Source organism: Streptomyces sp. NPDC094032 (assembly GCF_040303965.1).
Taxonomy (GTDB): domain Bacteria; phylum Actinomycetota; class Actinomycetes; order Streptomycetales; family Streptomycetaceae; genus Streptomyces.
Window position 1 is genome coordinate 1 of the sequence record NZ_JBEOUE010000002.1, and the last position, 109189, is coordinate 109189.

115 protein-coding genes, 1 tRNA gene and 2 pseudogenes (1 of these 118 cut by a window edge) are annotated in these 109189 nt (G+C 71.9%); 63 read left to right on the forward strand and 55 right to left on the reverse strand.

The annotated features are described in order from the left end of the window. From ABTZ54_RS02885 to ABTZ54_RS02910, 6 genes and pseudogenes are all read right to left on the reverse strand, one after another. Nucleotides 1-487 (reverse strand): annotated as a pseudogene (locus ABTZ54_RS02885) (hypothetical protein); the annotation flags it as partial. 4 nt (nt 488-491) lie between these two features. Next, complete coding sequence (locus ABTZ54_RS02890) at nt 492-1883, reverse strand: ATP-binding protein (protein ID WP_351656496.1); 1392 nt, start codon at nt 1881-1883, stop codon at nt 492-494. A gap of 20 nt (nt 1884-1903) precedes the next feature. Further along, a complete protein-coding gene (locus ABTZ54_RS02895; protein WP_351656501.1) occupies nt 1904-3457 on the reverse strand; it encodes an SCO6880 family protein in 1554 nt (517 codons plus the stop codon). Further along, entirely contained in the window at nt 3454-4797 is a 1344-nt protein-coding gene (locus tag ABTZ54_RS02900) for a hypothetical protein (RefSeq protein ID WP_351656503.1), read from the reverse strand. The genes ABTZ54_RS02895 and ABTZ54_RS02900 overlap by 4 nt, the downstream gene beginning before the upstream one ends. After that, a complete protein-coding gene (locus ABTZ54_RS02905) occupies nt 4787-5584 on the reverse strand; it encodes a hypothetical protein (RefSeq protein ID WP_351656506.1) in 798 nt (265 codons plus the stop codon). Before ABTZ54_RS02905 ends, ABTZ54_RS02900 begins: the two co-directional genes overlap by 11 nt. 118 nt (nt 5585-5702) lie before the next feature. Beyond that, the gene (locus ABTZ54_RS02910) at nt 5703-6011 is read right to left on the reverse strand and encodes a DUF8827 family protein (RefSeq protein ID WP_046908545.1); all 309 of its coding nucleotides are present in this window, start codon (nt 6009-6011) and stop codon (nt 5703-5705) included. 345 nt (nt 6012-6356) lie between these two features. On the opposite strand from ABTZ54_RS02910, the gene ABTZ54_RS02915 reads away from it, so the two are divergent. From ABTZ54_RS02915 to ABTZ54_RS02930, 4 genes are all read left to right on the forward strand, one after another. Next, nucleotides 6357-7382, forward strand: coding sequence for a C40 family peptidase (locus ABTZ54_RS02915; RefSeq protein WP_502997186.1), 1026 nt, complete (start codon nt 6357-6359; stop codon nt 7380-7382). 195 nt (nt 7383-7577) lie between these two features. Then, on the forward strand, nt 7578-8288 hold the full coding sequence (locus tag ABTZ54_RS02920) for a phosphatase PAP2 family protein (protein WP_351656511.1): 711 nt from the start codon (nt 7578-7580) through the stop codon (nt 8286-8288). Between the two features lie 268 nt (nt 8289-8556). Then, entirely contained in the window at nt 8557-9378 is an 822-nt protein-coding gene (locus ABTZ54_RS02925; RefSeq protein WP_351656514.1) for an SCO4651 family lipoprotein, read from the forward strand. A gap of 124 nt (nt 9379-9502) precedes the next feature. Further along, nucleotides 9503-9682, forward strand: coding sequence for a hypothetical protein (locus ABTZ54_RS02930; RefSeq protein ID WP_351656517.1), 180 nt, complete (start codon nt 9503-9505; stop codon nt 9680-9682). A 79-nt stretch (nt 9683-9761) separates the two neighbouring features. Here the strand turns inward: ABTZ54_RS02930 and ABTZ54_RS02935 are convergent, their stop codons facing one another. Next, nucleotides 9762-10139 (reverse strand): metal-sensitive transcriptional regulator, encoded by a 378-nt coding sequence (locus ABTZ54_RS02935; RefSeq protein WP_351656520.1) that lies wholly within the window; start codon nt 10137-10139, stop codon nt 9762-9764. A gap of 193 nt (nt 10140-10332) precedes the next feature. Between ABTZ54_RS02935 and ABTZ54_RS02940 the strand changes: the two genes are divergently transcribed. Both ABTZ54_RS02940 and ABTZ54_RS02945 read left to right on the forward strand, forming a co-directional pair. Then, entirely contained in the window at nt 10333-10953 is a 621-nt protein-coding gene (locus ABTZ54_RS02940) for a DUF47 domain-containing protein (RefSeq protein ID WP_351656523.1), read from the forward strand. Nucleotides 10954-10958: 5 nt separating this feature from the next. Beyond that, nucleotides 10959-11957, forward strand: coding sequence for an inorganic phosphate transporter (locus ABTZ54_RS02945; RefSeq protein WP_351656526.1), 999 nt, complete (start codon nt 10959-10961; stop codon nt 11955-11957). A gap of 96 nt (nt 11958-12053) precedes the next feature. Here the strand turns inward: ABTZ54_RS02945 and pstB are convergent, their stop codons facing one another. The 8 genes from pstB to mshD all read right to left on the reverse strand — a co-directional run bounded on the left by pstB (nt 12054) and on the right by mshD (nt 21130). Continuing rightward, nucleotides 12054-12830, reverse strand: coding sequence for a phosphate ABC transporter ATP-binding protein PstB (pstB, locus tag ABTZ54_RS02950; protein WP_351656529.1), 777 nt, complete (start codon nt 12828-12830; stop codon nt 12054-12056). Nucleotides 12831-12857: 27 nt separating this feature from the next. Then, nucleotides 12858-13931, reverse strand: coding sequence for a phosphate ABC transporter permease PstA (gene pstA / locus ABTZ54_RS02955; protein WP_351656532.1), 1074 nt, complete (start codon nt 13929-13931; stop codon nt 12858-12860). After that, nucleotides 13928-14911, reverse strand: a complete 984-nt coding sequence (gene pstC / locus ABTZ54_RS02960; protein ID WP_351656534.1) for a phosphate ABC transporter permease subunit PstC — start codon at nt 14909-14911, stop codon at nt 13928-13930. The genes pstA and pstC overlap by 4 nt, the downstream gene beginning before the upstream one ends. 115 nt (nt 14912-15026) lie before the next feature. After that, complete coding sequence (pstS, locus tag ABTZ54_RS02965; RefSeq protein WP_351656537.1) at nt 15027-16163, reverse strand: phosphate ABC transporter substrate-binding protein PstS; 1137 nt, start codon at nt 16161-16163, stop codon at nt 15027-15029. 197 nt (nt 16164-16360) lie between these two features. Continuing rightward, on the reverse strand, nt 16361-16759 hold the full coding sequence (locus tag ABTZ54_RS02970; RefSeq protein WP_351656540.1) for an NUDIX hydrolase: 399 nt from the start codon (nt 16757-16759) through the stop codon (nt 16361-16363). After that, a complete protein-coding gene (locus ABTZ54_RS02975; RefSeq protein WP_351656543.1) occupies nt 16756-17760 on the reverse strand; it encodes a CHAD domain-containing protein in 1005 nt (334 codons plus the stop codon). Before ABTZ54_RS02975 ends, ABTZ54_RS02970 begins: the two co-directional genes overlap by 4 nt. Further along, the gene (locus ABTZ54_RS02980; RefSeq protein ID WP_351656546.1) at nt 17747-19996 is read right to left on the reverse strand and encodes an RNA degradosome polyphosphate kinase; all 2250 of its coding nucleotides are present in this window, start codon (nt 19994-19996) and stop codon (nt 17747-17749) included. Before ABTZ54_RS02980 ends, ABTZ54_RS02975 begins: the two co-directional genes overlap by 14 nt. Nucleotides 19997-20203: 207 nt before the next feature. After that, the gene (gene mshD / locus ABTZ54_RS02985) at nt 20204-21130 is read right to left on the reverse strand and encodes a mycothiol synthase (protein ID WP_351656549.1); all 927 of its coding nucleotides are present in this window, start codon (nt 21128-21130) and stop codon (nt 20204-20206) included. Between the two features lie 140 nt (nt 21131-21270). Here mshD and ABTZ54_RS02990 point away from each other — a divergent pair, with 140 nt between their 5' ends. Continuing rightward, nucleotides 21271-23112: a bifunctional metallophosphatase/5'-nucleotidase gene (locus ABTZ54_RS02990; protein WP_351656552.1), complete on the forward strand. Its 1842-nt coding sequence runs from the start codon at nt 21271-21273 to the stop codon at nt 23110-23112. A gap of 122 nt (nt 23113-23234) precedes the next feature. Beyond that, nucleotides 23235-24131 (forward strand): phosphatidylinositol-specific phospholipase C, encoded by an 897-nt coding sequence (locus tag ABTZ54_RS02995; protein ID WP_351656555.1) that lies wholly within the window; start codon nt 23235-23237, stop codon nt 24129-24131. On the opposite strand, the gene ABTZ54_RS03000 is transcribed toward ABTZ54_RS02995, so the two are convergent. From ABTZ54_RS03000 to ABTZ54_RS03020, 5 genes are all read right to left on the reverse strand, one after another. Continuing rightward, on the reverse strand, nt 24096-25562 hold the full coding sequence (locus ABTZ54_RS03000) for a sensor histidine kinase (protein ID WP_351656558.1): 1467 nt from the start codon (nt 25560-25562) through the stop codon (nt 24096-24098). The two genes, ABTZ54_RS02995 and ABTZ54_RS03000, sit on opposite strands and share 36 nt — an antisense overlap. Beyond that, nucleotides 25559-26296 (reverse strand): response regulator transcription factor, encoded by a 738-nt coding sequence (locus ABTZ54_RS03005; protein ID WP_351656560.1) that lies wholly within the window; start codon nt 26294-26296, stop codon nt 25559-25561. The genes ABTZ54_RS03000 and ABTZ54_RS03005 overlap by 4 nt, the downstream gene beginning before the upstream one ends. 20 nt (nt 26297-26316) lie before the next feature. Then, nucleotides 26317-27417: a S1C family serine protease gene (locus tag ABTZ54_RS03010; protein ID WP_351656563.1), complete on the reverse strand. Its 1101-nt coding sequence runs from the start codon at nt 27415-27417 to the stop codon at nt 26317-26319. A gap of 97 nt (nt 27418-27514) precedes the next feature. Then, entirely contained in the window at nt 27515-28537 is a 1023-nt protein-coding gene (locus ABTZ54_RS03015; protein ID WP_351656566.1) for a LacI family DNA-binding transcriptional regulator, read from the reverse strand. A 61-nt stretch (nt 28538-28598) separates the two neighbouring features. Further along, entirely contained in the window at nt 28599-29354 is a 756-nt protein-coding gene (locus ABTZ54_RS03020; RefSeq protein ID WP_351656569.1) for a winged helix-turn-helix transcriptional regulator, read from the reverse strand. A 236-nt stretch (nt 29355-29590) separates the two neighbouring features. On the opposite strand from ABTZ54_RS03020, the gene ABTZ54_RS03025 reads away from it, so the two are divergent. The 8 genes from ABTZ54_RS03025 to ABTZ54_RS03060 all read left to right on the forward strand — a co-directional run bounded on the left by ABTZ54_RS03025 (nt 29591) and on the right by ABTZ54_RS03060 (nt 34735). After that, a complete protein-coding gene (locus tag ABTZ54_RS03025) occupies nt 29591-30415 on the forward strand; it encodes an alpha/beta hydrolase (protein ID WP_502997172.1) in 825 nt (274 codons plus the stop codon). 45 nt (nt 30416-30460) lie between these two features. Beyond that, entirely contained in the window at nt 30461-30715 is a 255-nt protein-coding gene (locus ABTZ54_RS03030) for a MoaD/ThiS family protein (RefSeq protein WP_351656575.1), read from the forward strand. A 10-nt stretch (nt 30716-30725) separates the two neighbouring features. Beyond that, the gene (locus ABTZ54_RS03035; protein WP_351656579.1) at nt 30726-31868 is read left to right on the forward strand and encodes a hypothetical protein; all 1143 of its coding nucleotides are present in this window, start codon (nt 30726-30728) and stop codon (nt 31866-31868) included. 125 nt (nt 31869-31993) lie between these two features. Continuing rightward, nucleotides 31994-32683: an LmeA family phospholipid-binding protein gene (locus tag ABTZ54_RS03040; RefSeq protein WP_351656582.1), complete on the forward strand. Its 690-nt coding sequence runs from the start codon at nt 31994-31996 to the stop codon at nt 32681-32683. Between the two features lie 244 nt (nt 32684-32927). Next, entirely contained in the window at nt 32928-33008 is an 81-nt protein-coding gene (locus tag ABTZ54_RS03045; protein ID WP_350497993.1) for a putative leader peptide, read from the forward strand. Nucleotides 33009-33156: 148 nt separating this feature from the next. Beyond that, nucleotides 33157-34002, forward strand: coding sequence for a sulfurtransferase (locus ABTZ54_RS03050; RefSeq protein WP_351656586.1), 846 nt, complete (start codon nt 33157-33159; stop codon nt 34000-34002). Between the two features lie 44 nt (nt 34003-34046). Then, entirely contained in the window at nt 34047-34334 is a 288-nt protein-coding gene (locus ABTZ54_RS03055; protein WP_046908577.1) for a DUF1416 domain-containing protein, read from the forward strand. A gap of 122 nt (nt 34335-34456) precedes the next feature. Then, complete coding sequence (locus ABTZ54_RS03060) at nt 34457-34735, forward strand: DUF3099 domain-containing protein (protein WP_502997173.1); 279 nt, start codon at nt 34457-34459, stop codon at nt 34733-34735. 10 nt (nt 34736-34745) lie between these two features. Here ABTZ54_RS03060 and ABTZ54_RS03065 read toward each other — a convergent pair whose 3' ends face one another. Beyond that, on the reverse strand, nt 34746-35108 hold the full coding sequence (locus tag ABTZ54_RS03065) for a DsrE family protein (RefSeq protein WP_351656590.1): 363 nt from the start codon (nt 35106-35108) through the stop codon (nt 34746-34748). A 147-nt stretch (nt 35109-35255) separates the two neighbouring features. Between ABTZ54_RS03065 and ABTZ54_RS03070 the strand changes: the two genes are divergently transcribed. The 6 genes from ABTZ54_RS03070 to ygfZ all read left to right on the forward strand — a co-directional run bounded on the left by ABTZ54_RS03070 (nt 35256) and on the right by ygfZ (nt 40156). Further along, nucleotides 35256-36071, forward strand: coding sequence for a hypothetical protein (locus ABTZ54_RS03070; protein ID WP_351656593.1), 816 nt, complete (start codon nt 35256-35258; stop codon nt 36069-36071). After that, the gene (locus ABTZ54_RS03075; RefSeq protein ID WP_351656596.1) at nt 36068-36928 is read left to right on the forward strand and encodes a hypothetical protein; all 861 of its coding nucleotides are present in this window, start codon (nt 36068-36070) and stop codon (nt 36926-36928) included. The genes ABTZ54_RS03070 and ABTZ54_RS03075 overlap by 4 nt, the downstream gene beginning before the upstream one ends. Continuing rightward, on the forward strand, nt 36925-37878 hold the full coding sequence (locus tag ABTZ54_RS03080) for a hypothetical protein (RefSeq protein WP_351656599.1): 954 nt from the start codon (nt 36925-36927) through the stop codon (nt 37876-37878). Before ABTZ54_RS03075 ends, ABTZ54_RS03080 begins: the two co-directional genes overlap by 4 nt. Nucleotides 37879-38117: 239 nt before the next feature. After that, nucleotides 38118-38690 (forward strand): heme-binding beta-barrel domain-containing protein, encoded by a 573-nt coding sequence (locus tag ABTZ54_RS03085; protein WP_351656602.1) that lies wholly within the window; start codon nt 38118-38120, stop codon nt 38688-38690. Nucleotides 38691-38742: 52 nt separating this feature from the next. Then, nucleotides 38743-39180: a Fur family transcriptional regulator gene (locus tag ABTZ54_RS03090; protein WP_351656605.1), complete on the forward strand. Its 438-nt coding sequence runs from the start codon at nt 38743-38745 to the stop codon at nt 39178-39180. Nucleotides 39181-39190: 10 nt separating this feature from the next. Next, nucleotides 39191-40156 (forward strand): CAF17-like 4Fe-4S cluster assembly/insertion protein YgfZ, encoded by a 966-nt coding sequence (gene ygfZ / locus ABTZ54_RS03095; RefSeq protein ID WP_351656607.1) that lies wholly within the window; start codon nt 39191-39193, stop codon nt 40154-40156. A gap of 43 nt (nt 40157-40199) precedes the next feature. Here ygfZ and dtd read toward each other — a convergent pair whose 3' ends face one another. Next, nucleotides 40200-40625 (reverse strand): D-aminoacyl-tRNA deacylase, encoded by a 426-nt coding sequence (dtd, locus tag ABTZ54_RS03100; protein WP_351656610.1) that lies wholly within the window; start codon nt 40623-40625, stop codon nt 40200-40202. Nucleotides 40626-40764: 139 nt separating this feature from the next. Here dtd and ABTZ54_RS03105 point away from each other — a divergent pair, with 139 nt between their 5' ends. Together ABTZ54_RS03105 and ABTZ54_RS03110 are read left to right on the forward strand one after the other, a co-directional pair. Next, nucleotides 40765-41370 (forward strand): RsiG family protein, encoded by a 606-nt coding sequence (locus ABTZ54_RS03105; RefSeq protein ID WP_351656613.1) that lies wholly within the window; start codon nt 40765-40767, stop codon nt 41368-41370. Nucleotides 41371-41425: 55 nt separating this feature from the next. Beyond that, nucleotides 41426-42667: a GNAT family N-acetyltransferase gene (locus tag ABTZ54_RS03110; RefSeq protein ID WP_351656616.1), complete on the forward strand. Its 1242-nt coding sequence runs from the start codon at nt 41426-41428 to the stop codon at nt 42665-42667. A 69-nt stretch (nt 42668-42736) separates the two neighbouring features. Here the strand turns inward: ABTZ54_RS03110 and ABTZ54_RS03115 are convergent, their stop codons facing one another. Next, nucleotides 42737-44155, reverse strand: a complete 1419-nt coding sequence (locus ABTZ54_RS03115; protein ID WP_351656619.1) for an MFS transporter — start codon at nt 44153-44155, stop codon at nt 42737-42739. A gap of 135 nt (nt 44156-44290) precedes the next feature. Between ABTZ54_RS03115 and ABTZ54_RS03120 the strand changes: the two genes are divergently transcribed. The 4 genes from ABTZ54_RS03120 (at nt 44291) to ABTZ54_RS03135 (ending at nt 46260) form a co-directional block, all read left to right on the forward strand. Further along, on the forward strand, nt 44291-44776 hold the full coding sequence (locus ABTZ54_RS03120) for a MarR family winged helix-turn-helix transcriptional regulator (protein ID WP_351656621.1): 486 nt from the start codon (nt 44291-44293) through the stop codon (nt 44774-44776). A 71-nt stretch (nt 44777-44847) separates the two neighbouring features. Further along, a complete protein-coding gene (locus ABTZ54_RS03125) occupies nt 44848-45252 on the forward strand; it encodes a helix-turn-helix domain-containing protein (RefSeq protein ID WP_351656624.1) in 405 nt (134 codons plus the stop codon). 21 nt (nt 45253-45273) lie between these two features. Continuing rightward, nucleotides 45274-45813 carry a hypothetical protein gene (locus tag ABTZ54_RS03130; protein WP_351656625.1) on the forward strand — a complete coding sequence of 180 codons (540 nt, stop codon included), beginning with the start codon at nt 45274-45276 and terminating at the stop codon, nt 45811-45813. Between the two features lie 93 nt (nt 45814-45906). Next, nucleotides 45907-46260: a DUF2516 family protein gene (locus ABTZ54_RS03135; protein ID WP_351656627.1), complete on the forward strand. Its 354-nt coding sequence runs from the start codon at nt 45907-45909 to the stop codon at nt 46258-46260. 37 nt (nt 46261-46297) lie between these two features. Here ABTZ54_RS03135 and ABTZ54_RS03140 read toward each other — a convergent pair whose 3' ends face one another. From ABTZ54_RS03140 to ABTZ54_RS03150, 3 genes are all read right to left on the reverse strand, one after another. Continuing rightward, a complete protein-coding gene (locus ABTZ54_RS03140) occupies nt 46298-47545 on the reverse strand; it encodes a PP2C family protein-serine/threonine phosphatase (protein WP_351656629.1) in 1248 nt (415 codons plus the stop codon). 178 nt (nt 47546-47723) lie between these two features. Then, nucleotides 47724-48779: a C40 family peptidase gene (locus ABTZ54_RS03145; protein WP_351656631.1), complete on the reverse strand. Its 1056-nt coding sequence runs from the start codon at nt 48777-48779 to the stop codon at nt 47724-47726. A gap of 279 nt (nt 48780-49058) precedes the next feature. Then, the gene (locus tag ABTZ54_RS03150) at nt 49059-49868 is read right to left on the reverse strand and encodes a class I SAM-dependent methyltransferase (protein ID WP_351656633.1); all 810 of its coding nucleotides are present in this window, start codon (nt 49866-49868) and stop codon (nt 49059-49061) included. A 169-nt stretch (nt 49869-50037) separates the two neighbouring features. Here ABTZ54_RS03150 and mshA point away from each other — a divergent pair, with 169 nt between their 5' ends. Next, nucleotides 50038-51396, forward strand: coding sequence for a D-inositol-3-phosphate glycosyltransferase (mshA, locus tag ABTZ54_RS03155; RefSeq protein WP_351656635.1), 1359 nt, complete (start codon nt 50038-50040; stop codon nt 51394-51396). A 40-nt stretch (nt 51397-51436) separates the two neighbouring features. Continuing rightward, a complete protein-coding gene (locus tag ABTZ54_RS03160) occupies nt 51437-51907 on the forward strand; it encodes a type III secretion system chaperone family protein (protein ID WP_502997187.1) in 471 nt (156 codons plus the stop codon). Here the strand turns inward: ABTZ54_RS03160 and ABTZ54_RS03165 are convergent. Beyond that, nucleotides 51876-53183: an MDR family MFS transporter gene (locus ABTZ54_RS03165; protein ID WP_351656639.1), complete on the reverse strand. Its 1308-nt coding sequence runs from the start codon at nt 53181-53183 to the stop codon at nt 51876-51878. The genes ABTZ54_RS03160 and ABTZ54_RS03165 overlap by 32 nt on opposite strands. A 127-nt stretch (nt 53184-53310) precedes the next feature. Between ABTZ54_RS03165 and ABTZ54_RS03170 the strand changes: the two genes are divergently transcribed. Then, the gene (locus ABTZ54_RS03170) at nt 53311-54069 is read left to right on the forward strand and encodes a phosphoglyceromutase (protein WP_351656641.1); all 759 of its coding nucleotides are present in this window, start codon (nt 53311-53313) and stop codon (nt 54067-54069) included. Nucleotides 54070-54331: 262 nt separating this feature from the next. Then, nucleotides 54332-54688: a hypothetical protein gene (locus ABTZ54_RS03175; protein ID WP_351656643.1), complete on the forward strand. Its 357-nt coding sequence runs from the start codon at nt 54332-54334 to the stop codon at nt 54686-54688. Nucleotides 54689-54727: 39 nt separating this feature from the next. Here ABTZ54_RS03175 and ABTZ54_RS03180 read toward each other — a convergent pair whose 3' ends face one another. After that, nucleotides 54728-55282: a hypothetical protein gene (locus tag ABTZ54_RS03180; protein ID WP_351656645.1), complete on the reverse strand. Its 555-nt coding sequence runs from the start codon at nt 55280-55282 to the stop codon at nt 54728-54730. Between the two features lie 66 nt (nt 55283-55348). Between ABTZ54_RS03180 and ABTZ54_RS03185 the strand changes: the two genes are divergently transcribed. Continuing rightward, nucleotides 55349-55831, forward strand: a complete 483-nt coding sequence (locus ABTZ54_RS03185; protein WP_351656646.1) for a GNAT family N-acetyltransferase — start codon at nt 55349-55351, stop codon at nt 55829-55831. Nucleotides 55832-55916: 85 nt separating this feature from the next. On the opposite strand, the gene ABTZ54_RS03190 is transcribed toward ABTZ54_RS03185, so the two are convergent. Then, a complete protein-coding gene (locus tag ABTZ54_RS03190; protein WP_351656648.1) occupies nt 55917-56069 on the reverse strand; it encodes a hypothetical protein in 153 nt (50 codons plus the stop codon). A 103-nt stretch (nt 56070-56172) separates the two neighbouring features. After that, nucleotides 56173-56853: a phosphate signaling complex protein PhoU gene (gene phoU / locus ABTZ54_RS03195; protein ID WP_351656650.1), complete on the reverse strand. Its 681-nt coding sequence runs from the start codon at nt 56851-56853 to the stop codon at nt 56173-56175. Nucleotides 56854-57125: 272 nt separating this feature from the next. Here phoU and ABTZ54_RS03200 point away from each other — a divergent pair, with 272 nt between their 5' ends. Both ABTZ54_RS03200 and phoP read left to right on the forward strand, forming a co-directional pair. Beyond that, entirely contained in the window at nt 57126-58445 is a 1320-nt protein-coding gene (locus ABTZ54_RS03200) for a sensor histidine kinase (protein ID WP_351656652.1), read from the forward strand. A gap of 40 nt (nt 58446-58485) precedes the next feature. After that, on the forward strand, nt 58486-59157 hold the full coding sequence (phoP, locus tag ABTZ54_RS03205) for a two-component system response regulator PhoP (RefSeq protein WP_466728736.1): 672 nt from the start codon (nt 58486-58488) through the stop codon (nt 59155-59157). A 94-nt stretch (nt 59158-59251) separates the two neighbouring features. Here the strand turns inward: phoP and ABTZ54_RS03210 are convergent, their stop codons facing one another. Further along, on the reverse strand, nt 59252-59848 hold the full coding sequence (locus tag ABTZ54_RS03210; protein ID WP_351656654.1) for a DUF461 domain-containing protein: 597 nt from the start codon (nt 59846-59848) through the stop codon (nt 59252-59254). Between the two features lie 632 nt (nt 59849-60480). Between ABTZ54_RS03210 and ABTZ54_RS03215 the strand changes: the two genes are divergently transcribed. From ABTZ54_RS03215 to ABTZ54_RS03240, 6 genes are all read left to right on the forward strand, one after another. After that, on the forward strand, nt 60481-60963 hold the full coding sequence (locus ABTZ54_RS03215) for a CarD family transcriptional regulator (protein WP_003953493.1): 483 nt from the start codon (nt 60481-60483) through the stop codon (nt 60961-60963). A 287-nt stretch (nt 60964-61250) separates the two neighbouring features. Then, a complete protein-coding gene (gene ispD, locus ABTZ54_RS03220) occupies nt 61251-62000 on the forward strand; it encodes a 2-C-methyl-D-erythritol 4-phosphate cytidylyltransferase (protein WP_351656655.1) in 750 nt (249 codons plus the stop codon). Beyond that, nucleotides 61990-62550, forward strand: coding sequence for a 2-C-methyl-D-erythritol 2,4-cyclodiphosphate synthase (ispF, locus tag ABTZ54_RS03225; RefSeq protein WP_351656657.1), 561 nt, complete (start codon nt 61990-61992; stop codon nt 62548-62550). Before ispD ends, ispF begins: the two co-directional genes overlap by 11 nt. Nucleotides 62551-62620: 70 nt before the next feature. Continuing rightward, complete coding sequence (gene cysS, locus ABTZ54_RS03230) at nt 62621-64021, forward strand: cysteine--tRNA ligase (protein WP_351656659.1); 1401 nt, start codon at nt 62621-62623, stop codon at nt 64019-64021. 154 nt (nt 64022-64175) lie between these two features. Then, on the forward strand, nt 64176-65135 hold the full coding sequence (gene rlmB, locus ABTZ54_RS03235; protein WP_351656660.1) for a 23S rRNA (guanosine(2251)-2'-O)-methyltransferase RlmB: 960 nt from the start codon (nt 64176-64178) through the stop codon (nt 65133-65135). A gap of 125 nt (nt 65136-65260) precedes the next feature. After that, the gene (locus tag ABTZ54_RS03240) at nt 65261-66826 is read left to right on the forward strand and encodes a DoxX family membrane protein (protein ID WP_351656662.1); all 1566 of its coding nucleotides are present in this window, start codon (nt 65261-65263) and stop codon (nt 66824-66826) included. 118 nt (nt 66827-66944) lie between these two features. Here the strand turns inward: ABTZ54_RS03240 and ABTZ54_RS03245 are convergent, their stop codons facing one another. The 4 genes from ABTZ54_RS03245 to ABTZ54_RS03260 all read right to left on the reverse strand — a co-directional run bounded on the left by ABTZ54_RS03245 (nt 66945) and on the right by ABTZ54_RS03260 (nt 71056). Further along, nucleotides 66945-68420: a glycoside hydrolase gene (locus ABTZ54_RS03245; RefSeq protein WP_351656664.1), complete on the reverse strand. Its 1476-nt coding sequence runs from the start codon at nt 68418-68420 to the stop codon at nt 66945-66947. Nucleotides 68421-68554: 134 nt separating this feature from the next. Then, nucleotides 68555-69268 carry a nucleotidyltransferase family protein gene (locus tag ABTZ54_RS03250; RefSeq protein WP_351656666.1) on the reverse strand — a complete coding sequence of 238 codons (714 nt, stop codon included), beginning with the start codon at nt 69266-69268 and terminating at the stop codon, nt 68555-68557. A gap of 39 nt (nt 69269-69307) precedes the next feature. Beyond that, on the reverse strand, nt 69308-69718 hold the full coding sequence (locus ABTZ54_RS03255) for a hypothetical protein (RefSeq protein ID WP_351656667.1): 411 nt from the start codon (nt 69716-69718) through the stop codon (nt 69308-69310). Between the two features lie 240 nt (nt 69719-69958). Continuing rightward, nucleotides 69959-71056 carry an ABC transporter ATP-binding protein gene (locus tag ABTZ54_RS03260; protein ID WP_351656669.1) on the reverse strand — a complete coding sequence of 366 codons (1098 nt, stop codon included), beginning with the start codon at nt 71054-71056 and terminating at the stop codon, nt 69959-69961. Nucleotides 71057-71238: 182 nt separating this feature from the next. Between ABTZ54_RS03260 and ABTZ54_RS03265 the strand changes: the two genes are divergently transcribed. Further along, nucleotides 71239-71312 (forward strand) — tRNA-Thr (locus ABTZ54_RS03265). Between the two features lie 92 nt (nt 71313-71404). Here ABTZ54_RS03265 and ABTZ54_RS03270 read toward each other — a convergent pair. Beyond that, nucleotides 71405-71626, reverse strand: a complete 222-nt coding sequence (locus tag ABTZ54_RS03270) for a hypothetical protein (RefSeq protein ID WP_351656671.1) — start codon at nt 71624-71626, stop codon at nt 71405-71407. Here ABTZ54_RS03270 and ABTZ54_RS03275 point away from each other — a divergent pair. Next, nucleotides 71625-72053 carry a UTRA domain-containing protein gene (locus tag ABTZ54_RS03275; RefSeq protein WP_351656673.1) on the forward strand — a complete coding sequence of 143 codons (429 nt, stop codon included), beginning with the start codon at nt 71625-71627 and terminating at the stop codon, nt 72051-72053. The two genes, ABTZ54_RS03270 and ABTZ54_RS03275, sit on opposite strands and share 2 nt — an antisense overlap. Before the next feature lie 198 nt (nt 72054-72251). Further along, nucleotides 72252-72767, forward strand: a complete 516-nt coding sequence (locus tag ABTZ54_RS03280) for a hypothetical protein (RefSeq protein ID WP_351656675.1) — start codon at nt 72252-72254, stop codon at nt 72765-72767. Between the two features lie 338 nt (nt 72768-73105). Here the strand turns inward: ABTZ54_RS03280 and ABTZ54_RS35670 are convergent. Next, nucleotides 73106-73378: pseudogene (locus ABTZ54_RS35670) on the reverse strand (site-specific integrase); the annotation flags it as partial. 275 nt (nt 73379-73653) lie between these two features. Continuing rightward, nucleotides 73654-73935 carry a hypothetical protein gene (locus ABTZ54_RS03285; RefSeq protein ID WP_351656677.1) on the reverse strand — a complete coding sequence of 94 codons (282 nt, stop codon included), beginning with the start codon at nt 73933-73935 and terminating at the stop codon, nt 73654-73656. A 279-nt stretch (nt 73936-74214) separates the two neighbouring features. Between ABTZ54_RS03285 and ABTZ54_RS03290 the strand changes: the two genes are divergently transcribed. Then, entirely contained in the window at nt 74215-74415 is a 201-nt protein-coding gene (locus tag ABTZ54_RS03290) for a hypothetical protein (RefSeq protein ID WP_351656679.1), read from the forward strand. Nucleotides 74416-74568: 153 nt separating this feature from the next. Next, nucleotides 74569-74766, forward strand: a complete 198-nt coding sequence (locus ABTZ54_RS03295) for a hypothetical protein (protein WP_351656681.1) — start codon at nt 74569-74571, stop codon at nt 74764-74766. Between the two features lie 163 nt (nt 74767-74929). On the opposite strand, the gene ABTZ54_RS03300 is transcribed toward ABTZ54_RS03295, so the two are convergent. Continuing rightward, nucleotides 74930-75334 (reverse strand): hypothetical protein, encoded by a 405-nt coding sequence (locus ABTZ54_RS03300; RefSeq protein ID WP_351656683.1) that lies wholly within the window; start codon nt 75332-75334, stop codon nt 74930-74932. Between the two features lie 660 nt (nt 75335-75994). Between ABTZ54_RS03300 and ABTZ54_RS03305 the strand changes: the two genes are divergently transcribed. Together ABTZ54_RS03305 and ABTZ54_RS03310 are read left to right on the forward strand one after the other, a co-directional pair. Then, nucleotides 75995-77695: a DUF885 domain-containing protein gene (locus tag ABTZ54_RS03305; RefSeq protein WP_351656685.1), complete on the forward strand. Its 1701-nt coding sequence runs from the start codon at nt 75995-75997 to the stop codon at nt 77693-77695. A 146-nt stretch (nt 77696-77841) separates the two neighbouring features. Beyond that, on the forward strand, nt 77842-78483 hold the full coding sequence (locus ABTZ54_RS03310; protein WP_351656687.1) for a TOPRIM nucleotidyl transferase/hydrolase domain-containing protein: 642 nt from the start codon (nt 77842-77844) through the stop codon (nt 78481-78483). 18 nt (nt 78484-78501) lie between these two features. On the opposite strand, the gene ABTZ54_RS03315 is transcribed toward ABTZ54_RS03310, so the two are convergent. Next, on the reverse strand, nt 78502-79890 hold the full coding sequence (locus tag ABTZ54_RS03315; RefSeq protein ID WP_351656689.1) for an NAD(P)/FAD-dependent oxidoreductase: 1389 nt from the start codon (nt 79888-79890) through the stop codon (nt 78502-78504). Nucleotides 79891-80042: 152 nt separating this feature from the next. Here ABTZ54_RS03315 and ABTZ54_RS03320 point away from each other — a divergent pair, with 152 nt between their 5' ends. From ABTZ54_RS03320 to ABTZ54_RS03330, 3 genes are read left to right on the forward strand one after another with little or no spacing between them, the layout of a single operon-like run. Continuing rightward, on the forward strand, nt 80043-80759 hold the full coding sequence (locus ABTZ54_RS03320) for a DsbA family protein (protein ID WP_351656691.1): 717 nt from the start codon (nt 80043-80045) through the stop codon (nt 80757-80759). 10 nt (nt 80760-80769) lie between these two features. Further along, entirely contained in the window at nt 80770-81678 is a 909-nt protein-coding gene (locus ABTZ54_RS03325; RefSeq protein WP_351656693.1) for an aminoglycoside phosphotransferase family protein, read from the forward strand. Between the two features lie 18 nt (nt 81679-81696). Then, on the forward strand, nt 81697-82170 hold the full coding sequence (locus ABTZ54_RS03330) for a GNAT family N-acetyltransferase (protein WP_351656695.1): 474 nt from the start codon (nt 81697-81699) through the stop codon (nt 82168-82170). Between the two features lie 3 nt (nt 82171-82173). Here ABTZ54_RS03330 and ABTZ54_RS03335 read toward each other — a convergent pair whose 3' ends face one another. Together ABTZ54_RS03335 and ABTZ54_RS03340 are read right to left on the reverse strand one after the other, a co-directional pair. Next, complete coding sequence (locus tag ABTZ54_RS03335; protein WP_351656697.1) at nt 82174-83355, reverse strand: methyltransferase domain-containing protein; 1182 nt, start codon at nt 83353-83355, stop codon at nt 82174-82176. Next, entirely contained in the window at nt 83352-83498 is a 147-nt protein-coding gene (locus tag ABTZ54_RS03340) for a hypothetical protein (RefSeq protein ID WP_190344470.1), read from the reverse strand. Before ABTZ54_RS03340 ends, ABTZ54_RS03335 begins: the two co-directional genes overlap by 4 nt. Nucleotides 83499-83761: 263 nt before the next feature. Between ABTZ54_RS03340 and ABTZ54_RS03345 the strand changes: the two genes are divergently transcribed. The 3 genes from ABTZ54_RS03345 to ABTZ54_RS03355 are packed head-to-tail and all read left to right on the forward strand — an operon-like array spanning nt 83762 to nt 85768. Then, nucleotides 83762-84508 (forward strand): DUF6879 family protein, encoded by a 747-nt coding sequence (locus tag ABTZ54_RS03345; RefSeq protein ID WP_351656699.1) that lies wholly within the window; start codon nt 83762-83764, stop codon nt 84506-84508. A 10-nt stretch (nt 84509-84518) separates the two neighbouring features. Further along, nucleotides 84519-85370, forward strand: a complete 852-nt coding sequence (locus ABTZ54_RS03350) for a helix-turn-helix domain-containing protein (protein WP_351656701.1) — start codon at nt 84519-84521, stop codon at nt 85368-85370. Nucleotides 85371-85420: 50 nt separating this feature from the next. Next, nucleotides 85421-85768: a hypothetical protein gene (locus ABTZ54_RS03355; RefSeq protein WP_351656703.1), complete on the forward strand. Its 348-nt coding sequence runs from the start codon at nt 85421-85423 to the stop codon at nt 85766-85768. Between the two features lie 31 nt (nt 85769-85799). Here ABTZ54_RS03355 and ABTZ54_RS03360 read toward each other — a convergent pair whose 3' ends face one another. Both ABTZ54_RS03360 and ABTZ54_RS03365 read right to left on the reverse strand, forming a co-directional pair. Beyond that, complete coding sequence (locus ABTZ54_RS03360; protein ID WP_351656705.1) at nt 85800-86798, reverse strand: zinc-binding dehydrogenase; 999 nt, start codon at nt 86796-86798, stop codon at nt 85800-85802. An 89-nt stretch (nt 86799-86887) separates the two neighbouring features. Continuing rightward, nucleotides 86888-88081, reverse strand: a complete 1194-nt coding sequence (locus ABTZ54_RS03365) for an FAD-dependent oxidoreductase (RefSeq protein WP_351656707.1) — start codon at nt 88079-88081, stop codon at nt 86888-86890. Nucleotides 88082-88199: 118 nt separating this feature from the next. Between ABTZ54_RS03365 and ABTZ54_RS03370 the strand changes: the two genes are divergently transcribed. After that, nucleotides 88200-88871: a pentapeptide repeat-containing protein gene (locus tag ABTZ54_RS03370; RefSeq protein WP_351656709.1), complete on the forward strand. Its 672-nt coding sequence runs from the start codon at nt 88200-88202 to the stop codon at nt 88869-88871. Nucleotides 88872-88921: 50 nt separating this feature from the next. On the opposite strand, the gene ABTZ54_RS03375 is transcribed toward ABTZ54_RS03370, so the two are convergent. The 4 genes from ABTZ54_RS03375 to ABTZ54_RS03390 form a co-directional block, all read right to left on the reverse strand. Further along, nucleotides 88922-89422: a hypothetical protein gene (locus ABTZ54_RS03375; RefSeq protein WP_351656710.1), complete on the reverse strand. Its 501-nt coding sequence runs from the start codon at nt 89420-89422 to the stop codon at nt 88922-88924. A gap of 12 nt (nt 89423-89434) precedes the next feature. Then, nucleotides 89435-90646: an FAD-dependent monooxygenase gene (locus tag ABTZ54_RS03380; protein ID WP_351656712.1), complete on the reverse strand. Its 1212-nt coding sequence runs from the start codon at nt 90644-90646 to the stop codon at nt 89435-89437. 103 nt (nt 90647-90749) lie between these two features. Next, nucleotides 90750-91376 carry a response regulator gene (locus ABTZ54_RS03385; RefSeq protein WP_351656714.1) on the reverse strand — a complete coding sequence of 209 codons (627 nt, stop codon included), beginning with the start codon at nt 91374-91376 and terminating at the stop codon, nt 90750-90752. Then, nucleotides 91373-92554 carry a sensor histidine kinase gene (locus ABTZ54_RS03390; RefSeq protein ID WP_351656716.1) on the reverse strand — a complete coding sequence of 394 codons (1182 nt, stop codon included), beginning with the start codon at nt 92552-92554 and terminating at the stop codon, nt 91373-91375. The genes ABTZ54_RS03385 and ABTZ54_RS03390 overlap by 4 nt, the downstream gene beginning before the upstream one ends. A gap of 220 nt (nt 92555-92774) precedes the next feature. Here ABTZ54_RS03390 and ABTZ54_RS03395 point away from each other — a divergent pair, with 220 nt between their 5' ends. Next, entirely contained in the window at nt 92775-93323 is a 549-nt protein-coding gene (locus ABTZ54_RS03395; RefSeq protein WP_351656718.1) for a GlcG/HbpS family heme-binding protein, read from the forward strand. Between the two features lie 141 nt (nt 93324-93464). Then, nucleotides 93465-94862, forward strand: coding sequence for a M1 family metallopeptidase (locus ABTZ54_RS03400; protein WP_351656720.1), 1398 nt, complete (start codon nt 93465-93467; stop codon nt 94860-94862). 8 nt (nt 94863-94870) lie between these two features. Here ABTZ54_RS03400 and ABTZ54_RS03405 read toward each other — a convergent pair whose 3' ends face one another. Both ABTZ54_RS03405 and ABTZ54_RS03410 read right to left on the reverse strand, forming a co-directional pair. Beyond that, on the reverse strand, nt 94871-95383 hold the full coding sequence (locus ABTZ54_RS03405) for a GNAT family N-acetyltransferase (RefSeq protein WP_351656722.1): 513 nt from the start codon (nt 95381-95383) through the stop codon (nt 94871-94873). 62 nt (nt 95384-95445) lie between these two features. Next, a complete protein-coding gene (locus tag ABTZ54_RS03410; protein ID WP_351656724.1) occupies nt 95446-96021 on the reverse strand; it encodes a TerD family protein in 576 nt (191 codons plus the stop codon). Nucleotides 96022-96160: 139 nt separating this feature from the next. On the opposite strand from ABTZ54_RS03410, the gene arfB reads away from it, so the two are divergent. Then, complete coding sequence (gene arfB, locus ABTZ54_RS03415) at nt 96161-96595, forward strand: alternative ribosome rescue aminoacyl-tRNA hydrolase ArfB (RefSeq protein ID WP_351656726.1); 435 nt, start codon at nt 96161-96163, stop codon at nt 96593-96595. An 11-nt stretch (nt 96596-96606) separates the two neighbouring features. Here arfB and ABTZ54_RS03420 read toward each other — a convergent pair whose 3' ends face one another. Beyond that, nucleotides 96607-97182 (reverse strand): flavin reductase family protein, encoded by a 576-nt coding sequence (locus tag ABTZ54_RS03420; protein ID WP_502997174.1) that lies wholly within the window; start codon nt 97180-97182, stop codon nt 96607-96609. Between the two features lie 281 nt (nt 97183-97463). Here ABTZ54_RS03420 and cdgB point away from each other — a divergent pair, with 281 nt between their 5' ends. Together cdgB and ABTZ54_RS03430 are read left to right on the forward strand one after the other, a co-directional pair. Further along, on the forward strand, nt 97464-99113 hold the full coding sequence (gene cdgB, locus ABTZ54_RS03425; RefSeq protein ID WP_351656728.1) for a diguanylate cyclase CdgB: 1650 nt from the start codon (nt 97464-97466) through the stop codon (nt 99111-99113). Between the two features lie 121 nt (nt 99114-99234). Continuing rightward, a complete protein-coding gene (locus ABTZ54_RS03430) occupies nt 99235-100191 on the forward strand; it encodes a CBM35 domain-containing protein (RefSeq protein WP_351656730.1) in 957 nt (318 codons plus the stop codon). A 67-nt stretch (nt 100192-100258) separates the two neighbouring features. Here ABTZ54_RS03430 and ABTZ54_RS03435 read toward each other — a convergent pair whose 3' ends face one another. From ABTZ54_RS03435 to ABTZ54_RS03445, 3 genes are all read right to left on the reverse strand, one after another. Continuing rightward, nucleotides 100259-101197, reverse strand: a complete 939-nt coding sequence (locus ABTZ54_RS03435; RefSeq protein ID WP_351656732.1) for a 1-phosphofructokinase family hexose kinase — start codon at nt 101195-101197, stop codon at nt 100259-100261. A 101-nt stretch (nt 101198-101298) separates the two neighbouring features. Continuing rightward, nucleotides 101299-102444 carry an N-acetylglucosamine-6-phosphate deacetylase gene (nagA, locus tag ABTZ54_RS03440; RefSeq protein ID WP_351656734.1) on the reverse strand — a complete coding sequence of 382 codons (1146 nt, stop codon included), beginning with the start codon at nt 102442-102444 and terminating at the stop codon, nt 101299-101301. After that, complete coding sequence (locus ABTZ54_RS03445; RefSeq protein ID WP_351656736.1) at nt 102444-103394, reverse strand: ROK family protein; 951 nt, start codon at nt 103392-103394, stop codon at nt 102444-102446. Before ABTZ54_RS03445 ends, nagA begins: the two co-directional genes overlap by 1 nt. Before the next feature lie 208 nt (nt 103395-103602). Here ABTZ54_RS03445 and ABTZ54_RS03450 point away from each other — a divergent pair, with 208 nt between their 5' ends. The 3 genes from ABTZ54_RS03450 to otsB are packed head-to-tail and all read left to right on the forward strand — an operon-like array spanning nt 103603 to nt 106023. Continuing rightward, nucleotides 103603-104877, forward strand: coding sequence for an extracellular solute-binding protein (locus tag ABTZ54_RS03450; protein ID WP_351656738.1), 1275 nt, complete (start codon nt 103603-103605; stop codon nt 104875-104877). Between the two features lie 16 nt (nt 104878-104893). Then, nucleotides 104894-105142 (forward strand): DUF3263 domain-containing protein, encoded by a 249-nt coding sequence (locus ABTZ54_RS03455; RefSeq protein ID WP_351656740.1) that lies wholly within the window; start codon nt 104894-104896, stop codon nt 105140-105142. A 32-nt stretch (nt 105143-105174) separates the two neighbouring features. Then, nucleotides 105175-106023 (forward strand): trehalose-phosphatase, encoded by an 849-nt coding sequence (gene otsB / locus ABTZ54_RS03460; protein WP_351656742.1) that lies wholly within the window; start codon nt 105175-105177, stop codon nt 106021-106023. Here the strand turns inward: otsB and ABTZ54_RS03465 are convergent. Further along, nucleotides 106011-109189, reverse strand: partial view of a hypothetical protein gene (locus tag ABTZ54_RS03465; RefSeq protein WP_351656744.1) — the 3' portion only. The gene runs 271 nt beyond the window's last position; only the last 3179 of its 3450 coding nucleotides appear in the window; the start codon falls outside the window, past its right edge — the gene reads right to left on this strand; it ends in the stop codon at nt 106011-106013. The genes otsB and ABTZ54_RS03465 overlap by 13 nt on opposite strands.

Here is a 109189-nt window from a genome sequence, read left to right on the forward strand (position 1 = left end):
CCGATGTCCGGACTGCGACCTTCACTTCGCTTCGCTCGTTACGGGCGCCGCCACGTCCGGACACCTCCCTCCCCCGCTCCGGCCCCGGACCCCTCCCCGCCGTCTTCGGCTGCTCGTACACGCCCGCCCTGCGGTTCGCGCGGACCGCCTTCCAGCGGGCCAGGGTGCCTAGGGTGAAGATCGTGAGGACTGCCATGATCATTGCCTCGCCGATGGCCACGCCCCAGAACAGGCCGTAGCCCGGGAGGGTTTGGGGTGGTGTGTTCGGCCAGGCTGCGGGGAGGTCGGTGGGGGACGTCATCAGGGAGCGGACGGCCTCGGGGGTGGCCGTGAAGGTGATGCCGGGGGGCCAGGTGCCGTGGGTGAGCAGGGCGGCCAGGCCCGTTGCCGTCCAGAGGAGGACGACCAGGCCGAGGAGGAGGGCCAGGAGGCCCACCACCAGGCCGTCGGGGATGCCGCCGCCGGCCTGGTGTTCTCTGTTCGCCATGCCTCTACGCCACTGTCGACTGCGGGTCGTTCATCTGTTGTTCGATCAGGATCGCGCGTTGCTCGGTCTCCCATTCGAGTTCCGGGTCGCTGGTGGACGACTCGGTCATCGCGCGGTCGGTGTAGACGAGCGGGCGTTCTCGTTCGGTGATGAGGTGTTTGACCACTTGGACGTTGCCGTTGACGTCCCAGACCGCGATGCCGGGGGTGAGGGTCGGGATGATTTCGACCGCCCAGCGGGGTAGGCCCAGGACTCGGCCGGTGTTGCGGGCCTCGTCCGCCTTCTGGGCGTAGATGGTGCGGGTGCTTGCCATTTTGAGGATGGCTGCGGCTTCCTTTGCCGCTGCTCCGTCCACTACGTCGGAGAGGTGGTGGACGACGGCTACGAAGCTCAGGCCGAGGCGGCGGCCGAACTTCAGGAGGCGTTGGAACAGCTGGGCCACGAAGGGGCTGTTGATGATGTGCCAGGCCTCCTCGACGAGGAAGATGCGCTTCTTCCGGTCGGGGCGGATCCAGGTGTGTTCCAGCCAAACGCCGACGATCGCCATGAGGATCGGCATGGCGATGCTGTTGCGGTCGATGTGGGAGAGGTCGAAGACGATCAGGGGGGCGTCCAGGTCGATGCCGACCGTGGTCGGGCCGTCGAACATGCCTCGGAGGTCGCCGTCGACCAGGCGGTCGAGGACGAGGGCCACGTCCAGGCCCCAGGCCCGTACATCGTCTATGTCCACGTTCATCGCCTCGGCGGATTCCGCCTCGGGGTGGCGGAGTTGCTCGACGATGTCCGTGAGGATCGGCTGGCGGTCGGTGATGTGGTCGTTGACGTAGGCGTGGGCCACCTTGAGCGCGAAGCCGCTGCGCTCGTCGAGGCCGTGGCCCATCGCCACCTCGATGATCGTGCGCAGGAGGGCCAGCTGGCCCGTGGTGGTGATCGAGGGGTCGAGGGGGTTGAGGCGGATGCCGTCGTCGTTGGCGACCATCGGGTCCAGGCGGATGGGGGTTATTCCCAGCTCCTGGGCGATGAGGTTCCATTCGCCGACGCCGTCCTCGCCCTGGGCGTCCAGGACCACGACCTGGCGGTCGCGGAAGCGGAGCTGGCGCAGGACGTAGGTCTTCTCCAGGGCGGACTTTCCGTTGCCGGACTCGCCCAGGACCAGCCAGTGGGGGGCCGGGAGCTGCTGGCCGTACAGCTGGAAGGGGTCGTAGATGTACCCCTTGCCGCTGTAGACCTCGCGGCCGATGATCACGCCTGAGTCGCCGAGGCCGGGGGCCGCGGTCGGCAGGTAGACGGCCTGGGCCTGGCCCGTGGAGGTGCGTACGGGCAGGCGGGTCGTCTCGACCTTGCCGAAGAGGAAGGAGGTGAAGGCTTCGGTGAGGACGGACAGCGGATCTCGCATCGGTCTGTGCCCCTTCGGCCCTAGCGGCGGATGCCGGTCGCGAACGGCAAGGTGTTCACAAAGGCCCGGTGGTGCTCGCGGTCGCACCACTCCAGCTTCAGGTACGACTTGCCGGCGGAGGCCCTGATCGTGCGCTTGTCCCGGGCCAGGGCCTCGGGGGAGCGCGACGATACGGTGATGTACCCGACGAGGTTGACTCCCGCGGCGCCGCTGGCGAGATCTTCACCCCGCTGGTCGAGCCGGCCGTGGGCGGCGATGTCGCGGGGGTCGACGGTGCGGTTCATCTTGGCCTGCCGGGAGGCCTCCGCCTCGTCGTTGGTCTTCTCCGTGAGCATGCGCTCGATGGCGACCTCGGTGGGCTCCAGGTCCATGGTGACGGCGACCGTGCGGATGACGTCGGGGGTGTGGACCAGGAGCGGGGCGAGGAAGTTGACGCCGACGGGGGTCATCGGCCACTCCTTGACCCAGGCGGTGGCGTGGCACCAGGGGGCGCGGGTGGTGGACTCGCGGGTCTTGGCCTGGAGGTAGGTGGCCTCCATGGCGTCGAGTTCGGCCGGCCAGGCGTTGCGCTTCGTCATCGCCTGGATGTGGTCGATGGGGTGGTCCGGGTCGTACATGGAGTGCACGAGGGAGGCGAGCCGGGACTGGCCGAGGGGCTGGCGGACGCGGATGTCGGCCTCGGCGAGGCGGGCGCAGATGTCGGTGAGCTCGCGGGCCATGACGACGGCGAGGCCGGCGTCGCGGTCCAGCTTGCGGGCGCCGGAGGCGTGGCGGGCGGCGCGGGCCATGGCGTTGGCCTCGGCGGCGAGCTCGCGGTTGTAGTGCATGCAGGCGACGAGGTAGGCGCGGTGCTGCTCGCTGGAGGTGGAGACCATCGACTGGAGCTGCTCGTACGACTCCTGGAGCCAGCCGGGGGCCTGGTGGTCGCCGCGCTGGGCGACGTCCTTGGCGTGGGCGTCGGGGTCGGCGGGGAGGGTGCGGGCGAGCATCTGGAGGCGGGTGACGAAGCCGTCCCCGTTGGCGACGTGCTTGAGGAGGGTGCCGAAGCGGTCGACGAGGGCTTCCTGGTCCTCGCTGTCGCGCAGGCCGACGCCGGGTCCCTCGATCTCGATGGCGGCGGTGACGGTGCGGCGGTCGCCGTGCAGGAGGACGGCGATCTCGTCGGGGCCGAAGGGGGCGGCGAGCCAGCCGATGTGGCCGATTCCGGGGGGCGGGCCGATCTCGACCTCGCGGCCGTCGAGGCGGGTGCCGGCCTCGACGGTGCCGGAGCGGTAGGCGGTGCTCCGCTTGAGCATCCGCTTGTAGCTGCGGTTGATCTCGAACCACTTGTAGAACGTGCGGTGCTTGTACGGGACGTAGACCGCGGCCAGCGCGAGCATCGGGAAGCCCGTGAGGAGCGCGATCCGCAGGGACAGGACGGGGACGATCAGTCCGCTCATCATGCCGAGGAAGGCTCCGGCGATGATCAGCGCGATCTCGCCGGTCTCGCGGTTCTTGCCGACGATCGCGTTCGGCCGGGCGCGGCCGATGAGATACGTGCGGCGGGGCGAGACCGGCTGGGACTGGGTCGTCAACGCCCTCCACCTCCTGAGTTCTTGCTGTTGCTGCTACGGCTGGTGTGCGGGGTGCCCGCGGTGGGGCTGCCGCTGCGGGGCGGGGGCGGAGGGGTCGCTCCGGTGCCGCCTCCGCCGCCCGTGCCGCGGCTGCTGTGGGCGGCGACGCCGCCGGAGAGCGGGTTGGCGGGGCGGGCTCCGCCGCCTCCGCCGCTCTGGCCGCCGCCGTCGCCGCGGGTGCTGTGGGTCTTGATGCCCTGGGAGACGAGGGAGGCGGGGGAGGAGATGACGGCGGCCGCGGTGTTCTCGCCGGCGCGGTGCAGGCGGTTGTCGCGGGAGGCGACGATCTCGTCGCCGAAGCCGGGGACGAAGCGGTAGATCATGGCGGAGGCGAAGATCGCCAGCAGGATGATCGCGAGGCCGGACACGACGGCGGAGAAGGAGTCCGGGCCGGTGCCGGAGGAGAGGGCGCCGGCGAGTCCGAGGACGATGACGATGACCGGCTTGACCAGGATCACCGCGATCATGATGCCCGCCCAGCGGCGGACGTGGCCCCACATGTTCTTGTCGACGAGCCCGGCGTAGACGACGACGCCGAGCAGGGCGCCGACGTAGAGCAGGACGGCGCGCAGGACGAGTTCGAGGTAGAGCACGCCGGCGGCGAGGACGGTCACCAGGGAGACGATGATCAGCATGATCGGGCCGCCGCCGATGCTGTCGCCCTTCTCCAGGGCCTGCTTGAAGCTGCCGAAGAAGACGTCGGTCTGCTGGCCGGTGCCGGAGGCGATGACCTCGGTGATGGCGTCGGTGGCGCTGACGACGGTGTAGAGGATGAGCGGGGTGAAGGCGGAGGCGAGGACGGTCAGCCAGAGGAACCCGATGGCCTCGGAGAGCGCGGTGGTGAGGGGGACGCCCCGGATGGCCCGTTTGGCGACGGCCAGCAGCCAGAGGAGCAGGGTGAGGAAGGTGGCGGCGGCGAAGACGATGGCGTAGCGGCCGAGGAACTCGGTGTTGGTGAAGTCGACCTGGGCGGTCTGCTTGACGGCGGCGGAGAGGGTGTCGACCACCCAGGCGGCGGCCTTGGCACAGCCGTTGGCGAGGGAGGCGAGCGGGTCGGGGTTGGTGGTGGTGTCGGTGATGCGCGGGGGTGTGCCGCCCGATCGCTGGCCGTTCTCGCAGTACTCCCGGGCCTGGCCCACGATGAGGGCGCACGGGTTGTTGCTGGCACTGGGCGACGGCGTCGGGCTCGGCGTCGGCGTAGGTGCCGCGTACGCGCGGGAGGCGAGGAGGACGAGTGCTGCGGGGACGGTGGCCGCGCCCGCGGCCAGGGTGCGCAGGGGGGAGCGTCGGCTAGCGGGCATAGGTGAAGCCTCCGTAACCCTCGACGGCCTTGGCGATGTCGTCCGCGAGTGAGGCGCGGTTGTCGCCGTTGACGGGCGTGGGGCCCTCGGCCTGCTCCGAGCCGGTGATCTTCCAGTCGTCGCCGACCCAGCGGAGCTTCTCGGTGAGGGTGAACCACGTCGATGTGACCGGCTTGGTGGAGCCCTCGCCGGCGAGTCCCACGAGGCCGGTGGACCAGACCTCCACGGTGGCGGTGTCGCCCGTGAAGTCCTTGACCTTCGTGCCGACCGGGATCGTGCGGGAGACGAACGTCAGCCCGCTGGGGGCGGTGCCGTTGGCGTCCAGGCCGATCGCGGCCAGGAACGCGGTGGTGTACGAGGTGTCGAGGTTCCGCACCAGCGCGTCGGCGACGGCCGGGTCGTGGGTGGCCCGGACGATGCTCTCGCGCGGCCCGCGCTGGAACATGTCCACGGAGCCCAGGGCGACGGCGTAGTTGGCCGCCGCGCTCTGCGCGCCCTGCTCGTCGCGCGCGAAGCCCCCGGGGATGTCGCCGTTGCGGCCGGTCACCGGGCGGACGCCGGTGGCCGCGGTGGGGGCGCCGGAGCGGGCGGGGGTGCCGGGGGAGCCGGAGCCGGTGTCCGCCGGGGTGCCGTCGCCGCGGTTGGCGAGGGCGATGGCGGCGATCAGGAGGACCACGACACCGACGACTGCGACGAGGGAGCGGGAGCTGCGGGCGGGCGGCCGGGGCGCGCCGGTCTCGGGGAGACGGGTGCGGGTCTGGCCGTCGTGTTCGTCGCCGAGGCTCATGCGGGGTACGCCCCTTCAGCCGATCGCGGGTACGACGAAGGCCGGGCTGGCTGTTGCCGCGCGGGCGCGGCGTGGTGACTGGACATCAGGGAACGCGACCTCGGTGGTGAGAAACGGGTTAGACGGCCATCCCGTACACGATGGTGAAGAGCGTTCCCAGGGACCCGATGATGAAGACGCCGGTCAGACCGGCCACGATCAGGCCCTTGCCCTGTTCCGCGCTGAAGGTGTCGCGCAGCGCGGTCGCGCCGATGCGCTGCTTGGCGGCTCCCCAGATGGCGATGCCGAGACAGAGCAGGATGGCCACGGCCATCACGACCTCGATCATCACCTTGGCCTCGGCGCCCAGGCTCCCGAAAGGCCCCCAGTTCGGGGCGATTCCACCGATGATGGTGGTGATGTCGCCCTTCTCGGCCGCCAGGTACATGTAACTCACCGCCCCTGTTGGGTAGTTCGTCGCCCGTGCCGGACGGCATGGGTCGTCGCCCTATCTTCGCTGATGAAACCGCTCGCGTGTGACGGCTTGACAGCTCTCTTTACCCGATCACCGCACATCTGACCGATCTGACCGTCTTGACCTGCGACGGTGCGGCCGGTTTGTATGCGAAGACGCGTATGGTCACTCTGTGTATCACGGAGGGTGACTCCGGGCAATGATTGTCGTTGTGGCACCTTTGGGGCCGCGTCGGAGTCGTTGTGGGGGTCGGTGAGGGGGGTCGCGCCTAGACTGGCGCGGCGGGGCGTACTGCCAGGATCCGAGGGGTGGTTGACGGTGCGTAAGGCGCGCGGGGCGTGGCTGGTGACCGGTGGGGCGCTCGGTGTCTGCCTCAGCTTTGTCGTCCTGATCGTCGTCGGGACCTACTCCGCGGCCGCCGGGCTGATCGGCGGCGCGGGGGCCGGGCGGAACGGGACCGTGGCGCTCGCGAAGGGGGCCGTGCCCGCCGCGTACCAGGGTCTGGTGCAGAAGTGGGGCAATCTCTGCCCGGCGATCAACCCGGCGCTGCTCGCCGCGCAGCTCTACCAGGAGAGCGGCTGGAATCCGACCATCGTCTCGCCGGCCAACGCCCGGGGCATCGCCCAGTTCATCCCCGGCACCTGGGCCGGGCACGGCATCGACGGGGACGGGGACGGGGACCGGGACGTGTGGGACCCGGCGGACGCGATCCCGTCGGCCGCCTCGTACGACTGCGAGCTCGCCGGGTACGTGAAGGACGTGCCGGGGGACCCCACCAACAACATGCTGGCCGCGTACAACGCCGGGGCCTACCGGGTCATCCGGTCCGGCGGGGTGCCGAGGATCAGTGAGACGCAGAACTACGTGCGGATCATCCGCTCGCTGGAGAAGAGCTTCGCCCGCCCGGTGGGCCGGGTCGATCCCTCGCGGCAGGCGGCCGGCGCGATCTACTACGCGCAGCAGAAGCTGGGCACGCCGTATCTGTGGGGCGGTACGGGCACGGCGGCGCAGAATGGCCGGTTCGACTGCTCGGGGCTCACCCAGGCCGCGTACCAGGAGGTCGGGATCGAGCTGCCGCGCGTGGCCAACGACCAGTACAACGCCGGGCCGCACCCGGGCCGCGACGAGCTGCTGCCGGGGGACCTGGTCTTCTTCTCCGACGACCTGACCAATTCGCGTGCCATCAGGCACGTCGGGATCTACGTGGGCGGCGGTTACATGATCGACGCCCCGCGCACCGGGGCGGTGATCCGTTTCGACCGGATCGACACGCCCGACTACTTCGGGGCGACCCGAGTGACGAAGGACGGGGCGGCGGCGCTGCCGACCGGGCTTCCTCAGTAGGGGCGGCGCGGCCGGGGCCTGGCCGGAACTCTCCGTCGGGCCACGGTCCTGAGCTGCGACGACCCGTCACCTTTCGATAACGTCCTCGTGATCTTGGGCGGAGAGCGGAACGCTGCCTTCGGGTGGATCGTTCACCGATCCGACCACTCCGACCACGGGGGTTGGACACCCACACACAGCAAGGGGCCGCAGCAGATGGCTGGACTCGCATCGGACGGTTCGAACCCCGATGTCAGCCTGCTCTACGACATCAACGGGCTGGCGAAGGCCGCCCCGTCGTGGTTCGACCGCGTCATGGGCTTCGTGGGCGAGTACGGCATCATGCTCGGCCTCGTCCTCGTGGCGCTCGGCTGCTGGTGGAGCGTCCGCCGGCGCGGCACCCCCGCCGACTCGGTCGCCGGGCTCGCGGCGCTGATCTGGGCCCCGCTCGCGGCCGGTGTCGCGCTGCTGATCAACATCCCGATCCGCGGGTTCGTCGAGCGGCCCCGGCCGTTCAACGACCACCAGGGCCTCGAAGTCCTCGTCCAGGGCAAGACCGACTTCTCCTTCGTCAGCGACCACGCCACCATGGCGATGGCCATCGCCGTCGGGGTCTTCGTCGCCCACCGCAGGTTCGGCCTCGCCGCCATCGGCCTCGCCCTCGTCGAGGGCTTCTGCCGCGTCTACATGGGCGTGCACTACCCGACCGACGTCGTCGGCGGCCTCGCGCTCGGCACCGCCGTCGCGCTGCTCCTCGCGCCCCCGGCGCTCGCCCTGCTCACCCCGGTCGTCGCCGCCGTCGCCCGCTCCCCGCGCGGTGCCCGGCTGGTCCGCTCCCGGCGCGCCGCCGAGCATCTGCCGGTGGCCGAAACCGTCGGTATGCCGGAGTCCCGGCTCGGCTCCGGGGAACGGGACCTCGCCGCCTAGGGGAGCCCTTCAGGGCCGGGAGGGGAGCCCTTCAGGGCTGACGGACGCCAGGTGCTCCGCCGCGTCCGTGCGGGCCCGCTCACGTGATCTGCGGGCCGGGCCCCGCCAGCCGCAGCTGCACCGGGCCGTCGCGAACGAGCCGCGTTCCGTGGTCTCCGTGTGATGCACGCCCACCACCGTACTGCGCGTGACGGGCCGCCCCGACCGTCGTTATCCGGACGGGTGGGACCCGGACGGACAACGGTACGGCGTTGGGGGTTGGCAGGCGATGGTGGTGCGGAACGGACGCTCGGGCGGGGCGTGGGCCGCCGCCGCGGCGCTGCTGGGGACGGTGGCCGCCGGCGGGTGCGCGGCCCCTCAGGACGACGGCGCGGAGCCGGGCGGTGATCCGGCGCAGGCCGTGCGCGGCGCGGCCGAGGCGCTGACCCGGGCCGGCTCGTCCCGGGCGAGCACCTCCCTGGAGATGGCCTCCGGCGGCACCCGCGTCACCATCCGGGGCGAGGGCGGCTACGACTTCCGCCGCCGCAGCGGCACCCTCCAGGTGATCCTCCCCAAGGACGCCGCCGGGGAGAGCGAGCACCGGCCCATCACCGAGCTGCTGGCGCCCGGCGCGCTCTATATGAAGAACCGGGGCGCGGGCGTCCCCGCCGACAAGTGGGTACGGGTCGACACCACCACCCTCGACGACGGCAATCTGGTCACCGGCGGCGCCACCGACCCGGCCGCCGCCGCCGAGCTGCTGCGCGGCGCCCGCACGGTGGCGTACGTGGGCGAGGTCGACCTCGCCGGGGTCAAGGTCCGCCACTACCGGGGCGTCACCGACATCGCCGAGGCCGCCCGGCAGGCCTCCCCGCAGGTGCGCGGGGCGCTGGCCGCCGCGGCGAAAGGGTTCACCACGGACACGGTGCCCTTCGACGCGTATCTGGACGGGGAGGGGCTGCTGCGCAAGGTGCGGCACCAGTTCAGCTTCAGCAATCAGGGGCGTACGGTCGCGGTCGCGTCGACCACGCTGCTGTACGGGTTCGGGGCGCGGGTGACGGTGACGCTGCCGGACCACGAGGACATCTACGCCGGGAGGATCAAGGCCTGAGGGGCCTCGGGACGGGCCCGTGCCGGGCCCCCGCCGTGGCCATCGCCAAATGGTCCGGACGTGTCATGTGCGGTCCGTAGGGCGCTCCCTACGCTGGGAGACCGACGCCGGCAGGAAGAGGTGAATGCGCATGGCTCCGCCGCCCGCTACCGCGACCGCGCTCAGCGACCCCGAGCGCATCGCCCTGGCCGAGATCGAACTGTGCGGTGACCTGATCATCGCGGCCTCGACGGCCGCCGAGGAGCGGCTGAGCGCCGACCGCATCGACGAGGTGCTCCGGGTCGACGCGGGGCGCGCCCACTAGGACGGGCCCCCGGGGCGCTGGGCGCCCGCGCGGGGCCGCTCGGCGCGCGTGGGGCGCCGGGGTCCCCGCACGGGGCCGCTCAGGTGCGCATCATGCGGGCGATGGCCTTGGTGGCCTCCTCGACCTTGGCCTCGATCTCGTCGCCGCCCTTGGTCGCCGCGTCCGCCACGCAGTGGCGCAGGTGCTCCTCCAGGAGCTGGAGCGCGAAGGACTGCAGGGCCTTCGTGGAGGCCGAGACCTGGGTGAGGATGTCGATGCAGTAGACGTCCTCGTCGACCATGCGCTGGAGGCCGCGGATCTGCCCCTCGATGCGGCGCAGCCGCTTGAGGTGCTCGTCCTTCTGCTTGTGGTATCCGTGCACGCCGTGGTCGTGGTCCGTGCCGGCGACGGGGGCGTGCTCGGCCGCCGGGTCGGCCGTGGCCTCAGGGGTGAGCTGGTCCGCCTCGGTGGTCGTCATCGCGTCCTCCCGTTGTCCAGAAAGGGTGGGTATACCCCTCGTGGGTATATGGTACCGATCCCCGCGTGAACGGTGCGGGCCCCGTGCAGATCACTGTGCCTGATGGAGGACACTGAAGGGACGCCGGTTAGCCGTGGCCGGATGATGCGCCTAGCATCAGCCTGACCGAAACCCAGCACCCCGAGGACCCCACGTGCGATTTCGTCTGACCCCCAGGGAGACGAGCTTCTACGACATGTTCGCCGCGTCCGCGGACAACATCGTCACGGGCGCCAAGCTCCTGATGGAACTGCTCGGAGCGGACGCCTCCGCCCGGGCCGAGATCGCGGAACGGATGCGGGCAGCGGAGCACGCCGGCGACGACGCGACCCACGCCATCTTCCACCAGCTGAACTCCTCGTTCATCACGCCGTTCGACCGCGAGGACATCTACTCCCTCGCGTCCTCCCTCGACGACATCATGGACTTCATGGAGGAGGCCGTCGACCTGGTCGTCCTCTACAACATCGAGGAACTGCCCAAGGGCGTCGAGCAGCAGATCGAGGTGCTGGCCCGGGCCGCCGAGCTCACCGCCGAGGCCATGCCGAACCTGCGGACCATGGCCAACCTCACCGAGTACTGGATCGAGGTCAACCGGCTGGAGAACCAGGCGGACCAGATCCACCGCAAGCTGCTCGCGCACCTCTTCAACGGCAAGTACGACGCCATCGAGGTGCTGAAGCTCAAGCAGGTCGTGGACGTCCTGGAAGAGGCGGCCGACGCCTTCGAGCACGTGGCCAACACGGTGGAGACCATCGCGGTCAAGGAGTCCTGAGCTTCGTGGACACCTTCGCTCTGATCGTGACCATCGGTGTCGCGCTCGGCTTCACGTATACGAACGGCTTCCACGACTCCGCCAACGCCATCGCCACCTCGGTGTCGACCCGGGCGCTGACGCCCCGGGCCGCGCTCGCGATGGCCGCGGTCATGAACCTGGCGGGCGCGTTCCTCGGCAGCGGGGTCGCCAAGACCGTCAGCGAGGGCCTGATCGAGACCCCGCACGGCGACAAGGGGATGGGCATCCTCTTCGCCGCGCTGGTCGGCGCGATCATCTGGAACCTGGTCACCTGGTACTTCGGGCTGCCGTCCTCCTCCTCGCACGCCCTGTTCGGCGGCATGGTGGGCGCGGCGCTCGCGGGTGGCACGGAGGTCATCTGGTCGGGCGTGCTCGACAAGGTCGTCATCCCGATGTTCGTCTCGCCGGTGGTCGGCCTCGTCGCCGGTTACCTGGTCATGTGCGTGATCCTGTGGCTCTTCCGCAAGGCCAACCCGCACAAGGCCAAGCGCGGCTTCCGTATCGCGCAGACCGTCTCGGCGGCCGGCATGGCCCTCGGCCACGGTCTCCAGGACGCGCAGAAGACCATGGGCATCGTGGTGATGGCCCTGGTCATCGCCGATGTGCAGCAGCAGGGCGACGACATCCCGGTCTGGGTGAAGATCGTCTGCGCCACGATGCTCTCGCTCGGCACGTACGCGGGCGGCTGGCGGATCATGCGGACCCTCGGCCGCAAGATCATCGAGCTGGACCCGCCGCAGGGCTTCGCCGCGGAGACCACCGGCGCCTCGATCATGTTCGGCTCGGCGTTCCTGTTCCACGCGCCGATCTCCACCACCCACGTCATCACCTCGGCGATCATGGGTGTGGGCGCCACCAAGCGCGTCAACGCGGTGCGCTGGGGCGTCGCCAAGAACATCGTCCTCGGCTGGTTCATCACGATGCCGGCGGCGGCCCTGGTGGCCGCGCTGAGCTACTACGTGGTGGCGCTGTTCTTCGGGTAGTACCCGTACGGAATGTGGTTGGGCCCGGCTCCCCTGGGGGAGCCGGGCCCTTTCGTGTCGTACGGCGGCACCGCCATGCAGCGCCGTACGACGTGTTTATCCGAAGCGGCCGGAGATGTAGTCCTCGGTCGCCTGGACGCTCGGGTTGGAGAAGATGCGCTCGGTGTCGTCCAGCTCGATCAGCTTGCCCGGCTGGCCCACGGCCGCCAGGTTGAAGAAGGCGGTACGGTCCGAGACGCGGGCGGCCTGCTGCATGTTGTGCGTCACGATGACGATCGTGAAGCGCTCCTTGAGCTCGCCGATCAGGTCCTCGATGGCGAGGGTCGAGATCGGGTCGAGGGCCGAGCAGGGCTCGTCCATCAGCAGGACGTCGGGCTCGACCGCGATGGCGCGGGCGATGCACAGGCGCTGCTGCTGGCCGCCGGAGAGGCCGGAGCCCGGCTTGTTGAGGCGGTCCTTGACCTCGTTCCAGAGGTTGGCGCCCTTGAGGGAGCGCTCGACGATCTCGGCCAGCTCGGCCTTCTTGTAGCTGCCGTTCAGCCGCAGGCCCGCCGCCACGTTGTCGAAGATCGACATGGTGGGGAAGGGGTTGGGGCGCTGGAACACCATGCCGACCGTGCGGCGCACCGCGACCGGGTCGACGTTGGCGCCGTACAGGTTCTCGTCGTCCAGCATCACCTTGCCCTCGACGCGGCCACCGGGGGTGACCTCGTGCATGCGGTTCAGGGTGCGCAGGAAGGTGGACTTGCCGCAGCCGGACGGGCCGATGAAGGCCGTCACGGAGCGGGGCTCGACGGTCATGGAGATGTCGTCGATCGCCTTGTGGTTGCCGTAGTAGGCGGAGAGGCCGCTGACATCGATTCGCTTGGCCATATCAATTCACTTCCAGGGTGGTCGCGGTCAGCGGCCGGTCTTGGGGGCCTTCCAGCGGGCGATGCCGCGGGCCACCATGTTGAGGATCATGACGAAGGCGATCAGGACGAGTGCCGCTGCCCAGGCGCGGGCCACGGCGGCGTCGGTGCCGACCGCGTACTGCTCGTACACGTAGAGCGGCAGGGAGGACTGGGCGCCTTCGAAGGGGTTCGGGTTGATGAGCTTCGTACCGAACACGAGGAGGAGTACGGGGGCCGTCTCACCGGTGATGCGGGCGACCGCGAGCATGACGCCCGTGGTGATGCCGCCGATCGCGGTGGGCAGGACCACCTTCAGGATCGTGCGCCACTTGGGGACACCGAGCGCGAGGGAGGCCTCGCGCAGCTCGTTCGGGACCAGCTTCAGCATCTCTTCGGTGGAGCGGACGACGACCGGCATCATCAGGATCGCGAGGGCCATCGCGCCGGCGAACCCGGAGGGCCCGAAGCCCAGCATCAGGTTCCAGGTGGCGAGGATGAAGAGGCCCGCGACGATCGAGGGGATGCCCGTCATGACGTCGACGAAGAAGGTGACCGCCTGGGCCAGCCTCCCGCCGCCGTACTCGACCAGGTAGACCGCGGTGAGCAGGCCGATGGGCGCGGCGATCGCCGTCGCGATGGCGACCTGCTCGATGGTGCCGAGCAGCGCGTGGTAGAGCCCGCCGCCGGCCTCGGCGTCGAGGACGCCGTTCATCGAGTGGGTGAGGAAGTACGGGTCGAGGACTTCCAGGCCCTTGCTGATGGTGACCCAGCCGAGCGAGAGCAGCGGGACCACGGCGAGGACGAAGCAGACCCAGACGAGGCTGGTCGCGACGCGGTCCTTGGCCTGGCGGGAGCCCTCCACCTTGGTGGTGATCCCGTAGGTGGCCAGGACGAAGAGCAGCGCGGAGATCAGGCCCCACTGGACCTTGCTGTGCCAGCCGGCGGCGAGGCCGATGCCGCAGCCCGCGGCGATCGAGCCGACGGCGACGGCGGCGGGGGTCCAGCGCGGGAGCCGGGCGTGCGAGAGGGAGCGGCGCGGGCCGGCCGTGGCCACCGGGCGTTCCTGTATGGCGTGGCTCATGCGTTCGCCCCCGAGTACTCCTTGCGGCGCGCGATGATCATGCGTGCGGCGCCGTTGACCAGCAGGGTGATGACGAAGAGGACGAGACCCGAGGCGATCAGGGCGTCCCGGCCGAACTCGTTGGCCTCGTTGAACTTCGCGGCGATGTTCTGCGCGAAGGTGCCGCCGCCCGGGTCGAGCAGGTGGCCCGAGAGCACGAAGCTGGGGGAGAGGACGACGGCGACGGCCATCGTCTCGCCGAGGGCGCGGCCGAGGCCGAGCATCGAGGCGGAGATGATGCCGGAGCGGCCGAAGGGCAGCACCGACATGCGGACGACCTCCCAGCGCGTGGCGCCGAGGGCGAGCGCGGCCTCCTCGTGCATCCGCGGGACCTGGAGGAAGACCTCGCGGGTCACGTTGGTGATGATCGGGAGGATCATGATCGCCAGCAGGATGCCGACGGTGAACATGTTGCGGGCGACGCCGTCGCTGGACTTGTCGAAGATGTACGTCCAGCCCAGGTACTGGTCGAGCCACTTGTTGAGGCCGTCCAGGTACGGGACGAGGAAGATCGCGCCCCACAGGCCGTAGATGATGCTGGGCACGGCGGCGAGCAGGTCGACCACGTACGCGAGCGGCTTGGCCAGCTTGCGCGGGGCGTAGTGCGAGATGAACAGCGCGATGCCGATCGCGACGGGGACGGCGATCGCCATGGCGATCACCGAGGACACGACCGTGCCGAAGGCGAGGACCGCGATGCCGAAGACCGGCGGGTTCGCGGCGGGGTTCCACTCGAAGGTCGTGAAGAAGTTGGTGGAGTCCTGCGAGATCGCGAGGACGGCGCGGTACGTGAGGAAGACCGCGATGGCGGCCATGATCACGAGGAGCGTGATGCCGGAGCCGCGGGACAGACCGCTGAAGACGCGGTCCCCGGCGCGGCCCACGCTCTTGGCGCGGCGGCTGCTCCGTATGTCGGGTGTGTCGGGTGTTGTCGTAGCCATCTGCTTCTCCGGTCTGCGGAGCCGGTACGGGGGGCGTACGGGCTCCTGGCGGCGGTGCACCGGATGCCGGGTCCGGCCCCTCCACGGGAGGTGAGGGGCCGGACCCGGTCGGGGGTCAGGACAGGGTGGGGACGATCTCGCGGACCTTGGCCGCGATCTCGGCCGGGAGCGGGGCGTAGCCGGCGTCGGAGAGGACCTTCTGGCCCTCCTCGCTGGCGGTGTAGTTCAGGAAGGCCTTCAGGGTCGGCAGGGTGTCCGCCTTGTTGCCCTTGTCGCAGGCGATCTCGTACGTGACCAGGGTGATCGGGTAGGCGCCCTCGGCCTTGGTGGTGTAGTCGAGGGAGAGGGCCAGGTCGCTGCCGGTGCCCTTGACCTTGGCGGCGGCGATGGCCTTGGAGGCGTTCTCCGTGGTGGCCGCGACCGGGGCGGAGGCGCCGGTGTTGATGCTGACCGTGGAGATCTTGTTGGCGGTGGCGTACGAGAGCTCGAAGTAGCCGATGGAGCCCTCGGCGTCCTTGACCGCGGTGGCGACACCGGAGGAGCCGTTGGCGGCCTGGCCACCGGGGGCGGGCCACGACTTCGTCTTCGGGTCGTACTTCCAGTCGGCCTTCGCGGTGGCCGAGAGGTACTTGCCCAGGTTCTGGGTGGTGCCCGACTCGTCCGAGCGGTGGAAGGCCTGGATGGTGGAGTCCGGCAGCTTGGCGCCCGGGTTCAGCTTGGCGATGGCCGGGTCGTTCCACTTGGTGATCTTCGTGTCGAAGATCTTGGCCAGGGTGGGGGCGTCCAGGACGAGGTTGTCCACGCCGTCCAGCTTGTAGCCGATGGCGATGGGGCCGCCGACCATCGGCAGGTTGATGCCCTTGCCGCCGGTGCAGATCTTCTGCGACGCCGCGACCTCTTCGTCCTTGAGGGCGGAGTCGGAGCCGGCGAAGGTGACCTGGCCCTGGTTGAACTTGGTGATGCCACCACCCGAGCCGATGGCCTGGTAGTTGACCTCGACGCCCGAGCAGGCGGCCTGGAAGTTCTTGACCCAGAGGTCCATCGCGTTCTTCTGCGCGCTGGAGCCGGCGGCGAGGAGCTGGCCCTTGGCACCGTCGCACTTGACGTTCGACGCGGCGGCGGCGGAGGTCTTGCCGCCGTCCTTGGTGGGCTCGGTGTTGTTGTCCGAACCACACGCCGAGAGGACGAGCGCGCCGGAGACGACGAGGGCACCGATCGCGGAGGCGCGAAGCCCGTTTCGCGAAAGCTTCACTTGTGGGTGTTCCTTCCAGAAGCCGCCTGGCGTGGACCTTGCTGTCCTGGACGTTCTACGGCGGCGTGTGTCGGGGTGGTGGGTGCCTGGGCTGTGCCGTGCACCTTGTACAGCCGAAATTAGGCAGAACAGGTGAAGCGGTCGACGGGAGAGGGTGAACGGGAAGTGAACCGTGCCAGAAGGTGAGGTGCGGTCCGTTATCTGGCCGTTGCCGAAAGCAGTGCGTCGAGGAGCTCGCGGTCGCGCTGCTGGGTGAGCCGTACGCGGGCGGCGGCGGGGGACAGCCATATGAGGGCGTCGACCTCGCGGGAGGGGGCGAAGGCGCCGGAGAGGGCCCGCGCGGCCCAGTAGCTGACCTCCTTCGGCTCCCCGTTCACCGGGTAGTGGAGGGTGGGGAGGCGGGCGCCCAGCTCGCAGGAGTGGCCGGTCTCCTCCCGTACCTCGCGCAGCGCGCACTCCCGGAGCGTCTCGTCGCGCTTCAGCTTGCCCTTCGGGTGCGACCAGTCGCCGTACTTCGGCCGGTGGACCAGGGCGATCTCCACGCCCCCGCCCTCCTCGGCCGGGCGCCACAGGACGCAGCCCGCGGCGAGGATCACGGGACGCCCGCCGTCACGCGGGACCAGGCCCGCTGGAAGGTGAAGCGGGAGGCCTCGACGTCGTGGCGCTGGTCGGCGTGGAGGACGCCCAGGGCGTACGCGGTGGCCGGGGCGATGCGCGGGGTGCGGGCGGCCGCGGCGGCCGCGGCGGCGGCTTCGGCGGCGTCGCGGTGGCGGTCCAGGGCGCGCCCGGCCTCGTACAGGAGCGGGTCCGGTTCGGCGCCGGGGTGCAGGACCTCGGCGGCGTAGCGGTGCAGCCGGAGCAGGGCGCGGGTGTGGTGCCAGGGGGCGTCCTGGTTCTCGCCGGCGGCCAGGGCGAGGGCCTCGGCGTTGTACGGGTGGGCCGCCCGGGTCAGCGGGAGGGCGGCGACCGCGTCGAGGAGGCGGGCTTCGACGACCGCGGCGGGGGCGTCCAGGACGTCGGGGGCCGGGGCGGCGCCGGCCGGGCCCAGCGGGACCTCGGAGGCGAGCAGGGCGACGGCGTCGGCGACGGCGTGGAAGCGGGCGGAGCCCAGGGCCTGGAGGGCGGCGGAGTGGGCGCGGGTGCGGCCGAGGGTGAGCTGGCGTTCGAGGAGGGCGCCGGCGCGGGCGGCGCCCACGGTGAGGCCGGGCGCCGAGCTCTCCGTACGGCGTGCGGTGGGCACCAGGCCCGCGCCGCCGCTCGACAGGCGGGACAGGGCGTCCACCAGCCGGACGAGCCGGGAGGTGCAGGCGTGCTCCAGGGCGAGGGTGCCGGAGAGCCAGGCCAGCTCGGTGCGGAGCTGGTCGGCCCAGGCGGGGTCGAGGAGCGGGCGGAAGGTGTGCAGGGTCCCGCTGATGCGGCGGGCGGCGGCCCGCAGCGTACGGGTGGCCTGCTCGGCGCCCGCGGTGTCGGCGCCGCTGTCGCCGTGCAGCCGCAGGCCGCGGAGGAAGTCCGCGGCCCGCGCGTGCAGGTAGGGGGTGAGCACCTCGCCGGCCGAGACCTCGGCCGAGACCTCGGAGGTGATGTCAGGGTTGTGCACGCCGGCGCCTCCGCGCGTCGATGAGCATCTCCTGGACGTGCCGCAGCGGCTGGCCTTCGGGATCGGTCGCGTGCCGCGTCCAGTTCCCGTCCGGGCCGAGGTGCCAGGAGGAGGTGGTGTCGGACATCCCGGTCTCCAGGAGCCGGGTCAGAGCGGCCCGGTGGGCGGGGTCGGAGACCCGTACGAGGGCCTCGATCCGCCGGTCCAGGTTGCGGTGCATCATGTCGGCGCTGCCGAGCCAGACCTCGGGTTCGCCGCCGTTGCCGAAGGCGAAGACCCGGGAGTGCTCCAGGAAGCGGCCGAGGATCGAGCGGACCCTGATGTTCTCGGAGAGGCCTTCGACGCCGGGGCGTACGGCGCAGATGCCGCGGACCCAGATGTCGACGGGGACGCCGGCCTGGGAGGCCCGGTAGCAGGCGTCGATGACGGCCTCGTCGACCAGCGAGTTGACCTTGATCTTGACGTAGGCGGGCCGCCCGGCGCGGTGGTGGGCGACCTCCTTGTTGATCCGGGAGACCAGGCCGTCGCGGAGCGACTTGGGGGCGGTGAGCAGCCGGCGGTAGGTCTCGCGGCGGGAGTAGCCGGAGAGCCGGTTGAACAGGTCGGAGAGGTCGGCGCCGACCTGCGGGTCTGCGGTGAGCAGGCCGAGGTCCTCGTAGAGCCGGGCGGTCTTGGGGTGGTAGTTGCCGGTGCCGACGTGCGAGTAGCGGCGCAGGACCTCGCCCTCCTGGCGTACCACCAGGGAGAGCTTGCAGTGGGTCTTGAGGCCGACCAGGCCGTAGACGACGTGGCAGCCGGCCTCCTCCAGCTTGCGGGCCCACTTGATGTTGGCCTGCTCGTCGAAGCGGGCCTTGATCTCGACGAGGACGAGGACCTGCTTGCCGGACTCGGCGGCGTCTATGAGGGCGTCGACGATCGGGGAGTCGCCGGAGGTGCGGTACAGCGTCTGCTTGATCGCGAGGACGTCCGGGTCGGCCGCCGCCTGCTCCAGGAAGGCCTGGACGGAGGTCGAGAAGGAGTCGTACGGGTGGTGGAGGAGCACGTCCCGCTCGCGGACCGCGGCGAAGATGTCGGGCGCGGAGGCGGACTCGACCTCGGCGAGGTCGCGGTGGGTGCCGGCGACGAACTTGGGGTACTTCAGCTCGGGCCGGTCGAGGGAGGCGATGCGGAAGAGGCCGGTGAGGTCGAGCGGGCCGGGCAGCGGGTAGACCTCGGCATCGGAGATCTTCAGCTCGCGGACGAGCAGATCGAGGACGTACGGGTCGATGGACTCCTCGACCTCCAGGCGCACCGGCGGCCCGAAGCGGCGGCGCATGAGCTCCTTCTCCAGGGCCTGGAGCAGGTTCTCGGCGTCGTCCTCCTCGACCTCCAGGTCCTCGTTCCTGGTCACCCGGAACATGTGGTGGGCGAGCACCTCCATGCCGGGGAAGAGCTCCTCCAGATGCGCGGCGATGACGTCCTCCAGCGGGACGTAGCGCTCGGGGGAGGCCTCCAGGAAGCGGGAGAGCAGCGGCGGGACCTTGACGCGGGCGAAGTGGCGGTGGCCGCTGACGGGGTTGCGGACCACGACCGCGAGGTTCAGGGAGAGGCCGGAGATGTACGGGAAGGGGTGCGCCGGGTCCACGGCCAGCGGGGTGAGGACCGGGAAGATCTGCTGCCGGAACAGGGTGAAGAGGCGGGCCTGCTCCTTCTCGGTGAGTTCGGGCCAGCGGATGAGGTGGATGCCCTCGTCGGCGAGGGCCGGGGCGACGTCCTGCTGGTAGCAGGCGGCGTGCCGGGCCATGAGCTCGCGCGAGCGGGTCCAGATCAGGTCGAGGACCTCGCGGGGCTGGAGGCCGGAGGCGGAGCGGGTGGCGACGCCGGTGGCGATGCGGCGCTTGAGGCCGGCCACGCGGACCATGAAGAACTCGTCGAGGTTCGACGCGAAGATCGCGAGGAAGTTCGCCCGTTCGAGGAGGGGCGTGTGGGGGTCCTCGGCGAGTTCGAGCACCCGCTCGTTGAAGGCGAGCCAGCTGCGCTCCCGGTCGAGGAAGCGGCCCTGGGGCAGCTCCCCGGCGCTGTCGTCGTCCTCGTACGCGTCGAGATCGGCGTCCAGGTCGGGTTCCAGGTCGCTCGTGGCGGCGCCGTTGACGGCGTGCGGCCGGTGAGCGGCTATGGACCCCAGGGACGGCTGGGCGGCCGACTTCGGGGTGGCCTTCGCGGACGGCTGGACCGGGACCTCGGGCTGCTGGCTCATGGTCCCATTCTTCCGCGCGAAGGGCTGGTGGGGCGCGTCGGAGCGGGCCGTGGGGGAGGGGAGTCTCCCCTTGGGAAGAGCGGACACGGAGCGCTTCATTGCGTGAGCGTCGCAAGCGCGTCTGAATGGCCGGTAACGGGGACGTGTCCTCCGGGAATCGGGGGCGGGGCCGCATGGGCCCCGCCACCGGCGCTTCCGCGGAGGGGGTCAGGACTCCGTGCGGTACATCAGGTCGACCTCGTGGGTCCGGAAGCCGAGACGCTCGTAGACCGTCACGGCGGCCGTGTTGTCGGCGTCCACGTACAGCATCGCGGTCGGCAGGGTCTGGGCCGCCAGGTGGCGCAGTCCGGTCGTCGTCAGGGCCTTGCCGAGGCCGCCGCCCTGGGCGTCGGGCAGCACGCCGACGACGTAGACCTCGCCGAGCTGCTCCTCGGGGTGGACCTTGGTCCAGTGGAAGCCGACGAGCCGGCCGTCCTTCTCCGCGAGGAAGAAGCCCTTCGGGTCGAACCACGGCTCGGCCATCCGGTCGTCCAGGTCCCGCTGGGTGAGCGAGCCCTGTTCGGGGTGGTGGGCGAAGGCGGCCGCGTTGACCGCGAGCCAGGCCGTGTCGTCCTGGCCGGGCGCGAAGGTGCGGATGGTGACGCCTTCGGGCAGCACCGGCTCCGGGATGTCCAGCGGCACCAGCGGGCGGCGCAGCTGGCGGAGTTCGCGGAAGAGGGTCAGGCCGAGGACCTGGGCGAGGTGGCGGGCGGCGGACTTGCCGCCGTGCGCCCACACCCGCAGCCGCTTGCCGGAGGCGTCGAGCAGGGCGGTGCCGAGCGCCCGGCCGTGGCCGCGGCCGCGGTGCGAGGGGTGGACGACCAGCTCGGCCGCGGGGGCCTCGACGGGGTCGGTCTCCTCCAACTGGGCGTATCCGTAGAGGTGGGAGCCGACCGTGAGGAGGAAGTGGCGGACGCCCGCGCGGCGGCCGTGGCGCAGATAGAGCCGGCCCTGTTCGGACACGGCGTGCATGCCGTCGGCGCGGTCGGCGGCCTCCAGGAGGTCGAGGACCGCCGTGACCTGCTCGGGGTTCAGTTCTTCGTAACTGGTGATCTGCCGTCCCGGTTCAAGGGCCGGCGCCGCGTCGGAAGTCATGGTGACGAGCCTACGGCCGGGGTGTGTCGTCGGGGGGCAGATCAATGGCAACCAGCTCGTAACCAGCCAACCCCTGTTGCGCTACGCGCGTTGACTCTAGGCTGCGGCTCGCAGGACAGATCGGGATTCAAGGGGAGCGGATGGCAGCGAAGCGGTCGAAGCAGAACAGGACGGGGCGGCGGATTCTCGTCGCCGGAGCGGGACTGGCCACCATCGGTGCGCTCGTCGCCGCCATTCCGGCCGGTGCCTCGCAGGACGACGTGAGCGCGGACGGCGCGTCGTACAGCACGAACGGCAAGGGCTGGGGGCGGATGGTCGACGTCCAGCTGCTCTCGTTCAACGACCTCCACGGCAACCTGGAGCCCCCGGCCGGTTCCTCCGGCCAGGTCACGCGGACCAACCCGGACGGCACCACCACGAAGGTCGACGCCGGTGGTGTCGAGTACCTGGCGACGCACCTGCGCCAGGCCCGTGAGGGGAATCGTTACTCCATCACGGCCGCCGCCGGTGACCTGATCGGCGCCTCGCCGCTGCTCTCGGGCCTCTTCCACGACGAGCCCACCATCGGCGCGCTCAACGAGCTGGACCTCGACGTCACCTCGGTGGGCAACCACGAGTTCGACGAGGGCGCGCGCGAGCTGGCCCGGATGCAGAACGGCGGCTGTCACCCGACCGCCGGCTGTTTCGTCGAGGGCAAGAAGTTCGAGGGCGCCGACTTCCCGTACCTCGCGGCCAACGTGACGAACGAGAAGACCGGCAAGCCGCTGCTCGACCCGTACTTCATCTGGGAGAAGGACGGCGTCAAGATCGGCTTCATCGGTGTGACCCTGGAGGGCACTCCGAACGTCGTCACCGCCGAGGGCGTCAAGGGCCTGAAGTTCGGCGACGAGGTCGAGACGATCAACAAGTACACGAAGGTCCTGGAGCGCAAGGGCGTCAAGTCCATCGTCGCCCTGGTCCACGAGGGCGGCATGCCGGCCTCGTCCTCGTACAACTACAACTGCGACGGTGACGGCGACGGTGAGGGCGAGGGCGTCTCCGGCGCGATCGTCGACATCGCGAAGAACGTGTCGCCGCAGGTCGACGCGCTGGTCACCGGCCACACCCACCAGGCCTACGTGTGCAGCATCCCCGACCCGTCGGGCAAGCCGCGCCTGGTCACCTCGGCGTCCTCGTTCGGCAAGCTGTACACGGACACCACGCTGACCTACGACCGCCGCACCAAGGACATCGTCCGCACCGCGGTCGCCTCGGCCAACCACGTCGTGACGCGTGACGTCCCGAAGGCCGCGGACCTCACCAAGCTGATCGACGACTGGAAGGCGCTGGCCGCCCCGGTCGCCAACCGCCCGCAGGGCTACATCGCCGCCGACATCAACGGCCGCGGCTCCACGGCGTACGAGAAGCCGCTCGGCGACCTGATCGCCGACGCGCAGCTCCAGGGCCTGTCCCCGGCGGACAAGGGCGGCGCCCAGCTGGCCTTCATGAACCCCGGCGGCATCCGCTCCGACCTCGTCTACAAGGCGTCCGGCGCCGAGGGCGACGGCGTGGTGACCTACGGCGAGTCCTTCACCGTGCAGCCCTTCACCAACATGATGAACGTGGTCGACCTCTCCGGCGCGAACGTCATCGCCGCGCTGAAGCAGCAGGTCAGCGGCTCGAACCTGAACTCGGTGAAGATCCTCCAGATCTCCAAGGGCCTCACCTACACGCTCGACATGACCAAGACGGGCGCGGACCGCGTCGTCGACGGCTCGATCAAGCTGAACGGCGAGGCGATCGACCCCTCGAAGACCTACCGCGTCGCGATGAACGAGTTCCTCGCGGGCGGCGGCGACGGCTTCCCGGCCCTCGCCACGGGCACCAACAAGCTGGTCGGCGCCTCGGACCTGGACGTCTTCAACGCCTACCTGGCGGCGAACTCCTCGGCGACCGCGCCGCTGGCGGTGCCGGCGGCGGACCGGATCACGGTCGTGAAGTAGTCCTTACGGAGTAGGGGAGGGGCGGTGTCCGCGGTGGCGGGCGCCGCCCCTTCCGTGTGCCGGGACACCGGGTCCGTACGCACTATGGCGGGAGCATGTCAACCCCTGCCATAGTGCCGCCCATGGACCGACGACTGGACAGGCGACTGGACCGACGACTGGACCGACGACGCTTTCTCGCGGGCGCCGCCGCGGCCTCCGGCGCCCTGCTCCTGGGGGCTCCCTCCGCCCGGGCGGCCGGCGCCCTCGGGACGCAGGACTGGATGGCAGGACACGGCGACGCCACCCCGCTCCAGAGGCTCACGATCCCCGGCACCCACGACTCCGGGGCGCGCTACGGCGGGCTCTGGACCGAGTGCCAGAACACCACCGTCGCGCAGCAGCTGGACAGCGGGATCCGCTTCCTGGACGTGCGGTGCCGGGTGACCGGGGGGTCGTTCGCGATCCACCACGGGGCCTCGTACCAGAATCTGATGTTCGGCGACGTCCTCGGCGCCTGCTGGGACTTCCTCGCCGCGCACCCGACCGAGACCGTCCTGATGCGGGTCAAGCAGGAGTACTCGACCGAGTCCGACGCCGTGTTCCGCGCGGTCTTCGACGACTACCTCGACCAGCGCGGCTGGCGGCCCCTGTTCCGTATCGGCGACGGCGTCCCCACGCTCGGGGAGGCCCGCGGCCGGGTCGTGCTCCTCGCCGACAACGGCGGACTGCCCGGACTGCGGTGGGCCGACGGTACGTACTTCGACGTGCAGGACGACTACCAGGCCGAGCCCTTCGCGAAGTGGCCCAAGATCCAGGGGCAGTTCCGCAAGGCGGCCACCCAGCCCGGCCGCTTCTACGTCAACTTCGTCTCCACCGCGGCCGGCCTCCCGCCCCGGTGGAACGCCGACCGGCTCAATCCGCAGGTGCACTCGCTCCTCGACGGCGAGGGCGCCGGCTGGAAGGGGCTCGGGATCGTGCCGATCGACTTCCCCAACACCCGCTCAGGACTGGTCGAGTCCCTCATCCGGCACAACTGAGCCGTCCGCCGCCGGTGCCGGAGGCGGCGGGGTCGGGGCGCCCGGCAGCCGGACCGTCGCCACCGTGCCGCCGCCCTCCGCCGGGGTCAGCCCGACCGTGCCGCCCGCCTGGCCGATCGTCCGGGCCACGATCGACAGACCGAGCCCCGACCCCGGCAGGCTGCGCGCAGACGGCGAGCGCCAGAAGCGGTCGAAGACGTGCGGGAGCTCGTCCGCCGGGATGCCGGGGCCGTGGTCCCGCACGGTCAGCTCGCCGCGCATCAGGGTCACCTCGATCGTCCCGCGCGGCGGCGAGAACTTCACCGCGTTGTCCAGGACGTTCACCAGCGCCCGCTCCAGACCCGCCTGCTCCGCCCGTACGTACCAGGGCGCCAGGTCCGTCACGAAGGTCAGCTCCGGGCCGCGAAGCCGCGCCCGGTCGAGCGCGGTGCGCAGGATCGTGTGCAGCGGCACCACCTCCAGCGGGCCGCGGGCCGCCGCGTCGGGCCGGGACAGCTCCTGGAGGTCGCCGATCAGCGCCGACAACTCCGTCATCTGCGCCTTCACCGAGGCCATCAGGGCCCGCCGGTCCTCCGGCGGCAGCGCACGGCCGGTCTGGTCGCTGCGGGCCAGCAGCTCGACGTTGGTCCGCAGCGAGGTGAGCGGGGTGCGCAGCTCGTGGCCGGCGTCCGCGATCAGCTGCGCCTGCCGGTCCCGGGAGGTCGCGAGCGCGGCCGTCATCGCGTTGAAGGAACGCGAGAGCCGGGCGATCTCGTCCTCGCCCTCGACCGGGATCCGGACCGTCAGGTCCTCGGTCGCCGCCACGTGCTCGACCGCCCCGGTCAGCCGGTGCACCGGCTCCAGACCGGTCCGCGCCACCCACAGGCCGGCCGCCCCGGCGCCGACCACACCGATGCCGGAGACGAGCAGCAGCACCCAGGCCAGCGTGGACATCGAGTTGTCGATCTCGTACGTGGGGCGGGCGACGGAGACCGCGACCGGCTGCGAGATCGGCTGCCGGATCAGGTTCATGGGGTACGTGTAGACCCGCATCTCCGTGCCGTCGGCGGCGTTCGTCGTGTGCAGCGCGGAGGAGAGCCGGCCCTGGGCCACGGCCGTGTCCGAGGCCTGCGCGGGGATCGGCGAACTGCCGGTGGAGCAGAGGACCTCGCCCTCCGTCGACACGATCTGGAGGGTCGGGCCGCCGCGCGGCGCGGGCGGCTGCCGGGTCTGGGTGGTCGTGCCGCAGGAGCTCAGCAGCTTCTGGGCGTCCTGCGGGGTGAGCTGCGCCGAGCGCAGCGAGTCGTCCAGCTCGGCCTCCAGCTGGGCCCGGGTCACGAACCAGCAGGCCACCGAGACCGCCGCCACCGCGACCGCCACGGCGAGCGCCGTGAGGAGCGCGAGCCGGGAGCGCAGCGGCCGCGAGCGGAACCAGGTCACCGGGCTGGTCACTCCGCGCCTCCGCCGCGCAGCACATAGCCGACCCCGCGCACGGTGTGCACCAGGCGCGGCTCGCCGCCCGCCTCGGTCTTGCGGCGCAGGTACATCACGTACACGTCCAGCGAGTTGGAGCTCGGCTCGAAGTCGAAGCCCCACACGGCCTGGAGGATCTGCTCACGGGTGAGCACCTGACGGGGGTGCGCGAGGAAGAGTTCGAGCAGGGTGAACTCGGTGCGGGTCAGCTCCACCGGGCGCCCGCCCCGGCTCACCTCGCGGGTGGTCAGGTCCATCCGCAGGTCCTCGAAGGACAGCACGTCGCCCTCGGGCCGCGGCCCGGCCTGCGGCGCCGCGTACGAGCTGCGCCGCAGCAGCGCGCGGATCCGGGCGAACAGCTCGTCCAGCTCGAAGGGCTTCACCAGGTAGTCGTCCGCGCCCGCGTCGAGCCCGGTGACCCGGTCGCCGACGGTGTCGCGGGCGGTCAGCATCAGGATCGGCACGGTCGAGCCGGAGGCCCTGATGCGGCGGGCCGCGGTCAGGCCGTCCATGCGGGGCATCTGGACGTCGAGGACGACCAGATCGGGCGCGTACGACTCCATCTTGGCGAGCGCGTCGAGCCCGTCGACGGCGTCCTCGGTCCCGTACCCCTCGAACGCGAGGCTGCGGCGCAGGGCCTCCCGTACGGCGGGCTCGTCGTCGACGATGAGGATGCGTTCGGCGCGTTCGGCTTCGTTCTGCTGGCCAGTCATGGGGTCAGCGTCCCATGTGTTCAGGCGGCACCGCCCGAGCGCAGGCCGTCCAGGTCGGCCTTGAGGGTGTCGACCGGGATCGCGAATCCGAGGCCGACGCTGCCGGCCGTGGAGCCGCCGCCGGAACTGGGCGAATACATGGCCGAATTGATTCCGATGATCTCGCCGTTCATATTGATCAGCGCGCCGCCGGAATTACCGGGATTGAGCGAGGCGTCGGTCTGGATCGCCTTGTACGTGGTCTTCGAGGAGCCGGTGTCGCCGTTGAACTGCCGGCCGCCGAACTCGAACGGCCACCCCTGGCTCGGGTCCCACTGCTGGCCCTGGCCGCCCTGACCGCTGCCCTGGTCCTGGCCCTGGCCGCCCTCCTTGGCGACGGTCACGTCGCGGTCGAGCGCGGAGACGATGCCGCTGGTGACGGTGCCGGTCAGGCCCTCGGGGGAGCCGATCGCCACGACCTCGTCGCCGACCCGCAGCTTGGAGGAGTCGCCGAGCGTGGCCGCCTTGAGGCCGGAGGCGCCCTCCAGCTTGATCAGCGCCAGGTCCTTGTCCGGGTCGGTGCCGACGACCTTGGCGTCGTAGCTCTTGCCGTCGGAGGTCTGCACCTTGATCTGGGAGGCGCCCGCGATCACGTGGTTGTTGGTGACGATCTCGCCGTCCCCGGTGATGATCACGCCGGAGCCGGTGGACTTGCCGGAGGTCGAGCTCGCGGAGATCTCCACGATGGACGGGGAGACCGCCTGGGCGACCCCGGCGACCGTGCCCTTGCTGCTCGCCGACACGTTGGTGCCGCTCACCGAGCCGCTCGCGGTGGTGGCGCCGTCGGAGGTCCAGCGCTCCACGAGGGTCGCGGTGCCGCCGCCGACCGCCGCGGCGGCGATGGCCACGGCCGCCATCAGGCCGACGCCCCGCTTGGCCCGGCGGCGCGGGCCGGGGGCGGGCGCCGGGGCGGCGAACGCGGGCTCCTGCGGGGGCGGCGGCGGCGAGGACCAGCCGCCGGCCGGGGCGTGCCCGCCGGACGGCCAGACGGTGGTGCCCGGCTCGGTGCTGATGGGCTCCGCCGGGTCGTACGGCGGCCGCGGCGGGTAGTACGGCTGCTGGGGCTGCTGGTTGTCCGTCATGGCTACGACTCTCGGATCCGTTCATGAGAACGGCCTGAGCACGGGGTGAGAAGCCCGACAGAAGTGCGTATGCCCGATATAAAGGCGTCCTGGGTGCTCAGCCGCAGCCGCAGGAGCGGCGCACGATCAGCGCCGACGGGAACTGCTTCACCCGCTCGCGGCGCGAGCCCGAGACCCGGATCGAGTCGTCGAGCACCAGGTCCACCGCCGCCCGGGCCATCGCCGGACGGTCCGAGTAGACCGTGGTCAGCGGCGGGTCGCTCAGCGCCGCCTCCTTGACGTCGTCGAAGCCCGCCACGGCGAGCTCGGTCGGCACGTCGATGCGCAGCTCACGGGCGGCCCGCAGCACGCCGAAGGCCTGGTCGTCGGTGGAGCAGAAGATGGCCGGCGGCCGGTCGGGCCCCGCGAGCAGCTTCAGCGCCACCTGGTAGGCGTCGTAGCGGTTGTACGGCGCCTGGAAGAGCCGGCCCTCGACGGAGAGCCCCGCCTCCACCATGGCCCGCCGCCAGCCCTCCTCGTGGTCGGCGACCGGGTCGCCGACGGCCGGGGTGTTCGGGATGCCGCCCATGCAGGCCACGTACGGGTGCCCGTGCTCCAGGAGGTGCCGGGTGGCGAGCTGGGCGCCGCCGATGTCGTCGGTGACGACGGCGACGTCGTCGATCGCCTCAGGGCGCTCGTGCAGCAGCACCACCCGCGCGTCCCAGGCCTCGATCTCGCTCGCGGCCTGCTCGCTCATGCCCTGGCTGACCAGGATCAGACCGGAGACCCGCATGCCGAGGAAGGCCCGCAGATAGTGGATCTCGCGCTCGGTGCGGTAGTCGGAGTTGCCGACGAGCACCATCTTCCCGCGCTCGGCGGCGGCCTGCTCGACCGCGTGCGCCATCTCCGCGAAGAAGGGCTGGCGGGCGTCCGGGACGACCATGCCTATGAGATCCGTGCGCCGGGACGCCATCGCCTGGGCCACCCGGTCCGGGCGGTAGCCCAGCTCCTTGATGGCGGCGAGGACACGCTCGCGCGTGGCCGGGGCGACCGGCCGGGGTCCGTTGTTGATGACGTAACTCACGACCGCGGTCGAAGTACCCGCCAGTCGCGCTACGTCATCCCGCGTCACCTTGGCCACGCGCGGCAGTCTACGCGGGGTGACCTACCTGACGGCAGGTCGCGTTGTGGCATACGCCACGTCAGCGGTCCTCCACCGGAGTGAGTTCCCGCGCGGCTTCCTTGACGAAGTCGTTCGCGCGCGCCAGCTTCTCGGACTTCTCGGGCTTCTCGGGCGTGACGAAGCGGTAGCCGACGTTGCGGACGGTGCCGATCAGCGACTCGTGCTCCGGGCCCAGCTTGGCCCGCAGACGCCGTACGTGGACGTCCACCGTTCGGGTGCCGCCGAAGTAGTCGTAGCCCCAGACCTCCTGGAGCAGCTGGGCGCGGGTGAAGACCCGGCCCGGGTGCTGGGCCAGGTACTTGAGAAGCTCGAACTCCTTGAAGGTCAGGTCCAGGACCCGGCCCTTCAGCTTGGCGCTGTACGTCGCCTCGTCCACGGACAGGTCGCCGTTGCGGATCTCCATGGGGGAGTCGTCCGCGACGATCTGCCGGCGGCCCGTCGCGAGCCGCAGCCGGGCCTCGACCTCGGCCGGGCCCGCGGTGTCGAGGAGCACGTCGTCGATGCCCCAGTCGGCGGTGACGGCCGCGAGACCGCCCTCCGTGACGACCAGGATCAGCGGGCTGCCGAGCCCCGTGGAGCGCAGCAGCTGGCACAGCGAGCGCACCTGCGGGAGGTCGCGCCGCCCGTCGACGAGGATCACGTCCGCGCCGGGGGTGTCCACGAGTGCCGGGCCCTCGGCGGGGGCCACGCGCACGCTGTGCAGCAGCAGGCCGAGGGCGGGCAGCACCTCGGTCGACGGCTGGAGGGCGTTGGTCAGGAGCAGCAGTGAGCTCATCGCGTCCCCCCTGCCGGGGTTGCCTGTGTCGTCGGTCGGTCGTGCTTCGTACGCTCGTCCATGACGTCGGTTCCTCCTCGGTCCCTGCGAGGACGTCTGCGGCACTGCTTTCTGTTCTCACCTGCGGCTCTCGCGCCCTGAGAGCTTTCGGTAATCCATCCGTAACAACGGTCGGAAAACACAAAAGGACCCGGGGGCTGCGTCGCCCGGATCCTCTGGCAAGCAGAATAGCCCACATGAGTTCCGAGGCAGAGAGCCGATTTCACATGGTGGATGTTTCCTCGCTCACTTCCGTCCATGATCGCGACGCCCGCCGCACGACGCTGCGTACCGATGACGGTGTCCGGATCGAGGCGGTTTACGAACCGGCCACCGCAAGTGTCACCGATACGGCGGTCGTGGTCGCGCACGGGTTCACCGGGTCGGTCGACCGCCCCGCGCTCCGGCGCGCCGTCCTCGCCCTGCGGGAGCACGCGCATGTCGTCTCCTTCTCCTTCCGCGGCCACGGCGGCTCCGGCGGCCGCTCGACCGTCGGCGACCGGGAGGTCCTCGACCTGGCGGCGGCCGTCCGCTGGGCCCGTGAGCTCGGGCACACCCGGGTGGCGACGGTCGGCTTCTCCATGGGCGGCTCGGTCGTCCTGCGGCACGCCGCCCTGGAGCGCGGCACCGACGCCCGCACCGACGCCGTCGCCGCCGTCAGCGCCCCGGCCCGCTGGTACTACCGGGGGACGCCCCCGATGCGGCGGGTGCACTGGGTGGTGACCCGGCCGGTCGGCCGGCTGGTCGGGCGCTACGGGCTCGGCACCCGGATCGACAGCCGGGACTGGGACCCGGTGCCGCTCTCCCCGGTCGAGGCGGTGCCGCTGATCGCGCCGACCCCGCTGCTGATCGTGCACGGCGACCGCGACGCGTACTTCCCGCTCGACCACCCCCGCAGCCTCGCCGCCGCGGCGCCCGGGGGCGGGGCGGAGCTGTGGCTGGAGCGCGGGATGGGGCACGCGGAGAACGCGGCCGACGAGGAGCTGCTCCACCGGCTCGGCGGCTGGCTCGCCCGGCCATAGCCCATCATGGGGGGCGGCGCGCAGACGAACGAAGGGAGTGCCGCTATGGCAGCGGGAACCATCCGCTACTGGGCCGCGGCGAAGGCGGCCGCCGGTGTGGCCGAGGAGCCGTACACCGCGCGGACCCTGGCCGAGGCGCTCGACGCGGCCCGTGAGAGGCACCCCGGCGAGCTCGTCCGGGTCCTCCAGCGCTGCTCGTTCCTGATCGACGGCGACCCCGTCGGCACCCGCGCCCATGAGACGGTACGGCTGGCGGAGGGCGGCACGGTCGAGGTGCTCCCCCCGTTCGCAGGAGGGTGAACCGCACACCATGAGCAGTGACCAGCACTATCCATACGAGCCGCAGGGCAGCGGCCAGGCCGGTCAGCCGTACGACCCGCACGTCACCCAGACGTGGGAGGGGCAGACCTGGGACACCCAGTACCAGCCGACTGTGCGGCCCCAGCAGCCCCAGCAGCCCCAGCCGGTCTCGTACGAGGCGCAGGGCGGGTACGCCTACGACGCCTACGCGTACGGCACCGGCGGGCACCCGCTGCCGCCCGAGAGCCCGGCCGCGTACCAGCCGGTGTACGAGGCGCCCGTGTACGAGGCGCCCGTGCCCGTGTACGAGGCGCCCGCGCCCGTGCCCGCGGCCTTCGCCGTCGCCGAGCCGGAGGCCCCCGCGTACTCCAGCCCCACCATGGGCGGCAACGCCCGGATCACCGACGCCCAGCGGGCCCGCGCCGAGGGCCGTTCGCCGGTCATCGAGCCCGGGATGCGGCCCGCCGCGCTGACCGCCGTGCTCGGCGTGCTGCTCGCGGTGGGCGCCTCCGTCGGCTCGTACGCGCTGCTCGTGCCGCTGCTGCTGCTCCAGGCGGTCACCGCGGCCGGCTGGTTCCGGCTCAACGGCATGTGGCCGGCCCGGCAGGGCATCGCGCTGGCCTTCCTGGGCGGCGTCACCGCCGACGTCGCGCTGCTCGCCGCCGGCCGGGAGAACGCCCCCGCCGCGATCCTGGGCACCCTCGGCGTCTGGGTGCTGCTCACGCTCGTGCTCCAGCTGCGCAGCCACGCCGATCCGGACGAGCGGATGTACGGCCTGATGGCGACGGTCGCCTCGGCGGCCCTCGCGGTCCTGGCCGCCGGGCACCTCGGCGCCGAGCCGGACGCGGTGGTCGTCGGCGGGGCCGCGGTCGCCGCCGCGGTCCTGGCCCGCGCGGTGCCGCTGCCCGGACCCGCCTCCGTGGTCGTGGCGCTGCTCGCGGCGGCGGGCGCCGGCATCGCCGCCGGCGGGCTCACCGAGTTCGGCACCTCCGGCGCGCTGCTCGGCCTGGCGGCCGGGGCGTGCGCCCTGATCGGGCTGCGGGTGGCCAGCTACGACTACCCCTCCCGCTTCGTGCACATGACGGCCGGTGTCGCGCTGCCGCTGACCGCCGCCGCGCCCGCCGTCTACCTGCTGGGACGTGCCCTGGCGTAACCGCCGCCACATCCCGAAGGGGAACCGTCCGGCCCTCCGACACGTCGATCTTCGTGTCGGAGGGCCGGAGTCGTTCCGGCGCGTCGTCGGCGAACGTCCCAGCACCTCTCGGGGGGAAGAACACCATGCGAGCACTGCGGATTGTGCTGATCCTGGCCGTCGTGCTCGGGGGGATCCTGGCCGGAGTGGACCGCCTTGCCGTGGCCTACGCGGAGTCGGAGGCGGCCGACCGGGTGCGGCTCGGAGCCGTACGGGCCGAGTCCACCGACGTCGACATCAAGGGCTTCCCCTTCCTCACCCAGGCCGCCGACCAGCGCCTGGACGAGGTCGAGGTGCGGCTGACGGGCGTCCAGGCGAGCGCCGGGGGCCGTCCGGTGCGCATCGGCGAGCTGACCGCCACCCTGCGCGACGTCACCCTGGGCGAGGGGTACACGAGCGCCCGCGCGGCGACCGCCGACGGCACCGCGCTGATCTCCTACGCGGACCTGGGCGCTGCCTCCGGCCGGGACGTGAAGGTCGCCTACGGCGGCGACGGCAAGCTGAAGGTCACCGGCGGGGTGCACCTCCTCGGCCGCACGCTCACCCGCAGCGTGCTGTCCACGGTCACCCTGGTGAGCGACGACACCCTCCGGGTGCGGGCCGACGAGGTGCCCGGCGAGGGCATCCCGGGCCTTGAGGACCTGGTGCGCGCCCGCACGGACTTCGACCGCCGCATCGAGGGGCTGCCGAAGGGCATGCGCCTGACGAAGGTGGAGGCCCGCGCGGACGGCCTCGCGGTGACGGTGACCGGCAAGGACGTGGTCCTGGCGGGCTGAGCGCCCGCCGCCGCGCCTGGAGCCCGCGGGGGTCCCCGTACCACCCGAAAACAGCCCATCCCGGGCCCGTTGATCACATGCTGAGACGCCCGCGTCCGATCCGCAGATGCGGAACCGGGACACGCCACCCCACGGGCCTCCCCGCGCCCCGCCCTTCTCCTCGTATCCCACATGCCGGACGATCGCGTCTCAAAATACGACACACCGGTGACACGGCCGCCTGTCCGTCCCTACGATCGAGGGCATGAAGCGACAGGCGGATCTCACGAAGCGGCGGGCAGTAGACCTGTGCCGCGTCGCCGCCATGCTCTGTCGCTCCGTCTGAGCGGGACGCACTGCTCCCGTATTCCTCAGGCCCTCCGACGTGACGTCGGGGCCGCCCTTGCGCAGCAGCACCACCATCGCCCGCATGCGATGGCGCGTACCCGCACAAACTGCACGAACCGCCGCACACTGCCCCGGAGGAGAACAGCATGGCTCGCAGCGACGTCCTGGTCGACGCCGACTGGGTCGAGGCCAACCTCGACAACCCCCAGGTCGCCCTGGTCGAGGTCGACGAGGACACCTCGGCCTACGAGAAGAACCACATCCGCAACGCCATCCGGATCGACTGGACCAAGGACCTCCAGGACCCGGTCCGCCGTGACTTCATCGACCAGGAGGGCTTCGAGAAGCTCCTCTCGGCCAAGGGCATCGGCAACGACACCACGGTCGTCCTCTACGGCGGCAACAACAACTGGTTCGCCTCGTACGCCTACTGGTACTTCAAGCTCTACGGCCACCAGGACGTCAAGCTGCTCGACGGCGGCCGCAAGAAGTGGGAGCTCGACTCCCGCGACCTGGTCGACGGCTCCGAGGTCCCGAACCGCCCGGCCACGGAGTACAAGGCCAAGGCCCAGGACTCCTCGATCCGCGCCTTCCGCGACGACGTCGTGGCCGCGATCGACGTGCAGAACCTGGTCGACGTGCGTTCGCCCGACGAGTTCTCCGGCAAGCTGCTCGCCCCGGCCCACCTCCCGCAGGAGCAGTCGCAGCGTCCGGGCCACGTCCCGTCCGCCCGCAACATCCCGTGGTCGAAGAACGCCAACGACGACGGCACCTTCAAGTCGGACGAGGAGCTGAAGGCCCTCTACGAGGCCGAGCAGGTCGACCTGGCGAAGGACACCGTCGCCTACTGCCGCATCGGCGAGCGCTCCGCGCTCACCTGGTTCGTCCTGCACGAGCTCCTTGAGGTCCCGAACGTCAAGAACTACGACGGCTCGTGGACCGAGTACGGCTCCCTCGTCGGCGTGCCGATCGAGCTCGGCGCCAACAAGTAACCCTCCCCGGTACCCCGGACCCCTCGACCGTAAGGAATCCCACCATGTGTGGAGCGCAGCCCGGCGGCCCCGACGCCTCGACGATCAAGCCCGGTGAGACCACCATCCAGGGCTTCGTGACCAAGGACGGCCAGCCCGTCACCGGTTACGTCCGCCTCCTGGACTCGACCGGCGAGTTCACGGCCGAGGTCCCCACCTCCGCCACCGGCCAGTTCCGCTTCTACGCGGCCGAGGGCACCTGGACCGTCCGCGCCCTGGTCCCCGGCGGCACCGCCGACCGCCAGGTCGTGGCCCAGAAGGGTGGCCTCGCGGAGGTCGCCATCGCGGTCTGATCCGCGCACTGTGAACGGCCGGAGGGCCGTGCCTCCTGGGGGGTTGGACGCCATCACCAGGACCGGGGCACGGCCCTTCGGCTTGCCTGCGGCCGTCTTGCGTCCGGTCGTATTCTGAAGGTGTGTACGCACGGCGTCGGCGCGTCTATTTCTGGATGATGGGTGCCTGCCTGGTCCTGTTCGTGGGCGCCTGGGCCGTCGTGCGCCTCTTCTCGATCCCCGTCGCCATCGGCATGTGCGTGGTCGCCATGGTCATCCCCCCGGTCGCCGCGATGGTGGCGAACCGGAGAGGGCCCGAGGACCGCTGGTGGGACGACCCCTCGGGCGACCGGCAGTCGGACGAGTGGTGGGACGAGCTCGACGGCAAGAAGCGCCGGGACCAGGACGAGGACCGGGGCTGAGCGGCGGGCGTCAGTAGACCAGCGCCTGCGTCTCCTCGCCCATGACCTCCTGGACGAAGACCTGCGCGCCCGCGATGCGGACGCCCTTCAGGACGTCCTGCTCGGTGATCTCGCGGCGGGTCGCGCACTGGGTGCAGAGGGTGATGCGGCCGGCCGCCAGGATCGAGTCGATCAGGTCCGGCAGCGGCGCGGCGTGCGGCAGCTCGAAGTCGGCCGCGCGGCCCGGGAGCGCGAACCACGAGGACTCGCCGGTCAGCCAGAGCGAGACCTCCACCCCGCTGGCGACGGCGACGGCCGCCACCGTGAAGGCCTGGGAGCAGCGTTCGGGGGCGTCGGCCCCGGCGGTCACCTTGATCACGAGCTTCTTCGCCATATACCGAACTGTAATGCGGGCTTCCACAACCCCTCGCGGGTCTCACGTGTCAGTTGGGTGCGCGGATAACGGAATCCGCCGTTCTAGTCTCGTGGGGGGACTGTTTTGGAAGCGACAGAAGCGGTGGAATCCGCACAGGACGGCCCAGTGGCCGCCGCGGACCCTGCGCCCGAACCCGCGCCCGCGCCGGTTCCCGACGCGCCGGTTGCCGCCGGACCGGTTGCCGACGCGCCGCGCCCGAAGCGCCGTATCGGCCGTACGGTCGCGCTGATCGCCGTCGCCGCCGTCCTCGGCGTCATCGGCGGCACGGCCGTCGGCTACGGCGTCCAGGCCCAGCGCGAGCCCACCGCGCTGCCCGCCCTCAACCAGCCGGACCTCGCCTACCCGGCCAAGCCCCTGCCGAAGGGCCAGAAGCCGGAGCCGCTGTCGGCGGCGGAGGACCACCAGGCCAAGAGGGACGGGGACCTGCGCAAGCTGCTGCTGCCCCGCCCGGCCGGAGCCCGCGAGGGCGAGTTCGCGCCCCGCGACGGCTGGTACGACGTCTCCGCGTACTCGGCGCGGTTCAAGGACGAGAGCTGGATGCTCGAATTCCTCAACGAGAACCGGGTACGCCGGATCGCCATGCGCACCTGGGACTCGGGCAAGGACCGTACGACGATCGTGCAGCTGGTCCAGTTCCGGGACTCCTCCACTCCCGGCGCCGTCGAGCATGCCGACTCGCAGCGGAGCTACATGGCGGAGAAGGAGCACGCGGGCAACGAGGGCGACCCGCTCAAGGGCAGCGGCAACGGCCGCTACTACATCTACCCGGTGTCGAAGGAGGCCGGCTACCTCGACCTCCACCACGCCCGCGCCGTCTTCCAGCGGGGTGACGTGATGGTCGACATCACGATCTACGACACGAAGAAGATCAGTAAGAGCGACATCCGCTCGCTGGCCGAGAAGCAGCTGGAGCGCCTGTGAGCGAGCACCCGATCCCCGAGGTGACCGAGGTGACCGAGGTGGCCGAGCAGTCCGAGGAGACCCCGGTGGCGCGCAAGGGCGGAGGGATCGGGCGGAAGCTGCTCACCGTCGCCCTGCCCGCCGTCCTGGTGCTCGGCGCGGCCGGCGGCGGCATCGCGTACACCGCCGTGACGGTCTCGGACGCCGACCGCTCGGCGGAGACCATCGCCTGGCAGAAGCCGGCCGCGAAGAACGAGAAGGCGGGCGACGACCCCGCCGCGGCGACCCTCAAGGGCCGCGCGGACACCCCGATGAGCAAGCTGCTGCTGCCCGCCCCCAGCGGCTTCCACCTCGGCCCCGACATCGACTCGTACGGGAACGACGGCGAGCTGAGCGGGAAGGAGGCGGCCGCGCTCCTCAAGAACGACGCCCGCGGACTCTCCGGCAAGAAGCGCCGCGCCTACGAGAAGCAGATCGAGCGGTTCGGCGTGCAGGGCATCGGCGTGCGCTCGTTCGCCTCGGACTCCGACGACCTCGTCGTGGAGGTGCGGATCGTCCGGATGAAGGACCGGAAGTGGATCGCCGACCTGCACCGGGTCAAGGGGGAGATCGCCGGGGTCCTGGAGTTCCCCAAGGGACCGAAGATCCCGGGCCACCGGAACTCGGCCTGCTACCTGATGCCGGACTTCGACCAGGAGCGCGACGGCGACAAGGCCGACCCGGAGTCGGATCTCGGCGGCATGTCCTGCTCCGCGTACGACTCCGACCTGCTGGTCTCCGTCGTGGCGTACGGCTCGGCGCCCTTCGAGAAGAGCTCCGTCGCCGAGCTGGTGAAGAAGCAGCTCGACCACATCAAGTCCCCGGGGGAGTACGTATGAGTGAGCAGCAGACGATCCCCGAGGTCGTCCCTGAGGCGGTCCCTGAGGCCGTCACGGAGACGGTCACCGAGGCCGTCCCTGAGGTCGGCCCCGAGTCGGTCACCGAGGCCGTCCCTGAGGCCGTCCCCGAGTCGGTCCCCGAGACCGTCCCCGAGGCGGACCAGGAGTCCGGCGCCGTGCCCGCGAAACGGCCGCGGCGCGTGCTCGCCGCGGTCGCCCGCTGGACGGCGGCCGTGCTGGTCTTCGGTGGTGTCGGCGCGGGTACCGCGGCCGGGATCACCTCGATGGAGCGCGGCGACGTACCGGGTCTCGCCACCGAGAGCGACGGCCGGTGGGAGTACCCGCGGCTGAGCCTCCCGGCGCTGCCCGAGGGCTCCCCGCGGCCGTTCACCTACGGCAACGAGGCGGAGATCCACCACGCCGACCTGCGCCGGCTGCTGCTGCCCGCCCCGGCGGGCGCGACCGTCGACCCGAAGGCGGACGGCGGATGGGTGACCACGGACGCGTTCCTCTCCCCCTACGGGAAGGACGACCGGGCCGCTCTCGCGCAGACCCTCGCCGACTCGACGCTGCGCCACATCACGGCCCGGTCGTGGACGATGCCGGATGGCACGCGGAGCAGCGTCCACCTGCTGCGGTTCTCCTCGGTCGCGTACGCCGAGCAGTTCAAGGACGCGCTGGTGGCCTCGGACGACGGCGACGTCGTGCCGGAGGTCCTGCCCACGGGCGTGGAGGGCGCGAAGTTGGAGGGGTACGGCGACGACATCGAGGTCGAGGGCACCCGGCCGTACATCTACCAGGAGCCGAAGCCGTACGGCCCCGAGCAGACCCGTTGGGCGTACATCCAGGCCGGGGACACGGTCGCGGTCGTCCTCCAGTCCCGCAAGGGCGAGGCGGCGGCCGTCCCCTTCCAGCAGACGGTGACTCTCCAGAACCAGCTCCTCGGCTGATCGTCGCCCCGCGACGTCCGAGAGACACCTCACCGAGAGGGCCGGGCCCCCGCCCACTAAGCTGGGGTCCGGCCCGTTCCGCCTTCACCGCTCATTCGAGGAGCACCAAAGTGATCGTTTTCTTCGAAGTCCTGCTGGCGCTCGTCTGCGTTGCGGTCCTCGCCTTCGCCGGGCTGACCGTGAAGAAGCTGTACCAGGGCCAGCGCTAACCACTCCTTCACAGATCGCCTGAGCTGCTCATGATCTCGATTCCGTCCGACCTCAATCCGGACCTCGTCCCCCTCGCGTTCCTCCTCGGCACGTGGGAAGGCGCGGGCGTCTCCGACTTCCCCGGCGCCGAGAAGTGCAACTTCGGTCAGTCCGTGACGTTCAGCCACGACGGCCGTGACTTCCTGGAGTACCACTCGCACAGCTGGGTCCTGGACGCGGACGGCAACCAGGTCCGCCCGCTGGAGAGCGAGAGCGGCTACTGGCGCATCGACAAGGACCGCAAGGTCGAGATCGTCATGGTCCGCGACCAGGGCATCGTCGAGGTCTGGTACGGCGAGCTCGCCGACCAGAAGCCGCAGATCGACATCGTCACCGACGCCGTCGCGCGCACCGCGGCCTCCGGCCCGTACAGCGGTGGCAAGCGGCTGTACGGCTACGTGAAGAGCGACCTCATGTGGGTGGGCGAGAAGTCCACCCCCGAGGTCCCGCTGCGGCCGTACATGTCGGCGCACCTGAAGAAGGTCGTCACGCCCGAGGAGGTCGCCGAGATGGCGCGCAACCTCCCCGACATGCCCGACGACGGCATCGCCTTCTTCAAGTAGGCCGGGCCGTACCCCATCCCACGGGCCGCCGCGCCCTCCTACACTGGGGGGCGTGGTGAGCATCGACTGGAAGAGCGATCTGAGGCAGCGCGGCTACCGGCTGACGCCTCAGCGTCAGCTTGTCCTGGAGGCCGTGGACGCGCTGGAGCACGCGACTCCGGACGACATCCTCGTCGAGGTCCGCAGGACCGCCTCCGGGGTCAACATCTCCACCGTCTACCGGACCCTTGAGCTCCTGGAGGAGCTCGGTCTGGTCAGCCACGCCCATCTGGGGCACGGCGCGCCGACCTACCACCTCGCCGACCGGCACCACCATCTGCACCTGGTCTGCCGGGACTGCACCGAGGTCATCGAGGCCGATGTCGAGGTGGCCGCCGACTTCACGGCGAAGCTGCGCGAGACCTTCGGCTTCGAGACCGACATGAAGCACTTCGCGATCTTCGGCCGCTGCCGGGACTGCGCCCGGAAGGCCGCCGACGCCGAGTCGTAGTCTTGGGGGCATGAAGAGCCCCCTGCTGTCCCTGCCCGGCGCGGTCCCCGCCGAGGGCCGTGACGAGGGCGTCGCCGCGCACTACGGCGACCTGTTCCGCGAGCAGCGGACCCTCGCCGACGGCACCGGTTTCGTCGACCTCTCGCACCGCGGCGTCATCACCGTCACCGGCGACGACCGGCTGAGCTGGTTGCACCTGCTGGTCACCCAGCACGTCAGCGACCTGCCGCCGGGACAGGCCACCGAGGCGCTGATCCTGTCCGCGAACGGGCACATCGAGCACGCCCTGTACCTCGTCGACGACGGCGAGACGGTCTGGGCGCACATCGAGCCGGGCACCCGCGCCGAGCTGGTCGCGTACCTGGAGTCGATGAAGTTCTTCTACCGGGTCGAGGTCGCCGACCGCACCGAGGACTTCGCGGTCGTGCACCTCCCGGCCGGTTCCATCGCCCCGCTGCCCGAGGGCGCGGCGGTGCGCGAGACCGCGTACGGGCGGGACGTCTTCCTGCCGCGCGACGGCCTGGAGGCCTTCGCGGCCTCGCACGGTCCGGCCGCCGGCATCCTCGCGTACGAGGCGCTGCGGGTCGAGGCGCACCGGCCGCGGCTCGGCTTCGAGACCGACCACCGGACGATCCCGCACGAGCTCGGTCTGATCGGCAGCGCCGTCCACCTCCAGAAGGGCTGCTACCGGGGCCAGGAGACGGTCGCGCGGGTGCAGAACCTGGGCAAGCCGCCGCGCCGCCTGGTCTTCCTGCACCTGGACGGCAGCGAGGTGCTGCTGCCCGGGCACGGCACCCCGGTACGGCTCGCCGCGGACGGCGAGGAGGGCCGCCAGCTGGGCTTCGTCACCAGCTCGGCGCGCCACCACGAGCTCGGGCCGATCGCGCTGGCCCTGGTGAAGCGGAACGTGCCGGTGGACGCCGACCTGGTGGTGGGGACGACCGCCGCCGCGCAGGAGACGGTCGTCGAGCCGTAGGGCCGGTCGGACGGGCCCCGGGACCGGCCTCGGGGCCGGTCCCTCAGACCTCGATCAGCACCGTGAACGGGCCCTGGTTCGTGAGCGACACGCGCATGTCCGCTCCGAACCTGCCCGTCTCCACGCGGGCGCCCAGCTCCCTCAGCCGGGCCACCACCTCGTCGACGAGGGGCTCGGCGACCGGGCCGGGCGCCGCCGCGTTCCAGGTGGGGCGGCGGCCCTTGCGGGCGTCCCCGTAGAGCGTGAACTGCGAGATGACGAGCAGCGGCGCGCCCACGTCGGAGCAGGACTTCTCGTCCTCCAGCACCCGGACGGACCAGAGCTTTCTGGCCAATTGCGCCGCCTTCTCGGGGGTGTCGTCATGGGTCACCCCGACCAGGACGCACAGCCCCTCGCCGACGATCTCTCCGACGGTCTCCCCTGCGACGACGACACTCGCGCCGTCCACCCTCTGCACCACTGCTCGCATGCGCACCAACCTACCGATCGCCCCGGCGGCCGAAGGATCGAGGGCCGAACGGGTGCCGACCGCCTGCGTCGGCCGGGTCCCGAGTGGCACCATGCGTGTCAGGCGGTGCGGTTCCGCACCGGTCGAGGGGACGAATCTCATGAGTGCACCTGGCACCGGGCACACGCCGTCCGGTCCCGTTCCGCTGTTCCGAACCGGCGGCGCCGTCGGGCGCCCGCCCGCGCAGCGGAGCGCCGAGCCCGACCTGCCGGAGCGGCCGCGGCCCGATCTCGGCGCGCTGCGGCTGCCCGAGCTGCGCGCGCTGCGCCGCGACGCGCAGGGCGACGAGGCCGACCTCAGCTACGTACGGCGGATGCTGCAAGGCCGGATCGACATCTTGCGCGCCGAGCTGGCGCGGCGCAGCGATCCGGAGGCGCCGGTCCTGGACCGGCTCTCGGAGATCCTGGCCGACGCGCCGTCGCGGCCGGGGGCGGCGGCCCGGTCGGCGCGGCACGTGACGCTGTCGACGCCGCGCAGCGAGGAGTACCGGCGGCTCGCGGCCGAGATGCTGTCCGAGGTCGAGCTGTCCGACCTGTCGGCGCGTACGGACGACGAGCTGCACACGGCGATGGGGCGGCTGGCCGGGTACGAGCAGCAGGTGTCCCGGCGCAGGCACGAGCTCCAGCGGACCGCCGACGACTGCAGCGCGGAGATCGCCCGCCGGTACCGGGAGGGCGAGGCGCAGGTCGACGACCTGCTGGCCTGACGGGCCCGGGGAAACTCGCGTGCGGGGCGCGTCGGGCGGCGCATAGGTTGGCCGGATGAGCCTTGAGGTGCGCGCGATCGACGAGTCCGAGTTCGCCGACTGGCTGCGGGCGCTCCGCACCGGCTTCCTGCGGCCCCCGGTCGTGCCGGACGCCGAGGTCGCGGACCGGCTTCCGCACATGGACCTCTCCCGGGTCCTCGGCGCCTTCGACCGGGGCCGGCTCGTCGCCACCTTCCACTCCTTCGACCAGGAGCTGAGCACGGTCGGCGGCGCGTCCCTCGCGGCGGACGCGGTCAGCGGGGTCACGGTCTCGCCGACCCACCGCAGGCGCGGTCTGCTCAGCGGGATCATGAAGGACGATCTGGCGGCGGCGAAGGAGCGCGGCGACGCGTGCGCGACGCTGATCGCGGCCGAGTACCCGATCTACGGGCGGTTCGGCTTCGGCCCGGCGACCTGGGCGACCGAGTGGTCGGTCGACGTGACCCGGTCCGGGCTCGACGGCCGCCGGGCCGGGGAGGACGGCGGCGGCCGGATCGACCTCACCGACGGCGCCGAGATCCGCGAGAAGGGCCCCGCCCTGCACCGTCGGCTGGCGGCGGCGCGCGCCGGGATCACCGGGCGCACGCCCCGCACCTGGGACGTCGGCACCGGCAACTCCGTCCCGACCCGGCCGTGGACCGAGCCGTTCTACGCGATGTACCGCGCGGAGTCGGGCGAGGTCGAGGGGTACGTGGCCTACACGTCCGACGACGAGTGGAACGACGGCAACCAGCCGGTGCAGACGGCGACCGTGCGCGATCTGGTCGCGGTCACCCCGGCGGCCGAGCGGGCGCTGTGGCGGTTCGTGTGCTCGATCGACTGGATCACCACGGTCCGCTCCGGCCTCCGCGCCCCCGACGACCTGCTGCCGCTGCTGCTGCCCGATCCGCGCGCGGCGCGGGTGGTGACCCACACCGACATGCTGTGGCTGCGGATCCTCGACGTACCGAAGACGCTGGAGCCGCGTACGTACGCGGCCGAGGGCACCCTCGTCCTCGACGTGCGGGACCCGGCGGGCCTGGCGGCCGGGCGCTACCGCCTGGACACCTCGCCGACCGGTGCCTCCTGCGTGCCGACGGACGCCTCGCCGGACCTGGTCCTGGACGTGGCGGACCTCTCCCGGCTGGCGCTGGGCGACGAGTCGGCGTCGCGGCTCGTGGCGCTGGGCCGGGTGGAGGAGGCCAGGGCGGGCGCGGCGGACCTGGCTGACCTGCTGCTGCGGTCGGCGCGGCGGCCGTGGTCGATGGACATCTTCTGACACGCCGGCCGCCGCCCTCGCCCGCCGTCGAGTGACGGGGGCTCCGGCGGCGGCGCGTTCGGTCGGCTGTCACGCCGCCATGGTCAGCTCGCTCTTCACGGACTTGGGCGTACGGAGGAGGGTGAAGGCGATCCCGAAGGCGGCGACGAGGAGTCCGGCGCCGACGGCGAAGGCCAGGTGGTAGCCGCCGGTGAGGGCCTCGGCGACCGGGCGGCCCGCGGCGGTGAGGGACTCGGTGCGGGCGGCGGCGAGGGTGGAGAGGACCGCGATGCCGAGCGCCATGCCGATCTGCTGGGTGGTGTTGAAGAGGCCGGAGGCGAGGCCCGCGTCCGCCTCCTTGGCGCCGGACATGCCGAGCGCGGTCAGCGCGGGCAGAGCGAGCCCGAACCCGGCGCCGAGCAGCATCACCGGCAGCAGGTCGAGGGTGTACGAGGCGTGGACGGGGAGGCGGGCGAGCAGCAGGAGCATCGCGATGAGCAGGGCGATGCCGGTGAGCAGGATGTTCCGCTCGCCGAAGCGGGCGATGAGCCGGGTGGAGAGGCCGAGGGAGACGACGCCGACGACGACGGCGGCGGGCAGCATGCCGAGGCCGGTCTCGGCGGCGCTGTAGCCGAGGACCTGCTGCATGTGGAGGGCGACCAGGACCTGGAAGGAGAACAGGGCGGCGACCATCAGCATCTGGACGAGGTTGGCGCCGGCGACGCTGCGGGAGCGCAGGACGCGCAGCGGCATCAGGGGCTCGGCGGCGGTGGCCTGGCGGACGAGGAAGCCGGCGAGGAGGGCGAGGGCGAGGGCGCCGAGGCCCAGGGTGTGGGCGGAGCCGGCCCCGTACTCCTCGATCTTGACGACCGCGTAGATGCCGGTCATGAGGCCGGAGGTGACGAGCAGGGCGCCGAGGAGGTCGGCGCGGCCGCGGGTGGCGGCGGGGCGGTCGGCGGGCAGCGCGGGGAGGGCGGCGAGGAGGGCGGCGAGGCCGATGGGGAGGTTGATGAAGAAGATCCAGTTCCAGGCGAGCGCGTCGGTGAGGACGCCGCCGAGGACCTGCCCGATGGAGGCGCCGGCCGCGCCGGTGAAGCTGAACACGGCGAAGGCCTTGGCGCGTTCGCGGGGTTCGGTGAAGAGGGTGACGAGGATGCCGAGGCTGACGGCGGAGGCCATCGCGCTGCCGACGCCCTGGAGGAACCGGGCGGCGATCAGGACCCCGGGGGAGGTGGCGAGCCCGGCGAGCACGGAGGCGGCGGTGAAGACCGCGGTCCCGGCGAGGAACATGCGCTTGCGGCCGAGCAGGTCGCCGAGGCGCCCGGCGAGGAGGAGCAGGGCGCCGAAGGCGATGAGGTACGCGTTGACGACCCAGCTGAGGCCGGCGGGGGAGAAGCCGAGGTCGCTCTGGATGGCGGGCATGGCGACGGTGACGATGCTGCCGTCGAGGATCGTCATCAGCATGCTGGTGGCGAGGACGCCGAGGGCGGTCCAGCGTGAGGTGGGCATGACGGTGTCTCCCTTTCGGGGCGGAGTGGGGCGGGTTGGCGCGGGTGGCGACAGAAGGAACGCTAACAGATAGTCCCGTTGCAGACTATCTATCTCTGGACTGTCTATCTCAGTCGTACTGAGTACCCTGGCTGTATGACCTCCATGGCGCCCACCCGCACCGAGCCCGACCTCTCCTACCTCCTCGACCACACCAGCCATGTTCTGCGCACGCGGATGGCCGCCCGGCTCGGCGAGATCGGGCTGACCGCGCGCATGCACTGCGTGCTGGTCCACGCGCTGGAGGAGGAGCGCACGCAGGCGCAGCTCGCCGAGATCGGCGACATGGACAAGACGACGATGGTGGTCACCGTCGACGCCCTGGAGAAGGCCGGCCTCGCCGAACGCCGCCCGTCCAGCACGGACCGGCGCGCCCGCATCATCGCGGTCACGGAGAAGGGCGCGAAGGTCGCGAGAAAGAGCCAGCAGATCGTCGACTCGGTCCACGAGAACGCCCTGTCCTCCCTCCCCCCCGAGCCCCGCGAAGCCCTCCTCCACGCCCTGAACCTCCTGGCCACCCACCACCTCGCGACCCCGGTGGAGGGCCCGCACGGCGCGCGTCGGGCACGGCAGGCGAAGTGACGGGTCGCTGTGACAGAACTATTGCAAGCGTCTGCTTGCAATAGTTAGCGCGGGCTGGCAGGGTCGGGGGCATGGCATCGCTCAACGTCGGCAATCTTGGTGAGTACCTCCGTGAACAGCGGCGCACCGCGCAGTTGTCGTTGCGGCAGCTCGCCGATGCCGCGGGCGTGTCGAATCCGTATCTGAGTCAGATCGAGCGAGGGCTGCGCAAGCCCTCGGCCGAGGTGTTGCAGCAGGTCGCCAAGGCGCTGCGGATCTCCGCCGAGACGCTGTACGTGCGGGCCGGGATCCTCGACGAGAAGGAGCGGGACGAGCTGGAGACGCGAGCCGTCATCCTGGCCGATCCCTCGATCAACGAGCGGCAGAAGCAGGTGCTGCTCCAGATCTACGACTCCTTCCGCAAGGAGAACGCCGCCGAAGCCGCGCAGGCCGCCGAGCAGCAGGCGCACCAGCCGCCGCAGCCCACCGAGACGTAAACCTCCGGGAGGACCACGACCATGGCCATCATCGACGAACTCCGTACCCCCCTCTACTTCGCCGCCGGCACCGCCGACCTCGCCGTCCAGCAGGCCAAGAAGGTGCCCGGTCTGATCGAGCAGATCGCCGCCGAGGCCCCGTCCCGGATCGAGGCCGTCAAGAAGACGGACCCGAAGGCCGTGCAGGAGAAGGCTCAGGCGAAGTTCGCCGAGCTCGTGGGCGGTCTCGACACCGACCTGAAGAAGCTGGGCGAGCAGGCCCAGGACCTGGCCCTGCGCGGGGTCGGCGTCGCCGCCGAGTACGCGGTCAAGGCGCGCGAGAAGTACGAGGAGCTCGCCGCCCACGGCGAGGAGACCGTGAAGGCCTGGCGCGGCGAGGTCGCCGAGGAGATCGTCGAGATCGCGGTTGTCGTCGAGCCGGAGTCGGAGGCGGAGACGGAGACGAAGGCGGAGGCCGAGGCCGAGGCCGCTTCCGACGAGGAGGGCGCCGAGCCCGCCAAGCCCGCGCGCAAGACCACCGCCCGCAAGGCGTCCGCCAAGAAGGAAGCGGTTGCCGAGTAGGAGCGGGTCGGGCACCAAAATCGGTGTCCGGGGCGTTGTAACGGGTACGTTGGCCGCGAGGCGCTCTCTTCACTCACCTAGGCGGTGCACAGCATGTTGCGCGACGGATTCGACTCGATTCTGTGGCTTGTGGTCGGTCTGGTCTTCCTCGGCATGGCCGTCGCCGCCCTCGTGTTCGCCGCCATGGCGCGCGAGGACGCGTACCGCGCCGCGGAGAAGCAGACCAAGAAGTTCTGGCTGATCCTGCTGGGGATCAACCTCGTCCTCAACCTGCTGCTGCCGATGCTCTTCCTCCAGATCGCCGGACTCATCGCCGCCATCGTCTTCATGGTCGACGTGCGCCCCGCGCTCCGCGAGGTGTCCGGCGGCGGTGGCCGGGGCGGGCGCGGTGGCGGTGGCGGTTCCAGCAGTGACGGGCCGTACGGGCCGTACAACGGTGGGCGTTAGGCACGCCGAGACAACACGTGACGCACAGGCCCCGGGTTCAGTTCCGGGGCCTGTCCCGTTCCAGGGCCAGGACGGCCACGTCGTCCGTCAGCTCGCCGCCGTTCAGGGAGCGGACCTCCGTCACCGCCGCGTCCAGGAGCTCCTCGCCCCGCAGGCCCGCCGCCAGCTGCCGGTTGATCATCTCGACCATCCCGTCCTGGCCGAGCCGCGGCGAACCGGGGCCCGCCGAGCGGCCCTCGATCAGGCCGTCCGTGTACATCAGCAGGCTCCACGCCGCGCCCAGCTCCACCTGGCGGCGCGGCCAGCGCGCGCGGGGCAGCAGGCCGAGGGCGGGGCCCCCGTCCTCGTACGGCAGGAGGCGGGCCACGCTGCCGTGCCGGGCGATCAGCGGCGCGGGGTGTCCGGCCAGGCACAGGCCGGCCCGGCGTCCGTCGGGCGCTATGTCGACCGTGCACAGGGTCGCGAAGATCTCCTCGCTCTCCCGCTCGTGCTCCAGGACCTGCTGCATCGTGGAGAGCAGCTCGTCCCCGCACAGCCCGGCGAAGGTCAGCGCCCGCCAGGCGATCCGCAGCTCCACGCCGAGCGCCGCCTCGTCGGGGCCGTGCCCGCAGACGTCGCCGATCATGGCGTGGACGGTGCCGTCGGGCGTCCGCACGGTGTCGTAGAAGTCGCCGCCGAGCAGCGCCCGGGACCTGCCGGGGCGGTAGCGCGCGGCGAAGCGCAGGTCGGAGCCCTCCAGGAGCGGGGTCGGCAGCAGGCCGCGCTCCAGCCGGGCGTTCTCCTGGGCGCGCAGCCGCGACTCGGTGAGCTTGACCTGGACGACGTCGGCCCGCTTGCGCTCGACGGCGTAGCGGATGGCGCGGCTCAGCAGCCTGCCGTCCAGCTCCTCGCGGAAGAGGTGGTCCTGGGCCCCGACCCGTACCGCCTCGGCCGCGAGCCCGGCGTCCGCCGAGGCGGCGAGGGCGAGGACGGCGTGGCGCGGGGCGAGCCGCAGGATGTGCCGGAGCGGCGCGAGCGGGTCGTCGTCGGCCGTGCGCGGTACGGGCAGCGCGAGGTCGACGAGCACGCAGTGCACGTCGTCGGTGAGCAGCCGCTCGGCCTCGGTGAGGTTGCGGGCGGTACGGATGCGGAGCCGGGTGCCGGCCGCGTCGAGCAGTTCGGGTACGGCGAGGGCGCCCGCCGGGTCGTCCTCGACGACCAGGAGCGTGAGGTCGGTGGCGGGGCCGGTGGCGGTGCCGGGTTCCGGGAGAGAATCGATTCTCTGCCGCGGTACGGATGCGGGCATCGGTCTGGTTTCCTTCCCTCCCCCCGAGGGCCGGGGACCGACCATAGCGGTACGGCGCGGCGCGGTGGAACGTCGATCACACGGTGGACCGGGGATCGGCGCTGGCATATGCCGCGGATGGGGAGGTAGCCGCCCGCGGGCCGCCCGCGGGCCGATGAGAAACGTCACGTCGGCCCGGCTACGGCCGGACCACGCCCAGGATCTCCATCGAGCCGGCCCCCGCGACCGTCACGTTCCGCCCGGGGCGCGGCGCGTGCACGATCGCCCCGTTCCCGACGTACATGCCGATGTGGCTCGCGTCCTTGAAGTAGACGATCAGGTCGCCGGGCCGCATGTCCTCGATGGCGACGTGCGGCAGCAGCCGCCACTGCTCCTGCGAGGTGCGCGGGATCGGGCGGCCCGCGCTGCCCCAGGCGCGCTGGGTGAGTCCCGAGCAGTCGTACGTCCCCGGGCCCTCGGCCCCCCACTCGTACGGCTTGCCGATCTGGGCCGTGGCGAACTGCACCGCCCGCTTGCCCTCCGGGGTCGTCGCGGAGCTCAGGCCCTTGAGTATGCCGGTGTCGACCCAGGCGGTCTGCGCGCGGTACTGCTCCTGCTCCTCCAGGCGCAGCAGCCGGGCCCGCTCCTCGGCGGCGAGGTCGGACTCCAGCTTCTTGGCGGCGGCGATCTTGTCGTTGATCTCCTTCTTCGCCTTGGCCTGCTTGAGGCGGTTGGCCTCCAGCTTGGTCCAGTTGACGCTGGCGTCCTTGGCGTACGTGGTGAGCTCGCCCTGCGTACGGGTCATCTCGCCGAGCAGGTCCCGGGTGGCCTTCTGGCCCTCCTTGAGGCGGCCCGCGTTGTCCAGGAAGAGCTGGGGGTCGTTGGTCAGCACCAGCTGGGCGCCCTCCGGGAGCCCGCCGTTGCGGTACTGGGCGCGGGCCGCGGCGCCCGCCCGCGCCTTGAGGTCGTCGATCTTCTCGTTGCCGGCGACGATCATCCGGGCCAGCTTCACGATCTCGCCGGACTGCTCGTCCGCCTTCTCCTCGGCCAGGTTGTAGGCGTCGGTGGCGGCGGCGGCCTGGCGGTAGAGCCCGTCGATCTCCTTGCGGACCTCTTCGAGCGTCTTCTTCGGCTGGGCCGGTGGCGCGGGCGGCAGCGGGGCGGCGGCGGCCTGGAGGGTGAGGGCGGGCGTGGCCAGCAGCGTCAGGGCGCAGACCACGGTGATGGTGGTGATGGCGTGGCGGCGGCGGTTCACAGGCTCCCCCTCAAGTGACCCAGCAAGTGATCCAGTAAGTGACTCGGATCCAGCTGTCCCGGTATGGCCGAATCTGATTTACCGTCAGTAACTTAGGCGTGACCTTGGTGATGGTGCCACGCGAAACACGAAAACGACAGGGGAAAGCGGGGCCTGTCGGGTCACTTCCCCCCACGTGGGACGATCGTTTCGCCTGGTGCGTTCCCCAGGCGGGCGGAATTCAGCGGGAGTTCGGCGCGAGTTCCACGGGCGCGGTCGGGAGCACGGCGGGAGCGCCGCTCAGCCGCGCGGCGCCAGCGCCTCCCACCGGACCGTCACCTCGCCCTGCCGCCACCGCCGCGGACCGTCTGTCAGCGGCCAGTCCGCCGCCAGGTCGCGCACCGCCCGGATCCAGCGCTGCCGCGCGCCCAGCGAGGCGTACGGGGCGGCCGCCGCCCAGGCCCGGTCGAAGTCCCGCAGGAAGGCGTGCACCGGCTCGCCCGGCACGTTCCGGTGGATCAGCGCCTTCGGTAGCCGCTCCGCCAGGTCGGACGGCCGGTCCAGCGAGCCGAGCCGGGTCGCGAACGTCACCGTCCGGGGCCCCGTCCGGTCAAGCGCGACCCACACGTGCCGCCGCCCGATCTCGTCGCAGGTCCCCTCCACCAGCAGCCCCTCGGGCCCCAGCCGCGCGCACAGGCGCTCCCAGACGGCCGCGACCTCGGCCTCGTCGTACTGGCGCAGCACGTTCGCGGCCCGGATCAGCGCGACCTCGCCGGTCACCGGCACCTCGAAGCCGCCGTGCCGGAAGGTGAGCCCCTCGCGCTCGTACGGCTTCGCGGCGGCGACCCGGGCGGGCTCGATCTCGACGCCGACGACGGTGGCGCGGGGGTCGGCGGTCCGCAGCCGGGCCAGCAGCTCGACCGGCGTCCAGGGCGCGGCCCCGTACCCGAGGTCGACGGCGACGGGGGCCTCGGCCGACCGGCGCAGCGCCGGTCCGTGCACGGCGGCGATCCAGCGGTCCTGGCGGCGCAGACGGTTGGGGTTGGTGGTCCCGCGGGTGATGGTGCCGACGGGTCGGGCGGCGGCGGGTCGGGTGGTGCGGGGGGCCATGGAACGAGCGTACGGGGTGGGGGACGCCCCTTCCGCGCCCCCGCCGCCCTCGTAATGAATTGGCAAAGCGGGTGGCGTGGCGGAAATGAAACCCCGCATTCCGGTGTTGCCGCGAGCGGAGGGTGTCGTCCGCCCTCCCTCTGCCATGCCCGACAGCGGAAGGACCGACGTGAGCCAGTACGTGTCCCGGTTCGCCGGCACCCTGGCGGCGCCGCCCCGGCTCCGGCTCCCCGGCCGGCACCGGACCCCGCGCCGCGTGGCCATGCTCAGTGTCCACACCTCCCCCCTGCATCAGCCGGGCACCGGCGACGCGGGCGGCATGAACGTCTACATCGTGGAGCTCGCCAAGCGGCTGGCCGCGATCAACATCGAGGTCGAGATCTTCACCCGCGCCACCACCGGCGGCCTCGCCCCGGTCGTCGAGCTCGCCCCCGGCGTGCTCGTCCGGCACGTGGACGCGGGACCGTACGAGGGGCTGGCCAAGGAAGAGCTGCCGGCCCAGCTGTGCGCCTTCACGCACGGCGTGATGCAGGCCTGGGCGGGGCACCGGCCCGGCCACTACGACCTGGTCCACTCCCACTACTGGCTCTCCGGCCACGTCGGCTGGCTCGCCGCCGAGCGCTGGGGCGTCCCGCTCGTGCACGCCATGCACACCATGGCCAAGGTCAAGAACGCGGCGCTCGCCGAGGGCGACACCCCCGAGCCCGCGGCCCGCGTGATCGGGGAGACCCAGATCGTCGAGGCGGCCGACCGGCTGATCGCCAACACGGCCGAGGAGGCGGACGAGCTCGCCCGCTTCTACGAGGCCGATCCGGCCAAGATCGCCGTCGTCCACCCGGGCGTGAACCTGGACCGCTTCCGCCCCGCCGACGGGCGCGCCGCCGCCCGCGCCCGGCTCGGGCTGCCCGCCGACGCCTTCATCCCGGTCTTCGCGGGCCGCATCCAGCCGCTGAAGGCCCCCGACATCCTGCTGCGCGCCGCGGCCCTGCTCCTGGAGCGGGACCCGTCGCTGCGCTCGCGCATGGTGGTGCCGGTGGTCGGCGGCCCGAGCGGCAGCGGCCTCGCCAAGCCGGAGGGGCTCCAGAAGCTGGCCGCGAAGCTGGGCATCGGCGATGTCGTCCGCTTCCACCCGCCGGTGGGCCAGGACCGGCTCGCGGACTGGTTCCGGGCGGCCAGCGTGCTGGTGATGCCCTCGTACAGCGAGTCCTTCGGCCTGGTCGCCATCGAGGCGCAGGCGGCCGGCACCCCGGTCGTCGCGGCCGCGGTGGGCGGTCTGCCCGTGGCCGTACGGGACGAGGTCACCGGCTTCCTGGTGCAGGGCCACGACCCGGCCGACTACGCCCGCGCGCTCGGCCGGTTCGCCGACGACCCGGCGCTGACGGCCACGATGGGCGCGGCGGCGGCCCGGCACGCCGGTTCGTTCGGCTGGGACACGGCGGCCTCCGGGACGGCCGACGTGTACACGGCGGCGATGCACGACCACCGGCTGCGGGAGCAGCGGCGTCGCGTACGCTCGCACCATGGCTGAGGCTGCGGACGTCCGGCGGATCGCCGAGATCGCCGAGATCATGGTGGACACGTTCGAGGACGCGGAACTGGAGTGGGAGTCCCCCGGTGAGGGCTCCTACGTGGTCAAGCTGCCCGGCACCCGCAAGCTGTTCACGACCCTGTCGCTGCGGATCGGCCGCCACTCCCTCTCCCTGAACGCCTTCGTCATCCGGCACCCGGACGAGAACGAGGCGGGCGTCCACCGCTGGCTCCTGGAGCGCAACCTCAAGCTGTACGGGGTGGGGTACGCGATCGACGCCCTCGGCGACATCTACCTGGCCGGGAAGCTGCCGCTGGCCGCCGTCACGCCGCAGGAGCTGGACCGGCTGATGGGCTCGGTCCTGGAGGCGGCGGACGGCGACTTCAACACGCTGCTCGAACTGGGCTTCGCGTCGGCGATCCGGCGGGAGTACGCGTGGCGGGTGTCGCGCGGGGAGTCGACGCGGAACCTGGACGCGTTCAGGAACCTGACGGGGAAGCCGACGAGCTGACCTTCTCCTCGGCGGGGCGCGCGGTGTCCGCCACGACCGGCGCGGGCACGTCCTCCTCCGCCTCGGCGAGCGCGGACCGCAGCCGGGTCTGGTAGCCGACCGCGGCGACGACGCCGATCACGGCGCAGGCGATCCACAGCACGTCGGGCCCGGGTCCGTCCACGATCCAGCCGGCCCCGATCGGCGCGACGAAACCGGCGACGGCCCAGGACATGCCCATCACGCCCTGGTAGCGGCCGCGGGCGTGCTCCGGGGCGAGCCGGGCGGTGGCGGCGGCGTTGGTGGGGACGTGGACCATCTCGCCGATCGTCCAGACGACGACGGTGGCGGCGAAGGCGAGGGAGGTGCCGGCGAGGGCGGTGGCGCCGGTGCCGAGCGCGAAGAGCAGCGAGGAGACGGTCAGCAGCATCGCGGGGGAGCGCTTGTCGGTCACCTTGTTGACGAGCAGCTGGAAGGCGACGATGACGACGCCGTTGACGGCGATGACGACGCCGTACGCGGAGGGGGCGAGGCCCTCGCCGGCCATGGTGAGCGGCAGGCCGATCCAGGGGGCGGTGAAGACCACGCAGACCAGCAGGTTGAGCAGCACCAGGGTGCGGAAGGGCGCGTCGCGCAGGACGGTGAGGACGCCGACCTTCTCCTCGGCGACGGTCTCGCCGGTGGCCTGGTCGACCTTGGCCTCGGGCCGGGTCTCGGGCAGGCGCAGGAAGACGATCAGGGCGCAGAGCGCGGTGGCGGTGGCGTCGACGAGGAACAGGGTGCGGTAGCCGAGGACGATCGCGGCGCCGCCGCCGATGGCGGCGATGGCGAAGCCGAGGTTGAGGGCCCAGTAGTTGAGGGCGTAGGCGCGGCGGACCTCGTGCGCGGGCACCATGTCGGCGATGGACGCGTTGATGGAGGGCCGCACGCCCTGCATGGCGACGCCCATCAGGAGGACGACGGTGGCGATGCCCCAGGCGCTGGTGACGAAGGCGAGGAGCAGGGCGCAGGTGGCGGCCGCCAGGTGCATGCTCACCATCGTGGGGCGGCGGCCCCAACGGTCGGTGAGGTAACCGCCGAGCGGGGAGCCCGCGACGCCGCCGAGGCCGTGGAGGGCGACGACGAGTCCGGCGAACCAGGCGGAGTGCCCGAGCTCCTGGGTGAGGTAGAGGGAGAGGAAAGTCAGGACGAAAGCCCCGGTCCTGTTGACCAAGGTCGACAGCCAGAGCCACCAGAATCCCCCCGGAAGTCCCGAGACCGTGGCGCGCGCTGATCGTCTGAGCGAATCGATGGACATGTGAGGCCGCCCCCTGGGTGTTGCGTAAGTCCCGCTTTCCAGAGGTGGACCTTACGCATCTCATACGCCGGACGCCACTGAATTGACGGTGCGCGTCAATCGTCGGGTGTCGTTTAGGCTCGGACACATGGCCGACGCACCGTACAAGCTGATCCTCCTCCGCCATGGCGAGAGCGAGTGGAACGAGAAGAACCTGTTCACCGGCTGGGTGGACGTGAACCTCACCGCGAAGGGCGAGAAGGAGGCGGCGCGCGGCGGAGAGCTGCTGAAGGACGCCGGCCTGCTGCCCGACGTGCTCCACACCTCCCTCCAGAAGCGCGCCATCCGCACCGCCCAGCTCGCGCTGGAGTCCGCGGACCGTCACTGGATCCCGGTCCACCGCTCCTGGCGCCTGAACGAGCGTCACTACGGCGCCCTCCAGGGCAAGGACAAGGCCCAGACGCTCGCCGAGTTCGGCGAGGAGCAGTTCATGCTGTGGCGCCGCTCGTACGACACCCCGCCGCCGCCGCTCGCCGACGACAACGAGTACTCCCAGGCGCACGACGCGCGCTACGCGTCGATCCCGCCGGAGCTGCGCCCGCAGACGGAGTGCCTCAAGGACGTCGTCGACCGGATGCTCCCGTACTGGTACGACGGCATCGTCCCGGACCTCCTGTCCGGCCGCACGGTCCTCGTCGCCGCCCACGGCAACAGCCTGCGCGCCCTGGTCAAGCACCTCGACGGCATCTCGGACGCGGACATCGCGGGCCTGAACATCCCGACCGGCATCCCGCTGGCCTACGAGCTCGACGAGAACTTCAAGCCGCTGAAGCCGGGCGGCACGTACCTCGACCCGGAGGCCGCCGCGGCCGCGATCGAGGCCGTGAAGAACCAGGGCAAGAAGTGACCCTGGAGCGCTGACTTCCGCAAGCCCCCCGCCCGCCGGTCCCCCCCCGGCGGGCGGGGGGCTTTCGCGTGCCGTGGGGGTCCCCGTGACCGGGTGCTCGGCCGGACGGGTGAGGGCGAAACCTTCCGGCTCGGGGCCTCGGCATGAAGGGGACGCAGGGGGAGCACAGGTGCAGATGACCCGGCCGCCTCGGCGCGCCCGGGGCTGCCGTACCCCCGTCCTCCCGTACCGCCGCGTTCCGGCCTCACGAAAGAGAACCCCTGTGCGTCTCCGGCACTCCCTCGTCACCGCCTGCGGTGCCCTCGCCCTGACGGCCGCCCTGGCCACGCCCGCCCACGCCGCCACGGGCGACTTCTCCTACAAGGTCGTCGGCCTGAACGGCGAGCCCGTCACCGTCACCCTCCACGACCCGGAGAGCGAGGTCTGCATCACCCTCCCGGAGGTGGCCGACCCGTCCTCCTCGGAGCCCGCCTTCGCCCCGCACAACGCCACCGACGACTTCGCGCTCGTCTTCACCGGCCCCGACTGCACCGGCAACGAGTGGCGCCTCCGCCCCCACGGCCACCCCGCCTCCGACCGCCTGAAGCTCCGCTCGGTCGTCTTCCTCCCCGCAGGCTGACCCGCAGGGCCCCCGTGCGCGGGGGCCCCTGCCCGTCCGTCAGTCCGCGGACCGCTCCTCGCACGCGTGGGCGCGGAAGTCCGCGACGGTGGCCGTGCGGGCCGTGCCCGTGTCCGGGTCGGTGTAGCGGACCTGGTCCGGGGTGAGTTTCGTCAGGTCGGCGAGGGTGAAGGAGTGCGGGTCGGTCGACGAGGAGTTGTCCCGGGTGGCGCCGTAGAGGGTGTAGACCTGCCCCGGCCGCAGGGGACGCGGGGGCTTCTCGGGGGTCCAGCCGGCGCCGCCGGTGGGGGAGGCCAGCGGCCAGGTCGCAAAGTCCTCGACCGGCGCGGCGGCGGACCAGCGGTCCGTGTACTCCGGCTCGGCCGCGGTCTCCGCTTCCGGATCTTCCGGTTCCGCCGGTTCCTCCGGATGGAAGACCGCCGAGTCGATCCGGTCGTCGCACACCAGGACCACGCCCATCGGCTGTCCGTCCTTCGACACCGTCACGCCCGTCAGCCCCACCACCGGCACCGAGCAGCCGGCGAGCAGTGGTGCGGCGGCTGCCAGCGAGACGAGGAGCGGGACGGCGGGGCGCGGCTTGCGAGGGAGGGGCATGGAGGAATCCTGGACCAGGGAATACTCGCGTGCCGAGCCCCTGTGCGATTCGTTACCGTCCAGGCCATGAGCACGTCACTCCGGCTTGAGCCGGTCACCCCCGCCACCGTCGACGCCGCCCTCGACCTGCGCGTCCATCCCCATCAGACCAAGAACGTCGCCCCCGTCGTGCGCTCGCTCGCCGAGGCGTACGCGTACGGGGAGACGGCCTGGCCGCGGCTGGTGTTCGACGGGGACGAGCTCGTCGGGTTCGTGATGGCCTTCGTCGACATCCAGTGGGACGCGGAGAAGGACCCGGAGGACCGGCGCAGTGGGCTGTGGCGGCTGAACATCGCCGCCGAGCGGCAGGGGGGCGGGTACGGGCGGTTCGCCGTCGAGGCCGTGCGGGAGGAGCTCGTGCGGCGCGGGGCGCGCGAGATGTACGTGTGCTGGGAGCCGGGGGAGCACGGGCCCGGCGAGTTCTATCGGAAGCTGGGCTTCCGGGAGACCGGGGAGCGCGCCGGGCAGCAGCTCGTCGGCGTGCTGGACATCGGTCCCGACCAGGGCTGACCGCCGGGCGGTGCGGGCCCCGTTCCCGCCCAGGCGGGACCACGAGCGGTGCGGGCCCCGTGACGGCGGGGCCCGCACCGACCGGTCAGCCGGAGCAGCCCCCGCACTGGCACGGTCCGCCGGACTGGCAGCCGCAGCCGCAGCCCGAGCCGCAGCCGCAGGCGCCGAGGACGGGCAGGAACTCCGCGGTGCGCGGGGTCTCCTGCTGGGGGTCGGGGGTCGGAGCGGATTCGGCCATGGGGTCCCTCCTTGGAAGGCGTACCTCGCCTCCTTCCATTGGATGCCCACCCAACAGGGCGCATCAACGGCGCACTGTTGTGCGGCCCCCGGCTCCGTCCGGCTTACGCGCCCTCGACCGGCGCCTCGCTCTGCTGGAGCTCGTCCGCGTGCTCGCCCGTCACCAGGTACACCACGCGCTTCGCCACCGACACCGCGTGGTCCGCGAACCGCTCGTAGTAGCGGCCCAGCAGCGTCACGTCGACGGCCGTCTCGATGCCGTGGCTCCAGCGGTCGTCCATCAGGTGCTGGAAGAGCGTCCGGTGCAGCAGGTCCATCTCGTCGTCGTCCTGCTCCAGCTGGAGCGCCAGGTCGACGTCCTTGGTGATGATGACCTCCGCCGCCTTCGCCATCAGGCGCTGCGCCAGCTGTCCCATCTGCAGGATCGTCGCGTGCAGGTCGTTCGGCACCGCGCGGTCCGGGAAGCGCAGCCGGGCCAGCTTCGCCACGTGCTGGGCCAGGTCGCCCGAGCGCTCCAGGTCGGCGCTCATGCGCAGCGAGGTGACCACGATCCGCAGGTCCGTCGCCACCGGCTGCTGCCGGGCGAGCAGGGCTATCGCGCGGGCCTCCAGGTCGTGCTGGAGGTCGTCGACCTTCTGGTCCGCGGCGATCACGTTCTCCGCCAGCTTCAGGTCCGCGTCCAGCATCGCCGTCGTGGCGCGCCCGATCGCCGACCCGACCAGCCGGGCCATCTCGACCAGGCCCTCGCCGATCGAGTCAAGTTCCTCGTGGTACGCGTCCCGCATGGGTGTCCCTCTCTACCTGTACGCCTCTAGGCCGGGGTCCGGGTGGGTGCTCGGACTCCCACGCTCCCACGTTCGGCCCCGTACGCGTCCGGATCCACCCCCTGAAATGAACCGGCACTTTCCCCTAGGTGAACTCTGGGCGACACGCGGCGCGGACCGCACCGGAGCAAATGAACCAGCACGGTCCCCACGGTGAACTCTGAGCGACGACTGTTCGAGCAGCCACTCGGACGGCTGGGAGAGTGTCGGCGGACCCGCATAACCTTGTTGCCATGGACGTGAACGCGGCGGTCGCCGCATTGGCCGCTATCGCCGGAGTGTGCACCGGCGTGATCGCCATGCTGGCGTTCCGCTGGAGCGAGCGCGACCAGGCGAGACCCACCCGTACCTCCCTGCACACCGACGCCGTGCTCCCGCCCGGCGTCGACACCGTGCTGTCCGTGCTGCGCTCCTCCGCGGTCGTGCTCGACGAGAGCGACTCGGTGGTCAAGGCCAGCTCGGCGGCGTACGCCCTCGGTCTGGTCCGGGGCGGGAAGCTGGCCGTCGAGCCCATGCTCAACATGGCCCGCGACACCCGCAGGGACGGGGAGATACGGCAGGTCGAGCTCGACCTGCCACGGCGCGGCACGGGACGCGGCGAGGCCCTCGCCGTCTCCGCCCGGGTCGCCCCGCTGGGCTCGCGCCTGGTGCTGCTGCTTGTCGAGGACCTGACGGAGGCACGCCGTATCGAAGCGGTACGGCGCGATTTCGTCGCCAACGTGAGCCATGAGCTCAAGACGCCCACGGGCGCGCTCTCCCTGCTCTCCGAGGCCGTCATGGACGCCTCGGACGACCCCGAGGCGGTCACCCGCTTCGCCGGCCGGATGCAGATCGAGGCGACCCGTCTCACCAACCTCGTACAGGAGCTCATCGACCTCTCCCGGGTGCAGAACGACGACCCGCTGGAGGACTCCGAGCCGGTACGGGTGGACGAGCTGGTCGCGGAGGCGATCGACCGCTCCCGGCACACCGCGTCCACCAAGCAGATCACCATGGCCTCCGGCGGCACCGCCGACCTGCACGTCTGGGGCAGCCGCGGACAGCTCGCCGCCGCCCTCGGCAACCTCGTCGAGAACGCCGTCAACTACTCGCCGGCCCGGACCCGGGTGGGCATCGCCGCCCGCCGCGTCGCGGCACCCGGCGGCGACCTGATCGAGATAGCCGTGACCGACCAGGGCATCGGCATCTCGGAGAAGGACCGCGAGCGGATCTTCGAACGCTTCTACCGGGTCGACCCGGCCCGTTCCCGTGCCACGGGAGGCACGGGGCTCGGGCTGGCCATCGTCAAGCACGTGGCCGCCTCGCACGGCGGGGAGGTCACGGTCTGGAGCACCGAAGGCCAGGGTTCCACCTTCACGCTGCGGCTGCCCGAGGCGGGCGCCGCGCGGCGGAACCGGGGGTCCGGGGCCGAGACCGGACTCGACCCCGACTTCGACCTCGATCCCGAGCTGGACTCCGGCTTCGACCCGGACTTCGACTCGGAGTTCGGCGCGGAGTTCGACGCCGCTCCCGGCACCGCCGCCTCCGCCTCTCCCACACCCCCGATCTCATGACCGAACCGCTCCCCGCCCCGGAGGTCCTTCCGTGACCCGAGTGCTTGTCGTCGAGGATGAGGAATCCTTCAGCGACGCCCTGTCGTACATGCTCCGCAAGGAGGGCTTCGAGGTCGCCGTCGCGGCGACCGGGCCCGACGGCCTCGACGAGTTCGAGCGCAACGGGGCGGACCTCGTCCTCCTCGACCTGATGCTGCCGGGCCTGCCCGGTACCGAGGTCTGCCGCCAGCTGCGCGGCCGCTCGAACGTCCCGGTCATCATGGTGACCGCCAAGGACAGCGAGATCGACAAGGTCGTCGGCCTGGAAATAGGAGCCGACGACTACGTGACGAAGCCCTTCTCCTCGCGGGAGCTGGTCGCCCGCATCCGCGCGGTCCTGCGCCGCCGCGGCGAGCCGGAGGAGGTCACCCCCGCGGCCCTGGAGGCCGGCCCGGTCCGCATGGACGTCGACCGCCACGTGGTCACCGTCGCGGGCGGCAAGGTCGACCTGCCCCTGAAGGAGTTCGACCTCCTGGAGATGCTGCTGCGCAACGCGGGCCGCGTGCTGACCCGCATGCAGCTCATCGACCGCGTCTGGGGCGCGGACTACGTGGGCGACACCAAGACCCTCGACGTCCACGTGAAGCGCCTCCGCGCCAAGATCGAGCCGGATCCTGGTGCGCCGCGCTACTTGGTGACGGTGCGGGGCCTGGGCTACAAGTTCGAGCCGTAGGCCGTAAGCCGGCCGCACGAAGGCCGTAAGCAGGCCATACGAAAGGGGCGCCCCCTCCTCACGGAGGGGGCGCCCCTTTCGTACAGCTGGACGGTCAGTGACCGGCCGCCTGCGTCGGCTCGCCCGACGCCGGCGTGGTGGCCGGGGTCGTCGGCGTGGTGCCCGGAGGGGCCGGGACCTCGGAGGGGCCGAAGTCCTTGAAGTAGCTCTTGGCCGGGACGACGAAGGCGCTCAGGCCCACGTCACCGGTCTTGCTCAGCTTGAAGACGACCTTCTGGGAGTCGCCGTTCTTCGCCTCGCGCAGGCCGCCCTCGATGGTGGCGGACGCGTTGCCCTGGCCGCCGATGACGACGGAGCCGCCCGGGGGGACGACGATCGGGCCGGCGCCCTCGGCCGCCTTGAGCTTCACCGTGCCGAGCGTGCCCGGCAGGGTGATCGAGTCGAGGGTCTGGCGGGTGAGGCCGTTGTTGAAGACCGTCGCGGAGACGACGGCGGGGCCGACCACGCCCGGGTCGGGCTGGGTGATCACCAGAGCGTTCTGGATCTTGACGTCGTCCACCGTGACGGCGGCGTTGTCCGGCCGGACGCCGAGCGTCTGTGCGTCATTACCCGCACCACAGGCGGACAGCGAGGCGACCGAGATCACGATGGCGGTGGCGGCGAGAGCGCCGCGTCGAAGGCTGCGGCTCACGGCGGCGGCATCTCCTAGGACGAACGGACAAGGCTAAGGACGAGCTAAAGGTGTGTCAGCGGCCTTAGGTTACCGAGCCGCACTCTCCGTCCCGCACCCGACCCGCCCCCTAAGCGTCGACCGGCTCGCCGGGCCGGTGCGCGACGGCGCGGTCACGGCCCGTTCCGGACCGTCATGAACACGCCGACATGGCCGGATCACACCCCATTGACCTGCCGTTCACATAACCGCGGTGATCAATTCGACCGCCGCCCCCGCATTCCCTCCGCCCGCTCTCCGGAAAAGCCGGACGGGCCTCCCGGTGATCAATTCGGGATTCGGTCGGTTGAGTACCCTGGATGCATCCGTACGGGTGGTCGATCCTCGAACGGAGTACGTGAAGAGGGCCACACCGAACCGGGCAAACCGGGGCATCGGCCCTCTGTCGAGACGCCCCGGACAGGTGTAACGTGCGCGTTTCTCTCCGTCCGCGCAGCCGCTCCGACCTGCGAATACCGCCTTCCGGAAGCCCGCCGCAGCACGTTCGCCGCGCTGTTGTCAAGCCCCGAGATATGCCCTGACCTGCGAAAACGCCATTCAGAAGAAGCCGTATCCGTGTTACCCTGGATAGCCACGGAAGGGGTACCTGTCACATGACGTTCAAGGTTGGCGACACCGTGGTCTATCCCCATCACGGGGCCGCGCTGATCGAGGCCATCGAAACTCGCCAGATCAAAGGCGTGGACAAGACCTACTTGGTGCTCAAGGTCGCGCAGGGCGACCTGACGGTTCGTGTCCCGGCGGACAATGCGGAGTTCGTCGGAGTTCGCGACGTGGTCGGTCAGGATGGGCTGGACCGGGTCTTCGAGGTGCTGCGCGCGCCGTACGCCGAGGAGCCGACGAACTGGTCTCGTCGTTACAAGGCAAATCTGGAGAAGCTCGCCTCCGGCGACGTCATCAAGGTCGCCGAAGTGGTGCGCGACCTGTGGCGCCGCGAGCGGGAGCGTGGCCTCTCCGCAGGTGAGAAGCGGATGCTCGCCAAGGCTCGCCAGATCCTGGTGAGCGAGCTCGCTCTCGCGGAGAACACCAACGAGGACAAGGCCGAGGCCCTCCTCGACGAGGTGCTCGCGTCCTGACGCCTGCGCACTGACGCTTGGCGTCCAGCCATGCTCATCACCCATGCCGCGGTGCCTGCCGGCGCGCTGTGAATCCCATCGATGAACCCATCGATGCCACAGCGCCGTCGACGGGCACCGCGGCATGTTCGTCTCTCTTTTCCCGACCCCCCGCACCTGTCCGTGCCGCTTTCGCAAGGCGACGCCCCGACCGTCGTCACGGAAAGGGCCCGGTCGAGGCGTCGCAACAAGCTCGTTGACGCCATACCCACGTCGCCCGCGGAAACAAACCTGCCGGAGTGCAACCGATGTCAGACGAAGCGCGTCCCTCACGTACCGCCGTGGTGATCCCGGCGGCCGGCCGGGGCGTGCGCCTCGGCCCGGGCGCCCCCAAGGCGCTCCGCGCGCTGAACGGCACCCCCATGCTCATCCACGCCGTACGGGCCATGGCCGCCTCCCGCGCGGTCTCCCTCGTCGTGGTCGTGGCCCCGTCCGACGGCGCCGGGGAGGTCAAGAACCTCCTCGACGCGCACGCGCTGCCCGAGCGGACCGACTACGTCGTCGTCCCCGGCGGCGACACCCGCCAGGAGTCGGTGCGCCTCGGCCTGGACGCCGTCCCCGAGGACGTCGCCGTCGTCCTCGTGCACGACGCCGCCCGCCCGCTGGTCCCGGTCGACACCGTCGACGCCGTGATCGAGGCGGTACGGGACGGGGCCGTGGCCGTCGTCCCCGCGCTGCCCGTCGCCGACACCGTCAAGGAGGTCGAGCCGGCCGAGCGTCCCGGCGGCCCCGAGCAGGTCGTCGCCACCCCCGTCCGCGCCCGCCTGCGCGCCGTGCAGACCCCGCAGGGCTTCGACCGCGACACGCTGGTCAACGCCCACGCCACCGTCGCCCTCACGGGCGAGGGCGCCACCGACGACGCCGGCATGGTCGAGCGTCTTGGCGCGCCCGTCGTCGTCGTGCCCGGCCACGAGGAGGCCTTCAAGGTGACCCGACCGCTCGACCTCGTCCTCGCCGAGGCCGTACTCGCCCGCAGGAGGGCCAACGATGGCTTCTGAGCCCCTGTACCAGCCGCCCATGGAGCAGCCGCTCATCCCCCGTACCGGCATCGGCACCGACGTCCACGCCTTCGAGAAGGGCCGCGAGCTGTGGTGCGCGGGCCTCCTCTGGGAGGGGGAGGAGTACGGGCTCGCCGGGCACTCCGACGGTGACGTCGCCGCCCACGCCGCCTGCGACGCGCTCTTCTCCGCCGCCGGCGTCGGCGACCTCGGCGCCCACTTCGGCACCTCCCGCCCCGAGTGGTCCGGCGCCTCCGGCGTCACCCTGCTCGCCGAGGCCGCCCGGATCGTCCGCGCCGAGGGCTTCGAGATCGGCAACATCGCCGTCCAGGTCGTCGGCGTCCGCCCCAAGGTCGGCAAGCGCCGCGACGAGGCGCAGAAGGCGCTCGGCGAGGCGGCCGGAGCGCCGGTCTCCGTCTCGGGCACCACGACCGACGGACTCGGCCTCACCGGGCGCGCCGAGGGCCTGGCCGCCATCGCCACCGCCCTGGTCTATCGCGTACACCCCCGTCCCGTATCGCCCGAACCGGTCCCGGAATCGGCCGCCTAGGCGGAAAAAAGGCGCCCCGCGACCGGGAAACGGGCGCGGGGCACTACCACCCGCCCACTACCCTGGGGTGGTGACCATTCGCCTGTACGACACCAGCGCCCGGCAGATCCGTGACTTCACCCCGCTCACGCCGGGCTGTGTCTCGATCTACCTCTGTGGCGCGACCGTGCAGGCCGCCCCGCACATCGGACACATCCGGTCGGGGCTGAACTTCGACATCATGCGCCGCTGGTTCGCGTACCGCGGCTACGACGTCACGTTCATCCGCAACGTCACCGACATCGACGACAAGATCATCGCCAAGGGTGCCGACCAGGGCCGCCCCTGGTGGTCGATCGGCTACGAGAACGAGCGCGCGTTCAACGACGGCTATGACGCGCTCGGCTGCCTCCCGCCGACCTACGAGCCGCGCGCCACCGGCCACGTGCCCGAGATGATCGAGATGATGCGCGGCCTCATCGAGCGCGGTCACGCCTATGAGGCGGACGGCAGCGTCTACTTCGACGTGCGCTCCTTCCCGGAGTACCTGGCGCTGTCCAACCAGGACATCGACGACCTGCGCCAGCCCACCGAGGAGGGCATCACCGGCAAGCGCGACCCGCGCGACTTCGCCATGTGGAAGGCGACCAAGCCGGGCGAGCCCGACTGGGAGACCCCGTGGGGCCGCGGCCGTCCCGGCTGGCACCTGGAGTGCTCGGCGATGGCCCACAAGTACCTGGGCTCCGCCTTCGACATCCACGGCGGCGGCCTCGACCTGATCTTCCCGCACCACGAGAACGAGATCGCCCAGGCCAAGGCCTTCGGCGACGAGTTCGCGCGGTACTGGGTGCACAACGCCTGGGTCACCATGAGCGGCGAGAAGATGTCGAAGTCGCTGGGCAACAGCGTCCTCGTCTCCGAGATGGTGAAGAACTGGCGCCCGATCGTCCTGCGCTACTACCTGGGCACCCCGCACTACCGGTCGATGATCGAGTACAGCGAGGAGGCCCTGCGCGAGGCGGAGGCGGCCTTCGCCCGTATCGAGGGCTTCGTCCAGCGCGCCACCGAGAAGGCCGGGGCGCCCGTCGCCCCCGCCGCCGAGGTGCCGCCGGCCTTCGCCGAGGCGATGGACGACGACCTGGGTGTGCCGCACGCGCTGGCGATCATCCACACCACGGTCCGCCAGGGCAACAGCGCGCTGGCCGCCGACGACAAGGAAGAGGCCGTCGCCCGCCTCGCCGAGGTCCGCGCCATGCTGGGCGTCCTCGGGCTCGACCCGCTCGACCCGCACTGGGCCGAGGAGTCCGGTGGCGGCGAGGAGCTCCACGGCGTCGTCGACACCCTCGTACGGCTGGTGCTCCAGCAGCGCGAGTCGGCGCGGGAGCGCAAGGACTGGGCGACCGCGGACGCCATCCGCGACCAGCTGAGCCAGTCGGGCCTCGCGATCGAGGACGGTCCGGACGGCCCCCGCTGGACGCTCGGCAACCGCTAGAGCGACGATGAATGTGCCGTCCGGGGCCCCGGACGGCACACTTCAGTTACCGGACTTGTCATCCACACGGACACGTCCTACACACAGAGACTTACGCACAGGGAGTACGCGCGGACTGACGCACGTACGCAGCAGGCAGAGGAAACAGGTAGTCATGGCCGGGAACAGCCAGCGCAGGAACCGTCGCACGTCCAACAAGAAGGGCGCGACGATCGGCAGCGGTGGCCAGCGGCGCAAGGGCCTGGAGGGCAAGGGCCCGACGCCCAAGGCCGAGGACCGCAAGGGGCACAAGGCCTTCCGCGTCTCCAACGCGATGGCCCGGCAGGCCGCCAAGCGCCGCCCCGCGCCCCGCCGCGGCGGCCCCAAGGGCGCGAGCGAGATGGTCGTCGGCCGCAACCCGGTCTTCGAGGCGCTGCGCGACGGCGTCCCCGCCACCACGCTGTACGTGCAGCAGTTCATCGACAACGACGAGCGGGTGCGCGAGGCGCTCCAGCTCGCCGGCGCGCGCGGCAACATCAACCTGATGGAAGCCCCGCGCCCCGAGCTCGACCGCATGACCAACGGGCTGAACCACCAGGGTCTGGTCCTCCAGGTCCCGCCGTACGAGTACGCGCACCCCGAGGACCTCACGGCCGCCGCCTACGACGACGGCGAGGACCCGCTGATCGTCGCCCTCGACGGCGTCACCGACCCGCGCAACCTCGGCGCGATCGTCCGCTCCGTCTCCGCCTTCGGCGGCCACGGCGTGGTCATCCCCGAGCGCCGCGCCGCCGGCATGACCGCCGGTGCCTGGAAGACCTCCGCCGGCACCGCCGCGCGTACCCCCGTCGCCCGCGTCACCAACCTGACCCGCGCGCTCCAGGAGTACAAGAAGGCCGGCATCGCGATCGTCGGCCTCGCCGCCGAGGGCACGCACGAGGTGCAGGACCTGGAGGCGCTGGCCGGCCCGGTCGTCATCGTCGTCGGCTCCGAGGGCAAGGGCCTCGGCCGCCTCGTCGGCGAGAACTGCGACTACCTCGTCCGCATCCCGATGCCGGGCGGCGCCGAGTCGCTGAACGCCGGTGTCGCGGCGGGCGTCGTGCTGTACGAGGCCGCGCGCCGCCGGATGCGCTGATCGGGTTTCCCGTTCCCCCGTACGGGCTGACCCGAACGGGGGACGGGCCCCGTCCGTGATCTTGACGGGTCTCGGACATTTGCGGGCCGTCAAGGCAGTGTCCTAAACGCACATCACTCGGTTAGATGAGTGTGGACACCAGAACGCCCCGGCCGGGGTTCGACGATCAGCCCGCGCTGAGCATGGTCAAAGTGGATTCCGATCCCGCCCAGGTGATCGTGAACCACGCCAGCTTCCGTGTGCGGCTCGCGCCGGCCCAACAGCCGAAGTTCGCCGCGAGCCCGCGTATCGCCGCCCTCGCCGGAGCCGGAGCGGCGGCCGGAGCGGCCGGTGCCGGGCGCCGTCGGCCCGTCGTATGGACCGGGAAGTCCGCGCCGGGCGCGACCGGCCTGCTCCAGGCGGTGCGCGAGTCGTCGGTGTCTTCGATGGCCCCGGGCGCCCTGGCCTCCTCGGTCTCCACCCTGGAGCCGTCGACCCAGACCATCCCCCGCGTCGACGACACGATGCCCACCCCCGTGGTGCCCGCCGCCCCGCTGCTGCCGCCGATGCGGCGCGCCGAGGGGGCGTACGACGAGGTCGGGTACGACGACCTGTACGCGATCGAGCCCGACGCCCATCACCCCGGCGCCGACCCCGACGCCCGGGGCCCGCACCGGCACGGCGCCGACGCGGTCCGGCACGCCTACTACCCGGGCCGCCGGATGAACCTCGGCGTGGTGCTGCTGCCGCTGCGGGTCTTCCTCGGCTTCATCTCCATCTACGCGGGCATGGGCAAGCTCTGCGACCCCGTCTACTTCGACGGCGGCGAGCGCGGCTCCATGGTCAAGTGGCTCAACTCGCTGCACCCATGGGCGCTCGCCGAGCCGCTGCGCGACTTCGCCCTCCAGCACCCGGTCGGCGCCGGGCTCACGGTCGCCTTCCTCCAGGTCGTCGTCGGCGTCCTGACCGTCCTGGGCCTGTGGCAGCGGGTCGCCGCGGTCGTCGGCGCGCTGCTGTCCGCGGCGCTGATCCTGACGGTCAGCTGGAAGACCGTCCCCGTCTACGACGCGCCCGACATCATCTTCCTGGCCGCCTGGTCGCCGCTGATCATCGCGGGCGCCCCGGTCTACTCGATCGATGGGCGCCTGGCCGGCGAGGCCTGGCGCACCCTCGGCCCGCGCTCCGGCCTCGGGGAGCTGCGCCGCCGGGTGCTGCGCCGCGGCACGGTCGTCGCCGCGGTCGTCGTCGGGCTCACGCTGCTGATCGGCTCGATGCTGGGCGGCGCCGTGCGGTCCACGCAGATGGTCACGGTCCCGGGTCCGAACGACGACCCGATCAACCACCTCCCCGGCGAGCCGCTCCCGAAGGAGCCGGGCGCCACCGGCCCGTCCCGCAAGCAGCCGAAGCCCGAGCCCTCGGCGACGACCGGGGCGAGCGGCGAGCGCGAGCGGGCCGAGAAGACGGCCGAGCCGTCCCGGACCCGGGAGCCCCGCCGCAGCGAGCGGACCACCCCGCCGGCCACGCAGGGCAGCAGCACCCGCACCCCGAGCCAGTCGCGCACGGCCGCCCCGCCGACCTCCACGGGCTCGGGCTCCGGCGGCTCCGGCGGCACGAGCGGCACGCCGAGCAGCGGCAGCGGCGGCAGCGGCTCCACGGACGGCGGCTCGTCCACGTCGGGCCCGCAGAACCCGATCGGCGGCCTGCTGGGCTGACGTACGCGCGAGAAGACGGCCAGGGCCCCGGGTGACGTGACGGATACCGACACGGTCACCCGGGGCCCTGTCGTGGCTCAGGCCCCGGTCCCCACTCGGCTCAGAGCTCTCAGAGGTCTCAGAGGTCGACGCCCGTGACCTCGAAGCTCTGGACCGACTGGCCGGGGAACCACGACCAGAACCGGCGCCCGTGCATGAAGGTGTCCTGGTGGTACCCGTACCGCTCCGTGCCGGTGGTGGCCGTGCACCAGCGCTCGACGAGGGCGCCGTCGGAGGACGCCGTGGTGAAGCGCGAGAGGTCGAAGTCGATCCACTGGTCGCCGCCGTGGTTCGCGGCGACGATCACCAGCTTGCGCGCGGCGCGGTCGTAGGCGGCCACGACGTCCGGGTGGCCGGACTCGATGATCCGCATGCCGGGCCGGATGTGCCGCGTGTACTGGGCCAGGACGTAGTACTTCGTGTTGACCAGGCCGAGCCGGCCGTCCACGAGCTCGATCGGCCCCCAGCCGCCGCCGTTGCTGTTGTCGACGACCTGCCAGTAGACCCAGGCCGTCGGGTGGAGCCAGCGCATGTCGTACCCGATGCTGCGGGCGATGGTCATGCCGCTCGCGTCGCCGTCGGTGTACTCCGACATCCAGATCCGCTTCCCGGCCGCCGCGGCCGCCGCGTACAGCAGGTCGCGGCGGGTGTCGGAGCGGTATCCGTGGACGTTGATCCGGCCGACGGCCTGCCGGGTGGCGGCGTCGAACTGGTTCCAGGTCGTCAGGGCGTAGTCGTACCCGTTCTCGTCCATGGCCGGGATCTCCATCCAGGCCAGGTCGCGGGCGTTCAGCTGGGTGCGGGTCTCCGCGATGAGCCGCGCCTGCTGCCCCGGCTCGAAGAAGCAGCCCTCCTGGCCGCGCCCCTCCTCGGGCGTCCACGGCAGGCAGGGCTCGTTCACCGGCTGTACGGAGCGGAAGTCGATGCCCCAGTGGTCGTGGGCGTACCGGGCGATGGTGGCCAGATAGGCCGCGTGGCGCCCGTAGTCGGCGTCCCGGAGGTTGCTGGTCCACTTGCCGTCGTGGCCGCGCGGGTCGTCGTTCCGCGTCATCCACCACATCGGCGAGTTGGAGAACAGCTCGAAGGTGTCGGCCCCGCGGTCCCTGGCCAGCCACATCATGTCGCGCTGGTGCGCGTCGGCGTACCAGTTCCAGCTGGGGGAGGAGGGGTCGGCGCTGTACCAGTCGAGCTGGTAGCCCTCGATCTGCTTGTACCCGTCGAGGCTCGGCGCCGGCTTCATGGTGCGGCCCTCGATGGCGTGGGTGCCCGAGGCGCCCGCGTTGTAGCGCACGATGTTCATGCCGAGCCCGGGCAGCGTCTGCCCGAGCAGCGGTGTCGTCCCCCGGCCGAACAGCGCGTCCGCGACCTTCTCGTCCGGCCCGACCGCCTTGGCCCACCAGCTCAGGGACGTCCCCCAGCCCTCCCAGGTGCCCCAGTCGGCGGTCGGGTCGACGACGGTCGCGAAGTCCGCCCGCGCGGTGCCCGCGCTCAGGCCGGTCAGCGCGGCCGCGCCCGGTATCGCCGCGAGTCCGCGCAGCACTTGGCGCCGGTCCATCCGTACCCCCCTGTGTCAGATGGGGTCCGGTCCGGACCCCGCCCGATTCTCACCGCCCGCTCCAAGATCGGCAACGACCGGCCCGAAGGGGGTACGGGCGGGGTTACGGGCGGGATACGGGCGGGGCACGGGGATCAGGCCTGCGCGGCCAGCTCCTTGGCGGCCTCGGTGAGGTCCTTGGCGGTGTCGATCGCCCGCCAGTAGGCCCCCTGGGGCAGCGGGAAGCCCGCCAGGCGCCGTTCGCGGGCCAGCCGGGGGAAGGTGGTGCGCTCGTGGTCCCCGAGGTCGGGGAGCAGGCCGGTGAAGGCGGCGGAGAAGACGTACACGCCCGCGTTGATGAGGTACGGGGACGGCGGCGACTCGATGAAGTCGGTGATGTGGCCGAAGGCGTCGGTCTCGACGGCGCCCCAGGGGATGCGGGGGCGGGCCAGGGCGAGGGTCGCGGTGGCGTCGCGCTCCTGGTGGAAGTCGGCCATCTCGCGGAGCGAGAAGCGGGTCCAGATGTCGCCGTTGGTGGCGTACCAGGGCTTGTCGGGGTCGGGCAGATGGGCGGCGGCGTACTTCAGGCCGCCGCCGCGGCCGAGCGGCTCCGACTCGACGACCGTCGTCACCTTGAGCGGCAGGACGGCGCTCTCCAGCCATTCCTGGAGCACCTCGGCCAGGTGTCCGCAGGAGACGACGACGTCCGTCACTCCCTCGGCGGCGAGCCAGGAGAGCTGATGGCCGATGATCGGGGTCCCGGTGCCCGGGATCTCGACCATCGGCTTGGGGCGGTCGTCGGTGTACGGGCGCAGCCGCGAGCCCTGGCCGCCCGCCAGGACCACCGCCTGCGTCGGGGAGGTATGCATACCGGGAACGATATGCGCACCGGCGAGGCCGGGCTCCACTCAGCTCGCGTGCATGACGCCGGTCGCGAAGGAGGTGTCGCAGACCGGGCGGGAGAAGGACTGGGCGCGCGTGGGGCCGTAGTGGCGGACGGCGGCGGCGCCGAGCGACTTGGCGATGGACATGCAGTGCTTGGCGAGCGACGGCCGGTTCTCCACCTCGCGCTGGAGGTGGGTGAGGGCCGTTCCGGGGTCCTTCTCCTGAAGCTCTGCGAGCAGCTGGTCGCGCAGAACATCCTGCGGGGCACGGGACTTGGCCGGGGTCGAGACGTCCGTGGACGAGGCCAGCAGCTCGGTCCCGGAGCTGTTGCCGGCCCACGGAACGGCGGACACCGCGAGCGTTCCTGAGAGCACCAGGACGACGGGCAGGACGAGGGCGAGAGAGCGGCCGATTCGGCGGGCAGTGTGCGTCACGCAGGCGAGCGTAGCGGCCGGTAGTGAAATGGCGACATTTAGTCACTCTCGCGGGGGATCGTTCGAAGTGTCTTTTCGAATCCCGTGTTGACGCGGGGCGGCGGCCGGGGTCCTGATCGCCCAGTTCTGCCGGGGTTTTCGCCGAGTCGCGTTTTCATGCCTCCTGTACGCGAACGGCCCCGCCCCCCGCAAGCGGGGAACGGGGCTGCTCTGCTGCTCTACTGCTCTACCGCTCTGCCGTCAGTCGGAGAGACGCTCACCGGTGGAGGTCGAGAAGACATGCAGCTCGGCGGAGCGGGGCACGACCTGGAGGGTGGAGCCCTTGGCGGGGACGTCACGGCCGCCGACGCGGACGACCAGGTCCTTGTCCTCGCCGCCGACGCGGGTGGAGCCGTAGACGAAGCCGTCGGAGCCGAGCTCCTCGACGACGTTCACGGTCACGGCGAGGCCGTCCTTGCTGGTCGCGCTCTGCACGTCGAAGTGCTCGGGGCGGACGCCGACGGTGACCGTGGTGTCGCCCTTGGCGGAGGCGGCGGCGATGGCGTCACGGGAGACCGGGACGACGCTGTTGCCGAACTTCACGCCGCCGTCGGCGATCGGGACCTCGATCAGGTTCATGGCGGGGGAGCCGATGAAGCCGGCGACGAAGAGGTTGGCGGGCTTGTCGTACATGTTGCGCGGGGTGTCGACCTGCTGGAGCAGACCGTCCTTGAGGACGGCGACGCGGTCGCCCATGGTGAGGGCCTCGGTCTGGTCGTGCGTCACGTACACGGTGGTGATGCCGAGGCGGCGCTGGAGGCTCGCGATCTGCGTACGGGTCGAGACGCGCAGCTTGGCGTCGAGGTTCGACAGCGGCTCGTCCATGAGGAAGACCTGCGGCTCACGCACGATGGCGCGACCCATGGCGACACGCTGGCGCTGACCGCCGGAGAGCGCCTTGGGCTTGCGGTCGAGGTACTCGGTGAGGTCGAGGATCTTCGCGGCCTCTTCGACCTTGGTGCGGATCTCGCTCTTGTTGACGCCGGCGATCTTGAGCGCGAAGCCCATGTTGTCGGCGACGGTCATGTGCGGGTAGAGCGCGTAGTTCTGGAACACCATGGCGATGTCCCGGTCCTTCGGCGGCAGGTGCGTGACGTCGCGGTCACCGATGCGGATGGCACCGGTGGTGACGTCCTCCAGACCGGCCAGCATGCGCAGCGAGGTCGACTTGCCACAGCCGGAGGGGCCGACGAGCACGAGGAACTCGCCGTCGGCGATCTCGATCTCCAGCTCGTTGACGGAGGGCTTTTCGGCGCCGGGGTAGACCAGGGTCGCCTTGTCGTAGGTGACGGAAGCCATGGTGATGTGTCCCTTCACCGGCAGGAACGTGCCGGACGATCCGTGTAAAGGAAGGATTGAGGTCTAGTCCACCTGGGTGAACCGCAAGTGACGCTACCTGGCGATCCCGGATCTGTCAGCAGCCCCACCCCGCTGAGATTCCCGACCAACCCCGGGCACCGGTTCGTTACACTGCACTGGCTGCCTCCTTAGCTCAGCTGGCCAGAGCACCGCTCTTGTAAAGCGGGGGTCGTCGGTTCGAACCCGACAGGGGGCTCGTGGGCGGAGGGCCGGCGCGGGGGATTCCCGGGGCCGGCCCTTTCGCATGTCGAGCCGGACCCCACGGCCGCGGGCAAGCTCGGCGAGACTTCACTGATGGTCGGGTCTCAGGACATCGCCCGTCGCGGGGACCAGCTTGCGTACGACGGCCCACAGGGTGCGGCCGCCGAGGCTCGCCGCCCGGCTGTCCGCCAGTGTGTTGGAGGGGCGGGCCGGTTCGGGGACGTATGTCGCCGAGCCCCGGTAGCGGGTGCGGATGGTTCGTTCCGCGGCTCGCGAGCAGCCCGACGGTTCGCCGTTCCGGGCGGACATGAAGGCCCTGGGCAAGCGGAGCGGCTGGGAGAGTCGGACCGACGCCAAGGTGCCGGCCATGGCTGAGATCGCCGCGAGGCTGGGGATTGGCGAGGGTGACTTGTGCGTCCGGACCGCTTACGAGTTCCTCGCCGACGGCAGGCCTGTGCAGCTCTCGACGAGCTGGGAGCCGTACGACCTCACCGCCGGCACCTTCATCGTTCTTCCCAAGGGTGTGCCACATGCCGGGGCCGGCGTCGTGAACAGGATGGCCGCGATCGCAGGCGACCGCCGAGGAGGCACCGCTGCTCGGGATCCAGAAGGCCGCTCTCGTCACGCACATCCGGCGACGTACTACAGCGACGAGGGCCGCCCAGTGGAGACGGCCGACATCGTCGTGCCCGCAGCACTGTGCGAGATCGTTTACGAGATCCCTGTCGGCCGGTAGTGGACCTGTACGAGGGGTGGGCGCTGGAATCTCTGGAACGTGCAGTCAGCGCTGTGATCTGGAGTGCACCGGTGGGTGTGCTGCTGGTAGGAACGCACATCGCGGTGGCGGTCGTTCGGTGGCGACGGAAGGCGATCGATGTCCTGGAGCGAGCCGAGCGGGAGAGCTGATCAAAGGAAGAAGAAGAGGGGGCGTGTCATGGCGATCTGCTTCGAGCTGGTCGTGAACTTCGGCGACGACATCGAGGCCGCGAGGGCGGCCGTTCTTGCGGATCCCCGGCCGAGGGTCCTGCGCGCAGGTGATCACCGCATCCCACTCCATCGGCCGCTGTTGGCGACCACCGGCTCGTGCGTCGAGGTTTCCGTCCTACCGGTGGCCGTCGGCTGGGGAGTCACCCTGGACGGCACGCTTCCCGCGATCCGGCTCACCGCAGCCGAGCTCACGGAGCTGGGGCACCAGCTGTACGAGCTGCTCGCCACGTTCGACGGGTACGTCACCGCACGCGTCGGATGGGACCCCGAGGCCCTGCTGGATCCCGTCGAGCTCAAGGCCGAGTGGTCGGCGGAACTGGCCGACGGCAGCCTCCATGGGCTCGTGCTCCGCGAGAGCCTCCATGGTGAGCTCGGCCTCGGTGACGAGTACGTCCCCTTCCGGCCCGGATACCGCTGGATGCCGTACCGGGGCGAGGAGCCGAGCAGCCTGACGGCTGACTAGCGCGGGCCGGATGAGGAAGGCGTGCCACGGCCGTGCCACATCCGTGCCAGATCGGGCGGGGAATGGCGGGGGCGAGGGGCGTTGGCGGGGTTCTCGCCCGCGCCTGGCGCCGTCTGCTGGAGCGCAGGTTGGCCCCGTCGTAGGTCTACCGCTTGTAAAGCGGGGGTCGTCGGTTCGAACCCGACAGGGGGTTTGTGGGCGGAGGGCCGGCGCGAGGGCTTCCCTGGGCCGGCCCTTTCGCGTGATCGGGGGCGGGCCGCCCGGCGCGCCAGAAGGCCCCGGATCGCTGTCACTCCGGACTCGGCGGCTCACCTCGCCGAGCTTTCCCGCGACGGTCGGACAGGGCGCGCGGGGACGTCGTAGCGGTTGGCGCCCCAGATGCGGCGAGGGTTCCGTCGGATCATCTCGTCGTCCACGGCGGTGCTCAGGATCGCCCGCAGGAGTGGGTACGCCCTGACCGCGGTCGGCTCGCCCACGCCCGCTTCGAGGAGGCCGGTCCGCTGTGCCCTTGCGCGGGGCGTGGTGATGGCGGCGGCGGTCCCGGTGCCGAATGTCGGCCTGATGCGGAGCCGAACCACGCCTTCGCCGAGCTCCCGGGTGGGGTCCTCAAGCGGCGCCCAACACCTAGGCCGGATGTGTCCCTTGGCGCTCAGCTGACTTCACGCCTGTACGGTCGGGGGAGCAGCAAAGCGTCGGCGGGTCGTCCTCAGCGCGACCCACCCGGACACCGTCACGATCCCGCCCAGGACCGGCCAGAGACCACCCGCGAGCATCCCGAAGGCCGTGGCCGCGACACCGAGCATGGCTACGGCCGCGGCGGCCGACTCGGCCCGCAGTTGCGGGGCCGAGCGCTTGCTTGCAGAGGCTTTGACGAGCTGACGCCGAATCAGGTGTTGCAGTCAATTCTCAGCTCCGCCTTTCGCCGGCGGGCGTATCCCTCCAGGTCTTGCTTGATGGCCATGACCTCCTCGACGTGGATGCGGATGGGCCCGCAGTGCAGGGCATCGCACGAGCGCGGGAAGCTGCCGTCGATGAGCGAGATGCCGCTGAGCACTACGCCTGCCACGTCATCAACCGCTGTGCACAGGACCGGGTGGAACGAGCAGTCCTCGTAGATGTCGCCCACCTGGATGCCGTTCGGATTGCCGGGGTCTGCCGTCTCGCTCATGGCGCCAACTTGCCACGACGCCTGTCGCCGTGGCTCCCGATTTCCTTGGGGGTCGCCGAGACTCGGTCAGTGATCAATCGCATGCCTCCGAGTTCGAAGGGCTTTGGACAGGCTGCGCGCGGTCGATGCAGGCAGGGCACTCTTGGCCATCGGCGGAGCCTGGCCGTCGGTTGGGTCCCATATCGCCATCGCCAGGAGCGCCCGGCTGCGTTCTGCCTCGCCGGTCCTGGGGTGGCTACTGCGACGGAGCTGCGCGCTAGGGTGCGGCTGGGAGGTGGCATGGCAGACAAGAGCGATTGGCGGAATCATCCGCATGGGCACCTACTGATCCTGGTGCCGCTGCTGGTTTTTCTGGTCATCGAAGACGACGTAATCATCCGCGGTGTCCTGGCCTGTTCACTCTTCTCGCTGGCCGTGCTCTATGGGCGCGAATGGGCAAAGCGCGGCGGCCGGAAGGCCACGGCTGACCGATCCGGCTAGAGCTACGGATCGGAAGGTGCGCACGCCGATGGCTTCACCGGCGGGGGGCGTCGGTTCGAAGCCCAGTTGGATGCCGTTCTGATTGCCGGGGCTCTGGGACTACCGCTCTTGTTGGAGCGGGGGCAGTCGGGCGGTGCGCCTAGCATGGCGGGCATGGCTGATGGGCGGAGTGGCGAGGGGCTCAGTGGCGACGAGTTCGCGCAGATGATTGATCTGTTGCGGCGGTACTGCGCTCACGACCTGGACCAGTTTCAGGCGCGCCGGACGGATACGCCGTACGGGCCCGTCTACATCTTCATGGGCCGGTCTCTTCCGCAGGGGTGGGAACCCTCCATGTTCTGGGAGTTCTGAGCAGCCGCGGTGCTTCTCCGCGCCCGGTCCGTGCTTCGGCCGCTTCCCTCTGCGCTCCTGGCCGTCGTCGACTGCGTGGCCAGCGTGGGGGGTTGCCCGCCATGGCAAGGCGATCATCGGCAGCTCGCGGTGTGCCAAGCATGAAGGGCCGTGCTCGCTCCCTCTACGTGCAGCCTAGGAGGCCGCTGAGGGTGACTCCCGCGCCGACTGTTCCGAAGAGGGCCAGGCCGGCGATCCACATTCGGTACGACCTGCCGCGGCCTAGGGGGCTCTGGCTGACGTGGAGCTTGTCGGCTCTGGTTTCGGCGGCTTCGTGGACGGGGTGCCATCCCTGGCGCTCTTCGAATGCTTGCAGCCAGATCGAGTCCGCCAGTTCGTGGCGGCGATGGCGGAGGAGCGAGTGGATGGTCAGCAAGGCCATGGCGATGGAGAGGAGTCCGACGGCCACCCGCGCCAAGCGTCCGGTTCCGGGTGCCAGGCCGATGGTCATCAGGAAGGCCTGGGCTGTGAGCGAGAGGGCGGGGATCTGCCACGTGAGGGTCTGGTAGGTGCAGCGTCTGGCTGCCACCACCTGGTAGACGACCAGGCGTTTCTTCTCGTGATGGTCGCACCACTGCCCCTCTCATCGGTCGCTCGCCGGGCTGGGCAACCTTGGCACGAGCTGTCTCATTTGGTGCGTATTGGCTTGATCGTTTTGTTCTGGTGGGGGTGGGTGGCACAGTCCTGCGGACGGTCGCGTTCCGGTGGCCGTGTTGAGGAGGGGTGTCAGGTGGGTGTGGGGATTTTTTTGGTTGTGTTCGGGGTCTGTGCCGCGGGGTGGGGGGCCAGGTTCCTCTTCAATCTGCGGGGGGCCGCGGACAAGGTCGCGGCTCGGCGTAATGCCGTGCGGGCGGTGACCGCCGCTCGGGTCATGGATCTGGGGCTCACCGAGCCCTCGCGCTTCGGGCCTTGGTTCTTTCGGCTCGTGGGGGGCATCGTGCTGCCCTGTGGGCTGTTCCTCGGGGTCATCGGGCTTGCGTTGACCTTCGCGGAGTGAGTCGGCCGGGTCGCCGGGAGTGGTGAACAGACGGGAGCGGCACGGTAGTTGGGGGGTCTGCTTGGGGTGGTCGTGGGTGATTGACGGGGTTGTGTTCTTCGCGCCATGATCCGTTGGCCGAAAGGGGGGGCGTGGCCGGTGAGTCGGTGAGCCGGTCGCCGATCGGTGCATGGGTGGGGTGGGAGGGGGACGGTGTACGACGGGACGGCGGGTGCGTCGTGGGTTGTGCGGCGGGTCGCCGATGCGTACGTCGACGGGCTCTCCCGGCTCGATCCCGACACCGCCGCCTTCCTCGGCGTCCCGGCCGGGCGCGGCGACATGCCCGACCTGTCGCCGGACGGGCGTGCCGCGCTCGACGGGCTGGCCCGCGCGACCCTGCGGGAGCTCGACCGGGCCGAGCGGGCCTCCGGCAGCCTGAGCGACGTGGAGCGCCGGTGCGGGCGGCTGCTGCGTGAGCGGCTCGAAGCGGGGCTGGCCCTCAGTGACGGCGACGAGTACTTGCGCGAGGTCGTCAACGTCTACGGCCTCCGGCAGCGCGTCCAGGGTGTCTTTCAGATGATGCCGACCGGCGGGGCGGACGACTGGGCCGCCGTCGCCGCACGCATGGCCCGCGTCCCCGACACGCTCTCGGGCTTCCGCGAATCCCTGCGGAAGGGCCGCTTCGTCGCCGCCCCCGCGCAGGTCCGCGTCATCGCCGACCAGCTCGACGCCTGGGTCCGCGACCGCGGCGGACGCGGCTGGTACGCGGGGTTCTGCGCCGCAGCCGACGTCCCGGCGCCGCTGCGCTCCGCCCTCGACGCCGCCACGGCCCGGGCCACCGCCGCGACCGCCGCCCTGCGGGACTGGCTCCGCACCGGCTACCTCCCCGAGGCCGAGCACCGGCCGGACGGCGTGGGCGCCGACCGCTACCGCCTCTGGGCCCGCTTCTGGAACGGCGCCGACCTCGACCTGCGCGCGACCTACGCCTGGGGCTGGGCCGAGTACCGCAGGATCCGCGACGAGATGCGTGCCGAGGCCGAGCGGGTACGTCCCGGGGCCGGCGTCCGCGAGGCGATGCGGCACCTCGACGCGCACGGCGAGGCCGAGGAGGGCGCGGAGGCGATCCGGCGGCGGCTCCAGGGCTGGATGGACCAGGCCCTCGCCGACCTCGACGGCACCCACTTCGAACTGGCCCCGCCGCTCCGCGTGGTCGAGGCCGCCCTCGCCCCGGCCGGCAGCGGCTCCGCCGCCTACTACACCGCGCCCAGCGTCGACTTCTCCCGCCCCGGCCGGACCTGGCTGCCGACCCAGGGGCGCACCCGCTTCCCGCTGTGGAGCCTGCGCAGCGTCTGGTACCACGAGGGCGTGCCCGGCCATCACCTCCAGCTCGCCCAGTGGCGGCATCTCGCCGACCGGCTCTCGACGTACCAGACCACCGTCGGCGGCGTCGACGCCTGTACCGAGGGCTGGGCCATGTACGCGGAGCGGCTGATGGACGAGTCGGGCTACCTGCCCACCGCGGGCGACCGGCTCGGCTTCCTCGACTGGCAGATGCTGCGCGCGATCCGGGTCGTCGTCGACATCGGCGCGCACCTCGCCCTTGAGATCCCCGCGGACGCCCCGGTCGGCGCGGGGCTGACCTGGACCCCCGCGCTGGCCAGGGAGTTCCTCGCCCTGCACAGCGGGCAGCCGCCCGGGTTCGTGGACAGCGAGATCGGGCGCTATCTGGGCCTGCCCGGTCAGGCCATCTCGTACAAGCTGGGCGAACGTGCCTGGCTGGACGGCCGGGCCGCGGCCGAGGCCGCCCACGCGCGGCGCGGCGAGCGGTTCGACCTGAAGTCCTGGCACATGTCCGCCCTCTCGCTGGGTCCCCTGGGCCTCCGGGACCTCCAGGAGGAACTGGCCGTTCTCTGAGGGAGTTCAGAGGGAGTTCAGAGGGAGTTTCAGGGGGAGTTCTGAGGGAGTTCTGAGGGAGTTTCAGGGGGAAATCAGTGGGTGCTCGTCCGCTTCGCGGGCCTATCATCGGGCCGCGTCATCGCCCATCCCCGCGAAGGAGTCCCATGGCCGACATGACCTCGTTCCGTGACGCGGTCACCGCCTGGGTAGGCGGTGGTCCCGGTGGTCCCGGTGACGAGCGGGCGCGGGAGCTCGCGGCCGGGCTGGCCGAGGAGTTGCCGGTCAGGACCGTGGTCCTGCTCGAAGGGCCGAGCGACGTCAACGCCGTGGACGCGCTGGCCGAGAAGCTGGACCGGGACCTGGTCGGCGAGGGGATCTGCGTCCTGGCGATGGGCGGGGCGATGAGCGTCGGGCAGTACGCCCGGTTCCTCGGGCCGTCGGGGCTGCGGCTGCACCTGACCGGGCTCTGCGACGAGCGGGAGCGCGCCTACTACGAGCGCGGCTGGGCGCGGGCCGGCGCCGACCCCCGGGACTACTTCGTGTGCGCGGCCGACCTGGAGGACGAGCTGATCCGCGCGCTCGGCGTGGACCGGGTGACGGAGCTCATCCGCCAGGAGGGCGACCTGCGGCCCCTGGAGACCTTCCTGCGGCAGCCCGCGCAGCGGGACCGCACGCCGCAGCAGCAACTGCGGCGCTTCTTCGGCACCAAGAAGGGGCGCAAGATCCACTACGGCCGAGTGCTCGTCCAGGGGCTCACCCCCGACCGCGTACCCGCGCCGCTCGCCGACCTCTTCGACATCCTCTGACAGCAGGGCCGGGGCGCCTCACCGCCCGCTGAGCCGGTTCGCCAGGGTGGCCACCGGGTCCGTGGCCGCGCTGTGTCCGACGGCCTCGCGGCGGTCGGCGCCGCGGAAGGCCGCGTACATCGTCTGGACTCCGAGCCAGCGCAGCGGTTCGGGCTCCCACTTGCGGACCTTGTGGTTCACCCAGGGCAGGGCGGTCAGCTCGGTCGGGCCCGCCTGGCCGGAGTCCTGCTGGACGAGGTCGCGGAGGGTACGGGCGGCCAGGTTGGTGGTGGCGACGCCGGAGCCGACGTAACCGCCGGCCCAGCCGAGGCCGGTGGAGCGGTCGAGGGTGACGGTCGCGCACCAGTCGCGCGGGACGCCGAGGACACCGGACCAGGCGTGCGCGACGCCGACGCCCGCGAGCTGCGGGAAGAAGCGGACCAGGATCTCGCGCAGCGCCTCGATGGTCTGCGGCTGGGTGCGGCCGTCGTTGTCGGTCTTCGAGCCGAAGCGGTACGGGACGCCCCGGCCGCCGAGCGCGATGCGGCCGTCCGCGGTGCGCTGGGCGTACATGTAGGCGTGCGCCATGTCGCCGAGGGTCTCCAGGCCGTCCCAGCCGATCGACTCCCACTGGGCGTCGGTCAGGGGCTCGGTGGCGATCATGGAGGAGTTCATCGGGAGCCAGGTGCGGCGCTGCCCGGCGAGGGAGGCGGTGAAGCCCTCGGTGCAGCGCAGCACGTAGGGGGCGCGGACCGTGCCGTACGGGGTGACGGCGTGCTTCGGGCGGATCTCGGTGACCGGGGTGGACTCGTGGATCGTGACGCCCAGCGCCTCGACGGCGTCGGCGAGCCCCTTGACCAGCTTCACCGGGTGGAGGCGGGCGCCGTGCGGGGTCCAGCTGGAGCCGACCGCCCCGGCGACCCGGATCCGTTCGGCGGTCTCGCGCGCCCCGTACATCTCGCGGTCCTTCTCGCCGAAGGCGAGCTCGCCCGCGTGGAAGCCCTTGAGGCGGGCGAGCTGGGCGGGGGAGAGGGCGACTTCGAGGACGCCGCCGCGGTGGAGGTCGGCGTCGATGCCCTCGGCGGCGCAGACGTCGACGACCTCGGTGACGGTGTCGTTCATGGCGTGCTGGAGGCGGACGGCGGCGTCGTGACCGTGCAGCTGGGCGTAGCGGTCGCGGCCGGCGATGCCGTTGTAGAGCCAGCCACCGTTGCGGCCGGAGGCCCCGTAACCGCAGAACTTCGCCTCCAGGACGGTGACGTTGAGGAAGGGGGCGGCCTTCTTGAGGTAGTAGGCGGTCCACAGTCCCGTATACCCGCCGCCGACGATGCAGACGTCGGCGGTGGCGTCGCCGGGCAGCGGTTCGCGGGGTGCGGGGGCGCCCTCCTGGGCGTACCAGAACGAGATGCCGCCGTTGATCGTGCTCATGTCTATCCCTCTTCCGGGTCCGTGCGCGGGAGGCTACCGGGCCCTTCGTCCCCTGCATACGGGCCTTTCGCGGCGGTCCGGGCGGTGGCGCGGCGCCTAGCGTCGGGGATACGGATTTCGTCGTGTGCCGCTCGTCGCGGAAGGACTTTGCCATGCGTGTACGCAGGACCCGGCGGGCGGTGGCGGCGGTGCTGGCCGTCGCGGCCATCGGCCTGGCGGGAACGGCCTGTTCGCAGGGTTCCGGGGCCGGCGCGGCGGAGCTGACGGTGAGGTCGGCGGAGCACGGCGAGGCCCTGGCGGGTCTCCCCTCGTCCGTGGACGGGCCGAAGATCGTGGTCGGGCAGCCGAAGGCGCCGCACACCGTGACGGTTTTCGTCGATCCGCAGTGCGGCTACTGCGCGAAGTTCGAGGAGGCCTCCGGGACGGTCCTCGCGGACGCGGCGGCGACGGGGAAGGTGCGGGTCGAGTACGTGGTCGCCTCCTTCCTGGACGCCCGCACGGGCGGTACGGCGTCGGCCCGGGCGGCGAACGCGCTGCGGGCGGCGGCGGAGGCGGGCCCGGGGCGCTTCGCGACGTACCAGGCGGCGGTCTTCGCGAGCCAGCCCTCGGAGCACTCGAAGGACGCCTACTCCACGGACCACCTGCTGCGGATCGCCGACCAGGTGCCGGGTCTGCGGGGCGAGGCCTTCGACAAGGCCGTCCGGGAGAACACGTACAAGGACTGGGTGGCCGCCTCGGCGAAGGCCTTCGAGGACGCGGGCGTCGGCGGCACCCCCACGGTCCTGGTCGACGGCAAGCCGCTCCCCGCGGGCAACGCCCTCTACGACGCCACCCGATTCTCGGAGGCGCTGCGGGACGCCGGTCTCTAGTCTCGGGTACGTGACGATCCACGTACCGGACGAACTGGCGGCGACCCAGGCGAAGTACAACGGAGCGGCGGGCCGGGCCTTCATCGCGGCCCTCCCGTCCCTGGCGGAGGCGTACCTCGCCCGCTGGGACCTCCGCCTCACGGGCCCGTCGATGCACGGCGTGGCCTCCCTCGTCCTCCCCGTCCGCAGGAGCGACGACACCGCGGCCGTCCTCAAACTGCACCTCCTGGACGAGGAGAGCGAGGGCGAGCCGGCGGGCCTGCGCGTCTGGGACGGCGACGGCTCGGTCCGCCTCCTGGAGCACGACCCGGATACGGGCACGATGCTGCTGGAACGAGCGGGCCCGGCCACCGCCGCCCCCACCCACCTCTCGACCCACCCGGACCCCCGCGAGGCGGTGACGATCCTGGCCGACCTCCTGGCCCGCCTGACCGCCCACCCGGCCCCACCGGGCCTGCGCACCCTGTCCGACATCGCGACGCGGATGCTGGCCGACACCCCCTCCGCGGCGGCGCGCCTCCCCGCCCCCGACGCCCGCCTCCTCGCCGACTGCGCGGCGGCGGTACGGGAGGTCCTCCCCGAACCGGGCGACCGCCTCCTCCACTGGGACCTGCACTACGACAACATCCTGGCCGCCGAGCGCGAACCCTGGCTGGCCATCGACCCGAAGCCGCTCGCGGGCGACCCCGGCTTCGACCTGCTCCCCGCCCTCACCGACCTGTGGGACCCGGACCCGGCGGAGACCCTGTGGCGCTTCGACCTGCTGACCGACCGCCTGGCCCTGGACCGGGCGAGGGCGAGGGCCTGGACCCTGGCCCGAGTCCTCCAGAACGCCCTGTGGGACATGGAAGACGGCGAAGCGACTCTCAACCCCGATCAGGTGTCCATCGCCCGGACACTCCTGTCGCGAACGCTCTGACCAGGGCACCCTGGACCCATGATCCGCACCGCGACCCCCGCCGACGTCCCCGTCATCCACCGCATGATCCGCGACCTCGCGGAGTACGAGAAGGCCCTCGACGAGGCCCGCGCCACCGAGGCCCAGCTCCACGAGGCCCTCTTCGGCGACCGCCCCGCCGCCTACGCCCACATCGCCGAGACCCCCGAGGGCGAGCCCGCCGGCTTCGCCCTCTGGTTCCTCAACTTCTCCACCTGGCGCGGTGTCCACGGCATCTACCTGGAAGACCTGTACGTCCGCCCCGAACTCCGAGGCGGCGGCCACGGCAAGGCCCTCCTCACCGAACTCGCCCGCATCTGCGTGGACCGAGGCTACGAACGCCTGGAGTGGTCCGTCCTCAACTGGAACGCCCCGTCGATCGCCTTCTACGAGTCCCTCGGCGCCCGGCCCCAGGACGAGTGGACGGTCTACCGCCTGACGGACGAGGCGCTGGCGGGGCTGGGGGCGGCGTAGGCGTCAGCCGACGACGGGAACGGGGCGGTCCGGTGTGTCGAGCCAGGCCCGGACCGCCCCGTCGGGGCCCACGCTGAGCCCGAACCGCCCGAACTCGGGGCGGTCCTGGTCGTTCCACCAGGCGTGGGCCGCTCTGAGTTCGCTCCACAGCTCCCGCGGGCCGGATTGGTAGACCTCGAATTCCTCCGCGCCGGGTACGAAGTCGATCGACGCCCAGGACGTGACGTGGGTGTCGCGGAGCCAGAGCGTGTAGTGCCCGCCGTCGAGTTTCTCCGGGTACGGGAACATCCCCTGTGTCTGGAGTCCGATGGCGAACATGGGGAGCCAGCCGGCCACGTCCTCCGGGGACAGGGAGGTCGTCGTACGGCGGCCGTCGGCCGGCCACGGCTTCCCGCGCAGGTACGTCTTCACGTGCCTGCGGTAGGCGCGGTGCTGCCGGAGCCGCATGAAGGCGGAGGAGCCGACGAACGGGCCGGACGCGCTCCCGTCCTTCTGGACGGTCAGCCGGACCACGGCCTCCCCGCCGTACTCCGTGGCGTACGGGGAGACGATGATCCCGCCGGGGCGGGTCTGCCGGACGATGTCCGCCGGGATCTCCCGGAGGGAGGCCGTGATCAGTACACGGTCGTACGGCGCGCATGCGGCCCAGCCCTGGGAGCCGTCCCCGACGACGGCCACCGGGTTGTAGCCGGTGGCGTCCAGGCGGGCTCGGGCCGTGGACGCGTTCTCCGGATCGAACTCGATGGTGGTCACATGCTCTGAACCGACCCGTTCGGACAGCAGAGCCGCGTTCCAGCCGGTGCCCGTGCCTACTTCCAGGACCTCGGCTCCAGGCTGGACGTCCAGGGCCGCCAGCATGGAGAACACCATGGCGGGCTGGGAGTTGCTGCACGTCGGGATGTTGCCCCGGTCGGGTCCCGTGTGGTTGCCGTCGTCCCACTGGGTGGTCAGGGAGGTGTCCGAGTAGACCGCGCGGAACCACGCCTCCGGGTCGGTCCGGCGGTCGATGGCCGCTACCGGTCCGCCGTCGGCCGGGCCGACTCCGGGCCAGATCACGTCTGGGACGAACGACTCCCGGAGCACCGTTCGGTAGGCGGGGAGCCAGTCGGAGGTCAGGGCCCCGGCGTCCATGAGCCGGGAGGCCAGCCCCTGGGGGCCGGCCTGCGTCGTGGCGCGTTCGGTCACTTGGTGCCGCTGCCCTTCGTGTCGCTGTGGCCGGAGTCCTGTCCCTCCGAGCCGCCTCCGCCGTGACCGGCGCCCGACTGGCCGTCGTCCTGCTGGCTTCCGCCCTGGCCCGAGCCCGTGCCGCCGCCGTGCTGTCCGCCCATGAGCGTGCTCCTTCTCGTGATGGATGAGTGGTGCGGTGAGCCGCCCCGGCCGAGTCGTGCTCCTCTCGGCCAAGGGCGGTTGGTCGATCCCGAACTCGACGCTAGGAGGCTGTGGTTGCCTGGCGATACGTTGTTTTCTCGAATGTGCTCGACGAGTCGCACGGATTGCTCGGGTTTTCTCCTGGAGTCCGGCCGAACCTGTGGAACGGGGCTGGATCACCGACCAAGCTGTTGGATCGACATCGCTGGAAGGGAGAGCGTTCATGGCTCGTCAGCTGCGCTTCACCGGTACCGACAGCAAGATCGACGGTTGCCCCGCCCTGCACACGGACGTGGGAACCGGCGAGATCATCGTTCAGGGCACGCCGATCACCGACCCGGAAGACCTCGCACAGCTCCGGCACCTCGGCCCGGACGAGGCCGCCGTGGCCGTCCCGCGCGAACTGCTCGTGAACTGGGGACCGAAGGAGAGGGAACGCGTGCCTGACCTGGTCGACCGGGAGACCTTCCGGCGTCTCTTCGAGACCTTCGAGCACACCGCCTGGCGGCTGGAGACGCGGCGCGGCTACGCGTCGGACCGGGAGGACCCCGACTACCAGGCGTTCCTGGCCACCGGTTCCTCGCCCTGCGACCCGGAGGAGCCCTGGTTCGTCACCATCCGCGCCCAGGTGGACGCCGGCAAGACAGTGGGCCGCGTCCGCGTCGCCGACCGCCCGCCGACCACGGAGCAACTGTTCCTGCTCGACTACGCCCGGCACAACGCGGCGTCCGGCGAGGACATCCGTTACCTGTGGCGCGAGAACGCGGCCGGGCTGCCCGCCGAGGACTTCTGGATCTTCGACTCGCGGATCGTAGCCCTGCTTCACTTCGACGACGAAGACACCATGCTCGACATCGAGCTGATCACCGAACCGGCCGAAGTCGTCCGCTACTGCATCGCCCGTGACGCGGCCAGGCACCACGCCGTGCCGTACGAACGGTTCGCGGCGCAGGTGGCTGCGGCAGAGTGAGAGGCGACCCGTGAGCACGGACTACCAGCAGGCCCGGGAAGCGTTGGGGTCGCGACTCCGCGAACTTCGCTCCACCTGTCCTGCCGGCCGGCTCACGGGTCGACAGCTCGCACAACGGCTCGGCTGGCAGGGGTCCAAAGTCAGCAAACTGGAGAACGGGAAGCAGACGGCCTCGCCCGAGGACCTGCGGGCATGGGCCGACGCGACCGGGCAGCCGGACGTGTACCCCGAACTGGCCGCCCGCCTGGCCGGGTTCGAGTCCCACATCAGATCGTGGCGCAGGTCGCTGGCGAACGGCTTCAAGCCGATGCACGAGGGACTGACCGCCGAGATCGACCGCACCTCGGAGATCTGGGTGTGGGAGGAGGCGGTGGTTCCCGGACTGATGCAGACCCCCGAGTACGCACGCCGCGTCATCCAGCGGTACGCCGAGCTGTTGGGAGTGACCAAGGGCGTCGAGGACGCCGTACGGACTCGGGCCCAGCGCCAGGAGTGGCTGTACCGGCCCGGCAGGAAGCTGCGCGTGCTGTTGTGGGAGGCCGCGTTGCGCTCGTTGATCTGCCCGCCCTCCGTGCTGGCCGCCCAGCTCGACCGTCTGACCGGCATGATCGGCATGGACACGGTAGAGCTGGGCATCGTGCCGTTCACGGCGCCGGTGAAGATCGTGCCCGCCAACGGCTTCTGGGTCCTGGGGGACCGCCTGGTCGTCGCCGAGGACTGGCACGCCGAGCTGTGGCTGGACGACGCGGACAACATCGCTTTGTACAAGAAGGTTTGGAAGACCCTGAGGGAGTCGGCGGTGTACGGGGCCGACGCCCACAACGTCATCAACTCGGCGCGACGCGCACTGGGACCGCGCTGACCGGCAGGGGTGGCGCCTGGGACGGGGCGGGCGCGGTGTAGGAAAGGGGCATGGACACGGATATGGACATGGGTATTCAGGCGCGGTTCGAGCGGATCACCGGATTCATCGAGGCGCGGCTCACGCCGCTCTTCGATCCCGCGAACGGGAGCGATCACGGGTTCGGGATGGACGACACCTCCCGGGCGCTGCGGGCGCTTCGGTACAGCGTGCAGGCGGCTTCGGCTGTGAACGGGCTGGTGGAGAAGCGGGAGGCCGAGCCGGGGCTGCGGCTGGTGGTGGACCAGGCGCTGGAGCAGAACTGGGATGTCCTGCGGTCCATCGCCCGGATGTGGGAGGACCACCCCGACTTCCTGAAGGAGTTCAAGGGGCATTCCTGGGATGTGATCGGGGTCTGAGGTCCCCAGGGGGGGGCGAAGTCCCCCTGGTTTACGGGATCAGGACCACCTTGCCCGTCGTCCCCCGTGTTTCCAGTGCCCGGTGTGCCCGGGCCGCCTCGGCCAGGGGGAAGCGGTGGACGGCGGGACGCAGGGTGCCGGTCGTGGCGGCTTCCAGGGCGGCGCGTTCGAGGGTGCGGACGTCGCCGCCCGCCTTCTCGATCATGACGGGGCCCAAGACGCTCTCGGACCTGATGCCCCGTGCGGCGAGCTCCTCGGGCGTGAACGTGAGCGGCTCCCCGTCGTGGACGCCCTTGCCGGACCAGCCGAAGACCAGGTGCAGGCCGCCCGGGCCCAGCAGGTCGACCGCCGCGCGGCCGGTGTCGCCGCCGACCGAGTCGAAGACGACCGTCGCCGTACGGGCGCCGAGGTACGCGCGGACCTCCTCCGGCCACTCCGGGCGCGTGTAGTCGACGGCCAGGTCCGCGCCGTTCTCGCGGACCAGCGCGACCTTCGCGGGGCCGCCCGCGAGCCCGACGACGGTGGCGCCCGCGTTCTTCGCGTACTGCACGAGCAGCGTCCCGATGCCGCCCGCCGCCGCCGGGACGATCGCCACCGACTCGGGGCCGAGCTCCGTGAACTGGAGGATGCCGAGGGTCGTGCGGCCCGTGCCGATCATCGCGACGGCCTCCGCCTCGCCCAGGTGCGCGGGGAGTTCGTGGAGGCGGGCGGCCTCCGTGACGGTGAGCTCGGCGTAGCCGCCGGGCGCCATGCCGATGTGCGCGACGACCCGCTTCCCCAGCCAGCCGGGGTCGGTGCCCTCGCCGATCGCGTCCACCGTGCCGGCCACCTCGCGGCCGGGGATGGTGGGGAGCTCCGCCGGGGCGGGGAACGGGCCCGGCATCCCCTCGCGCAGCGCCGTGTCCAGGAGGTGCACCCCCGCCGCCGCGACCTTGATCCGGACCTGGCCGGGGGCGGGGACGGGGTCGGGGGTCCGCTCGTACGTCAGGTTCTCGGCGGGGCCGTGGGTGTGGAGGCGGATGGCGTGCATGGGGGCTCCCCGGGGTGGCTGCGTGGCTGGGTGGCTGCGTGGCTGAGTGGTTGGGTTGCTGTTCCTTGGCGCGCCTCCAGCCTCCGACCTCAAGCGTGCTTGAGGTCAAGGGGCTGTGCTTCCCGGGTTCCCCGTGTCGCCCGCAGCGCCAGCGACACCGCCTCCACCGCGCTCGTGAACGACACCTCCGCGAGGACGCCCGGCGCCGCCACCTGGTCGCCCGCCAGGTACACGCCGTCGCCCCGGTCGATCGCCGGGCGGTCGCGCCAGGTGGTGCCGGGGCGGTCCACCGCGCCCGTACGCCCGTTGGACACCGCCTCGCGCCGCCACACCGTCCGCTCCCGCCAGCCCGCGAAGCCCAGGTCCAGGAGCCGCTCCGCGTGCGCCACGCCGTCCGCCTTCGACTCGCCGGGGGCGATCGGGAGCTGGGCCTGGATCAGCTGCTCGCCCGCGGGGGCGAGGGTCGGGTCCTGGGTGGTGAAGCGCTCGACCCAGCCGGGCGCGTCCAGGTCGGAGAGCGCGAACGGGTCGCCCTTGCGGGTGCGCAGCGCCAGGTCGAACAGGACCGTGCGGCCCGACTCCCAGCTCAGTGACGGGTCGTCGAGCAGCCGGGCGGCCGAGGCGAGGGCGGTCGCGACGACGACCGGGCCCCCGTCCGTGGGCAGCGTGTCGATCCGCGACGAGGTCTCGATCCGTACGCCCAGCTCCCGGGCGCGCGCGGCCATCCGGTCGATCAGGCGCCCCCAGCCGCCCTTGATGAAGTGCGCCTCGGCCGGCACCGAGGCCGCCCGGTGCAGCCGCTCCTGCACGAAGCGGGCCGACAGGGCGCCCGGGTCGTGGTGGAAGAGCGCGACACCGCTGTACGCGGCGGCCGCGCGGGCCGCGGACTCGCCGACGAGGCCGGTCGCCCAGGTGAGGAAGTCGACGTCCACGGGCGCCTGTTCGGCCTTGCGGAAGGTCTGGCGCAGGAAGCCCAACGGGGGCATCCTGCGCAGCGCGCCCCGGTGGTGGAAGCGGAGCCTGGCGGCGTCGAGGGTGTGCAGCGGGGCGAGCTCGCCGAGCAGCCCGCGCTGCTTCAGCCAGGTCCAGTGGGGGCCGCCGTCGTAGATCGCGTGCGGTCCTTCGTTGGTGAGGTACGGGCCGTCGGCGGTGCGGGCCCGGCCGCCGAGGGAGTGGTGCGACTCGTACAGGGTGACCTCGGCGCCCGCCTCGGCGGCGGTGACGGCCGCGGTGAGTCCGGCGAAGCCGCCGCCGATGATGGTGATCGTCCGATTCTTCGGCATCTCTCGCTCCTGGTCCGCCCGGCCCGGTGTCGGGTTTCAGAGAGGGGACGGGTGGCGGGGGCGTGTTCGTGACATCGGCGGCGGGGCGTTGTCAGTGGCGTGCGTCACGATGGGGTGCATGAAGCGCAAGACGGTGCCGAAGGTGAAGCAGGCGAAGAAGCCGGAGGTGCGGCTGCCTCCCCTGGAGCCGTTCGGGGGGCCCGGCCTGGAGCCGGACGGGGATTACGACGGGGTGGCGTTCGAGAGCCTCGACCTGACGGGGCAGGACGGCGCGGGGGCGCGGTTCCTGGACTGCGCGCTGCGCGGCTGCTCGCTCGACGAGGCGCGGCTGACGTCGGCCCGCTTCCTCGATTCGGTCCTCGAAGGGGTACGGGGGGTGGGCACCGATCTCGCTGGGGCGCAGCTGCGGGACGTGGAGCTGGTGGACGCGCGGCTCGGCGGCACGCAGTTGCACGGGGCGGTCCTGGAGCGGGTCTGGGTGCGCGGCGGCAAGGCCGACTATCTGAACCTGCGGTCGGCGAAGCTGAAGGACGTCGTCTTCAAGGGCTGCGTGCTGAGCGAGCCCGACTTCGGGGGCGCGGTCCTGGAGCGGGTGGAGTTCGTCGACTGCGTCCTGCTCGGGGCGGACTTCGGCGGCGCCCGCATGAAGGACGTGGACCTGCGCACGGTCCAGCGCCTGGAGATCGCCCGAGGGGTGGACGCCCTGGCGGGCGCGGTGATCTCCACGGGGCAGCTGCTCGACCTGGCACCGGTTTTCGCGGCGCAGTTGGGGGTGCGGGTGGAGGACTGAGGGCACCCCCAGGGCCCAGGGCCCAGGCCCGCAGGCCCCCGCCCCGCCCCCTACCTCACCCGAGGAAACCGCGCCTGAAGCGCCCAGATCGCCGGATTGTCGCCAAGCCCCTCGTGCATGTCCGTGAGGTCCGCGATCAGGTCGTGGAGGAAGTCGCGGGACTCGCGGCGCAGGGCGGCGTGGTTGAAGGTGAGTGGGGGCTCGTCGCCGGGCATCCAGTCGGCCTCTACGTCCACCCAGCCGAAGCGGCGTTCGAAGAGCATCCGGTCCGAGGACTCGGTGAAGTCGAGCTCCGCGTACTGCGGCTGGGAGGCGCGGCTGCCGCGTGGGTCGGTGTCGAGCTGCTCGACGATGTCGCACAGCGCCCACGCGAAGTCGAGCACCGGCACCCATCCCCAGGCTGTGGACACCTCGTGGTCCTTCTCCGTGTCCGCGAGGTAGACGTCACCGCAGAACAGGTCGTGCCGCAGCGCGTGGACGTCCGCGCGGCGGTAGTCCGTCTGCGGCGGGTCGGGGAAGCGGCGGGAGAGCGAGTAGCCGATGTCGAGCACGGACCGATGGTGTCATGCCCGCGAGGAGCGGTGCACCGCCCGCGCCACCCGGGGCCCCAGCCAGCGCTTGAGGCGGCGCAGCGGCTCCAGCTGCCCGGCCGCCCGGTCCAGGCGGTAGTAGAGCTGCGGCGGGACGTGCGGGAGCAGCGGCGAGTGGCGCTGGCCCAGCAGGGCAAACATCTGGGCCGGCTCCAGGGTCATGTAGCGGGGCAGGTTCTCGTACCACTGGGCGCTGTAGCGGGCCGCGCTCTGGGCCGAGACCAGCTCCGCGCGGCGCCGCTTGCCGTACGTGGTGAGGGCGGCGTCCAGGTCGCCCCCGGACCGCAGGGCGGCGGCCAGCGCCAGGGCGTCCTCCAGGGCCAGCGTGGTGCCCGCGCCGATCGAGTAGTGGGTGGTGTGGGCCGCGTCGCCGAGCAGGACCAGGCTGCCGTGGTGCCAGGTCCGGGTGGTCAGCGTGCGGAAGGTCAGCCACTGCGCGCTGCCGTCCGCGTGCTCGCGCCCGATCAGCGGCTCGCCGTCGAGGAGGTCGGCGAACAGCTTCTCCAGGAGGTTCAGGCTGTCCGCCTCGTTCATCCGGTCGAGCCCGAGGCCGCTCCAGGTGGCGGGGGAGCACTCGACCACGCACGTCGACCGCTCGCCGCTGAAGCCGTACGCGTAACACCAGATCCAGCCGTGCTCGGTCTCCTTGAACGCGAAGCTGAAGGAGTCGAAGACCTTGGTCGTGCCCAGCCAGATGTACTGGTTGCGCCCGCTGGTCAGCTCGGCGCCGAAGCGGTCGGCGTGCGCCTCGCGCAGCGCGCTGTGCACGCCGTCGGCGGCGACGACCAGATCGGAGCCGGCCAGCTCGGGCGCGTCCGGGCCGCCGATCCCGTGCTCGAACTCGACGCGCACGCCGAGCTCCCGGGCCCGGTCGGCGAGGAGGTTCAGCATGCGGCGGCGGCCGATGCCGAAGCCGGCGTCGCCGTGGTGCGTGGTCCGCTCGTCGCGGACGATCGCGACGCCGTCCGTCCAGGTGACGGAGGCGGCGGCGATGGCCTCGGCGGAGGCGGGGTCGCCCGCCCGCAGCTTGTCGAGCAGCCCCGCCCAGTAGGTGACGCCCCAGCCGTACGTGGAGCCGGCCGGGTTCCGCTCGTACACGGTGATCTCGTGGGACGGGTCCTGGCGCTTCATCAGGATCGAGAAGTACAGACCGGCGGGCCCGCCGCCGACGACGGTGATCTTCACGTGCGCTCCCACGGAGATATGACACGGTGCGGTGGAATGGCAACGCAGGGTAGCAGCGTGGTGCCCGTCCGTGCCCGCGCCCCGCCCTGACCGCGGCGGTCGCCTACCCCAGCAGCCGCTGTTCCTTCGCCACCGCCACCGCGCCCGCCCGCGTGTCGACGCCCAGCTTCGCGTAGATGCGGCCCAGGTGGGTCTTGACCGTCGCCTCGCTGATGAACAGCGCCCGCGCGATCTCCCGGTTGCCCAGGCCGCGCGCCAGCTGCCCGAGGATGTCGCGCTCCCGGTCCGTGAGCGTGGGGCCCGCCGCGCCCCGCATCCGGTCCATCACCCGGCTCGCGACCGGCGGCGACAGCGTCGTACGGCCCTGGGCGGCGGAGTGGATCGCGGCGAACAGCTCCTCGGGGCGTTCGGCCTTCAGGAGGTAGCCGGTGGCGCCCGCCTCGATCGCCCGGGTGATGTCGGCGTCCGTGTCGTACGTGGTGAGGACCAGGACGTGGACGCCGGAGCCCGGTACCGCGATCCGGCGGGTCGCCTCCACGCCGTCGATGCCCGGACCGAGCTGGAGGTCCATCAGGACGACGTCCGGCCGCAGATGGCCGGCCATCGCGACGGCCTCCTCGCCGCTGCCGGCCTCGCCGACCACCTCGATGTCGGGGGCGCTGCCCAGCAGCGCGAGCAGCCCGGCGCGGACCACCGCGTGGTCGTCGCAGAGCAGGATCCGTACGGTCACTCGCCTGCCTCCAGGGGATGGGAGAGGGGGATCGCGGCGGAGAGCACGGTGCCCTCGCCGGGGGCGGACTCGATCGTCAGCGTGCCGCCCAGCTGCTGGGCCCGCACCCGCATCGCGGGCAGCCCGTGGCCCCGTACCCCCGCGTCGGGGCGGGCGAGCGCCGGGTCGAAGCCGCGCCCGTCGTCGGCGACGTCCAGGACCACCTGGTCGTCCAGGTACGTCAGGGTGAGCGCCGCCGAGGCCGCCGACGCGTGCTCGCGGATGTTGGCGAGGGCGCCCTGCGCGATCCGCAGCAGCGCCGACTGCACCCGGTCCGGCAGCGCCACGGCCGTCCCGTCCACCCGGAACGCGGCCGACTCGCGCGCCGCGAGCCCGCGCAGCGCCTGTTCGAGGCCGCCGCCCTCGGCGAGGTCCGCGGGGGCCAGGTCGTGCACGAAGCGCCGGGCCTCGGCGAGGTTGCGCTCGGCGATCGACTCGGCCGTACGGACGTGCCGGCGGGCGGTCGCGGGGTCGCTGTCCCAGGTGCGCCCGGCGGCCTGGAGCAGCATCCGCTGGCTCGAAAGGCCCTGCGCCAGCGTGTCGTGGATCTCCATGGAGAGCCGCTGCCGCTCCGCCAGCGTGCCCTCGCGGCGCTCGGTCGCGGCCAGCTCCCTGCGGGTGCGGATCAGGTCGTCGATCAGCGCCCGCTGCCGGTCCGCCTGCCGCTCGGCGTGCACGAACACGGCGGTCGCGATGGCGGCGACGGCCGGCGGGGCGATCACCAGGTTCGGGTCGAAACCCTCGTCGGACAGCTTCACCTGCGCCGCCACCACGAACACGGTGAGCAGCGCGACCAGGCCGAACGCGGCCCGTGACGGCAGGGTGCGCAGGCCCGTGTAGAAGAGCGGCACCGCGCACCAGGCGAAGCTGGGCGCGAGCACCACCAGGACCATCCACACGGCGACGACCGTGCCCAGCCAGGCGATCCGCCGGGGCGTGGCCCGGGTGCCGAGGACGGGCCCGAGGAGGTACAGGGACGCGAGCGCGCCGGAGAGGGCGACGATCCAGGGGCTGCGGTCCTCCCACGGGTGGCGCAGCAGGAAGCGGGCCAGCGAGGCGCCGAGGAGCAGGAAGAAGGCGACGTGCATGACCCGCGCCAGCCAGCGGGCGTCGGGATCCTGCCGGCCCTGCTCCATCATCCACCTTCTCGTTACGCGCCTGACCTGGGAATACGTATCCATCCTGGCCCAAGGGGACCAGAGCGGCATCAACCGATCGGCTGACACCCCCGTCCTCCACTATGCGCGGCGGGGCGAGCCGGAACGTGGACCGTCCGGCCCCGATTCCGGGCCGAGGATCGATAGCAGAGCGAACGGAACACCGACACCGGCCGCCGCCCTCGACTCCCAGGAGCCCGCCATGAAGAAGAAGATCCTCCTCGGCACCACCGCCGCCGCCGTCATCGCCGCCGGCACCTTCGGCGCCGTCTCCGCCAACGCCTCCGCCCCGCAGGCCGCGCCCGCCGCCGCCGTCGCGAAGAAGGCCGGCGCCGACAACGACAACCTGCGCCAGGACACCCACCTGACGATCGAGGCCGCCACCAAGGCCGCGCAGGCCACCCTGAAGGCCGCCGAGAAGGAGAACCAGCGGGTCTCCGTCGCCGTCGTCGACCGCAACGGCAACACCCTCGTCACCCTGCGCGGCGACGGCGCGGGCCCGCAGTCCTACGAGTCGGCCGAGCGCAAGGCGTTCACCGCCGTCTCCTGGAACGCCCCGACCTCCGTCCTCGCGGGCCGCCTCGCCCAGGCCCCGAACCTGAAGGACATCCCGGGCACCCTCTTCCTCGCCGGTGGCGCGCCCGTCACCGCGAACGGCGCCCCGATCGCCGGCATCGGCGTGGCCGGCGCGCCCTCGGGCGACCTGGACGAGAAGTTCGCCCAGGCGGGCGTGGCGACCCTGAACGACTGACCCCGTACCGTCGGCCGCGCCCGCGGCCGGCACCCCGTACCTCAGCGGCGCCCGGACCCCCCGCCGGGCGCCGCTGATCCGCGTGCGCGCGGTGGCTGATTCGTACCGCGATCCATTCGTACGTCTGTTTAGGATCGGTTCGTGAACACGCGCGCCCGCTCCGGAGCCCTGGCCCTGACCGTCGCCCTCGCCCTGCTCGCCGCCGGCTGCACCGGCGGCGGTGCCGGCGGGGTCACGGGCAAGCCCGGCGCCGCCGGTCTGCGCGACCCGTACTTCCCCCGGCTCGGCAACGGCGGCTACGACGTCGGGCACTACGGCCTCACCCTCGCGTACGACCCCGCCTCCGGCCGCCTCGACGGGCGCGCCGAGATCACCGCGAAGGCCACCCAGGACCTCAGCGCCTTCAACCTGGACCTCGCCGGGCTCACCGTCCGCGAGGCCACCGTCGACGGCGAGCCCGCCGCCGTCAGCCGCGCCGGGAACGAGCTGACGCTGCGGCCGGGCCGGGACATCGACGAGGGCGCCGAGTTCCGCACCGTCGTCACCTACGACGGCGTCCCGGAGACCATCACGGACCTGGACGGCTCCAAGGAGGGCTGGCTCAGGACCACCGACGGGGCCCTCGCGGTCGGCGAACCGACCGGCTCCATGGCCTGGTTCCCCGGCAACCACCACCCCTCCGACAAGGCCGCGTACGACGTCACCGTCACCGTCCCGGCCGGGGTGAAGGCCCTCTCCAACGGCGTCCTGACCTCCGAGAAGACGACCGCCGACGGGCGCACGACCTCCGTCTGGCACTCCGCCGAGCCGATGGCGAGCTATCTCGCGACCCTGGCGATCGGGCGGTACGACACGGCGACCGCGACCGCCCTCGGCAAGGTCCCCGTCCTCACCGCCGCCGACCCGGAGGTCACCGCCAAGAGCGCCGCGCTGCGCGCCAAGGTGCCGGAGATCCTGAAGTGGCAGACGGAGAACTTCGGCCCGTACCCCTTCGCGGCGGCCGGGGCGATCGTCGAGCGCGACGGCGACCTCGGCTACGCCCTGGAGACCCAGAGCCGCCCGGTCTTCCCCATCGGCTCCTTCGACACCACGACCCTCGTCCACGAGCTGGCCCACCAGTGGTACGGCGACTCGGTGACGCCCGCGTCCTGGAAGGACATCTGGCTGAACGAGGGCTTCGCGACCTACGCGGAGTGGCTGTACGCGGAGGACTTCGGGAACACGCCCGCGCAGAAGAGCTTCGAGCGGGCCTTCTCCGACGAGGACGCCTGGGCCTTCCCGCCGGCCGAACCGCCCACCGCCGAGGACCTGTTCGGCTCGCCGGTGTACCAGCGGGGCGCGATGGTGCTGCACAAGATCCGGCAGGCGGTCGGCGACGACACGTTCTTCGAGATCCTGTCCGGCTGGCCGGCGAAGTACCGGTACTCCACCGCCACCACCGAGGACTTCACGCGGTACGTGGAGTCGGTGGCGGGCAAGGACCTGAGCGGTCTGTGGGATGTGTGGCTGTACGGGGACGGGAAGCCCGACAAGCCGTAAGGCCGGCTCTACAGCGCCTTGCGCAGCACGACGCACGGGCGCCCGTGGGCGAGGTCCCGGCGGCGCGCGGTCTCCTCGTAACCGAGGGAGGTCCAGAAGGCGAGCGCCCGGGGGTTGTTCTCCAGGACGGCCAGCTTCAGGCCCGTACGGCCCTGGGCGCGGAAGTCCTCCTCGACGTACGCGGCGAGGCGGCGGCCGAAGCCCGCGCGGTGCGCGTCGGCGTGGACGAGCAGCAGGCCGAGCCATGGATCGGGGTCGGCCGGGTCGGGGTGGCGGCCGAGGGTGACGGCCAGGGCGACCAGGCGCCCCTCGGAGCGGGCGAGCAGCGCCCCGGCGGTCGGCTGGGACAGCTCGTCGGCGAGGGCGGCGGCGACCTGCTCGGGCCGGATCCGGGCGGGGTCCGGGAAGTCGCCGCTGAGCTCGTGGAACTCCTCGTTCGAGGCGTAGAGCGCGGTGAGTTCGGTGAGCAGCGGGCCGGGGAGGTCGTACGGGTCCTTGGCGGTCAGCGGTTCGACGATCACCGGGCAAGCGTAGAGCCCCGGCGCGCGGGCGCCGGGGCTCGTGGTCACGCGGTGCGGACGGCTCAGATGTTGACGCCGAAGTCGCGGGCGATGCCCTCAAGGCCGGAGGCGTAGCCCTGGCCGACGGCGCGGAACTTCCACTCGGCGCCGTTGCGGTAGAGCTCGCCGAAGACCATGGCGGTCTCGGTGGCGGCGTCCTCCGACAGGTCGTAGCGCGCGATCTCGGCGCCGCCGGCCTGGTTGACGATGCGGATGTACGCGTTGCGGACCTGGCCGAAGTTCTGCGAGCGGTTGACCGCGTCGTAGATGGAGACCGGGAAGACGATCTTGTCGACGTCGGCCGGGAGACCCGCCAGGTTGACGTTGATCTGCTCGTCGTCGCCGCCGCCCTCGCCGGTGCGGTTGTCACCGGTGTGGACGATGGTCTGGTCCGGGGTGGACTTGTTGTTGAAGAAGACGAAGTGCCCGTCGGAGACGACCTTGCCGAGCCCGGAGACGCCGATGGCGGACGCGTCGAGGTCGAAGTCCGTGCCGGTGGTCGTGCGGACGTCCCAGCCGAGGCCCACGGTGACGGCGGTGAGGCCGGGGGCCTCCTTGGTCAGGGAGACGTTGCCGCCCTTGGAGAGGCTTACAGCCATGGGGAGTCCCTTTCATCGCGGTGTGTTCGTACGGGACAACGCGCGGGGGTGCGCGTCGGTTCCAGCGAGATGCTCAGGGAGATCCCAGCACGGATCGGCGGGGAAAACGGGGTGACGCGAGGGAGCGGTGGCGGGGAACATGGAAGGCATGTCCGGTCCGTATCCCATCCGCGGCTCCGTCTCGCTTCCCGAGGCCGAGCTCCTGTGGCGTTTCTCGCGGTCGTCGGGGCCGGGCGGGCAGCACGTCAACACCAGCGACTCCCAGGTGGAGCTCCGCTTCGACCTGGCGGCGACGGAGGCGCTCCCCGAGGTCTGGAAGGCCCGCGCGCTCGAACGGCTCGCGAGCCGTCTGGTGAACGGGGTCGTCACGGTCCGCGCCTCGGAGCACCGCTCCCAGTGGCGCAACCGGGAGACCGCCGCCGTCCGCCTCGCCGCGCTGCTGGCCGAGGCCACCGCGCCGCCGCCGAAGCCGCGCCGCCCCACGAAGATCCCGCGCGGGATCAACGAGCGCCGGCTGCGGGAGAAGAAGCAGCGCTCGGACACCAAGCGGGGTCGGCAGGGGCGGGGCTGGTAGAGCGCCGGGCCTCAGCCCAGCGTCCGGTACTTCCCCCGGAAGTACGTCAGGGGGCCGCCCTCCGCCGAGGGCAGGCTCGTGGCGAGCACGCGCCCGACGACCAGGGTGTGGTCACCGGCGACGACGCGGCTCTCCGTACGGCACTCCAGGGTCGCGAGCGCGCCGCCGATCAGCGGGGCGCCGCTGTGCGCGCCGCGCGTGTAGGGGAGGTCCGCGAAGAGCAGCCGGTCGCTGACCCGGCCCTTCATCGCGAAGCGTCCGGCGACGTGCCGCTGGCTCTCGGCGAGCAGCGAGACCGCCCAGACGGGCACCTCGGCGAGCAGGTCGTCCATGCGCGAGTCGTTGCGCAGGCTGACCAGGACCAGCGGCGGGTCGAGCGAGACCGACAGGAAGGCGGTCGCCGTCATGCCGACGTCCTCGCCGGACGGGCCGTCGTCCGGGTCGTGCGCCGTCACCAGGACCACGCCCGCCGCGAGGCGGGACATCGCCGCCTTGAAATCGTCGTCGCTCACCCCCTCAGCATGCGGGATGGCCAGGTCACGGACGGGCGGCCGGACGGGGGACGGGGCGGGAGTCTTCTGCAGCACCCTCGCACGCTAGTCCGGCGCGGCGGCCCCTTACATCGGGCCCCGGGACCATTCATGGTTCCCCCGCCGGTCCTAGGACCCCTTTCACCCACCCTCCGCGCACTGTTCACAGGTCGTTCGGAATACCCGACAGGGCCCTGTGACTTGAGTCACAGAGTGCAGTATTTGTTGACCCTGTGTACCGGGTGCACAGCTCGCTGTGATTCAGTGGCTGGGACAGTGCAGTACGAAGCCGATGAGAACCCTGGAGTTAGCTGTCGAGGTCTCGGGGAGAGCGAGCGATGGAGACCGAGTCGGAGCCGTACGTCCGTCTTGCGACCCTGCGTCAGCTGCACCAGGTCGTGGCGGACCTCAATACCGCCCGCAGCCTTGCGGACACCCTGCAGGCCGTCGCCGACGGCATCGTCGCCGGGCTCAACTATGAGCTGGCCTGCGTCAATCTCGTACGCCCCGACGGCGATCTGGTCGTCGCCGCCTTCGCCGGCAGCCCCGCCGCCGAAGCGCTGATCACCGGCCGGGTCGGCTCCCGCGCCTCCTGGGACCGGCGGCTCTCCATGGGCGAGTCCTGGGGCGACCTGCGGTTCATCCCGCACACCGAGGGCTGGGTGCTGATCGAGGACGACGTCCCGCAGTGGCACACCGAGGGCCCCGCCCCCCGCTTCGAGGACGAGTGGCACCCCCACGACCGGCTCTACGCCCCCATGTACGCCTCGGGCTCCGGGCACGAGCTGCTCGGCGTGATCTCCGTCGACCGCCCGCGCAACGGACGCCACCCCGGGCCGTGGGGCCGCGAGGCGCTCCAGATGTACGCCTCCCAGTCCGGCATCGCGATCAGCAACGCGCGGCTGCGCTCCAACATGCAGCGCGCCCTGGTCCGCCTGGAGCGTGAGCAGCAGGCGCTGCGCGCCAGCGAGGAGTCCTTCCGGCAGGCCTTCGAGTACGCGCCGTCCGGCATGGCCATCGCCGAGATGGGCGGCGACCAGCACGGACGGCTGCTGCGCACCAACGACGCGCTGTGCCGCCTGCTCGGCCGCCCCGCGTCCGTCATGCGCCGCTACTCCTTCGCCGACCTCGTCCACCCCGAGGACATAGGAACGCTGCTGCGCACCTCCGCCGAGGGCGGCCGCGCCGAGCTGCGGCTCGGCCGCCGGGACGGCACGTACGTCTGGGTCTCCCTGCGCAACTCCGTCGTCGCCGACACCGCCGACGGCCCCCGCTTCCTCCTCACCCACGTCGAGGACATCGAGGAGCGCAAGCGGCACGAGCTCCAGCTCGCCCACCGGGCCTCGCACGACGCCCTCACCGGCCTGCCGAACAGCGCGGAGCTGCGCTCCCGGCTCTCCGCCCGGCTCTGCGAGCGGCCCTTCGCCGGTTCCGCCGCTCCCGCCGACGCGTACGAGCCGCCGTACGAGTACGACTACGACCACGGGCACGGGCACGGCTTCGGCTTCACGCCGGTCGGCGCCGCCGCCGGGGCGTACGACGGGCATGTGCACTCCGTGGCGCCCACCGGTGGTGAGGTCGACGACGGGACGAAGGGGCTCGCGGTCCTCTTCTGCGACCTCGACGGCTTCAAGTCGATCAACGACCGCTTCGGGCACCACACCGGTGACGCCGTCCTCATCGAGGTGGCCCGTCGGCTCACCACGGGGGTACGGGACGGGGACACGGTCGCGCGGCTCGGCGGCGACGAGTTCGTGGTCCTCGCCGACGGTCTTGGCTCGGCCGACGCCGCCGACCTCGCGGTGCGGCTGCGGAACGCGATCATCCCGCCGATCCGGGTGGACGGGCGGGCGGTCCGGGTCGGGGCCAGTTTCGGCATCGGCTGGGCCGAGTGCGGGATGACCGTCGAAGAGGTCCTGAACAGCGCTGACCAGCGGATGTACATCGAGAAGCGGTCCCGTTCGAAGATGCACCGCCGGGCCGGATAGGCCGCGCGGACGGGCCTCCGTTCACGGGACGTACACGGAGCGAGGAATTCCCCGCTGGGCCGTTCGGGGTAGGCTCGGCCGGTCGGCGACGGCCGGCGAGCAGGGAAAGGGAGTGACCCGGATGGCTGCGGGCAACGACGGCACGAAGGCGCCCGAGGACGACGATCCGTTCGGCTACCTGTACGAGGACGGCCAGGCGGCAGGCGCCCAGCCACCCCAGGGCGGCGGCTACGGCTACCCCGGCCCCGCGTCCCAGCCGGGCGTCCCCCGCACGTCGTACAACCAGGTCCGCACGGTCGGCGAGCGCCAGTACGGCGGCCGCCCCCCGCAGGCCCCGCTCCCGCAGCAGCAGGCGTACGGCCAGCCGCACCCGCAGTACGCGGCCCCCGAGACGTACCCCGGCGGCCCCCCGACCCGCCAGACCCCGCTGCCCCCCGCCGGGCGCGGCGGCGGCCCCAACACCAAGGGCCTGCTCTTCGGCGCCGTGGCGGTCGTCGCGGTCGTCGTGATCGGCATCGCGGCCGCCGTGATCACCAACAACGGCAACCAGTCCGAGAACGCGGGCAGCGCGGGCGGCAAGACCAACCCCCCCACCCAGGTCCAGGAGTCCCCCTCCCCCGACTCCACCCCCTCCTCGAAGCCCCCGACCGAACTCCCCCAGCAGGACGCGGCGACGCTGAAGCTGGGCGGGTCGGCGGTGCTGGCGAAGGACATCAAGGGCGCGGAGGGCGCGGACGGCGCCTATGTGACCGGGTTCAACGCGGTCGGCTCCTCGGTGACCTGGCAGGCCGACGTGCCCGAGGCCGGGAGCTACTACCTGTACGTGCGCTACGCGATCCCGGCGAAGGACGCGAACGCGACGCTGACCGTCAATGACACGGCGAACAGCAATCCGATAGGGCTGAAGAACTTCGTCGGCTCCTCGGACCCGAACCTGGAGAAGAACTGGCAGACCACCTGGGCGCCGGTCAAGCTCAAGCAGGGCCAGAACTCGATCAAGCTCTCCTGCGAGCAGGGCAACCAGTGCGACGCGCTCTTCGACTGGCTGAAGATCAGCAAGACGAAGCTGAACGGCTGACGAGCCGGTCGGCCGAGTGACGTGCGGGGCTCCTTCGGGGGCCCCTTCGTCGTTCCCGGGGCCCGCCTCACGCCGTAGGCCGGGCCTCCGAGACGCGGATGCGGGGGAGCATCGTCTCGTAGGCCGTTTCGTCGAATTCGCCGGCCACCGGGGAGAGGACGGTCGCGGCGGAGAGGGCTACGGCGTGGGCCAGGCGGGTGGGCCAGTCGGTGTTGTCGATGAGGCCGGCGAGGAGGGCGGCTACGGTCGAGTCGCCTGCGCCGGTCGGGTTGCCTCGGACGGGGGCGGGTGGGGCGGCCTGCCAGAGGGCTTCCGGGGTGGCGGCGAGGAGGCCCTCGGGGCCCAGTGAGGTGACGACCGTGTGGGCGCCTCGGCGGCGGGCGTCGCGGGTGGCGCGGTGGGGGTCGCGGGAGCCGGTGAGCAGGGCCAGCTCGTCGGCGTTGGGCTTGATCAGGTCGGGGCGGGCGGCGATCCCGCGCCGCAGCGGTTCGCCGCTGGTGTCGAGCAGGACCGGGACGCCGGCGCCCCGGGCGAGCCGGACGAGTTCGGCGTACGCGCCGACGTGGATGCCCGGCGGGAGGCTGCCGCAGAGCGCCACCGCCCGTGCCCCGTCGAGCAGCCGGGTGTAGCGGGCGGTGAAGGCGGCCCACTCGGCGGGGGCGATGACCGGGCCCGGTTCGTTGAGCTGCGTGGTGTCGCCCGTGGCGGCGTCGACGACCGCGACCGTGCGGCGGGTGGCGCCCTCGATGGGGACCAGCGCGTCGTGGACCGGCTGCTCCGCCGTCGTACGGGCGAGGAGCGCGCGCAGGGTCTCGCCGGTGGCCCCGCCCGCGAAGCCGGTGACGACGGTCTCGTGGCCGAGCGCGCCGAGCACCCGGGCGACGTTGAGGCCCTTGCCGCCGGGGCGTTCGATGACCTGGGTGACGCGGTGCGAGGCGTGCGGGACGAGGGCGGGGATCCGGTAGGTGAGGTCCACGGCCGTGTTGAGGGTGACTGTGAGGATCACCTGTGCCTCCCCCGTTGTCTCATGTCAGCGCTGTTGGCGCCCTGATCATGCCAAACGGATGGCGGTTGGCCCAGACCCCCGGACCAACCGCCGTGACGTGATCAGCCCAGCTGCGGCTCGACCACCCAGGCGCCCTTGCGCATCACGCCCTTGAGCTCGAAGTCCGCGTCGAGGACGACGAGGTCCGCGTCCTTGCCGGGCTCCAGGGAGCCGACCCGGTCGTAGATCCCGAGCAGCTTGGCCGGGTTGGCGGAGATGGCCTGGACGACCGACTCCACCGGCAGCTTGTCGATGGTGGCCGCCCGCTTGAACGCGCGGTCCAGCGTCAGCGTCGAGCCCGCGATGGAGCCGCCCTCGACGAGCCGCGCCACGCTGTCCTTCACCTCGACCTCCAGCGGGCCGAGCATGTAGCGCCCGTCGCCGAAGCCCGCGGCGTCCATCGCGTCGGTGATGAAGGCGACCCGCCGGGCCCCCGCGTGGTGGAAGGCGAGCTCCAGCGCGGCCGGGTGCAGATGGGTGCCGTCGTTGATCAGCTCGACGGTGATCCGCTCGTCCTCCAGGAGCGCGGCGATCGGGCCGGGCGCGCGGTGCCCGAGCCCGGGCATCGCGTTGAAGAGGTGGGTGGCGACGGTCGCGCCCGCGTCGATGGCGGCCTGCGTCTGCTCGTACGACGCGTCCGTGTGCCCGATCGCCGCGATCACGCCGTGCTCGGCGAGCAGCCGTACGGAGTCGATGCCGCCGGGCAGCTCGGTGGCGAGGGTGACCATCCGGGCCTGGCCGCGCCCCGCGTCGATCAGCTTGCGCACATCGGCCGGGTCGGGGTCGCGCAGCAGGGTCGGGTCGTGGGCGCCCTTGCGGCACGGGGAGATGAACGGGCCCTCGAAGTGCAGGCCGGCGATCTCGCCCTGCTCGGCCAGCTCGGAGAGCAGCCCGGCGCGCTGGGTGAGGAAGTCCATCTCGCCGGTGACGAAGGAGGCGACGACGGTGGTGGTGCCGTGCAGGCGGTGGGTGTGGACGCCGGTGAGCACCTCGTCGACGGTGCCGGAGGTGAAGGAGGCGCCGCCGCCTCCGTGGTTGTGCATGTCCACGAAGCCGGGCACGAGCCAGTGGCCGGTGAGGTCGAGCGCGGGTGCGTCCTCGGGGGCGGCGCCCGCGATACGGCCGTCCTCGACGATCACTCGTCCGTTCTCGACGATCCCGGTCGGCAGCACCACGCGGGCCCCGGTGAGAACTGTGGAAACGGCCATCAGGCGGATACCTCCGAGTCGGCGGGGTGCTGGTCGGCGAGCAGGTCCCAGGCGAGGAGGCCCGCGCCCAGGCATCCGGCGGTGTCCCCGAGGGCCGCCGGGACGATGGCGGGCAGCTTCTGGAAGGTGACGCGCTCCTCCACCGCGGCCCGTAGGGGTGTGAACAAGGTTTCCCCGGCCTCGGCCAGACCGCCACCGATGATGAGCGTGCGGGGGTCCAGCAGGGTGAGCGCGGTGACAAGGCCGTCGGCGAGCGCGTCGACGGCGTCCTGCCAGACGCGGGCGGCCTTTGGGTCGCCGGACTCGACGGCCTTGGCGCAGTCGGCGGCGTCGGCGTCGGGGTCACCCGAGGCGGTGGCCCAGGCGTGTGACACGGCGGAGGCGGAGGCGTACCGCTCCAGGCAGCCGCGCTGGCGGCAGCCGCACTCGATGCCGCCGGGGCGGACCACGATGTGGCCGATCTCGCCCGCGTAACCGTGCGCGCCGGCCTCGATCTCGCTGCCGATGCCGATGGCCCCGGCGATGCCGGTGCCGAGCGGCACGAAGAGGAAGCGGTCGGCGCCGTTGCCCGCGCCGATGCGTCCCTCGGCGAGGCCGCCGGTGCGTACGTCGTGGCCGAGGGCGACGGGGATGGCGCCCAGCCGCTCGCTGAGCAGGGCGCGCATGGGGACGTCGCGCCAGCCGAGGTTGGCGGCGTAGACCGCGATGCCGTTCTCGGCGTCGACGATGCCGGGGACGGCGACCCCGGCGGCCGCGGCGGGCTCGCCGTACCGCTCCTGGCCCAGGGCGCGCAGCTCCTCGGCGAAGCCGAGGATGGTCTCGACGACGGCCTCGGGCCCGCGCTCGCGGCCGGTGGCGCGACGGGCCTCGTGGAGCAGGGTGCCGTCGGCCCCGACCAGGGCGGCCTTCATACCGGTGCCGCCCACATCGAGGGCGATGACGTGTCTCACGGGGACAGTCTCGCGCGTGGGGACCCGAAAGGTCTAGTCCACTGTGGAGGATTGTTGCGCTCGGATACAAATTCGAGGGGGTGACGGGCCGTGATGCGTTGCAGAAGCGATATGCAAGTGGTGTAGACCTCCTGCGTCCAAGCGGGAAAACTTGCCGCTCTACGGGGCTCGACGACGAGCCGCGACGAGCAGAGGGCGGGTTACGGCTGTGCAGCGGCGACGATTCCTTGGACTGGCCGCGGCGGCCTCCGCACTCGGCCTGACCGGCGCCGTGTCCGGCTGCTCCACCCTGGGCGGTGAGACCGGCGACGTCACCCTCAAGCTGGTGGCCGCCGACTACGACCTCGGCGGCGGCGACTCCACCAAGAAGTACTGGGCCGGGCTGATCTCCGCCTTCGAGGCGAAGAACCCCGGGGTGCGGATCCAGCTCCAGGTCGAGTCCTGGGACGACGTCGACCGCAAGGTCGCCGAGATGGTCAAGGCCGGCCAGGCCCCCGACATCGCCCAGATCGGCGCCTACGCCGACTACGCCGCCGCCGGGCAGCTCTACTCCGCCGACGAGCTCCTCTCCATCCGCGTCCAGGCCAACTTCCTCGCCCCGCTCGTCACGGCCGGCGAGCAGAAGCGCACCCAGTACGGGCTGCCCTTCGTCGCCTCCACCCGGCTGCTCTTCTTCAACGAGGAGCTCTTCGCGAACGCGGGCGTCGACGCGCCGCCGACCACCTGGGACGAGCTCGCCGCCGCCGCGCGGAAGCTGGAGAAGAAGGGCGTGAAGTACCCCTTCGCGCTGCCGCTCGGGCCCGAGGAGGCCCAGGTCGAGACGATGATGTGGCTGCTCAGCGGTGGCGACGGCTACACCGACGCCACCGACCACTACAAGATCGACTCCGAGTCGAACGTCCGCACCCTCGAATGGCTGCGGACCAACCTCGTCGCCGAGGGCCTCACCGGCCCCGTCGCCCCCGGCAAGCTGAACCGCAAGGCGGCCTTCGCCGCCTTCGCCCGCGGCGAGGTCGGCATGCTCAACGGGCACCCGTCCCTGATGAAGCAGGCCGCGAAGCAGGGCGTGAAGTTCGGCAAGGTCGCGCTGCCCGGCGTGTCCGGCAAGGCCAGGGCCACCATGGGCGTCGCCGACTGGATCATGGGCTTCAAGCAGAGCGGGCACCGCAAGGAGATCGGCGCCTTCCTCGACTTCGTCTTCAACGACGAGAACGTGCTGAAGTTCGCGGGCGACAACGGCCTGCTGCCCGCCACCGTCACGGCCTCCGCCCGCATGGAGTCCGACCCGGCCCACGCCGACCTCCGCGAATTCCTCCAGGCACTCCCCGACGCGCAGCTGCCGCCGGTCGGCAAGACCTCCTGGGCGCAGGTCAGCGGCGCCATCAAGAAGGACATCGGGGGAGCCGTCGCCCCGGACGCGAAGCCCGCCGAGATCCTGGGCCGGATCGCCCGGGAGGCGACGGCGGCGGAGAACGCCGAGTAGGCCTAGGTTGGTGGGCATGACCAGCGAACGCGGCGAACGCGGCGAACTCGGCGAGCGGGAACAGGCCGTCCTGGCCATGGAACGGCGTTCCTGGCCGGGCCCCGGCGCCAAGGAGCGGGCCGTGCGCGAGCAGCTCGGCCTCTCCCCGACCCGCTACTACCAGCTGCTCAACGCCCTCCTCGACGACCCGAGGGCGCTGGAACACGACCCGGTCACCGTGAACCGGCTCCGCCGGGTGCGCGCCGAACGTGCCTCGCGCCGCTGACGGGAGGCCCGCGCGTCGGTAGGGTCGTGGACATGGTCAGCAGCCTTCCGCACCCGACCACGGCCGCCGGCCGCGACGGCCTCGCCGCGCTCCTCGCGCGCCCGGAGAAGGCCGTCGTCGCCCTCGACTTCGACGGGACGCTCGCCGAGATCGTCCCCGACCCCGAGCGGGCCCGCGCCCACCCCGGCGCCGTCCCCGCCCTGGCGGCCCTCGCCCCGAAGGTGGCCGCCGTCGCCGTGGTCACCGGCCGCCCCGCCGGAGTGGCCGTACGCTACGGCGGCTTCGCCGGCGTCCCCGGCCTGGAGCACCTGGTCGTCCTCGGCCACTACGGCGCCGAACGCTGGGACGCCGTCACCGGCACCGTCCACGCCGCCGCCCCGCACCCGGGCGTCGCCTCGGTCCGCGCCGAGCTCCCCGGCTTCCTCGACCGGATCGGCGCCTGGCCCGGCACCTGGATCGAGGAGAAGGGCCGCGCGGTCGCCGTCCACACCCGCCGCGCCGACGACCCGCAGGGCGCCTTCGAGGCCCTGAAGGGCCCCCTGGGCGACCTGGCCACCCACCACGGCCTGGTCCTCGAACCCGGCCGCCTGGTCCTGGAGCTCCGCCCCCCGGGCATGGACAAGGGCATCGCCCTCGCCGACTACGTCCGCGAACTGGGCGCCGAGTCCGTCCTGTACGCGGGCGACGACCTGGGCGACCTCCCGGCGTACGCGGCCGTGGAGAAACTCCGCTCCGACGGTATGCCGGGCCTCCTCGTCTGCTCCGCCTCCACCACCGAATCCGTCCCCGACCTCACCGACCGCGCGGACCTCACGGTCCGCGGGCCGGCGGGGGTGGTGGCGCTGCTGGAGGGGCTGGCGGGGGCGGTTCAGGGGGCGTAGAAGCCCTGCACGTCGGCGATGAGGTCGACGCTGCCCGCGTGGTTGTACAGGGTCACCTTGCCGTCCTTGACCGGGACGACCGCGAGCACGGACGCGGTCCGCCCGGCCGGCACGTTCAGATTCGACGTGCCGGGCCGGCTCGTGCCGTACGGGTAGGCGGTGACGACCGTGTCGCGGGTGCCGCCGGTCGCCGTCAGGTTCAGCACGACGGCGGTGACACCGGTGGCCGGCACCCCGTTCCGCCCGGCGACGTTCAGGGTGACCGTACGGCCGGGGCCCACCTTGGCCTTGGGGGCGCCGGTGCCGGTGCGGGTGTCGAGGGAGCGGGCGGGGGCGAGGGGCTCGAAGAGGGAGCCCGGGATGTCGTACGCGTAGTAGCCGACGACGTCGACGATCAGGTCCGTCGCACCGCGGGGGGTGTAGAAGTTCAGCTCGCTGTAGATCGGCACGACGACCGTGTTCGAGGCGGTCTGCCCGGGGGCCACGTTCACGTGCGAGCCGGTCCAGGTGTCGATGTACCGGTTGCCGTAGACGGAGACGAAGGTCGGCGACGTGGCGTTGGTGGCGGTCACCTGGAGGACGACGGTCGTGAAGCCCGTCGCGGGCACTCCGGCGCGCCCGGCGATGTCCAACGCCTCGGGGTGGGTGCCCAGGAGCTTGCCCTTCCTGATCCCGAGGCCCGTGCGGGTGTCCACGACCCGCGTGGGCTTCAGCGGCTGGAAGAGCAGGGCTTCCTGGGTCGTGTAGTAGCCGGCGACGTCGGCGATCAGGTCGACCGACCCCGCGCGGTTGTAGAAGGTGACCTTGCCGTCCTTGACGGGCACGACCACCAGGTTGGCCACGGCCCTGCCCACCGGCACGTTCAGGTTCGACGCGGCGGGGCGGGCGGTGCCCGCGGGGTAGGCGGAGACGTAGGTCGAGGCGGTGGCGTTCACGGCCGTCACGTTCAGGGCGACCGAGGTGACCCCGGTCAGGGGGACGTCGGCGCGGCCGGTCACCTGGAGGGTCACGGTCCCGCCGGCGCCCACCTTGCCCTTGCGCACGCCCACGCCGCCGCGCGTGTCCATGATCCGGGTGGATCTGTCGATGCTGCCGGAGGTCACCGGCCTGAAACCGCCGGTCGCCGAGGACTGGCCGCCGGAGAGGAGCACCTGTCCCGTCTGCCGGAGCGTGGGCCCCGAGCCGTCGGCGGGCTCCGCGGTGAGGGTCCAGGCGTACGACCCGTTGGGCAGCAGCTCTCCGGCCGTGTCCCGGCCGTTCCAGAAGAACCGCAGCGGTCCGCGGACGTCGGCGCCCCTCCCGAGTTCGCTGACCCGGCCGGTCACGGCGTGCCGGGCCGTGAGCGTCCAGGACGCGGCCGGCCTGCTGAACCGCATCCGGAACAGGGACACGCCCGAGGTGCTCGCCCGGATGGTGTCGGAAGCCGTCCGCTCCAGGACGTCGAGGGGCTGTGCGGCGATGCCTGTCGGGACGAGGTGGACCTGCTCCTCGACGTCGACGTACGCGAGCGCGCCGCCGAACCGGTCGACGGTCCACCGGACGTGACGCTGGGACACCCCGGTGTCCGGCAGGTCGCCGACGACCCGGCCGGCGGGCGCGGTCGCGGCGGCCCCGGTCAGGACCAGCGTGCCCGCGGCCTTGTCGTGGGTGACGACGTAGCCGTCGCCGAGCAGGGACTCGCCGGAGGGCACGGCCCGTGAGGTCTTCTCCGTACGGTCGTAGACTCCGGCGGGACCGTCCGCCCCGCAGCTCCAGTAGAGCCAGCGGCCGGTGGCCTGGAGCTCCTGGGGTACGCACGGCGCGCCGGTGTCCGCCGACTCGACGGCCTTGCCGGTCTTCAGGTCCTGCGCGGCGACGGCCCCCTTCGTGCCGGTCGCGCTCCACAGCCAGGTGTTCCACAGGGCGGAGGCGACGGGAGCGCGTTCGGCGACGACTCCGCCGCCGATCGGCCGGACCGTCTGCGTGCCGGGTGCGCCGGACGTGCCGGGCGCGGTGCTGACCAGGTAGTCGGTGGAGATGTCGTCGATCCGGCTGCCGACGGGCAGGTACACCTCCGTGAAGCTGTAACCGGGCCCGTTGACGTAGTACCGCCAGGACTGGTCGACTGTGCCCACCCGCCGCATGAACCGTCCGTCCCCGAGTGCGCGGTACTCGGCGCAGGCCGTGTCGCTCGCCGCGCACGAGGACATGACGATGCCGGTCAGCTTCGCGCGGGCGCCGAAGCCGAGCGGGGCGGTCGCGCCGATGTCGCGGACCCACTCGAACGAGGAGCCGCCGCTGTTGTCGACCACGGACAGGCGCCCCTGAGCCAGGGCGATGCTCTGGACGGGAGCGGGCTTGGGAAGCCGCTTGGCCACGGTCACGACCGGCTTCCCGGAGGCGTCCGCGGTGATGTGCCGGACGGCCCAGTCGACGGAGTCGCTGCCGCCGATGACGGCGGCCGTGCCGTCGGGGCCCGCCGAGGGGCCGCCGGCGACCCGGGGCAGCAGGGTGACGGCGGGGCCACCGGCGATCGGAACGGCCTCCAGGGCGTTCCGCACGGTCTTGTAGACCAGCCAGTCGCCGACGATGGCGAAGTTGCCGTTCGACGATGTGCTGCCGTCGTAGTTGTTCAGGGCGATCGAGGTGAACGGGGTCGACGGGGCGGTGCGCGAGGTGACGAGCACGGTCTTGTCGGCCGCGTCCCCGTTGTACAGGGCGATGTACTCGGGCGAGATCTTCCCGAGCCGGAAGCTCTTGGGCACGGGCGGTGTCAGCGCCTCGACGCGGCCGGTCTCCGCCGATACGACGCCGACGCGGCGCTCGTCGCCCTGGAGCTTGGTCGCCGCGAGCAGCCCCGTTCCGTCGCCGGCCAGCACTGTGCCGAGGGGCGTGCCGTCCTCGGGACCGCTCACCGTGAGGTCCCGCTGCGTGCCGTCGGCCTGGAGCGACAGCAGGTGCATGGGGCCGGTGGCGTACGTGCCGTCGGGCTGCTGGAGCCTCTCGTACGCCACCACGGTCGAGCCGAAGACCGAGTACGACTGGTACGTGGCGGGGAGCGTGATCCTTCGGGTGGTGCCGTCGGGGTCGCGCAGCTCGACTTCGCCCTCGCGGCGCAGGGCGAGGGTGTCGGTTCCCGTGCCGTAGACCGTGGTCCCGGCTTCGGTGGGCAGCGGCACGGGCGTGC

Coding starts and splice junctions, on each gene's coding strand:
- ABTZ54_RS03330 (WP_351656695.1), top strand. CDS start 81,697: ATGATCCGCACCGCGACCCCCGCCGACGTCCCCGTCATCCACCGCATG.
- ABTZ54_RS03165 (WP_351656639.1), bottom strand. CDS start 53,183: ATGTCCATCGATTCGCTCAGACGATCAGCGCGCGCCACGGTCTCGGGA.
- ABTZ54_RS02935 (WP_351656520.1), bottom strand. CDS start 10,139: ATGACGACCACCGAGGCGGACCAGCTCACCCCTGAGGCCACGGCCGAC.
- ABTZ54_RS03280 (WP_351656675.1), top strand. CDS start 72,252: ATGGCGATCTGCTTCGAGCTGGTCGTGAACTTCGGCGACGACATCGAG.
- ABTZ54_RS03150 (WP_351656633.1), bottom strand. CDS start 49,868: ATGGCCCCCCGCACCACCCGACCCGCCGCCGCCCGACCCGTCGGCACC.
- ABTZ54_RS03170 (WP_351656641.1), top strand. CDS start 53,311: ATGGCCGACGCACCGTACAAGCTGATCCTCCTCCGCCATGGCGAGAGC.
- ABTZ54_RS03355 (WP_351656703.1), top strand. CDS start 85,421: ATGGACACGGATATGGACATGGGTATTCAGGCGCGGTTCGAGCGGATC.
- ABTZ54_RS03190 (WP_351656648.1), bottom strand. CDS start 56,069: ATGGCCGAATCCGCTCCGACCCCCGACCCCCAGCAGGAGACCCCGCGC.
- ABTZ54_RS03105 (WP_351656613.1), top strand. CDS start 40,765: ATGAGTGCACCTGGCACCGGGCACACGCCGTCCGGTCCCGTTCCGCTG.
- otsB (WP_351656742.1), top strand. CDS start 105,175: ATGGTCAGCAGCCTTCCGCACCCGACCACGGCCGCCGGCCGCGACGGC.
- ABTZ54_RS02910 (WP_046908545.1), bottom strand. CDS start 6,011: ATGTACCTGGCGGCCGAGAAGGGCGACATCACCACCATCATCGGTGGA.
- ABTZ54_RS02990 (WP_351656552.1), top strand. CDS start 21,271: ATGGCAGCGAAGCGGTCGAAGCAGAACAGGACGGGGCGGCGGATTCTC.
- ABTZ54_RS02890 (WP_351656496.1), bottom strand. CDS start 1,883: ATGCGAGATCCGCTGTCCGTCCTCACCGAAGCCTTCACCTCCTTCCTC.
- ABTZ54_RS03250 (WP_351656666.1), bottom strand. CDS start 69,268: ATGCATACCTCCCCGACGCAGGCGGTGGTCCTGGCGGGCGGCCAGGGC.
- ABTZ54_RS03410 (WP_351656724.1), bottom strand. CDS start 96,021: ATGGCTGTAAGCCTCTCCAAGGGCGGCAACGTCTCCCTGACCAAGGAG.
- ABTZ54_RS03020 (WP_351656569.1), bottom strand. CDS start 29,354: ATGAGCTCACTGCTGCTCCTGACCAACGCCCTCCAGCCGTCGACCGAG.
- ABTZ54_RS03005 (WP_351656560.1), bottom strand. CDS start 26,296: ATGACTGGCCAGCAGAACGAAGCCGAACGCGCCGAACGCATCCTCATC.
- ABTZ54_RS03135 (WP_351656627.1), top strand. CDS start 45,907: ATGTTGCGCGACGGATTCGACTCGATTCTGTGGCTTGTGGTCGGTCTG.
- ABTZ54_RS03270 (WP_351656671.1), bottom strand. CDS start 71,626: ATGTCCGCCCGGAACGGCGAACCGTCGGGCTGCTCGCGAGCCGCGGAA.
- ABTZ54_RS03310 (WP_351656687.1), top strand. CDS start 77,842: ATGGCCGACATGACCTCGTTCCGTGACGCGGTCACCGCCTGGGTAGGC.
- ygfZ (WP_351656607.1), top strand. CDS start 39,191: ATGAAGAGCCCCCTGCTGTCCCTGCCCGGCGCGGTCCCCGCCGAGGGC.
- ABTZ54_RS03125 (WP_351656624.1), top strand. CDS start 44,848: ATGGCATCGCTCAACGTCGGCAATCTTGGTGAGTACCTCCGTGAACAG.
- ABTZ54_RS03065 (WP_351656590.1), bottom strand. CDS start 35,108: ATGGCGAAGAAGCTCGTGATCAAGGTGACCGCCGGGGCCGACGCCCCC.
- ABTZ54_RS03240 (WP_351656662.1), top strand. CDS start 65,261: ATGAGTGTGGACACCAGAACGCCCCGGCCGGGGTTCGACGATCAGCCC.
- nagA (WP_351656734.1), bottom strand. CDS start 102,444: ATGGCCGTTTCCACAGTTCTCACCGGGGCCCGCGTGGTGCTGCCGACC.
- ABTZ54_RS03345 (WP_351656699.1), top strand. CDS start 83,762: ATGGCTCGTCAGCTGCGCTTCACCGGTACCGACAGCAAGATCGACGGT.
- ABTZ54_RS03365 (WP_351656707.1), bottom strand. CDS start 88,081: ATGCCGAAGAATCGGACGATCACCATCATCGGCGGCGGCTTCGCCGGA.
- ABTZ54_RS03110 (WP_351656616.1), top strand. CDS start 41,426: ATGAGCCTTGAGGTGCGCGCGATCGACGAGTCCGAGTTCGCCGACTGG.
- ABTZ54_RS03315 (WP_351656689.1), bottom strand. CDS start 79,890: ATGAGCACGATCAACGGCGGCATCTCGTTCTGGTACGCCCAGGAGGGC.
- ispD (WP_351656655.1), top strand. CDS start 61,251: ATGTCAGACGAAGCGCGTCCCTCACGTACCGCCGTGGTGATCCCGGCG.
- pstA (WP_351656532.1), bottom strand. CDS start 13,931: ATGAGCCACGCCATACAGGAACGCCCGGTGGCCACGGCCGGCCCGCGC.
- ABTZ54_RS03045 (WP_350497993.1), top strand. CDS start 32,928: ATGAAGCGACAGGCGGATCTCACGAAGCGGCGGGCAGTAGACCTGTGC.
- ABTZ54_RS03130 (WP_351656625.1), top strand. CDS start 45,274: ATGGCCATCATCGACGAACTCCGTACCCCCCTCTACTTCGCCGCCGGC.
- ABTZ54_RS02900 (WP_351656503.1), bottom strand. CDS start 4,797: ATGCCCGCTAGCCGACGCTCCCCCCTGCGCACCCTGGCCGCGGGCGCG.
- ABTZ54_RS03025 (WP_502997172.1), top strand. CDS start 29,591: ATGAGTTCCGAGGCAGAGAGCCGATTTCACATGGTGGATGTTTCCTCG.
- ABTZ54_RS03390 (WP_351656716.1), bottom strand. CDS start 92,554: ATGATGGAGCAGGGCCGGCAGGATCCCGACGCCCGCTGGCTGGCGCGG.
- cdgB (WP_351656728.1), top strand. CDS start 97,464: ATGGAGACCGAGTCGGAGCCGTACGTCCGTCTTGCGACCCTGCGTCAG.
- ABTZ54_RS03295 (WP_351656681.1), top strand. CDS start 74,569: ATGGCTGATGGGCGGAGTGGCGAGGGGCTCAGTGGCGACGAGTTCGCG.
- ABTZ54_RS03245 (WP_351656664.1), bottom strand. CDS start 68,420: ATGGACCGGCGCCAAGTGCTGCGCGGACTCGCGGCGATACCGGGCGCG.
- pstB (WP_351656529.1), bottom strand. CDS start 12,830: ATGGCCAAGCGAATCGATGTCAGCGGCCTCTCCGCCTACTACGGCAAC.
- ABTZ54_RS03040 (WP_351656582.1), top strand. CDS start 31,994: ATGCGAGCACTGCGGATTGTGCTGATCCTGGCCGTCGTGCTCGGGGGG.
- ABTZ54_RS02905 (WP_351656506.1), bottom strand. CDS start 5,584: ATGAGCCTCGGCGACGAACACGACGGCCAGACCCGCACCCGTCTCCCC.
- dtd (WP_351656610.1), bottom strand. CDS start 40,625: ATGCGAGCAGTGGTGCAGAGGGTGGACGGCGCGAGTGTCGTCGTCGCA.
- ABTZ54_RS03030 (WP_351656575.1), top strand. CDS start 30,461: ATGGCAGCGGGAACCATCCGCTACTGGGCCGCGGCGAAGGCGGCCGCC.
- ABTZ54_RS03360 (WP_351656705.1), bottom strand. CDS start 86,798: ATGCACGCCATCCGCCTCCACACCCACGGCCCCGCCGAGAACCTGACG.
- ABTZ54_RS03430 (WP_351656730.1), top strand. CDS start 99,235: ATGGCTGCGGGCAACGACGGCACGAAGGCGCCCGAGGACGACGATCCG.
- ABTZ54_RS03455 (WP_351656740.1), top strand. CDS start 104,894: ATGACCAGCGAACGCGGCGAACGCGGCGAACTCGGCGAGCGGGAACAG.
- ABTZ54_RS02930 (WP_351656517.1), top strand. CDS start 9,503: ATGCGCATGGCTCCGCCGCCCGCTACCGCGACCGCGCTCAGCGACCCC.
- ABTZ54_RS03320 (WP_351656691.1), top strand. CDS start 80,043: ATGCGTGTACGCAGGACCCGGCGGGCGGTGGCGGCGGTGCTGGCCGTC.
- ABTZ54_RS02925 (WP_351656514.1), top strand. CDS start 8,557: ATGGTGGTGCGGAACGGACGCTCGGGCGGGGCGTGGGCCGCCGCCGCG.
- ispF (WP_351656657.1), top strand. CDS start 61,990: ATGGCTTCTGAGCCCCTGTACCAGCCGCCCATGGAGCAGCCGCTCATC.
- ABTZ54_RS03120 (WP_351656621.1), top strand. CDS start 44,291: ATGACCTCCATGGCGCCCACCCGCACCGAGCCCGACCTCTCCTACCTC.
- ABTZ54_RS03055 (WP_046908577.1), top strand. CDS start 34,047: ATGTGTGGAGCGCAGCCCGGCGGCCCCGACGCCTCGACGATCAAGCCC.
- ABTZ54_RS03285 (WP_351656677.1), bottom strand. CDS start 73,935: ATGAGCGAGACGGCAGACCCCGGCAATCCGAACGGCATCCAGGTGGGC.
- ABTZ54_RS03290 (WP_351656679.1), top strand. CDS start 74,215: ATGGCAGACAAGAGCGATTGGCGGAATCATCCGCATGGGCACCTACTG.
- ABTZ54_RS03185 (WP_351656646.1), top strand. CDS start 55,349: ATGAGCACGTCACTCCGGCTTGAGCCGGTCACCCCCGCCACCGTCGAC.
- ABTZ54_RS03370 (WP_351656709.1), top strand. CDS start 88,200: ATGAAGCGCAAGACGGTGCCGAAGGTGAAGCAGGCGAAGAAGCCGGAG.
- ABTZ54_RS02995 (WP_351656555.1), top strand. CDS start 23,235: ATGGACCGACGACTGGACAGGCGACTGGACCGACGACTGGACCGACGA.
- ABTZ54_RS02980 (WP_351656546.1), bottom strand. CDS start 19,996: ATGAGCCAGCAGCCCGAGGTCCCGGTCCAGCCGTCCGCGAAGGCCACC.
- ABTZ54_RS03215 (WP_003953493.1), top strand. CDS start 60,481: ATGACGTTCAAGGTTGGCGACACCGTGGTCTATCCCCATCACGGGGCC.
- phoU (WP_351656650.1), bottom strand. CDS start 56,853: ATGCGGGACGCGTACCACGAGGAACTTGACTCGATCGGCGAGGGCCTG.
- ABTZ54_RS03085 (WP_351656602.1), top strand. CDS start 38,118: ATGATCTCGATTCCGTCCGACCTCAATCCGGACCTCGTCCCCCTCGCG.
- ABTZ54_RS03180 (WP_351656645.1), bottom strand. CDS start 55,282: ATGCCCCTCCCTCGCAAGCCGCGCCCCGCCGTCCCGCTCCTCGTCTCG.
- mshD (WP_351656549.1), bottom strand. CDS start 21,130: ATGACTTCCGACGCGGCGCCGGCCCTTGAACCGGGACGGCAGATCACC.
- ABTZ54_RS03035 (WP_351656579.1), top strand. CDS start 30,726: ATGAGCAGTGACCAGCACTATCCATACGAGCCGCAGGGCAGCGGCCAG.
- ABTZ54_RS03050 (WP_351656586.1), top strand. CDS start 33,157: ATGGCTCGCAGCGACGTCCTGGTCGACGCCGACTGGGTCGAGGCCAAC.
- ABTZ54_RS03160 (WP_502997187.1), top strand. CDS start 51,437: ATGGTGGACACGTTCGAGGACGCGGAACTGGAGTGGGAGTCCCCCGGT.
- ABTZ54_RS03200 (WP_351656652.1), top strand. CDS start 57,126: ATGGACGTGAACGCGGCGGTCGCCGCATTGGCCGCTATCGCCGGAGTG.
- ABTZ54_RS03115 (WP_351656619.1), bottom strand. CDS start 44,155: ATGCCCACCTCACGCTGGACCGCCCTCGGCGTCCTCGCCACCAGCATG.
- ABTZ54_RS03260 (WP_351656669.1), bottom strand. CDS start 71,056: ATGGCTTCCGTCACCTACGACAAGGCGACCCTGGTCTACCCCGGCGCC.
- ABTZ54_RS03340 (WP_190344470.1), bottom strand. CDS start 83,498: ATGGGCGGACAGCACGGCGGCGGCACGGGCTCGGGCCAGGGCGGAAGC.
- rlmB (WP_351656660.1), top strand. CDS start 64,176: ATGGCCGGGAACAGCCAGCGCAGGAACCGTCGCACGTCCAACAAGAAG.
- ABTZ54_RS03395 (WP_351656718.1), top strand. CDS start 92,775: ATGAAGAAGAAGATCCTCCTCGGCACCACCGCCGCCGCCGTCATCGCC.
- ABTZ54_RS03140 (WP_351656629.1), bottom strand. CDS start 47,545: ATGCCCGCATCCGTACCGCGGCAGAGAATCGATTCTCTCCCGGAACCC.
- ABTZ54_RS03080 (WP_351656599.1), top strand. CDS start 36,925: ATGAGTGAGCAGCAGACGATCCCCGAGGTCGTCCCTGAGGCGGTCCCT.
- pstC (WP_351656534.1), bottom strand. CDS start 14,911: ATGGCTACGACAACACCCGACACACCCGACATACGGAGCAGCCGCCGC.
- ABTZ54_RS03275 (WP_351656673.1), top strand. CDS start 71,625: ATGAAGGCCCTGGGCAAGCGGAGCGGCTGGGAGAGTCGGACCGACGCC.
- ABTZ54_RS02920 (WP_351656511.1), top strand. CDS start 7,578: ATGGCTGGACTCGCATCGGACGGTTCGAACCCCGATGTCAGCCTGCTC.
- arfB (WP_351656726.1), top strand. CDS start 96,161: ATGGAAGGCATGTCCGGTCCGTATCCCATCCGCGGCTCCGTCTCGCTT.
- ABTZ54_RS03010 (WP_351656563.1), bottom strand. CDS start 27,417: ATGACGGACAACCAGCAGCCCCAGCAGCCGTACTACCCGCCGCGGCCG.